The 113973-nt window shown below is 68.6% G+C and carries 94 protein-coding genes, 1 tRNA gene and 4 pseudogenes (1 of these 99 only partly in view); 42 read left to right on the forward strand and 57 right to left on the reverse strand.

Annotation, left to right across the window (positions count from 1 at the left end; translation table 11 throughout):
- Positions 1-206 precede the first annotated feature (206 nt).
- From AB8P05_RS18840 to uraH, 3 genes are all read right to left on the reverse strand, one after another.
- Complete coding sequence (locus AB8P05_RS18840) at positions 207-1127, reverse strand: LysR family transcriptional regulator (RefSeq protein ID WP_472760411.1); 921 nt, start codon at positions 1125-1127, stop codon at positions 207-209.
- A gap of 173 nt (positions 1128-1300) precedes the next feature.
- Positions 1301-3070 carry a glyoxylate carboligase gene (gene gcl / locus AB8P05_RS18845; RefSeq protein WP_472760412.1) on the reverse strand — a complete coding sequence of 590 codons (1770 nt, stop codon included), beginning with the start codon at positions 3068-3070 and terminating at the stop codon, positions 1301-1303.
- A 118-nt stretch (positions 3071-3188) separates the two neighbouring features.
- A complete protein-coding gene (gene uraH / locus AB8P05_RS18850) occupies positions 3189-3539 on the reverse strand; it encodes a hydroxyisourate hydrolase (RefSeq protein WP_472760413.1) in 351 nt (116 codons plus the stop codon).
- Positions 3540-3851: 312 nt separating this feature from the next.
- Here uraH and puuE point away from each other — a divergent pair, with 312 nt between their 5' ends.
- Both puuE and uraD read left to right on the forward strand, forming a co-directional pair.
- Positions 3852-4769 carry an allantoinase PuuE gene (gene puuE / locus AB8P05_RS18855; protein ID WP_472760414.1) on the forward strand — a complete coding sequence of 306 codons (918 nt, stop codon included), beginning with the start codon at positions 3852-3854 and terminating at the stop codon, positions 4767-4769.
- Between the two features lie 8 nt (positions 4770-4777).
- Positions 4778-5290 (forward strand): 2-oxo-4-hydroxy-4-carboxy-5-ureidoimidazoline decarboxylase, encoded by a 513-nt coding sequence (uraD, locus tag AB8P05_RS18860; protein WP_472760415.1) that lies wholly within the window; start codon positions 4778-4780, stop codon positions 5288-5290.
- Positions 5291-5485: 195 nt separating this feature from the next.
- On the opposite strand, the gene AB8P05_RS18865 is transcribed toward uraD, so the two are convergent.
- The 7 genes from AB8P05_RS18865 to oxlT (AB8P05_RS18895) all read right to left on the reverse strand — a co-directional run bounded on the left by AB8P05_RS18865 (position 5486) and on the right by oxlT (AB8P05_RS18895) (position 12799).
- The gene (locus AB8P05_RS18865; protein WP_472760416.1) at positions 5486-6880 is read right to left on the reverse strand and encodes an NAD(P)(+) transhydrogenase (Re/Si-specific) subunit beta; all 1395 of its coding nucleotides are present in this window, start codon (positions 6878-6880) and stop codon (positions 5486-5488) included.
- A gap of 4 nt (positions 6881-6884) precedes the next feature.
- Positions 6885-7304: an NAD(P) transhydrogenase subunit alpha part 2 gene (locus AB8P05_RS18870; protein ID WP_472760417.1), complete on the reverse strand. Its 420-nt coding sequence runs from the start codon at positions 7302-7304 to the stop codon at positions 6885-6887.
- Between the two features lie 13 nt (positions 7305-7317).
- Complete coding sequence (locus tag AB8P05_RS18875; protein ID WP_472760418.1) at positions 7318-8487, reverse strand: Re/Si-specific NAD(P)(+) transhydrogenase subunit alpha; 1170 nt, start codon at positions 8485-8487, stop codon at positions 7318-7320.
- 202 nt (positions 8488-8689) lie between these two features.
- Positions 8690-9163, reverse strand: coding sequence for a CBS domain-containing protein (locus AB8P05_RS18880; protein ID WP_455174168.1), 474 nt, complete (start codon positions 9161-9163; stop codon positions 8690-8692).
- Positions 9164-9234: 71 nt separating this feature from the next.
- Positions 9235-10266 carry a 2-dehydropantoate 2-reductase gene (locus AB8P05_RS18885; RefSeq protein ID WP_455174167.1) on the reverse strand — a complete coding sequence of 344 codons (1032 nt, stop codon included), beginning with the start codon at positions 10264-10266 and terminating at the stop codon, positions 9235-9237.
- A gap of 226 nt (positions 10267-10492) precedes the next feature.
- Positions 10493-11236, reverse strand: a complete 744-nt coding sequence (locus AB8P05_RS18890; protein WP_472760419.1) for a sulfite exporter TauE/SafE family protein — start codon at positions 11234-11236, stop codon at positions 10493-10495.
- Between the two features lie 258 nt (positions 11237-11494).
- Positions 11495-12799 carry an oxalate/formate MFS antiporter gene (gene oxlT / locus AB8P05_RS18895; RefSeq protein WP_455174165.1) on the reverse strand — a complete coding sequence of 435 codons (1305 nt, stop codon included), beginning with the start codon at positions 12797-12799 and terminating at the stop codon, positions 11495-11497.
- 481 nt (positions 12800-13280) lie between these two features.
- On the opposite strand from oxlT (AB8P05_RS18895), the gene AB8P05_RS18900 reads away from it, so the two are divergent.
- Positions 13281-13724: a GNAT family N-acetyltransferase gene (locus tag AB8P05_RS18900; RefSeq protein WP_455174164.1), complete on the forward strand. Its 444-nt coding sequence runs from the start codon at positions 13281-13283 to the stop codon at positions 13722-13724.
- Positions 13725-13808: 84 nt separating this feature from the next.
- Here AB8P05_RS18900 and AB8P05_RS18905 read toward each other — a convergent pair whose 3' ends face one another.
- A complete protein-coding gene (locus tag AB8P05_RS18905) occupies positions 13809-14024 on the reverse strand; it encodes a hypothetical protein (protein ID WP_455174163.1) in 216 nt (71 codons plus the stop codon).
- A 370-nt stretch (positions 14025-14394) separates the two neighbouring features.
- Here AB8P05_RS18905 and AB8P05_RS18910 point away from each other — a divergent pair, with 370 nt between their 5' ends.
- On the forward strand, positions 14395-14850 hold the full coding sequence (locus AB8P05_RS18910) for a CBS domain-containing protein (protein WP_472760420.1): 456 nt from the start codon (positions 14395-14397) through the stop codon (positions 14848-14850).
- A 75-nt stretch (positions 14851-14925) separates the two neighbouring features.
- Positions 14926-15855, forward strand: coding sequence for a histone deacetylase family protein (locus AB8P05_RS18915; RefSeq protein WP_472760421.1), 930 nt, complete (start codon positions 14926-14928; stop codon positions 15853-15855).
- A gap of 145 nt (positions 15856-16000) precedes the next feature.
- On the opposite strand, the gene AB8P05_RS18920 is transcribed toward AB8P05_RS18915, so the two are convergent.
- The 3 genes from AB8P05_RS18920 to AB8P05_RS18930 all read right to left on the reverse strand — a co-directional run bounded on the left by AB8P05_RS18920 (position 16001) and on the right by AB8P05_RS18930 (position 19230).
- The gene (locus AB8P05_RS18920) at positions 16001-17713 is read right to left on the reverse strand and encodes a pyruvate, phosphate dikinase (RefSeq protein WP_472760422.1); all 1713 of its coding nucleotides are present in this window, start codon (positions 17711-17713) and stop codon (positions 16001-16003) included.
- Positions 17714-17750: 37 nt separating this feature from the next.
- Positions 17751-18290, reverse strand: a complete 540-nt coding sequence (locus tag AB8P05_RS18925) for an NAD(P)-binding domain-containing protein (protein ID WP_472760423.1) — start codon at positions 18288-18290, stop codon at positions 17751-17753.
- Between the two features lie 142 nt (positions 18291-18432).
- The gene (locus AB8P05_RS18930) at positions 18433-19230 is read right to left on the reverse strand and encodes an NUDIX hydrolase (RefSeq protein WP_472760424.1); all 798 of its coding nucleotides are present in this window, start codon (positions 19228-19230) and stop codon (positions 18433-18435) included.
- 201 nt (positions 19231-19431) lie between these two features.
- On the opposite strand from AB8P05_RS18930, the gene pyk reads away from it, so the two are divergent.
- On the forward strand, positions 19432-20898 hold the full coding sequence (pyk, locus tag AB8P05_RS18935) for a pyruvate kinase (RefSeq protein WP_472760425.1): 1467 nt from the start codon (positions 19432-19434) through the stop codon (positions 20896-20898).
- Between the two features lie 145 nt (positions 20899-21043).
- Here pyk and AB8P05_RS18940 read toward each other — a convergent pair whose 3' ends face one another.
- Positions 21044-21733 carry a GntR family transcriptional regulator gene (locus tag AB8P05_RS18940; RefSeq protein WP_455174156.1) on the reverse strand — a complete coding sequence of 230 codons (690 nt, stop codon included), beginning with the start codon at positions 21731-21733 and terminating at the stop codon, positions 21044-21046.
- 162 nt (positions 21734-21895) lie between these two features.
- Entirely contained in the window at positions 21896-22540 is a 645-nt protein-coding gene (locus tag AB8P05_RS18945) for a thiamine phosphate synthase (RefSeq protein WP_472760426.1), read from the reverse strand.
- 349 nt (positions 22541-22889) lie between these two features.
- Between AB8P05_RS18945 and oxlT (AB8P05_RS18950) the strand changes: the two genes are divergently transcribed.
- Positions 22890-24188 (forward strand): oxalate/formate MFS antiporter, encoded by a 1299-nt coding sequence (oxlT, locus tag AB8P05_RS18950; protein WP_472760427.1) that lies wholly within the window; start codon positions 22890-22892, stop codon positions 24186-24188.
- 83 nt (positions 24189-24271) lie between these two features.
- Here the strand turns inward: oxlT (AB8P05_RS18950) and AB8P05_RS18955 are convergent, their stop codons facing one another.
- Both AB8P05_RS18955 and AB8P05_RS18960 read right to left on the reverse strand, forming a co-directional pair.
- The gene (locus AB8P05_RS18955; protein WP_472760428.1) at positions 24272-24592 is read right to left on the reverse strand and encodes a hypothetical protein; all 321 of its coding nucleotides are present in this window, start codon (positions 24590-24592) and stop codon (positions 24272-24274) included.
- A 225-nt stretch (positions 24593-24817) separates the two neighbouring features.
- A tRNA-Ser gene (locus AB8P05_RS18960) sits at positions 24818-24910 on the reverse strand.
- A gap of 299 nt (positions 24911-25209) precedes the next feature.
- On the opposite strand from AB8P05_RS18960, the gene AB8P05_RS18965 reads away from it, so the two are divergent.
- Entirely contained in the window at positions 25210-25446 is a 237-nt protein-coding gene (locus tag AB8P05_RS18965) for a hypothetical protein (protein ID WP_014188024.1), read from the forward strand.
- Between the two features lie 50 nt (positions 25447-25496).
- On the opposite strand, the gene AB8P05_RS18970 is transcribed toward AB8P05_RS18965, so the two are convergent.
- Positions 25497-27305, reverse strand: coding sequence for a PAS domain-containing sensor histidine kinase (locus AB8P05_RS18970; RefSeq protein WP_472760429.1), 1809 nt, complete (start codon positions 27303-27305; stop codon positions 25497-25499).
- 163 nt (positions 27306-27468) lie between these two features.
- Positions 27469-28920 carry an Asp-tRNA(Asn)/Glu-tRNA(Gln) amidotransferase subunit GatB gene (gene gatB, locus AB8P05_RS18975; protein WP_455174130.1) on the reverse strand — a complete coding sequence of 484 codons (1452 nt, stop codon included), beginning with the start codon at positions 28918-28920 and terminating at the stop codon, positions 27469-27471.
- A gap of 252 nt (positions 28921-29172) precedes the next feature.
- On the opposite strand from gatB, the gene AB8P05_RS18980 reads away from it, so the two are divergent.
- A complete protein-coding gene (locus AB8P05_RS18980; RefSeq protein WP_472760430.1) occupies positions 29173-29883 on the forward strand; it encodes a hypothetical protein in 711 nt (236 codons plus the stop codon).
- Here AB8P05_RS18980 and AB8P05_RS18985 read toward each other — a convergent pair.
- Together AB8P05_RS18985 and fliN are read right to left on the reverse strand one after the other, a co-directional pair.
- Positions 29864-31123 (reverse strand): diaminopropionate ammonia-lyase, encoded by a 1260-nt coding sequence (locus AB8P05_RS18985; protein WP_472760431.1) that lies wholly within the window; start codon positions 31121-31123, stop codon positions 29864-29866. The genes AB8P05_RS18980 and AB8P05_RS18985 overlap by 20 nt on opposite strands.
- Positions 31124-31296: 173 nt before the next feature.
- A complete protein-coding gene (gene fliN, locus AB8P05_RS18990; RefSeq protein WP_014188019.1) occupies positions 31297-31599 on the reverse strand; it encodes a flagellar motor switch protein FliN in 303 nt (100 codons plus the stop codon).
- Between the two features lie 259 nt (positions 31600-31858).
- On the opposite strand from fliN, the gene AB8P05_RS18995 reads away from it, so the two are divergent.
- Entirely contained in the window at positions 31859-32701 is an 843-nt protein-coding gene (locus AB8P05_RS18995) for a sulfurtransferase (RefSeq protein WP_472760432.1), read from the forward strand.
- 229 nt (positions 32702-32930) lie between these two features.
- Here AB8P05_RS18995 and murJ read toward each other — a convergent pair whose 3' ends face one another.
- Positions 32931-34481 (reverse strand): murein biosynthesis integral membrane protein MurJ, encoded by a 1551-nt coding sequence (gene murJ / locus AB8P05_RS19000; RefSeq protein WP_472760433.1) that lies wholly within the window; start codon positions 34479-34481, stop codon positions 32931-32933.
- 133 nt (positions 34482-34614) lie between these two features.
- Between murJ and AB8P05_RS19005 the strand changes: the two genes are divergently transcribed.
- On the forward strand, positions 34615-35397 hold the full coding sequence (locus AB8P05_RS19005; protein ID WP_472760434.1) for an alpha/beta fold hydrolase: 783 nt from the start codon (positions 34615-34617) through the stop codon (positions 35395-35397).
- Positions 35398-35544: 147 nt separating this feature from the next.
- The gene (eno, locus tag AB8P05_RS19010; RefSeq protein WP_014188015.1) at positions 35545-36822 is read left to right on the forward strand and encodes a phosphopyruvate hydratase; all 1278 of its coding nucleotides are present in this window, start codon (positions 35545-35547) and stop codon (positions 36820-36822) included.
- A 144-nt stretch (positions 36823-36966) separates the two neighbouring features.
- On the opposite strand, the gene AB8P05_RS19015 is transcribed toward eno, so the two are convergent.
- The 3 genes from AB8P05_RS19015 to AB8P05_RS19025 form a co-directional block, all read right to left on the reverse strand.
- Positions 36967-38031: an extracellular catalytic domain type 2 short-chain-length polyhydroxyalkanoate depolymerase gene (locus tag AB8P05_RS19015; RefSeq protein WP_472760435.1), complete on the reverse strand. Its 1065-nt coding sequence runs from the start codon at positions 38029-38031 to the stop codon at positions 36967-36969.
- Between the two features lie 7 nt (positions 38032-38038).
- Complete coding sequence (locus AB8P05_RS19020) at positions 38039-39076, reverse strand: extracellular catalytic domain type 2 short-chain-length polyhydroxyalkanoate depolymerase (RefSeq protein WP_472760436.1); 1038 nt, start codon at positions 39074-39076, stop codon at positions 38039-38041.
- 218 nt (positions 39077-39294) lie between these two features.
- Positions 39295-39822, reverse strand: a complete 528-nt coding sequence (locus AB8P05_RS19025; RefSeq protein ID WP_472760437.1) for a redoxin family protein — start codon at positions 39820-39822, stop codon at positions 39295-39297.
- A gap of 467 nt (positions 39823-40289) precedes the next feature.
- On the opposite strand from AB8P05_RS19025, the gene AB8P05_RS19030 reads away from it, so the two are divergent.
- Both AB8P05_RS19030 and AB8P05_RS19035 read left to right on the forward strand, forming a co-directional pair.
- Positions 40290-41921 carry a type I secretion system permease/ATPase gene (locus AB8P05_RS19030; RefSeq protein ID WP_472760438.1) on the forward strand — a complete coding sequence of 544 codons (1632 nt, stop codon included), beginning with the start codon at positions 40290-40292 and terminating at the stop codon, positions 41919-41921.
- Between the two features lie 71 nt (positions 41922-41992).
- Positions 41993-43408 carry an HlyD family type I secretion periplasmic adaptor subunit gene (locus AB8P05_RS19035; protein WP_472760439.1) on the forward strand — a complete coding sequence of 472 codons (1416 nt, stop codon included), beginning with the start codon at positions 41993-41995 and terminating at the stop codon, positions 43406-43408.
- Positions 43409-43505: 97 nt separating this feature from the next.
- Here the strand turns inward: AB8P05_RS19035 and AB8P05_RS19040 are convergent, their stop codons facing one another.
- Positions 43506-43922 (reverse strand): hypothetical protein, encoded by a 417-nt coding sequence (locus tag AB8P05_RS19040; RefSeq protein WP_472760695.1) that lies wholly within the window; start codon positions 43920-43922, stop codon positions 43506-43508.
- 383 nt (positions 43923-44305) lie between these two features.
- Here AB8P05_RS19040 and AB8P05_RS19045 point away from each other — a divergent pair, with 383 nt between their 5' ends.
- From AB8P05_RS19045 to AB8P05_RS19060, 4 genes are all read left to right on the forward strand, one after another.
- On the forward strand, positions 44306-46045 hold the full coding sequence (locus AB8P05_RS19045; protein ID WP_472760696.1) for a PHA/PHB synthase family protein: 1740 nt from the start codon (positions 44306-44308) through the stop codon (positions 46043-46045).
- 414 nt (positions 46046-46459) lie between these two features.
- On the forward strand, positions 46460-48505 hold the full coding sequence (locus AB8P05_RS19050; RefSeq protein ID WP_472760440.1) for a protein kinase family protein: 2046 nt from the start codon (positions 46460-46462) through the stop codon (positions 48503-48505).
- A gap of 21 nt (positions 48506-48526) precedes the next feature.
- Positions 48527-49018 carry a hypothetical protein gene (locus AB8P05_RS19055; protein ID WP_472760441.1) on the forward strand — a complete coding sequence of 164 codons (492 nt, stop codon included), beginning with the start codon at positions 48527-48529 and terminating at the stop codon, positions 49016-49018.
- 54 nt (positions 49019-49072) lie between these two features.
- Positions 49073-49306, forward strand: coding sequence for a hypothetical protein (locus AB8P05_RS19060; RefSeq protein WP_472760442.1), 234 nt, complete (start codon positions 49073-49075; stop codon positions 49304-49306).
- A gap of 6 nt (positions 49307-49312) precedes the next feature.
- Here the strand turns inward: AB8P05_RS19060 and bla are convergent, their stop codons facing one another.
- On the reverse strand, positions 49313-50209 hold the full coding sequence (gene bla / locus AB8P05_RS19065; protein WP_472760443.1) for a class A beta-lactamase: 897 nt from the start codon (positions 50207-50209) through the stop codon (positions 49313-49315).
- Positions 50210-50384: 175 nt separating this feature from the next.
- Between bla and AB8P05_RS19070 the strand changes: the two genes are divergently transcribed.
- From AB8P05_RS19070 to AB8P05_RS19090, 5 genes and pseudogenes are all read left to right on the forward strand, one after another.
- Positions 50385-50621 (forward strand): hypothetical protein, encoded by a 237-nt coding sequence (locus AB8P05_RS19070; protein WP_472760444.1) that lies wholly within the window; start codon positions 50385-50387, stop codon positions 50619-50621.
- A gap of 150 nt (positions 50622-50771) precedes the next feature.
- Entirely contained in the window at positions 50772-51443 is a 672-nt protein-coding gene (locus tag AB8P05_RS19075; protein WP_472760445.1) for a HisA/HisF-related TIM barrel protein, read from the forward strand.
- A gap of 395 nt (positions 51444-51838) precedes the next feature.
- Positions 51839-54534: pseudogene (gene adhE, locus AB8P05_RS19080) on the forward strand (bifunctional acetaldehyde-CoA/alcohol dehydrogenase).
- Between the two features lie 73 nt (positions 54535-54607).
- Positions 54608-54853 carry a hypothetical protein gene (locus AB8P05_RS19085; protein WP_455174111.1) on the forward strand — a complete coding sequence of 82 codons (246 nt, stop codon included), beginning with the start codon at positions 54608-54610 and terminating at the stop codon, positions 54851-54853.
- An 84-nt stretch (positions 54854-54937) separates the two neighbouring features.
- Positions 54938-56560 (forward strand): ABC-F family ATP-binding cassette domain-containing protein, encoded by a 1623-nt coding sequence (locus AB8P05_RS19090; RefSeq protein ID WP_472760446.1) that lies wholly within the window; start codon positions 54938-54940, stop codon positions 56558-56560.
- Positions 56561-56622: 62 nt separating this feature from the next.
- On the opposite strand, the gene AB8P05_RS19095 is transcribed toward AB8P05_RS19090, so the two are convergent.
- The gene (locus AB8P05_RS19095) at positions 56623-58368 is read right to left on the reverse strand and encodes a methyl-accepting chemotaxis protein (protein ID WP_472760447.1); all 1746 of its coding nucleotides are present in this window, start codon (positions 58366-58368) and stop codon (positions 56623-56625) included.
- A gap of 345 nt (positions 58369-58713) precedes the next feature.
- Between AB8P05_RS19095 and AB8P05_RS19100 the strand changes: the two genes are divergently transcribed.
- The 14 genes and pseudogenes from AB8P05_RS19100 to leuD all read left to right on the forward strand — a co-directional run bounded on the left by AB8P05_RS19100 (position 58714) and on the right by leuD (position 74482).
- Positions 58714-59598 (forward strand): GntR family transcriptional regulator, encoded by an 885-nt coding sequence (locus AB8P05_RS19100; protein ID WP_472760448.1) that lies wholly within the window; start codon positions 58714-58716, stop codon positions 59596-59598.
- 5 nt (positions 59599-59603) lie between these two features.
- Entirely contained in the window at positions 59604-60848 is a 1245-nt protein-coding gene (locus AB8P05_RS19105; protein WP_472760449.1) for an ABC transporter substrate-binding protein, read from the forward strand.
- A gap of 108 nt (positions 60849-60956) precedes the next feature.
- Complete coding sequence (locus AB8P05_RS19110) at positions 60957-61829, forward strand: branched-chain amino acid ABC transporter permease (protein WP_455174106.1); 873 nt, start codon at positions 60957-60959, stop codon at positions 61827-61829.
- Positions 61826-62824 carry a branched-chain amino acid ABC transporter permease gene (locus AB8P05_RS19115; protein WP_472760450.1) on the forward strand — a complete coding sequence of 333 codons (999 nt, stop codon included), beginning with the start codon at positions 61826-61828 and terminating at the stop codon, positions 62822-62824. The genes AB8P05_RS19110 and AB8P05_RS19115 overlap by 4 nt, the downstream gene beginning before the upstream one ends.
- Positions 62811-63557: an ABC transporter ATP-binding protein gene (locus tag AB8P05_RS19120; RefSeq protein WP_310115983.1), complete on the forward strand. Its 747-nt coding sequence runs from the start codon at positions 62811-62813 to the stop codon at positions 63555-63557. The genes AB8P05_RS19115 and AB8P05_RS19120 overlap by 14 nt, the downstream gene beginning before the upstream one ends.
- Positions 63550-64263 carry an ABC transporter ATP-binding protein gene (locus AB8P05_RS19125; RefSeq protein WP_472760451.1) on the forward strand — a complete coding sequence of 238 codons (714 nt, stop codon included), beginning with the start codon at positions 63550-63552 and terminating at the stop codon, positions 64261-64263. Before AB8P05_RS19120 ends, AB8P05_RS19125 begins: the two co-directional genes overlap by 8 nt.
- 26 nt (positions 64264-64289) lie before the next feature.
- Positions 64290-65585 (forward strand): annotated as a pseudogene (locus AB8P05_RS19130) (MmgE/PrpD family protein); the annotation flags it as partial.
- Positions 65586-65717: 132 nt separating this feature from the next.
- Positions 65718-66620, forward strand: coding sequence for an isocitrate lyase/PEP mutase family protein (locus AB8P05_RS19135; RefSeq protein ID WP_455174101.1), 903 nt, complete (start codon positions 65718-65720; stop codon positions 66618-66620).
- On the forward strand, positions 66617-68371 hold the full coding sequence (locus tag AB8P05_RS19140) for a hydantoinase B/oxoprolinase family protein (RefSeq protein WP_472760452.1): 1755 nt from the start codon (positions 66617-66619) through the stop codon (positions 68369-68371). The genes AB8P05_RS19135 and AB8P05_RS19140 overlap by 4 nt, the downstream gene beginning before the upstream one ends.
- A gap of 20 nt (positions 68372-68391) precedes the next feature.
- Positions 68392-70464 carry a hydantoinase/oxoprolinase family protein gene (locus AB8P05_RS19145; RefSeq protein WP_472760453.1) on the forward strand — a complete coding sequence of 691 codons (2073 nt, stop codon included), beginning with the start codon at positions 68392-68394 and terminating at the stop codon, positions 70462-70464.
- On the forward strand, positions 70461-71075 hold the full coding sequence (locus AB8P05_RS19150) for a cysteine hydrolase family protein (protein WP_472760454.1): 615 nt from the start codon (positions 70461-70463) through the stop codon (positions 71073-71075). The genes AB8P05_RS19145 and AB8P05_RS19150 overlap by 4 nt, the downstream gene beginning before the upstream one ends.
- Complete coding sequence (locus AB8P05_RS19155) at positions 71072-72481, forward strand: FAD-dependent oxidoreductase (RefSeq protein ID WP_472760455.1); 1410 nt, start codon at positions 71072-71074, stop codon at positions 72479-72481. The genes AB8P05_RS19150 and AB8P05_RS19155 overlap by 4 nt, the downstream gene beginning before the upstream one ends.
- Positions 72478-73884 carry a 3-isopropylmalate dehydratase large subunit gene (gene leuC / locus AB8P05_RS19160; protein WP_472760456.1) on the forward strand — a complete coding sequence of 469 codons (1407 nt, stop codon included), beginning with the start codon at positions 72478-72480 and terminating at the stop codon, positions 73882-73884. Before AB8P05_RS19155 ends, leuC begins: the two co-directional genes overlap by 4 nt.
- Before the next feature lies 1 nt (position 73885).
- Positions 73886-74482: a 3-isopropylmalate dehydratase small subunit gene (gene leuD / locus AB8P05_RS19165; RefSeq protein ID WP_472760457.1), complete on the forward strand. Its 597-nt coding sequence runs from the start codon at positions 73886-73888 to the stop codon at positions 74480-74482.
- Positions 74483-74504: 22 nt separating this feature from the next.
- Here leuD and AB8P05_RS19170 read toward each other — a convergent pair whose 3' ends face one another.
- The 7 genes from AB8P05_RS19170 to AB8P05_RS19200 all read right to left on the reverse strand — a co-directional run bounded on the left by AB8P05_RS19170 (position 74505) and on the right by AB8P05_RS19200 (position 80926).
- The gene (locus AB8P05_RS19170; RefSeq protein WP_472760458.1) at positions 74505-75392 is read right to left on the reverse strand and encodes an NAD(P)-dependent oxidoreductase; all 888 of its coding nucleotides are present in this window, start codon (positions 75390-75392) and stop codon (positions 74505-74507) included.
- Positions 75393-75426: 34 nt separating this feature from the next.
- Complete coding sequence (locus AB8P05_RS19175) at positions 75427-76686, reverse strand: TRAP transporter large permease (protein WP_455174093.1); 1260 nt, start codon at positions 76684-76686, stop codon at positions 75427-75429.
- Positions 76683-77243, reverse strand: a complete 561-nt coding sequence (locus AB8P05_RS19180) for a TRAP transporter small permease (RefSeq protein ID WP_472760459.1) — start codon at positions 77241-77243, stop codon at positions 76683-76685. The genes AB8P05_RS19175 and AB8P05_RS19180 overlap by 4 nt, the downstream gene beginning before the upstream one ends.
- Positions 77243-78226, reverse strand: coding sequence for a TRAP transporter substrate-binding protein (locus AB8P05_RS19185; protein ID WP_472760460.1), 984 nt, complete (start codon positions 78224-78226; stop codon positions 77243-77245). The genes AB8P05_RS19180 and AB8P05_RS19185 overlap by 1 nt, the downstream gene beginning before the upstream one ends.
- 66 nt (positions 78227-78292) lie before the next feature.
- On the reverse strand, positions 78293-79297 hold the full coding sequence (locus AB8P05_RS19190) for a transketolase family protein (protein ID WP_472760461.1): 1005 nt from the start codon (positions 79295-79297) through the stop codon (positions 78293-78295).
- Entirely contained in the window at positions 79294-80169 is an 876-nt protein-coding gene (locus AB8P05_RS19195; RefSeq protein ID WP_472760462.1) for a transketolase, read from the reverse strand. The genes AB8P05_RS19190 and AB8P05_RS19195 overlap by 4 nt, the downstream gene beginning before the upstream one ends.
- Before the next feature lie 7 nt (positions 80170-80176).
- Positions 80177-80926, reverse strand: coding sequence for an SDR family NAD(P)-dependent oxidoreductase (locus tag AB8P05_RS19200; RefSeq protein WP_455174088.1), 750 nt, complete (start codon positions 80924-80926; stop codon positions 80177-80179).
- 207 nt (positions 80927-81133) lie between these two features.
- Here AB8P05_RS19200 and AB8P05_RS19205 point away from each other — a divergent pair, with 207 nt between their 5' ends.
- Positions 81134-82081 carry a LysR substrate-binding domain-containing protein gene (locus AB8P05_RS19205; RefSeq protein ID WP_472760697.1) on the forward strand — a complete coding sequence of 316 codons (948 nt, stop codon included), beginning with the start codon at positions 81134-81136 and terminating at the stop codon, positions 82079-82081.
- A 42-nt stretch (positions 82082-82123) separates the two neighbouring features.
- Here the strand turns inward: AB8P05_RS19205 and AB8P05_RS19210 are convergent, their stop codons facing one another.
- A complete protein-coding gene (locus AB8P05_RS19210) occupies positions 82124-85369 on the reverse strand; it encodes an efflux RND transporter permease subunit (protein ID WP_472760463.1) in 3246 nt (1081 codons plus the stop codon).
- A complete protein-coding gene (locus AB8P05_RS19215; RefSeq protein ID WP_472760464.1) occupies positions 85366-86409 on the reverse strand; it encodes an efflux RND transporter periplasmic adaptor subunit in 1044 nt (347 codons plus the stop codon). Before AB8P05_RS19215 ends, AB8P05_RS19210 begins: the two co-directional genes overlap by 4 nt.
- Positions 86410-86537: 128 nt before the next feature.
- Here AB8P05_RS19215 and AB8P05_RS19220 point away from each other — a divergent pair, with 128 nt between their 5' ends.
- Together AB8P05_RS19220 and AB8P05_RS19225 are read left to right on the forward strand one after the other, a co-directional pair.
- The gene (locus AB8P05_RS19220; protein ID WP_108547940.1) at positions 86538-86741 is read left to right on the forward strand and encodes a YgaP family membrane protein; all 204 of its coding nucleotides are present in this window, start codon (positions 86538-86540) and stop codon (positions 86739-86741) included.
- Positions 86742-86769: 28 nt separating this feature from the next.
- On the forward strand, positions 86770-87129 hold the full coding sequence (locus AB8P05_RS19225; RefSeq protein ID WP_472760465.1) for a carboxymuconolactone decarboxylase family protein: 360 nt from the start codon (positions 86770-86772) through the stop codon (positions 87127-87129).
- Positions 87130-87151: 22 nt separating this feature from the next.
- Here AB8P05_RS19225 and AB8P05_RS19230 read toward each other — a convergent pair whose 3' ends face one another.
- The 12 genes from AB8P05_RS19230 to AB8P05_RS19285 all read right to left on the reverse strand — a co-directional run bounded on the left by AB8P05_RS19230 (position 87152) and on the right by AB8P05_RS19285 (position 103241).
- Positions 87152-87616: a hypothetical protein gene (locus tag AB8P05_RS19230; protein WP_472760466.1), complete on the reverse strand. Its 465-nt coding sequence runs from the start codon at positions 87614-87616 to the stop codon at positions 87152-87154.
- Positions 87613-88992 (reverse strand): exopolysaccharide Pel transporter PelG, encoded by a 1380-nt coding sequence (gene pelG / locus AB8P05_RS19235; RefSeq protein WP_472760467.1) that lies wholly within the window; start codon positions 88990-88992, stop codon positions 87613-87615. Before pelG ends, AB8P05_RS19230 begins: the two co-directional genes overlap by 4 nt.
- Position 88993: 1 nt before the next feature.
- Complete coding sequence (gene pelF, locus AB8P05_RS19240) at positions 88994-90550, reverse strand: GT4 family glycosyltransferase PelF (RefSeq protein ID WP_472760468.1); 1557 nt, start codon at positions 90548-90550, stop codon at positions 88994-88996.
- Complete coding sequence (locus AB8P05_RS19245) at positions 90547-91668, reverse strand: tetratricopeptide repeat protein (RefSeq protein WP_472760469.1); 1122 nt, start codon at positions 91666-91668, stop codon at positions 90547-90549. Before AB8P05_RS19245 ends, pelF begins: the two co-directional genes overlap by 4 nt.
- Positions 91665-93065 carry a GAF domain-containing protein gene (locus AB8P05_RS19250; protein ID WP_472760470.1) on the reverse strand — a complete coding sequence of 467 codons (1401 nt, stop codon included), beginning with the start codon at positions 93063-93065 and terminating at the stop codon, positions 91665-91667. Before AB8P05_RS19250 ends, AB8P05_RS19245 begins: the two co-directional genes overlap by 4 nt.
- Before the next feature lie 40 nt (positions 93066-93105).
- A complete protein-coding gene (locus AB8P05_RS19255) occupies positions 93106-93750 on the reverse strand; it encodes a hypothetical protein (RefSeq protein WP_472760471.1) in 645 nt (214 codons plus the stop codon).
- Between the two features lie 44 nt (positions 93751-93794).
- Positions 93795-95192 (reverse strand): tetratricopeptide repeat protein, encoded by a 1398-nt coding sequence (locus AB8P05_RS19260; RefSeq protein ID WP_472760472.1) that lies wholly within the window; start codon positions 95190-95192, stop codon positions 93795-93797.
- 367 nt (positions 95193-95559) lie between these two features.
- Positions 95560-98553 (reverse strand): tetratricopeptide repeat protein, encoded by a 2994-nt coding sequence (locus AB8P05_RS19265; RefSeq protein WP_472760473.1) that lies wholly within the window; start codon positions 98551-98553, stop codon positions 95560-95562.
- A gap of 7 nt (positions 98554-98560) precedes the next feature.
- The gene (locus AB8P05_RS19270; protein ID WP_472760474.1) at positions 98561-100843 is read right to left on the reverse strand and encodes a polysaccharide deacetylase family protein; all 2283 of its coding nucleotides are present in this window, start codon (positions 100841-100843) and stop codon (positions 98561-98563) included.
- Positions 100840-101571, reverse strand: coding sequence for an endo alpha-1,4 polygalactosaminidase (locus AB8P05_RS19275; RefSeq protein WP_472760698.1), 732 nt, complete (start codon positions 101569-101571; stop codon positions 100840-100842). The genes AB8P05_RS19270 and AB8P05_RS19275 overlap by 4 nt, the downstream gene beginning before the upstream one ends.
- A 206-nt stretch (positions 101572-101777) precedes the next feature.
- Entirely contained in the window at positions 101778-102731 is a 954-nt protein-coding gene (locus tag AB8P05_RS19280; protein WP_472760475.1) for an NAD-dependent epimerase/dehydratase family protein, read from the reverse strand.
- Between the two features lie 120 nt (positions 102732-102851).
- Complete coding sequence (locus tag AB8P05_RS19285; protein ID WP_455174074.1) at positions 102852-103241, reverse strand: response regulator; 390 nt, start codon at positions 103239-103241, stop codon at positions 102852-102854.
- Positions 103242-103568: 327 nt separating this feature from the next.
- Here AB8P05_RS19285 and AB8P05_RS19290 point away from each other — a divergent pair, with 327 nt between their 5' ends.
- Positions 103569-104192, forward strand: a complete 624-nt coding sequence (locus AB8P05_RS19290; RefSeq protein WP_472760476.1) for a glutathione S-transferase family protein — start codon at positions 103569-103571, stop codon at positions 104190-104192.
- Positions 104193-104440: 248 nt separating this feature from the next.
- On the opposite strand, the gene AB8P05_RS19295 is transcribed toward AB8P05_RS19290, so the two are convergent.
- The 6 genes from AB8P05_RS19295 to AB8P05_RS19320 are packed head-to-tail and all read right to left on the reverse strand — an operon-like array spanning position 104441 to position 112892.
- Positions 104441-105712, reverse strand: coding sequence for a hypothetical protein (locus tag AB8P05_RS19295; RefSeq protein WP_472760477.1), 1272 nt, complete (start codon positions 105710-105712; stop codon positions 104441-104443).
- The gene (locus AB8P05_RS19300) at positions 105709-106968 is read right to left on the reverse strand and encodes a hypothetical protein (protein WP_472760478.1); all 1260 of its coding nucleotides are present in this window, start codon (positions 106966-106968) and stop codon (positions 105709-105711) included. Before AB8P05_RS19300 ends, AB8P05_RS19295 begins: the two co-directional genes overlap by 4 nt.
- 7 nt (positions 106969-106975) lie before the next feature.
- Positions 106976-108955, reverse strand: coding sequence for a DEAD/DEAH box helicase (locus AB8P05_RS19305; RefSeq protein ID WP_472760479.1), 1980 nt, complete (start codon positions 108953-108955; stop codon positions 106976-106978).
- A complete protein-coding gene (locus tag AB8P05_RS19310; protein WP_472760480.1) occupies positions 108931-110004 on the reverse strand; it encodes a hypothetical protein in 1074 nt (357 codons plus the stop codon). Before AB8P05_RS19310 ends, AB8P05_RS19305 begins: the two co-directional genes overlap by 25 nt.
- Positions 110001-110810 carry a serine/threonine-protein kinase gene (locus AB8P05_RS19315; RefSeq protein WP_472760481.1) on the reverse strand — a complete coding sequence of 270 codons (810 nt, stop codon included), beginning with the start codon at positions 110808-110810 and terminating at the stop codon, positions 110001-110003. Before AB8P05_RS19315 ends, AB8P05_RS19310 begins: the two co-directional genes overlap by 4 nt.
- A 30-nt stretch (positions 110811-110840) precedes the next feature.
- Complete coding sequence (locus AB8P05_RS19320; RefSeq protein WP_472760482.1) at positions 110841-112892, reverse strand: protein kinase domain-containing protein; 2052 nt, start codon at positions 112890-112892, stop codon at positions 110841-110843.
- Between the two features lie 205 nt (positions 112893-113097).
- Between AB8P05_RS19320 and AB8P05_RS19325 the strand changes: the two are divergent.
- A pseudogene (locus tag AB8P05_RS19325) lies at positions 113098-113228 on the forward strand (IS256 family transposase); the annotation flags it as partial.
- A gap of 162 nt (positions 113229-113390) precedes the next feature.
- Here the strand turns inward: AB8P05_RS19325 and AB8P05_RS19330 are convergent.
- Positions 113391-113973 (reverse strand): annotated as a pseudogene (locus AB8P05_RS19330) (FAD-dependent oxidoreductase) (it continues 778 nt past the right edge of the window).

The raw sequence follows: 113973 nt of genomic DNA on the forward strand, positions 1-113973 counted from the left end.
GAAGTCCTCGGGAACGCTGAAGGGATCGTCGGCACTTCCAGCCATCGCCTGTCCTCAGGAAGGATGTGTTATGATATATCATAACTATCCCTACTCTGCACGGTCCGGCAGCGGCTGGCAAGACCGCGATTTGCGGGGCAAGGGGCAAGCTCGAGTCCAAAAGGCTTCCCCTCCGGACCTCTCCAGCCGATCAGCAGAAGATGCGCTCAGACGATGCTGTCCGGAGAGATCGCCGTCAGCGCCGCCTTGATCTTCGGCACCATATGGTCGGCAAAGGCCCGCACCTTGGCCGGCACCAGCGCGCGGTGGGGATAGAGCACAGCCAGCGTCACCGGCTCCGGCGGATAGTCGGGCAGGACCGGCACCAGGGCGCCGCTCGCCAGATGCTCGGCGACCTCCCACAACGGTTTCATGGCGACGCCGCGGCCGTCCAGCGCCCAGCCGGTCAGCACGTCGCCGTCGTCGGCGTCGAAGCGGCCCGACACCGGCAGCTTCACCGGCTCGCCGCCCTCCAGCACGCTCCATTGATATTGCTGGGTGCCGGGAAAGCGCAGAAGCAGGCAATTGTGCCCGGCGAGATCCGCCGGCATCGAGGGCCGGCCGCGCTCCGACAGGTAGGAGGGGGCGGCCACCAACACGCGGCGCACGTCGGCGATCTTGCGCACAACAAAGCTGGAATCCTTGAGCGCCGCCATCCGCACCGCCACGTCCACCGCCTCGCGCAGCAGGTCGAGCAGATGGTCGGACAGGCGCAGCCGCACCTCCACCAGCGGATGGGCGGCGCAGAAATCCGGCACCAGCGGCGACAGGATGCGGCGGCCGAAGCCCAGCGGCGCCGTCACCCGCACGCTGCCCGACGGCACGCCGGACCCGGCGGCAATGCTGCTGTGGGCGCGCTCCACCGCCTCCAGCACCTCCAGGCAGCTCTGGTAGAAATCCATGCCGGTCTCGGTCGCCTGCAGCTGCCGCGTCGTGCGGTTCAGCAGCCGGACGCCGAGATGGGTTTCCAGCTGCTGGATGCGGTGGCTGACCATGGCCGGCGACATGCGCAGGTTCCGCCCGGCGGCCGACAGGCTGCCCAGTTCGACGACGCGGACGAAGATGCGCATGTTCTCAAGCAACGCCATGCTCGCGCGGACTCCTGCCGGACCGGTGGGTTTTGGTGCGGCAGCGACGCTAGCACGGCGGCCGCGGAGAGGGGAATTCCGCGTTGCAGCACGTCGCGCAAAAACCGCCGGGACGCATCGGCGCCCCGGCGGCTTCAGGCTGGATCAGGATGGGGCCGGACGGGATGGGGCCGTCAGACCAGAACGGTTTCGCTCTCCTCCACCGGCAGGTCCAGCGTCTCCTCGAACTCGGTCACATTGTCGATGTCGGTGCCCATGGAGATGTTGGTCACCCGCTCCAGCACCAGTTCGACGACGACCGGCACCTGATACTCGTCCATCCAGGCCTGGGCCTGGGCGAAGGCGTCCTGGATGCGGTCGGGCTCGGTAACGCGGATCGCCTTGCAGCCAAGCCCCTCGGCCACCGCGACATGGTCGACGCCATAGACGCCGATCTCAGGCGCGTTGATGTTCTCGAAGGACAGCTGGACCTGGAAGTCCATCTGGAAGGCGCGCTGCGCCTGCCGGATCAGGCCGAGATAGGCGTTGTTCACCAGCACATGGATGTAGGGCAGCTTGTGCTGGGCGCCGACCGCCAGCTCCTCGATCATGAACTGGAAGTCGTAGTCGCCGGACAAGGCGACGATGCGCCGCTTCGGATCGGCCACCCGGACGCCGAGCGCCGCCGGCAGGGTCCAGCCCAGCGGGCCGGCCTGGCCGCAGTTGATCCAGTGGCGCGGCTTGTAGACGTGCAGGAACTGGGCGCCGGCGATCTGCGACAGGCCGATGGTGGTGACGTAGGTGGTGTCCTGGCCGAAGGCGCTGTTCATCTCCTGATAGACGCGCTGCGGCTTCATCGGCACCTGATCGAAGTCGCTGCGGCGGTGCATCGACCGCTTGCGGCCCTGGCAGTCCTTGACCCAGCCGCCGAGATCCTTGAAGCGCCCTTCGGCCTTCCACTCCCGCGCCACCTCGATGAACATGTCGAGCGCGGCGCCGGCGTCCGAGACGATGCCGAGATCCGGCATGAAGACGCGGCCGATCTGGGTCGGCTCGATGTCGACATGCACGAACTTGCGACCCTTGGTGTAGACCTCGACCGAGCCGGTGTGGCGGTTGGCCCAGCGGTTGCCGATGCCCAGCACGAAGTCGGACTTCAGCATCGTCGCATTGCCGTAGCGGTGGGCGGTCTGCAGCCCCACCATGCCGGCCATCAGCGGATGGTCGTCCGGGATGGTGCCCCAGCCCATCAGCGTCGGGATCACCGGCACGCCCAGCAGCTCGGCGAACTCCACCAGCTTGTCGGACGCATCGGCGTTGATGATGCCGCCGCCGGCCACGACCAGCGGACGTTCCGCCGCCGCGAACATCGCCAGCGCCTTCTCGACCTGGGCACGGGTCGCCGAAGGCTTGTAGACCGGCAGCGGTTCATAGGTCTCGTCGTCGAACTCGATCTCCGCCATCTGGACATCGATCGGCAGGTCGATCAGCACCGGGCCGGGCCGGCCGCTGCGCATCAGGTGGAAGGCCTGCTGGAAGACGTAGGGCACCTGCGCCGGCTCCAGCACGGTCAGCGCCCACTTGGTCACCGGCTTGGCGATGTCCGGCACGTTGATCGCCTGGAAATCCTCCTTGTGCAGGCGGGCGCGCGGCGCCTGCCCGGTGATGCACAGGATCGGGATGGAGTCGGCGATGGCCGAATAGAGGCCGGTGATCATATCGGTGCCGGCCGGGCCGGAGGTGCCGATGCACACGCCGATGTTGCCGGCCTTCGCCCTGGTGTAGCCTTCGGCCATATGCGAGGCGCCCTCCACATGGCGGGCCAGGACATGGCGCATGGTGCCGCGCCGCTGCATCGCCGCGTAGAAGGGGTTGATCGCGGCGCCGGGGACGCCGAAGCAGACGTCGATGCCCTCCCGCTCCAGCACCCGCACCGCCGCTTCCGCCGCCGTCATTCTCGCCATCGCTCGACTCCTCACCAAACGCGATTGTTCGTGAGGACAGCTAAGCGCGCTGATGGTGTGTGCGGCAAACCAATGGGTTGCCTTTTCCACAGGCTGGAAAGCGGCACCGAAAGGGGAATCAGCTGCCGCGGTAGGTCGAATAGGCCCAGGGCGAGACCAGCAGCGGCACATGATAGTGCTGGGAGGTGTCCTTGATGCCGAAGCGCAGCGGCACCTCGTCGATGAAGTCGGGGCCATCACCGGTGATCGTGCCGATGCGGCGGAAATACTCGCCGGCCATGAACAGCAGCTCGTAGCGGCCGGGCTGGAAGGCATCGCCCTGCAGCGCCGGGGCGTCGAGGCGGCCGTCGGCGTTGGTGGTGAACTCGCCGAGGACAGTGCCGCTGTCGAGCGCCGTCAGGCGAATGCGCATGCCCGGCGCCGGACGCCCGGCGGCGATGTCGAGGACGTGGGTGGTCAGGCGGCCCATGGGTGTGTGGTCTCCATTTTCAGACGTCGGCGTTAGACCCCCACCCTGACCCTCCCCCGCTGGGCGGGGAGGGGATCGGACCTTTGTCGGCGTTCGGCGGCAGTCCCTCCCCGCCCAGCGGGGGTTAGGTGGGGGCATCGTCAGCCGACGACATTTCACAACCCCCAGCCTAATCCCAACCCCCGCCCCTGCCCACCCGCGGAAATCCGGAAACTGTCTTCACCCCTGCGCCCAATCGGCCGATTGAACCCCCTGCCGCCAATGGCTTAGCGTAGTCCCCGCTTCGACTGCAGCGTTAAGAGCGAGACGACGATGACCGACACCGCTTATCCCCGCGACATGATCGGCTATGGCGCCACCCCGCCGCAGGCCAACTGGCCGGGCGGCGCCCGCGTGGCGGTGCAGTTCGTCATCAATTACGAGGAGGGCGGCGAGAACTGCGTCCTCCACGGCGACGCCGCGTCGGAAGCCTTCCTGTCGGAGATCGTCGGTGCCCAGCCGATCCCCGGCGCCCGCCACATGAACATGGAGTCGATCTACGAATACGGCTCCCGCGCCGGCTTCTGGCGGCTGCACCGCATGTTCACGGAGCGCGGCATGCCGGTCACCGTCTACGGCGTCGCCATGGCGCTGGAGCGCAACCCCGACGTGGTCGCCGCCATGAAGGCTGCGGGGTGGGAGATCGCCACCCATGGCTGGCGCTGGATTGACTATCAGCATCTCCCGGCGGAGGTGGAGCGCGAACATATGCTGCGCGCCATCGAGGTCCACACCCGCGTGACCGGCGAGCGTCCGCTCGGCTGGTATCTCGGCCGCTGCAGCCCCAACACCTGGCGGCTGGTCGCCGAGGAGGGCGGCTTCGTCTACAACGCCGATTCCTATGCCGACGACCTGCCCTATTGGGACGACAGCCACGGACGGCCGCAGCTGATCGTGCCCTACACGCTCGACGCCAACGACATGCGCTTTGCGACGAACCAGGGCTTCAACAGCGGCGACCAGTTCTTCGCCTACCTGAAGGACAGCTTCGACACGCTCTATGCGGAGGGGGAGACCGCGCCGAAGATGATGTCCATCGGCCTGCATTGCCGTCTGGTCGGCCGGCCCGGCCGCGCCGCCTCGCTGGCCCGTTTCCTCGACTATGTGCGCGGCCATGACAAGGCGTGGGTGGCGACCCGGCTCGACATCGCCCGCCACTGGATCGCCGAACACCCCTACACCGCGAAGTGAGAGCGCAGATGCCCTACAACCTGGACAATCTGAACAGCATGGACCGCGACGCCTTCGTCGCGGCGCTGGGTGCGGTGTTCGAGGAAAGCCCCTGGGTGGCCGAGGCCGCCTGGGACAAGCGCCCCTTCGCCGATGCCGCCGGATTGCGCGCGGCGATGATCGACATCGTCCGCAATGCCGGGACGGAGCGTCAGCGCACTCTGATCCTGTCCCACCCCGACCTCGCCGACCGCGCCAGCCGCCCGGCCAACCTGACCGCCTTCTCTCAGACCGAACAGGCGAAGGCCGGCTTGAACGAGTTGACCGAGGCGGAGGCGCAGGAACAGCGCGACCTGAACCGCGCCTATCGCGAGCGCTTCGGCTTCCCCTTCATCATGGCGGTGCGCTTCAGCAGCAAGCAGGAGATCCTGGCGGCGATGCGCGAGCGCGTGGCGAACGATCCGGAGGTGGAGTTCGGCCGGGCGCTGGAGGAAATTTACAAGATCGCGGGGTTCAGGCTGGACGATCTGGTGGTGGAGTAGTGTCGGCTCCGAATTCCCCCTCCCTAACCCTCCCCCGCTGGGCGGGGGAGGGGATAAGCACTTGATCGGAAAGGCAGCGGCAGTCCCTCCCCCGCCCAGCGGGGAGGTTAGGTGGGGGCATTCGCCAGCCGACACCCCTCCAAAAGAAAGCGCGCCGCCCCAACCGGAGCGGCGCGCTTTTCAACTGAACACCCCCTACGCCTCCATCGCCTTCACCACCTCTTCGGTGACCTTTTTGGCGTCGCCGAACAGCATCATGGTGTTGGGCCGGAAGAACAGCTCGTTCTCGACGCCGGCATACCCCGCGGCCATGCCGCGCTTGATGAAGAACACCGTCTTGGCCTTCTCCACATCCAGGATCGGCATGCCGTAGATGGCGCTCGTCGGGTCGGTCTTGGCCGCCGGGTTGGTCACGTCGTTGGCGCCGATGACGAAGGCCACGTCCGCGGTGCCGAAGTCGCGGTTGATGTCCTCCAGCTCGAACACCTCGTCGTACGGCACGTTGGCTTCGGCAAGCAGCACATTCATGTGACCGGGCATGCGGCCCGCCACCGGGTGGATGGCGTACTTCACGTCCACGCCTTCATGCTTCAGGCTGTCCGCCATCTCGCGCAGGGCATGCTGCGCCTGGGCGACTGCCATGCCATAGCCCGGCACCACGATCACCGACTGGGCGTTCTTCATGATGTAGGCGGCGTCCTCGGCCGAGCCGGCCTTGACCGAGCCCTGCGGACCCTTGGCACCGCCGGCCGCAGCGGCACTCTCGCCGCCGAAGCCGCCGAGGATGACGTTGAAGATCGAGCGGTTCATGCCCTTGCACATGATGTAGGACAGGATCGCGCCCGAGGAGCCCACCAGCGCGCCGGTGATGATCAGCAGGTTGTTCTGCAGCGTGAAACCGATGCCGCAGGCCGCCCAGCCGGAATAGCTGTTCAGCATCGAGATGACCACCGGCATGTCCGCACCACCGATCGGCAGGATCAGCAGGAAACCGAGAGCCAGGGAGACCACGACGATCATCCAGAGCGCCGCATCGGCATTCGACTGCACCAGCCAGCCGATCAGCAGGACGGTCAGCACGCCCAGCGCCGCGTTCAGCGGGTGCTGCATCGGGAAGACCAGCGGCTTGCCGGTGACGAGGCCCTGCAGCTTGGCGAAGGCGACCAGCGAGCCGGTGAAGGTGATGGCGCCGATAGCGGTGCCCAGCGCCATCTCGACCAGCGAGCCCTTGGCGATGGCGCCGCGGATGCCGATCCCGTAAGCCTCCGGCGAGTAGAAGGCGGCGAGCGCCACGAACACCGCGGCCAGACCGACCAGCGAGTGGAAGGCGGCGACCAGCTGCGGCAGCGCCGTCATCTCGATCTTCTTGGCCACCACATAGCCGATGGCGCCGCCGATGGCGATACCCAGAACGATCATCCAATAGGACTGGACGATGGGCGAGGCCAGCGTGGTCAGGATGGCGATGGTCATGCCGACCATGCCGTAGATGTTGCCCTGGCGCGAGGTCTCCGGGCTTGAGAGCCCGCGCAGCGCCATGACGAAGCAGACGGAAGCGACCAGATAGAGAAGGGCCGACAAGGTTTCCATGGTCTTACTTGCCCTTCTTCTTGAACATGGAGAGCATGCGCTGGGTCACGAGGAAGCCGCCGAAGATGTTGACGCTTGCCAGGATGACGGCGAGGAAGCCCATGACCTTGGAGAAGCCGAAGCCTGCGGGGCCGGCGGCGACCAGTGCGCCGACGATGATGACCGAGGACACGGCGTTGGTGACGGCCATCAGCGGGGAATGCAGGGCCGGGGTGACGCGCCAGACGACGTAGTAGCCGACGAAGCAGGCCAGCACGAGCACCGTCAGGCCGGTGACGAAGAAGTCGCCATGGCCGGCGGCGTCGGCGACGGGGACCGGCGACAGCTGCGCCACCTGCAGGGCCAGCGCGTCGACCTGGTTGGTCAGGGCCGCCAGGGTCTGGCGGAAGGCGGCGATGTTGCTTGCGGGATCCGGGTGTTCCATGGGATCCGCCTCCTCACGCGGGTTGCGCTTCGCGGGCGTCCGCGAAGGCGGGATGCACGATTGCGCCGTCGCGGGTCAGCGCGATGGCCTTGACGATCTCGTCGTCCCAGTTGACGGCCACGCCGGTGTCCTTGCCGTGCAGCGACGTCAGCAGCGCCAGCAGGTTCTTGGCATAGAGCAGCGACGCGGACTCGGCGATGCGGCTGGCGTAGTTGGCGTGGCCGACGATCTTCACGCCGTTGGCCGTGGTCACCACCTCGCCCAGCTTGGCGCCCTCGACGTTGCCGCCCTGCTCCACCGCCAGATCGACGATCACCGAGCCAGGCTTCATCGACGCCACATGCTCCGCCGTCACCAGGATCGGCGCCTTGCGGCCGGGGATCAGCGCCGTGGTGATGACGATGTCCTGCTTCTTGATGTGCTCGGCGACCAAAGCCGCCTGCTGGCGCTTGTAGTCGTCGGACATCTCCTTGGCATAGCCGCCGGCGGTCTCGGCCTGCTTGAACTCGTCGTTCTCGACGGCGACGAAGCTGCCGCCCAGCGACTGCACCTGCTCCTTCACCGCCGGGCGCACGTCGGTGGCCGAGACGATGGCGCCGAGGCGCTTGGCGGTGGCGATGGCCTGCAGGCCGGCGACGCCGACGCCCATGATGAAGGCGCGCGCGGGCGGCACGGTGCCGGCGGCGGTCATCATCATCGGGAAGGCACGGCCGTATTCCGAAGCGGCATCGACGACGGCCTTGTAGCCGGCGAGGTTGGCTTGGGAGGACAGCACGTCCATGACCTGGGCGCGGGTGATGCGCGGCATGAACTCCATGGCGAAGGCGTTCACGCCGGCATCGGCGTAGGCCTTCACATGGTCGCGGCTGTTGTAGGGGTTGAGGATGGCGAACAGCAGCGCGCCCCTGCGGAGCAACGCCAGTTCATCGACATCGCCTTCCGCGGCGATCAGCGGACGCTGCACCTTCAGCACGATGTCGGCGTCGGCCAGCGCCGAGGCCGCGTCGGCGGCGATGGCGGCCCCCGCCGCCTCATAGGCCGCATCGGTGATGCTGGAGCCGAGGCCGGCCCCGCTCTCCACCACCACGTCCAGACCGAGAGTTTTGAGTTTCTTGACGGTTTCGGGAGACGCGGCGACGCGGCGCTCGCCCGGGCGGCGCTCCCTGGGTATGGCGATCTTCATGTCGTTTGCTTTCGAAGGCCGGCCCCGGCAGCAGGCATGGGGCAGCGGACAGGGCGGCGGCCATGGCCCGCCCAGGTCGGTCCGCCCGCTTCCGGTTCATGGCCGGGGATGCGCCGAAGCGGCGAAAATCACAAAAAGGCACCGTCTTGCGGGCAAGGCCGCGCGGCCGGCGACGGAACCGCGCCGGCCGATTGCGCACCGCTTACTGGTTGGCGACGACCGGATAATCCCAGGCGTCGGAACCGGCGGCTGCGACCGGCGCGAGGTCGTCGGCCCGCATGTCTTCCAACTGCCGGCGGATCAGGTCGCGGACGCTGACGACGCCGACCAGGGTCGATCCCTCCAGCACCGGGACATGGCGGATGCCGTGCTCGTCCATCAGGCTCAGCACATGGCGCACCGGGTCGGACGGGCTGCAGCAATAGGGATCGCGCGTCATCAGCGCCGACACCGCCAGTTCCAGGATGCCGGGTCCGCGGTCGACCAGCGCGCGGACCACGTCGCGTTCGGAGATGACGCCCACCACCGTGTTGCCCTCGGTCCGGCAGACGTCCTTGACCACCAGCGCGCCGGTGTTCTCCGCCTTCATCAGGCGCAGCGCGGTGGCGACCGTTTCGTTGATGCGCACCATGCCGATGCGCGTGCCCTTCTTGCGGAGAATGTCCTCGACCTTCATGACGGTCCTCCCCATTCGATGCGGCCGGCCCGGTCCTTCGGGATCCGCGCCGGCCGCGCCACCTGCGTTGCTTATTGGGCGGCCGCCACTTCCCGGGCGGGCTCGGGAGCCGCCGCGGCCTGGGGCCGGCTGTAGCAGCCGGCGGTCTCGCCGCGCTGTTTCACCAGGGCCAGCACCACGTCGATGGTCGGGGTGGCCACACCGACCATGCGGCCCATCTCCTGGACCACCGACAGCAGCGGGTCGATCTCCATCGGCCGGCCGCGCTCCAGGTCCTGCAGCATGGAGGTCTTGTGGGCACCGACCGCGGCGGCGCCGTTGATGCGGCGCTCCACATCGACGCGGAAATGGACGCCCAGCCTGTCGCCGATCTCCTTGGCCTCCAGCATCATCGCCTTGGCGACGGCGCGGGTCTCCGGATCGCCGCAGATGACCTCCAGCGTGCCGTGGGTCAGCGCGCTGATCGGGTTGAAGCACAGGTTGCCCCACAGCTTCAGCCAGATCTCGTCGCGGATACGGTCCAGGACCGGCGCACGCAGGCCGCCGGCCTCCATCGCCTTGGACAGGGCGACGACGCGGTCGGACTTCGAGCCGTCCGGCTCGCCCAGCGAGAACTTGTCGCCATAGACATGCTGGATGACGCCGGGCTCCACCACCTCGGTCGCCGGATAGACGACGCAGCCGATGGCGCGTTCCGGCGCCAGCCCTTTCCATTGCACCCCGCCCGGATCGACCGTCTCCAGGGTGCGGCCGTCGAACTCGCCGCCGGTGCCGTAGAAGTACCAATAGGGGATGCCGTTGACGGCGGTGACGACGGCGGTGTCATCACCGAGCAGCGGCTGCATCGCGGGGACGACGCCGGGGACGGAATGGGCCTTCAGCGCGATGATGACGTAGTCCTGCGGGCCGAGTTCGGCCGGATTGTCGGTGCAGCGGGGGTGGACGACGGTCTTTTCCTCCCCCATCAGCAGGGTGACGCCATTCTCGCGCATCGCCGCCAGATGCGCACCGCGCGCCACCAGACTGACTTCGGCACCCGCCTGGTGCAGGCGAACGCCGAGATAGCCGCCGATGGCCCCGGATCCGTAGATGCAGATCTTCATGCCGGATTCCCCTCTCCCCCGATTTCACTTTTTGAATGCTGTGGGGCTGGACGACGCCAGCCTGCCCACACCGGCCGCATCCATCGGCTGACCGGTTGCTATTGCAGCGGCATCCAACAGTCTGTCGCGCAAACTGTGCTTGGAGTTTGGTATACCACATACCGTATGTCAATGCGGAATGTGGGGGCACCGGAGAGAATGCGGCACCTGTTTTTCCCCGACCGGATCAGGCTCCCTTCGCAAAAAAGTACAGGGTCAGCACCGTTCCGATGAGGACGACCAGGGTCTTCAGAATCTTCGGATCGACCCGTTTCGCCCCCATGGCACCGGCATAGCCGCCGGCCACTGCCGCGACCGCCATGGCGCTGGTCTCGGGCCAGGACACCGCCCCGGCGACGATGAAGGCGCCGACCGCCGCCGCGTTCATCAGCATCGCCAGCAGCAGCCGCAGCCCGTTCATCGCGTGGATGTCGCGCAGCCCGAACAGGGTCAGCGCCGCCAGCATCAGGAAGCCGATGCCCCCGCCGAAATAGCCGCCATAGATGGAGATGACGAACTGCACGACCAGCACGCTCCGCCCGCCCAGCCGCAGCCGCGACACGATCCACGGCGCATAAGCCCCCACGGCGAAGACGGCGGTCGCGAACAGCAGAAGCCAGGGCACGAAGCGTGCGAACACCGCGTTCGGCGTCACCAGAAGCAGCAGGGCGCCGGCCAGGCCGCCGACGAGGCTGAGGACGGCGAAGACCGGGACATTCACCTGACCGCCGGCCGCGATCTCGCGCCTGTAGGCCCAACTGCTGGCGGCCTGCCCCGGGAACAGCGCCACGGTGCTGGAGGCATTGGCCGCCACCGGCGGCACGCCGGCGAACAGCAGGGCCGGAAAGGTGATGAAGGCGCCACCCCCGGCAATCGCGTTCAGCGCACCCGATGCGAAGGCGGCCAGCATCAGGACAGCGAGACTCAGCATGATCGATCCACCCCTTTCGATCCATGTTGACCGGCTCTTCCGTATTCTGTATACAGAATATCATCCTTCGAAGCGGGCGTCCGGTTGGTTCCTGGAAAGCCGGCCCCAGAACGCGACAAACCGACACCGGAGCCAATGCGGTGGCTCCGATGCCGGTTCGTTTCGCGGCCGGTTTGCATCCCGGCGGTCAGACGACCACTATCTCCTCTCCCGGCCGGCCCCCCGGTCGGCCGGGATGTTTTCGGCCGGGCTCCTCCTTCAGTCGGCGCCCTCGGTCGCCAGCTTGCCGATCGGCTGTTGGGTGTCTTCGGCGATCTGACGGGCGCGCATCGGCTTCAGGACGAACAGGGCCATGAAGGCGGCGATGGCGTTGACCGCGGCGGCGAAGAAGAACACCGTCTGCCAGCTGCCGGTGGACGCCACGATCACGTTGGCGAAGGGCACCACCAGCGACGCCGTTCCCTTGGCGGTGTAGAGCAGGCCGGCATTGGTGGTCGCGAACTTAGACCCGAAGCTGTCGGCGCAACAGGACGGGAACAGGCTGTAGATCTCGCCCCAGGCGAAGAACACCAGACCGGTCAGGATGACGAAGGCGACCGGGTTGTGGCCCCACTGGTTCAGCGCCAGGATGCCGACGGCCTCGATGGCGAAGGCGACGAACATGGTGTTCTCGCGGCCGATATGGTCGGACACCCAGCCGAAGAAGGGACGGGTCACGCCATTCAGCACGCGGTCGATGGTCAGCGCGAAGGTCAGCGCCGGCAGGGTCAGGCCCATGATACTGACGGGGGCGCCGTCGAGGTGGAAGTCCTTGGCGATCGGGCCGAGCTGGGCGGTGGCCATCAGACCGCCGGCGGCGACCATGACGAACATCAGGTACATCACCCAGAAGACCGGCGACTTCAGCGTCTCCTGCGGGGTGTAGTTGCGGCGGCTCTGCACGATGTTGGACTTGGTCTTCGGCAGCAGAGCGGGATTCGCCTCCCGCAGGAACCAGGCCAGCACGAAGACGACCAGCCCCTGGCCGAGGCCGAACACCAGGAAGGTCTGCTCGAAGCCCGACGTCTCGATCATGGTGGCGATCGGCACGACGGTGAGGGCGGAGCCGGCACCGAAGCCGGCGGCGGTCAGGCCGGCGGCGAGGCCGCGGCGGTCGGGGAACCACTTCAGGGCGTTGCCGACGCAGGTGCCATAGACGCCGCCGGCGCCGATGCCGCCGATGGCCGCGCCCAGATAGAGCAGCGCCAGCGAGTCGGCGAACGAGTTGATGACCCAGGCGAGCGCGCACAGCACGCCGCCGATCAGAACGACGATGCGGGGACCGAATTTATCGACGAACCAGCCTTCGACGGGGACCAGCCAGGTTTCGGTCACGACGAAGATGGTGAAGGCGACCTGAATGGCGGCACGACCCCAATGATACTTTTCTTCGATGGGGTTGACGAACAGCGTCCAGCCATACTGCAGATTGGCGATCATCGACATACAGATCACGCCGATGACCAACTGCATCCAGCGGCCACCGAACGGAGCGCCATGCGCCTCCGAGTTCGTATGCTGCATCTATCTATCTCCTCCTAGGAAGCGGTTTTGTGCCGGTTCGGGCGTCGCTTCTGTTTTGATGCTTGAGCGTTTTGTTTGTGCTTCAGAGCTTTTGACGCGGTTCTTTGCTGACGGTGGTCGTGCGGCGAGGATGCGGCCTCGGGGCACTCCACGGTTTTTAAGGGGCGGTTTTTTGCCCCCCGCCAGACCGATGCGGTCCTGGGTTCGGTCTGGAATTATCAATATGGTATACCAGATGCCGAGCAGCAGACAAGTAGCTAGTGGGCTGCGCGAACTGTTTCCTTGCCCCGCATTTGCGGCGGCTGGTATGCGGCGTCGGCATACTGATTTTCCGTTAGGCGGAAAGTAGCGGCGGCCGCCTTTGGCCGGAGACGATGCTGGCATATGGTATGCCAGCGCCGGAGACGGACGGATCCCTGCATTGGAGGCCGACGCTCGGGCCCATCCCGGCAGAACCCATATTGATAAGGAGTCGACCGCCATGGACCAGCAGCAGACCATCGAGATCGCCGTGGCGCGGGACGATGCCGATATCGCCGCCAGCTATCCGGTCATGAAAGAGCTGCGGACCCACATGACCGACGCCGACGCCTACCGCGCGCAGATCCGCCGCCAGATGGACGACGGCTATAACCTCGCCCTGCTACGGATCGACGGCGAGATCGCCGGCTGCGGCGGCTTCCGCGTCCACGAGACGCTGTCACGCGGCCGCTACATGTATGTCGAGGATCTGGTGACCAGCGCAGCCAAGCGGTCCTACGGGCTTGGCGACAAGCTGTTCGACTGGCTGGCCAACGAGGCGCGGGAACGCGGCTGCGCCCAGATGGAGATCATCTCCGGCATCCAACGCGGCGAGGCCCACCGCTTCTATCACCGTAAGCGGATGACCATCAAAAGCTTCCAGCTGGTGCTGCCGCTCGCCTGAGCGACGGACTCCGGACAACAAAAAAGACGGCCTGCGAAGGCCGTCTTTTCGTATCGACGCGACCGGAAACCTGGATCGCGGCGCTCAGAGGGCGCGCGGGAAGCTGGCCCAGGCCGGACCGGGCGGCAGTTCGTCTTCCTGTTCCTTCAGGTCGGCGGCGGTGGGGTTGGCAAGGCGAAGCGGCGCCGCGGAGAAATCGCGCTGCGACTTGCCGGCGTTGGCGACCTGCATCGACAGGATGTAATGGACGGTGCCGCCGAAGACGGACAGCACAAGCGCCAGAACCAGGATTTCCAACATGTTCATCGCTCCAGTGTCTCGGTGGGGTGTTTTTGTCCGAACGGCTTCGGCTTGGCTGCACTCTTATGACGCGCCGCAAAAACTGGATCAAGTTTTTTGGTATACAAGGTACATGATACCGGCCATGCGATGGACGCATGCGGCAGTCTGTTTGCATGCGAATCAAACATACCGTAGCACCAACATTTCCGCTCTGGTGCTTTGGTACGATGGTTCAACGGCTTGAGCTTGAATGGGCTCCCGCCCCGATCTGATTGGCTGACAAAACTGTTTGATTGGCGTACTGTATTTGGTATACCATATTTATAGCGTGGTGCCGGATCGGGCGCCCCGCCACCCCATCAGCCGCTCAGCCGCCAGGAGCCACGCCATGAATGTCGAACACATCCTGCGCACCAAGGAAGCCCGCGTCGTCGCCGTACGGACCACCGCCACGGTCGCCGAGGCCATCCGCCTGATGAAGGCGGAGAACACCAGCGCCGTCGTCGTCAAGGACGTCTGCCGGACCGAGGGCAACACGCTGGCCGGCGTCCTGTCGGAGCGTGACATCGTCCACGCCCTGCTGGACCGCGGCGCACCGCTGCTGTCCATGCCGGTGTCGCAGCTGATGACCCGCCAGCCGGTGACCTGCGCCCCGTCCGACAGCGTCCGGCAGGCGCTGCAGCTGATGGACCAGCACCACATCCGCCATCTTCCGGTCCTGGAGGACGGCCATCTGGTCGGCGTCGTCAGCGCCCGCGACTTCACCCGCCTGCAGCTGCAGGAGCTTGAAGGCACGGTCGCCGCGACGCCGGAGCCGCCGGCGACGACCGCCTACGCCCACTGACCCGTCCTTCCCGAATCCGGCGCCGTCGGCCCCCTTCGAGGCCGGCGGCGCCTTTCCCATGGGAGAAGCCGCCCCGTGACCACCCTGATCTTCACCCATCACGATTGCTTCGCCCACGACACCGGTCCCGGCCATCCGGAGGCTCCGGACCGGCTGGCCGTCGTGTGGCAGGTCCTCGACCGGCCGGAGTTCCGCGACCTGGAGCGCCGGTCCGCCCCCGAAGCCGACGTGGAGCAGCTGTCGCGCGTCCATGACCGCCAGTATGTGGAAGCGGTGCTGGCGGCGGTTCCCGACGACGGATATTGCCGGCTGGACGGCGACACGCTGCTGTCGCCGGGGTCGCGCGGGGCGATCCTGCGCGCGGCGGGGTCGGTCTGCGCGGCGGTCGATGCGGTCCTGGCCGGCGAGGCGACGAACGCCTTCTGCGCCGTGCGCCCCTGCGGCCACCATGCCGAACCGGCGCGCGCCATGGGATTCTGCGTCTTCAACAACATCGCCGTCGGGGCGGAGCACGCCCGCAAGATCCATGGGCTGACGCGCGTCGCCGTCGTCGATTTCGACGTCCATCACGGCAACGGCACCCAGGCGATGTTCGCCGACGACCCCGACCTGTTCTTCGCCTCCACCCACCAGTCGCCGCTCTATCCCGGCACCGGCAATTCGTGGGAGCGCGGGGTGGACGGCAACATCCTGAACCTGCCGCTGGAGCCCTACAGCGGGTCCGTCGAGTTCCGCCAGGCGGTGGAACGCGCGATCCTGCCGGCGCTGGAAGCCTTCCGGCCCGAACTGCTGCTGATCTCCGCCGGCTTCGACGCGCACAAGCGCGACCCGCTGGCCCAGCTCGGCCTCACCGCCGAGGATTTCGAGTGGGTGACCCGCAAGTTGGTCGATGTCGCCGACCGGGTCTGCGGCGGGCGCGTCGTCTCGGCACTGGAAGGCGGCTATGACGCGACCGGCCTGGCGGAGGGGTGCGCGGCGCATCTGACGGCGTTGATGCGGGGGTAGAGTTGTTGGTGCGAATTGCCCCCACCTAACCTCCCCCGCTGGGCGGGGAGGGACTGCCGCCGCTCTCCCAATCAGGCACTTGTCCCCTCCCCCACCCAGTGGGGGAGGGTTAGGGTGGGGGTCTAACCCCGACAATCCAAAACTCTCAATCCGCCGCGAACCCCACCCCACACTCCCGCGCCCACTCCAGCAGGCGCGCGACGGCGCCGTCCAGCTCCGGCCGCTGCAGGGGGGCCGTGCCCAGCACCACCGCCCCGCTGCTGCCGTCGATGGTCAGCAGATCGCCGGTGCGGACCGTCACCTCGCCCACCTGCATCACCCCCGCCTCGACGTCGATGCGCAGGGCGCGGGCCCCGCAGACGCAGGCGCGGCCCATGCCGCGGGCGACGGTGGCGGCGTGGCTGGTGAAACCGCCGCGCGCGGTGACGATGCCGGCGGCGGCCTGCATGCCGTGGATGTCCTCCGGCGAGGTCTCCGGCCGGCACAGCACCACCGGCGCGCCGCCGCGGGCCAGACAGATGGCGTCCTCGGTCGTGAAGGCGGCGCGGCCCGTCACCGCGCCGGGCGAGGCTGGCAACCCCATGGCGAGCGCGCCGGCCAGCGCCTCGGGCGCCAGGGTGGGGCGCAGCAACTCGTCCAGCGCCTGGGGATCGACGCGGCGCACCGCCTCGTCCCGGCTGATGATCCCCTCCTCCGCCATGTCGACGGCGATGCGCACGGCGGCTTCGGGCGACCGCTTGCCGCTGCGGGACTGCAGGATGAACAGGCGTCCGGCCTCCACCGTGAACTCGATGTCCTGCATGTCGCCGAAGGCACGCTCCAGCCGCTCCGCCACCGCGCACAGCTCGGCGAAGACCGCGGGCTGCCGGCATTCCATCGACCGGTCCGGATGCGGCTGCGCGGCGCTGAGCGGATCGGGGTCGCGGGTGCCGGACACCACGTCTTCGCCTTGGGCGTTGGCCAAGAACTCGCCGCACAGGCCGGGGACGCCGGTGGAAGGATCGCGGGTGAACAGCACGCCGGTGCCGGAATCCTGCCCGCGGTTGCCGAACACCATCGCCTGCACCGTCACCGCCGTGCCCATGTCCTCCGGAATGCCGTGCAGGGCGCGGAAGGCGACCGCCCGCGGATTCATCCAGGAACGGAAGACCGCCGCCACCGCCATCCGCAGCTGTTCCGCCGGTTCCTGCGGGAAAGGCCGGCCGCAGCGCGTCTCCACCAGCTGCAGGAAGCGCGGCAGCAGGGTCTGCCAGTCCTGCGCCGTCAGGTCGCCGTCGCGCTGAAGCCCCCGCTCCTCCTTGTGCTCCTCCAGCAGATCCTCGAACCGGTGGCCGGGCACGCCCATGACGACGCAGCCGAAGGACTGCACCAGCCGGCGATAGCAGTCATGGGCGAAGCGGGCGTCGCCCGACGCTGCCACCAGCCCCGCCACCGAGCGGTCGTTGAGCCCCAAATTCAGGATGCTGTCCATCATGCCCGGCATCGACACCGCCGCCCCGGAACGCACCGACAGCAGGAGCGGCCGGCCGGCATCGCCGAAACACCCGCCCGCCCGGTCCTCCAGCGACGAGATCGCCTCGTCGATGGCGGCGCACAGCGCGGCCGGCAACGGATCTCCGGCGACCAGCCCCTGCCCGGCTTCCGCCGCGATGACGAAGCCCGGCGGCACCGGAATGCCGAGCCCGGCCATCTCCACCAGCCGCGCACCCTTGTTGCCCAGGCGCCCCACATCGGCCGACCGGACCAGACCGGAGCCGAAGGGAACGATCGAATCCGGCGACGGCGCGCACTGCGGCGCCGCGGTGGTCGGGGCGAGATAACGGGTGGGGGCGAGGTGCGGCATCATGGCTGTGGTCATCCTGCGCTCAACGCACAATCGGCCTCGTCGAAGGCCATCAGGCGCAGCAGCCGGTGCAGCCCATCCGGATCCCTGTCGGTCCAACCGGCGGTCCGGCCGCCGAGCCGTTCCAGGCGCGCCCGCTGTCCGTCCCCGGGCCACCGGCCCGCCCGACTATGGAGGTAAACACCCGCAGCAGCGATTCCGCCCACGCGCAGGCCGCAATGCTGCCGCCTAGGTCGATCCTGTACCCCTCCGCCCCGCCGCTGACCGGCGCATCGACCAGTTCCCCGCCCAACTCCGCGATGCGGGCGGCATTGGCCGCGGCCGACGCGGGCGGCAGGGAGGACAGGTCGATCAGCAGCCCGCCGCCGGGCAGGGCGGCGGCAAGCCCGTCATCGGCGAACAGCGCCTTTTCCACGGCGCGGGCATCGGGCAGCAGCATCATGACGGCGTCGCAGCGTCCGGCGAGCGCGCGGAGAGACCCGCGGGCATCGGCATGGCGATGGGCGTGATGATGGACCCGGTGTCCCACCTCCTGCAGCTTGTCCATGATCGCATCGGCCACCTCTCCGCCCCCGATGAACCCGATATCCATTGCGCGATCCTCCCCGTTTCCGCCCGCACGCCCTGTCGGACGGCAGGGCGTCGGAGGAGAGCTTCGTTGCGCGCTTCGCATCGCACAATAGCACCATCGCGCAATTTTCACATCGCGGAAACCCGCCTGAACTTACCTATTCTTACCCAAGCCTAACATGTTCGGCCGATGTCTCCAGTGGCAAAAAGCCGCATGCCGCCGGAATCCGCCAGACCGGCCCGGCGTCCGTCTCAACCAGACATGGCAGAATCGGTTGCGGCAATTCCGTCCCGCCGGTCGCGCAGGCCAGCGCCGCCGCCATGTCGGCGCAGCCCGCCAGCCGCAGCAGAACCATCCGCGTGGCGAAGACCAGCCGGCGGCGCCCGGCGCTCTCCTCCTCCAGCAGGCGGCGCGGGGTGGCCCACAGCGCGGCGACCGCCTCGCCGCCGTCGCAGAGCGGCTGCTGTCCCGGCGGCGCCGGGGCCAGGAAGAACAGCGTGTCGAAACGGCGCGGCAGCGCCTCCGGCGTCACCCAACGCGCCAGCGGCGCCATCCGCTCCAGTGCCGGGACCAGCCCCGCCCGCGCCAGGGCCGCCCCGAACCCCTGCCCTGCCGCCAGCGCCGTGCGCAGGCCCGCCAGGGTTGCGGCTTGCGGCGGATCGCGGGACAGCAGAATCGCGCATTCCTCCATGCATTCCCGAACGGCGGCGACGCGGTGGGCCAGATCGGCCGGCACGCCCGCGGCCGTCACGCCCCCATCGGGCCAATGGTCCCGCCAGGACGGGTCATGGTCGGCAGCGTCGAGCCGGCCGCCGGGGAAAACGGTGGCGCCGGGGGCGAAGCGCAGGCCGGCGTGGCGCTCCATCGCCAGCAGTTCCAGCCCGTCCGGCCCGTCGCGCAGCAGGATCAGGGTGGCAGCGGGCCGGGGCGGAACGGGGGTGTCGGGGGCGGTGTCGGACATGCCCCAAGTGTCGCCGACCGCCCCTTCGCCTGTCCATGCACGGCATGGGGAACCACTCTCACGATGCGGAATACAAAACGGGCGGCGTTTGACCGTCCGGCCTATCCCTTCCAGCATCCCGCCATCACCGCCATTCAGCGCACCATCATTCGCCAGTCCCGCCCCTCCATGCCGAGGGCCGGGCGGAGGAAGGCTGTCGTCATGCCGTTTCACCGCAGCACCAAGATCGTCGCCACGCTGGGTCCCGCCAGCTCTTCGGAAAGCCAGATCACCGCCCTGGCCCAGGCCGGCGTGAACGTCTTCCGCCTGAACGCCAGCCACGGCACCCAGGCCGAGCATGCGGAGCGCTATGCCCGCATCCGCGCCGCCGAGGAGCGGCTGGGCCGGCCGATTGGCGTGCTGCTCGACCTCCAGGGGCCGAAGCTGCGGGTCGGGACCTTCGGCTTCGGGCCGGTGGACCTCGCCATCGGCGACCGCTTCCGCCTGGACCTCGACCGCCGGCCGGGCGACAGCCGCCGCGTCTGCCTGCCCCATGCGGAGGTGTTCGCCAGCCTGGAACCTGGGCTGGACCTTTTGCTGAACGACGGGCGCATCCGGCTGCGCGTCCTCGACTGCGGCCCCAACTTCGCCGAGACGGAGGTGGTGGCCGGCGGCACCCTGTCCGACCGCAAGGGCGTCAATGTGCCGGGTGCCGCGCTGGCACTCAGCGCCTTGTCGGAGAAGGACCGCAGCGACCTCGCCTTCGGGCTGGACCTGGGGGTGGACTGGATCGGCCTCAGCTTCGTCCAGCGGCCGGAGGACATCCTGGAGGCGCGCGAGCTGATCGGCGGGCGCGCCCATGTGATGACGAAGATCGAGAAGCCGGCGGCCCTGCCGACGCTGGACCGCATCATCGAACTGTCCGACGCGGTGATGGTGGCGCGCGGCGACCTTGGCGTGGAACTGCCGCCGGAAGACGTGCCGGGCCTGCAGAAGCAGATGATCCGCCTCAGCCGCGCCATGGGCAAACCTGTGATCGTCGCCACCCAGATGCTGGAATCCATGGTTTCGGAGCCGACCCCGACCCGGGCCGAGGCGTCGGACGTCGCCAATGCCGTCTATGACGGGGCGGATGCGGTGATGCTGTCGGCCGAATCGGCCTCAGGCCGCTATCCGGTGGAAGCGGTGGCGATGATGGAGCAGATCGTGCGCCGGGTTGAGGGCGACCCGCTCTATCGCCGCATCATGGACGCCGACCATCCGAGCCCGGAGGCGACCGCCCCCGACGCGCTGACCGCCGCCGCCCGGCAGGTGGCAGAGACCATCAGCGCCGCCGCCATCGTCACCTACACCACCACCGGATCGACCACGCTGCGCGCCTCGCGCGAGCGGCCCGGCGTGCCGATCCTGGGGCTCAGCGCGCAGCGCGAGACCGCGCGGCGGCTGTCACTGGCCTGGGGCGTCCATGCGGTGCTGACCGACGACGTGGCGAATTTCTCGGAGATGGTCGGCCGCGCGCTGACCGCGGCGGCGGATGCCGGGATCGGCAAGCCGGGCCAGTCGCTGGTGGTGACCGCGGGCGTCCCGTTCGGCACGCCGGGCAAGACGAACGCCCTGCGGGTGGTTACCATCGGCGGGGAGGATGCGCCCAAAGTGGAGGCGGTGCAGAGGGAGGCGGTGACGGCGTGATGGGAAGCGCCGGCGGTCGGAGCCCCTCCCCACCCCTCCCCGCTGGGCGGGGGAGGGGGCAAGTGCTTATGCGGGAGAGTAGCGGCAGTCCCTCCCCGCCCAGCGGGGAGGTTAGGTGGGGGCAATCAGCGGGGACTTACCACCCTCACTCCAGAAAATCGCAGTGCTTCTGCACATGCGCCGCCAGCCCCATGGTGTGCTCGCGCACCAGCCGTTCGGCGAGGTCGGCGTTGCGGTCCTCCAGGGCCTTGATGATGGCGCGGTGGTCGTGGATCGAACGTTCGGCCCGGTCCTCCTGGCCGATGGTCAGCTTGCGGATCGCCCGCATGTGGATGAACAGGTTGTCGGTGACGTCCTGGATCAGCTTCGACCCGCTCAACTGGATGATGCTCTTGTGGAAGGCGATGTTGGCGTCGGAATACTCGCTGACATGGTCCTTCGGGCTTCGCTGCTCGAAGCTGCCGAACAGGTCCCACAGCTTGTGGATCTCCGCCGCCGGGGCGTGTTCCGCGGCCATGCGGGCGGCCATGCTCTCCAGCGCCGCCCAGACCTGGATCATCTCGATGATCTCGGTCTTGGTCTTGCGCACCACGAAGATGCCGCGGCGCGGCTGCAGGCGGATGAAGCCCTCCTGCTCCAGCAGGGTCAGCGCCTCGCGGATCGGGGTGCGGCTCACGCCGAGCTTGTCGCTGAGCTGACGCTCGTCCAGCCGGATCTCCCGGTCGTGGTCGTAGATGTCCATCTCCGTGATCGCCTGCTTCAGCGCGTGATAGACCTGACTGCGGAAGGTCGTTCCGGTGTCGAGGGGCTGAACGTTGAGAGCGGGAACGGTCATGAAACGGATGTCCTTATGTCTCGCCGGCAGTTGCGGCGCGCCCGGTCAGGCTCCGGCCCGTCGGGCGCGGGCTCTGGTCCTTCGGCATTTTCGTATCCTACATACCAGATGCTTGCAAGGCGCTGAAATGTCCAGGGGGATGCCGCGCAAGCCAGCCTGACTTCAACCGCAGGACGGTGGCACCATTCCCCCTGCCGACAGCGTGGCAAGCAGCGGCGCCAGCGTTTGCGGACCGCGCATCGCCAACCCCATGGCCGCCACCCCGGCGGCACCCGCCGCAAGACAATCCGCCACCGCCCGCGCACCGTCGATGCCACCCAGCGCGACCACCGGCACGCCCAGGCCGGTCCATCGCCGCAACCCGGAGGTGCCCAGGCACGGACCGTAGCCCGGCTTGCTGGCCGACGGGAAGACCGGCGACAGGGTGAGGTAATCGACCGCGCCGCGCACCCGCTCCACCAGATCGGCACCGTCCGAGTCGTGGCACGACAGCCCGATCAGCGCCGCCGGGCCCAGCAGGGCGCGCGCCGCCGCCGGGTCGGAGCCGGCGGGCAGATGGACCCCGTCCACCCCCGCCTCCGCCGCCAGCGCCGGGTCGCCATGCAGAGTGATCCTGGCACCCCAGGGCCGGGCCCGCTGGAGCAGCGCATGGGCCAGAGCCAGCCGGTCCGCATCCGCCAAGTCTTTGTCGCGCAAGGACAGCCAGCGCACGCCGGACGCGAAGAGCCGGTCCGCCGTCTCCGGCAGCGGCAGGGTCGAGAGGTGCCGGTCGGTGATCGCCAGCAGCGGCGGCACGGGCAAGGGCATAGGCCAGACCTTCTCCTGTTCGGCCGAAATTCGTCGCACCGCATAGACCCTTCGTCCGGATTCCAGATCCGGGATTTTCCATTCCGTGGAAAACCGGCGGATTCCCTTGGACAAAAAACGGATCGCCGTGGTGCCGGAAAATGCTTTGTATTGACACTGTTCGTTAAACTGACGATCGTGAAGGTGGGCATGGGGCATTTGGCATGCCAGCAACCATAAGTTGGTTCCGAACCGCCCCGTCCCAGGCCTTTTCCGGACCAGACACCAGAAGCGAACGGCAAAGCCACGAAAAAGCGAAAGGTCCGGACGTCCGAACAGATCTTGTCGGGTGAAAACGGGGAGGAAGCACATGGTGCGTGAGACGCACGGCAACACCGCTCAGGCCGCACCCTGGGGGCGCTGGATGCAGCTGGCCATCGGCATCGTCTGCATGTCGATGATCGCCAACCTGCAATATGGCTGGACCCTGTTCGTCGAGCCGATCGACGACAAGCATGGCTGGGGTCGCACCGCGATCCAGGTGGCCTTCACCATCTTCATCGTCACCGAAACCTGGCTGGTGCCGGTGGAGGGGTGGTTCGTCGACAGATTCGGTCCGCGCATCGTCGTGCTGGTGGGCGGCGTGCTGTGCGCCCTGTCCTGGGCGCTGAACGCGGTGGCGGATTCGCTGACGCTGCTCTATCTCGCCGCGGTGATCGGCGGCATCGGCGCCGGCGGGGTCTATGGCACCTGCGTCGGCAACGCGCTGAAATGGTTTCCCGACCGCCGCGGCCTCGCCGCCGGCCTGACCGCTGCCGGCTTCGGCGCCGGTTCCGCCCTCACCGTCGTGCCGATCGCCACCATGATCGAGACGTCGGGCTTCGAGCAGACCTTCATGGTCTTCGGGCTGGGTCAGGGGCTGGTCATCCTGGTGCTGGCCTGGTTCCTGGCCGATCCGCCGAAGTCGGGCTACAGCCGCGGCACCGCCGCCGCCGAGCGCCGCCACTTCACCCCGCAGGAGATGCTGCGCACCCCCGTCTTCTGGATCATGTACGCCATGTTCACCATGGTCGCCGCCGGCGGGCTGATGGTGACGGCGCAGCTGGGGCCCATCGCCGCCGACATGGGGCTGGTCGACGCACCGGTCAGCATCCTGGGCCTGACCCTGCCGGCCCTGACCTTCGCCCTGTCCATCGACCGGGTGATGAACGGCATCACGCGGCCCTTCTTCGGCTGGGTGTCCGACCATATCGGCCGCGAGAACACCATGTTCATCGCCTTCGCCATCGAGGCGGTCGGCGTGATGGCGCTCAGCGCCTATGGCGCCGACCCGCTGGCCTTCGTCATCCTGACCGGCCTCGTCTTCTTCGCCTGGGGCGAAATCTTCAGCCTGTTCCCGGCCTGTTGCGGCGACACCTTCGGGTCGCGCTTCGCCGCGACCAATGCCGGGCTTCTCTACACCGCGAAGGGCACGGCGGCCCTGCTGGTCCCCATCGGCAACCTGATGGTCGAAGCGACCGGCAGCTGGGAGACGGTCTTCTACAGCGTCGCCATCGTCAATGTGCTGGCCGCCTTCCTCGCCCTGTTCGTCCTGAAGCCGCTGCGCAGCCGCTACATCGCCGCCGCCACCGGCACGGCGCCGCGGCTGACCACCCGGCTGGCCGACTGACCGGCGCACGGGAATGCCGAAGGGACGCGCCGGCCCGCCGGGCGGCGCGTCCCTCCCTCAATGCAGCTTCACCCGCCGCAGGATCAATGCAGCGGAATCTCCGCGGCAGAGATCAGCATCAGGGCGAAGAACACGTCGATGTAAGCCCAATATCCCGTCTGCGCCTGCACCTGCTGGCCGATGAAGGCGATGGCCCGGTCCCTAGCCCCCACCGCCCCGCCGCCAGCCGCGGAGAAATAGCCGGTCGCCTGTTCCAGCGTCTGCTGACAGGCCGGGTTGGACGGCACGATGGTCTCGACCAGCCGGCTGTGGTGGAGGTACAGGCCGTTCCCATCGGCGAACAGCCCAGTCGTCTTGATCGTCTCAACCTTCCGAGCTGTGAACCCATCGGTCTTTCGCGGCATTCCTACGCTCCGAATCAGCAGGCCCCATTGATGGGTGCCGGATGATGGGTGCGGGTGTCCAAAGCCTGTCGACATGATGGGCGGGACCGCTACCCACCAACGGACCCATCATCGGAACGCGGATTCCGGCGGTCAATGGCGAGCCGCAGCGGATTTCCCGTCTAGCCGGGAGCGTTGATATCGTTGGAATGTTTGAAGCGCTGCGAAGCGGCGCGAGTGCCAAGGTGGCGGAGGGGATGGGATTCGAACCCACGATAGGGCTTTAAACCCTATGACGGTTTAGCAAACCGTTGCCTTCAGCCACTCGGCCACCCCTCCAGCCAGTGCGGCGTCCCGTGGGGCACCGCTGGCGTGGGGAGGGTTCTAACGGCCGGCCGTACCCTTGTCAACGCTTACGGAAGCCGAAATCCGCTTTTCCTGAAAAACAAAAGGAAGGGACAAATCTGTGTAAAATTTTATGTACTTTTTAGCGGTCGGCGGTTACGATACAGCCATGAGCAACAAAAATCCCAACAGGAAGCCCGGGTGACGCACAGCTCAGTCGTGCGAGGCCGATTCCGAAAGGCCCGCCCCGCCGGACAGTGACGCCGCCGCATCCCATTGTCGTGGAGGATTCGATGACCCTGTCACGCCGTTGCGCCGAAACGCTGATCGATCTTGTCGAGATCAAGCTGAGCTGCCTGGAAATCACCGACCGCGAAGACCAGCGGGAAAAGGAGTTGCTGCAGCGTTGCGTTCAGGAACTGAACGCCGAACTGCGCGGCGAGAACGGGGCGCTCGCCAACTTCGCCGCGCCCAAGCGCCGCGGCCGCCGCCCCAAGCATCTCCAGTTCCACGAACTGCACGTCGCCTGACCCGTCCCCGCCGCCATCCGGCCCTTCACGTCCGGCCCTTCGGCGCCGGTTCAGGTCAGTGCCGGTTCCTCGGCCGGCATCGGCTGGATCGCCGGTGCTTCGCGCGGCAGCAGGATGGTGAAGCGGGTCCCCTGGCCCGGCCAGGACTGGACCGACACCGTTCCGCCCAACGGGCCGGTGACCGTGTTGAACACGATGTGAAGGCCGAGGCCCGAACCGCCCTGCCCCCGCTTGGTGGTGAAGAAGGGGTCGAACACCTTTGACAGATGCTCCGGCGCGATGCCGGCGCCGTCGTCGATGAAGTCGATCCGCACCCGCTCGGCCCCGTCCGGCTGCGCGGTGATCCGGATCGTGCCGGCCGGCTTATCGCCCGTCCGGTCGCCGTCGCCATAGGCATGGACGACGGCATTGATGACCAGGTTGGTCAGCACCTGCCCCAGGGCACCGGGGAAGCTGTCCATCGTCAGTTCGTCATCGCACTCGACCGCCACCTTCAGGTTGGTGCGCTTCAGCCGTGGGCGGAGCGAGAACAGCAGTTCGCGGATATAACTGCCCAGTTCGAACACGCGCCGGTCGCCGGAGGACTGGTCCACCGCCACCTGCTTGAAGCTCTGCACCAGGGAGGCCGCACGGTCGATGTTGGCCATCAGCAGGCGGCTGCTCTCGCTCAAGCCATCCAGGAACTCCAGAAACTCCGACCGGCGCAGCGTGTTGCCGGCGAAGCGGTCGCGCAGGATCTGCGCCTGTTCGCCGATGTGGCTGGCCGCCGTCAGGCCGATCCCGATGGGCGTGTTGATCTCATGCGCGACACCCGCCACCAACTGGCCGAGCGAGGCCATGGTTTCGGCCTGGATCAGGCTTTCCTGCGCCTCGCGCAGGTCGGCCAGCGCCTGTTCCGCCTCCTCCCGCGCCTGGACCATCGCCGACTCGGCGGCCTTGCGGTCGGTGATGTCGTAAAGCCAGGTCAGCAGAGCCGATTCGCCGTCCAGCTCTATGCTGTTCCAGGACGACAGGACCCAGACGACGCTGCCGTCGGGCCGGCGAAAGCGGATCTCGGCATTGCGGAAGGGGCCTTCGCGGTCGAAGCGGGCGATCAGCGCTTCGCGGTCGGCGGGATCGGCATAGAGATCGGCCACCGGCGTGCGCATCAGCTCGGACCGGCCGCGGCCCATCAGCCGCACCGACTGGGCATTGCAGAACAGCCAGCGGCCGTCGCGGGTGGTGACGTTGACCGCGATCGGCGCCGCCTCCATGATCTTCAGCAGCCGTTCCTCGCTGGCGCGCAGCCGCTCCTCCTGCCGGCGGGCTTCGGTGATGTCGGTCATGATGCCGGCATAGCGCACCGCCCGCCCGGTCTCGTCGCGGAAGGCGCGGCCCTTGGCGGCGATCCACACCCAGCCGCCGCCTTCATGCCGCAGGCGGTAGGAATAGGCGTAGCTGGTGGTCTCCCCCGCCAGATGCGAGGCGATGTGGGCCAGCACCCGCTCGCGGTCGTCCGCATGCAGCCGCTTCTCCCAGAAGTCGGGCGGCATCGCCGGCTTGGCGCGGTAGCCCAGAATGCGCGGGAAGGTGTCCGACCACCAGCAGGTACCGGCCACCAGATCGGCGTCCCACACCGCCGCCCCGGTCGCTTCCAGCGCCATTTCCAGCCGCTCGCCGACTTCCGGTTCATGGGCGGGATGCCCATGCGCCGCCTGCCCCTGCGCATGACCGGGCGAAGCGGCGGAGCCCGGTCCCGGCGCATCGGGCGGGAGGGACCGGCGGGCGGTGCGGCGCCCGGCATACAGGCCAAGCAGCGCCCCCAGCAGACCGCCGGCGGCAACACCCGCCAGCGCCACCATCTCCGGTTCTGCCGCCATGGAACCTCCGCCGTTTCCAGCACTGTGGCGATAATAACCGGAAAAATTCAACTGGGGCCTTGCCGCATCGGCGCGCGGCACCCAAGAAAAAAGCCCCTCCCGACGGGAGAGGCTTTCTTTCGGACAGGATGGCGATTGCGGATCGCCGAACGGGTGCGGGCGCTTACCCCTTCAGCTTCTTGGTCAGGATTTCGTTGACCATCGCCGGGTTGGCCTTGCCCTGGGTGGCCTTCATCACCTGACCGACGAAGAAGCCGAACAGCTTGTCCTTGCCGCCGCGGAATTCCTCGACCTTGTCGGGGTTGGCGGCCAGGACGGCGTCGATAGACCCTTCGATGGCGCTGGTGTCGGTGACCTGCCGCAGCCCCTTCTTCTCGACGATGTCGGCGGCCTTTTCACCGGTCTCGAACATCGTCTCGAACACTTCCTTGGCGATGCGGCCGGAAATGGTGTTGTCGGCGATCAGGTCGATCAGGCCGCCGAGATTCTCGGCGGACACCGGGCTCTCCTCGATCTCCTTGCCGGCCTTGTTCAGATAGCCGAACAGCTCACCGGTGACCCAGTTGGACGCCAGCTTCGGATCGCGGCCCTTGGCCACCGCCTCGAAATAGTCGGCCTTGGACTTCTCCGAAACCAGCACGCCGGCATCATAGACCGACAGCTTGTAGTCCTCGATGAAGCGGGCCTTCTTGTCGTCCGGCAGTTCGGGGAGCGTCTTCTTGATGTCCTCGACCCATTCCGGATCGAGTTCGAGCGGCAGCAGGTCCGGGTCGGGGAAATAGCGGTAGTCGTGCGCCTCTTCCTTCGACCGCATGGAGCGGGTCACGAACTTCGTCGTGTCCCACAGCCGGGTCTCCTGGTCGATCTTGCCGCCTTCCTCGATGATCTCGATCTGGCGGCGGGCTTCATACTCGATGGCCTGCATGACGAAGCGGATCGAGTTGACGTTCTTGATCTCGCAACGGGTGCCGAAGGGATCGCCCGGCTTGCGCACCGACACGTTGACGTCGCAGCGCATGGAGCCTTCCTCCATGTTGCCGTCGCAGGTGCCGAGATAGCGCAGGATCGACCGCAGCTTGCGGACATAGGCACCGGCCTCTTCCGCCGAGCGCATGTCGGGTTCCGACACGATCTCCATCAGCGCGACGCCGGAGCGGTTGAGGTCGATGTAGGTCTTGGACGGGTGCTGGTCGTGCAGCGACTTGCCGGCGTCCTGCTCCAGGTGCAGGCGGGTGACGCCGACCGTGCGGCTGGTGCCGTCCGGCAGGTCCAGCACGATCTCGCCCTTGCCGACGATGGGCTGCAGGAACTGGCTGATCTGATAGCCCTGCGGCAGGTCGGCGTAGAAGTAGTTCTTGCGGTCGAAGACCGAGTTCAGGTTGATCTGCGCCTTCAGGCCCAGGCCCGTGCGGACCGCCTGTTCGACGCAATATTCGTTTATGACGGGCAGCATGCCGGGGAACGCGGCGTCGACGAAGCTGACCTGGCTGTTCGGCTCGGCCCCGAATTCGGTGGCGGAGCCGGAGAACAGCTTCGCGTTCGAAATCACCTGGGCATGGACCTCAAGCCCGATCACGACTTCCCAATCGCCCGTTTCACCCTGGATGTACGACATCGTTCCGCTCTTCGACGTTCACGGCACGGGACGGGCCGCGAACCGCCGCGAAAACGGGCGCCCCGGCCATACCCTTGGAATCCTGTCTCTTCTAACGCCCTTTGCGCCCGGGCGCACGCTTTATCGCGCCGCGCCCTTGCTACCCCCGTCTTGCCCCGCCCTAACACCATTGTGCGGCTCGCCACAGACCCGCCGTTAACCCTCGGGCAAGCTTTGACCTCCACGCTGGGCGTGTGGAGCGGGGAGGTCGTGATGTCGGTTCAAGCGCTGGTGCGGAAAATCGGGTTCGGCGTGGCTCTGGGCGGGCTGCTGGTGGCGGGTGCCGCGTTCAGCCATGCCGCCACGCAGCCGGCCGCGACCCGACCGGCCGGCGTCTCCCTCGCCCCAGTAACCGTCAACCCCGGGCCCTCTGCGCCGGCCTCCGCCGAGTTCCCCGATGCCACCATGTCGCGCAGCGACCAGGGCGAGGCCACGGTCCTGCGGCTGGACGGCATCATCACGCCGGGGGCGGAGCGCCGCTTCGTCGATGCGCTGCACGCCCTGCCCGCCCGCCGCCCGGTGGTGGTCGAACTTTCGAGCCCCGGCGGATTCACGGCTGCGGGATACCGCATGATCGACGCGGTGCTGGCCGAGCGCCAGGGTGGCCGCCCGGTCGCCACCCGGGTGCGGGACGGCGATTCCTGCGAAAGCATGTGCGTCGGCCTCTATCTGGCCGGCTACCCGCGCTATGCGGCTCCGCGTGCCGAGTTCATGGTCCATGCGCCGCGCATGGCGGAGTCCGGCCGGATGACCATGCGCTCCACCCAGGCGATGGTGCAGCGGCTGGTGTCGCTCGGCGCCTCCCCCGCCTGGATCCAGCGGGTGACGGCGGCCGGCGGCTTCTCCGGCGCCCGCGACTATCGCGAGACCGCAGACCGCCTGACCGCCGACGGCGCCAACATCGTCACCGACCTGCTGCGCTGACCGGCTCCTCGGCCACCATGTCCGGTGACCGGCCGACGATCCGCTCATAGACCTCCGGGTCGGTCGCCCCCTCGGTCCCGAACACCAGCACGCGGGCGTCGGGCGCGAGGCCGAGCGCGTGTCGAACTTCCTCGTGCGCCGCGGCGCAGAGCAGCCCGGCCAGCCCGGCCACGCCCGATTCGCCCGCCACGATGGGACGCCCGCCATGCTTGCCGTCGGCCAGCTTGCGCATGGCGGTGACCGCCCCTTCGTCGGGGATGGTCAGGAAGTCGTCGGCGCCGCGTTCCAGGATCGCCCAGGCCAGCAGCGAGACCTCGCCGCAGGCAAGGCCCGCCATCACCGTGTCCAGATCGCCCCCGGCCCGCGCCGGACGGCCGGCAACGGCGCTCTGGTACAGGCAGTCGGCGTTGTGCGGCTCCACCACCACGAAGCGCGGGCGCTGGCGGCCCCAGCTTTCCCAAAGATGGCCGCAGACCGCCGCCGGCAGGCCGCCGACGCCGCCCTGGACGAAGACATGGGTCGGCCGTTCGCTGGCGGGAAGCTGGGAGATCGCCTCCTCCACCATCACGGTGTAGCCCTGCATCACGTCGCGCGGCACGTCCATGTAGCCGGTGTAGGAAGTGTCGGAGACGACGAACCAGCCCTGCTCCGCCGCATCGGCGGCGGCCCGGCGCACCGCGTCGTCGTACGACCCGTCGACCGCCACCACCCGCGCGCCGTACGCCCCGATGGCCGCACGGCGCCCGGGAGAGCAGGCGGCGGGCACGTACACCACGCAGTTGCAGCCGAACACCTGCGCGCCCCAGGCCACCGAACGGCCGTGGTTGCCGTCGGTTGCGGTGGTCACGGTCAGCGTACGCGTCACCCGGGCATAGCGGCCGACGACGAGGTCGAGCGCCGTCACCGGGACGCCCGGCACCCGCGCCGTCACCTCCCGCGCCAGCAGCCGCAGCACGGCATAGGCGCCGCCCAGCGCCTTGAAGCTGCCCATGGCGAAGCGGGCGCTCTCGTCCTTGTACCAGAGCCGGTCGATCCCGGCCTCCCGCGCCAGGCCCGGCAGGGAGCGCAGCGGCGTCGGTGCGTAGCCGGGCCAGGCGCCGATCTCCGCCATCGCCTCTTCGAAGGCGGCGCGGCTCAGGATCGCGCGTTCGGACGGGCCATAGGCACGATCACGGTCGGCGCGCGGATTGGAATGGAGGCGGGGCAGGCAGGAGGATGGGGAGACCGCTTGATGGGGCATGGCTTCGCTCTCCGGGCCGGCCGGTGGGCGACGCCGTCCGCGACGGCACATCCCGCGACCGCGAGTAACGAGACCAGATGCCATCGCCGTCCGTCAAGGATCCAGCGCAAGCGCGGCTGCTACCGAATGAAGCATTGCCAAAGATAAACCGCCGCAAAGCCGAAACGCGGCGGTCAGCGCTTCCATTCGCGGCTGGACTTGATGAAGTCGGTCAGTGTGACGCCGATCTTGTCGTCGATGATCGCCACCTCGCCGCGCGCGACCAGCACGCCTTCGACATAGACGTCGGTCGGGTCCTTCAGATGGCGATCGAGTTCCACGACGGCGCCGCGGCCCAGCTTCAACAGGTCGCGGACGCGGAGCATGGCGGTGCCGATGACGACCTTGATCTCCACCGGCGCGTCGCCGATGGCGAAGGACGAGGCGTCGCCGTCGTTGGGATCGGGCGCGCCGAGCAGGTCGTCGATGTTGGCCATGGATGTCCAAGCTCCCGCGCCGCAAGGGGCGCCATTTACACGAACGGTGCAGTCTACACCCCGGATGGGTGCGCGGGCAACGGCACCGGTCGCCGGGTTTTGCGACAAGATTGGGCTTCCCCAGCCCCGGCGCTTCGCCCACACTGTCGGCCCGCCCGCCCCTGGCGGGCATCCGCCATCCTGCCGGATCATTCGTTACGATCAGGTAACGACGGCTGCAGGACAACGGCACCGACCAACCGAAACCGGGTTCACCGTGATGACCGACAGCAGAATTTCCCCGCTCGTGGACGTTTCCTGGCTGAAAAGCCGGCTCGACACCCCCGGCATCGTCGTGCTGGACGTACGGACCCCGCCCAGCGGCGGCTTCATTCCGGGAGCGGTTCATTCCGACTACGCAACGGCCGGCTGGCGGACGGTGGTCGGCGGCGGGGCCGGAATGCTGCCGGAACCGGCGGTGCTGGAGGGACTGATCGGCGGTCTCGGCATCGGCAACGGTGATCATGTGGTGCTGGTGGCGGCCGGCGCCAACGCATCGGACATGGGCAACGCCACCCGCGTCTACTGGACATTCAAGATGCTGGGCCATGACGCCGTGTCGGTGCTGGACGGCGGTTTCGCCGCCTGGGCTGCGGCCGGCGGTCCGGTGGTTCCGCAGCCGGCGGTGCGCAGGCCGACCGGCTTCTCCGCCCGTTCCCGCAGCGACCTGCGCGCCACGCTGGCGGAGGTCGAGGCGGCGGTGAAGGACGGGTCCGTGCCGCTGCACGACGCCCGCTCCGCCGAGCAGTTCGCCGGCAAGGCCAAGAGCCCGCAGGCCCGCGCCGCCGGCACCATTCCCGGCGCGGTGAACCTCGACATCGCCCCGCTCTTCTCCGCGGCGGACCACCGCTTCGCCTCGGCCGAAACGGTGAAGGCGATGGCCGACCGGGCCGGGCTGCCGCTGCAGGACCAGCCCATCACCTTCTGCAACACCGGCCACCTCGCCTCGGTGTCCTGGTTCGCGCTGAGCGAGATCGCCGGCGTGCCGGGCGTGCGGCTCTATGACGGTTCCATGTCGGAATGGAGCGCCGATCCGGAACGCCCGCTGCAGACCGAGGGGTGATGCAGGCGGATACATGGAGAGGAGCAGGCGTGTTCGGCAAGATCGACACGGATTTTACGGATTGATGCACGGATTTCACGGATGATTTCGCAGCAGCGTGCAGGCCCACCGCCACCCCGCGCCAATACAAGCCAAAAGAAAAATCCGTGAAATCCGTGCCTAAATCCGCAAAATCCGTGTCAGCATTGCCCGACAAAGCAGTACGAACACAAAGCTACCTGCACCCAATTTACGACTTCGCCCGGCGGCGGCGCAGGCGGCTGAGGTCGCTGCGCCGCACCAGCCCAAGCAGCACCGCGGCGACAGAGTAGACCGCCAGCCCGACCACCGCCAGCACCAGCAGCCCGCCCAGCCGTTCGAACAGGCCGACGGCCCCAAGCCAGGGGGCGAGCCGCTCCGTCGCCAGCCACAGGGCGCTGGCCATAGCGGATGCTGCGATGGCCATGCGCGGCAGGTTGCGGGTCAGGCGCGCATCGGCCCGGAACAGGCCGCGCCGGTACAGCAGCAGCGCCAGCAGCCCGGCATTGACCCAGGCGCCGACGGAGGTGGCGACCGCCAGCCCGACCTGGGCCAGCGGCCCCATCAGCGCCAGCTTCAGCGCCACATTGATGCCGACCGCCACCAGCGCCACCCGCACCGGCGTCGCCGTGTCCTGCCGGGCATAGAAGCCGTTGACCAGGCTGCGGATCACCACGAAGGCCGGCAGACCCAGCGCATAGGCCTGAAGCGTAAGGGCGGAGGCCGCGGCGTCGGACGGGCCGAAGGCGCCGCGCTGGAACAGCACCGACAGGATCGGCGTCCCCGCCACCAGGAAGGCGATGGCCGCCGGCAGGGTCAGCACCAGCGACAGCTCGATGGCGCGGTTCTGGCTGTCGACCGCGCCGGCCTCGTCGCCGCTCTTGATCCGCTTGGACATTTCCGGAAGCAGAACGGTTCCCACGGCGATGCCGATTACCCCCAGCGGCAGCTGGTTCAGCCGGTCGGCGTAATAGAGGTAGGACACCGCACCCGTCGGCAGGGCCGAGGCGATCAGCGTGTCGGCGAACAGGCTGATCTGCGTCAGCCCCGATCCCAGCGCCGCCGGCCCCAGCACCCTCAGGAAGCGCTTCACGTCGGGCGACAGGCGCGGCATCACCGGCCGCAGGGTCATGCCCGCCCGCCGCGCGTCCCAGGCCAGATAGAGATATTGCGCAATACCCGACGCCAGCACGCCCCAGGACAGCGCATGGCCGGCGCTGGGCATCAGCGGCGTGCCCACCACCAGCGCCGCGATCAGGCAGAGATTCATCAGGATCGGCGCCGCCGCCGCCGCCCCGAAGCGGCTCATGCTGTTCAGCACCCCGCCATAGAGCGAGACCAGCGAGATCAGCAGCAGGTAGGGGAAGGTGATGCTGGTAAACAGCACGGCCAGCCGGAACTTCTCCGGATCGTCGGCGAAGCCGGGGGCGAAGACCGTCATGAACTGCGGCATGAAGGCCAGCACCGCTAGCAGAAGAACCAGTTGCACGATGACCAGCAGTGTCATCACCTCGTCGGCGAAGCGGCGGGCGGCGGCTGCGCCGTCCTGCACCAGCTTGCCCGAGAACAGCGGCACAAAGGCGGAGTTGAAGGCCCCCTCCGCGAACAGGGCGCGGAAATGGTTCGGCAGCCGGAATGCGACGAAGAAGGCGTCGGCGACCGGCCCGGCGCCCAGCAGCGCCGCGGTCAGCACGTCGCGCAGGAAACCGAGCACCCGGCTGGCCAGGGTCAGGCCGCCGACGGACAGGATATGACGGAACACGATGGCAGGGTCGCTTCTGTGATGCGGATTTGGCCGGGCGGCATCCTAGCGGTGCGTCCGCGTTCGTCATAGGATCGCGGCCCGCATTCGTCCAGAACGCATCTCCCGACACCACAGGTCGAAGGCCCCCGACATGCCGCAGCAAGCCCTCCCCCTGACCTATCTGGAAGCCGGCGAAGCCAATGGCGGAACGCCGATGCTGGTCCTGCACGGCCTGTTCGGGTCGGCGCGCAACTGGCAGACGCTGGCCCGCCGCTTCGGCGAATCGCGGCGGGTCTATGCGCTGGACCTGCGCAATCATGGCGGCGCGCCCTGGGCGGAAAGCATGAGCTACCCGGACATGGCGGCCGACGTGCTGCGCTTCCTGGACGACCGCGGCTTCGCCCGCGCGACGGTGGTCGGCCATTCGATGGGCGGCAAGACCGCCATGGCGCTGGCGCTGGCCCATCCCGACTGGGTGGAGCGGCTGGTGGTCGCCGACATCGCGCCCGTCGCCTACACCCACACCCACGCCCCCTATGTCGCCGCCATGAAGGCCGCGAAGCTGGAAGGCGTCACCCGCCGGCCGGAGGTGGAGGCGCAGCTGGCCGACGCCGTGCCGGAGGCGCCGCTGCGCTCCTTCCTGATGCAGAATCTGGTGCTGGAGAACGGCGTCTTTTCCTGGCGGATCAACCTCGACTCCATCGGCGCGAACATGGAAGGGCTGATCGGCTTCCCTGATTTCGGTGGCGCCCGCTACGAGGGGCCGACGCTGTTCATCGGCGGCGGCGCGTCCGACTATGTCCGGCCGGAGCATCACGAGGCCATCCGCCGCCATTTCCCCAAGGCGGAGATCCGCATGATCGAGGGGGTCGGCCACTGGCTGCATGCCGAACGCCCGGCCGAATTCGCGGCGATGGTGGAGGGATTCCTCTGATTTCCGGCCCGGTTCCGCGCTTTCGCGCGGGGTTGTAAGCCGAAGCAGATATTGCATCGCCCGGACGTCGGGGCTATCAAGCCTGCGCGCCTTAAAACGCGGCCTGCGAGACAACGCGGCTGCCATTCCTCGAAGGATCGACCGACCATGAGCGTCATCACCGAGATTCACGCCCGCGAAATCCTGGACAGCCGCGGCAACCCCACCGTGGAAGTCGACGTTGCGCTGGACAGCGGCGCCTTCGGCCGCGCCGCGGTGCCGTCGGGCGCCTCCACCGGCGCCCATGAGGCGGTCGAGCTGCGCGACGGCGACAAGGGCCGTTTCGGCGGCAAGGGCGTGCTGAAGGCGGTCGAATCGGTCAACGGTGAGATTTACGATGCGCTCGCCGGCCTGGACGCCGACGACCAGCGCGCCATCGACCTCGCCATGATCGACCTGGACGGCACCGAGAACAAGAGCCGCCTTGGCGCCAACGCCATCCTGGGCGTGTCGCTGGCGGTTGCCCGCGCCGCCGCCGAGGATGCCGGCCTGCCGCTCTACCGCTATGTCGGCGGCGCCTTCGCCTCGCTGCTGCCGGTGCCGATGATGAACATCATCAACGGCGGCGCCCATGCCGACAACCCCATCGACATCCAGGAATTCATGATCATGCCGGTGGGCGCCGAAACCGGCGCCGACGCCATCCGCATGGGCTCCGAGATCTTCCAGTCCCTCAAGAAGAAGCTGAAGGACGCCGGCCACAACACCAATGTCGGCGACGAGGGCGGCTTCGCCCCCAACATCGGCTCCACCGACGAGGCGCTCGGCTTCGTCATGAAGGCCATCGAGGCTGCCGGCTACAAGCCGGGCGACGACGTCATGCTGGCGCTCGACGCCGCCTCGACCGAGTTCTTCAAGAACGGCAAGTACGAGCTGGCCGGTGAGGGCAAGTCGCTGTCGCCGGAGCAGATGGTCGCCTACTGGTCCGATCTGGTCGGCCGCTTCCCGATCATCTCCATCGAGGACGGCATGGCCGAGGACGATTGGGAAGGTTGGAAGGCGCTGACCGACGCCATCGGCAACAAGGTGCAACTGGTCGGCGACGACCTGTTCGTCACCAACCCCAAGCGTCTGGCCCAGGGCATCCGCCAAGGTGTGGCCAACTCGATCCTGGTGAAGGTCAACCAGATCGGCACGCTGTCGGAGACGCTGGAAGCGGTGGATATGGCGCACAAGGCCGGCTACACCGCCGTGCTGTCGCACCGCTCGGGCGAGACCGAGGACAGCACCATCGCCGACCTCGCCGTCGCCACCAACTGCGGCCAGATCAAGACCGGCTCGCTGAGCCGTTCGGACCGTCTGGCCAAGTACAACCAGCTGATCCGCATCGAGGAGCAGCTGGGTGTGGCCGCCCGCTTCGCCGGCCGCGGCATCCTGAAGGCTTGAGTGCGGTGAGTTGAAAAAATGCCCCTCTCCGGATTGCCGGAGAGGGGCTTTTTTGTTGGCAGAGGTGCGGGCTTCGAATGCCCCCACCTAACCTCCCCGCCCAGCGGGGGAGGGTCGGGGTGGGGGCAAAACGTATGCCGGCCCTCACTCCCCGGCCAGCGCGCCGATCATCTTGCGCACCGCGGTCATCTGGAAGCCGCCCTTGCGGGCGAAGTCGTAGCCGGTGTAGCCGAACCAGTCCCAACAGGCCTTCGGATTGGAGGTCGGCTTGGCATTGGCGTCGATCTGCGGGTACAGGACGACGATGTTGTTGACGTCGGCCCAGCGGTTGTAGCCGGCATTGACGGCGAAATGGTCGCCGATCAGGTTCGACGCCATCTTGCAGCCGTGGAAGGCGACATGGATGCGGCAGGTCTGCTTGCCGCCCTCGCAGGCTTCCGGAACATAGACGTAGCCGGTCTTCGCCATGCCGCTGCGGCTGGGGTCGCCGACGAAGGGGGCCTGGTTGAACAGCTGCGGCTGGCGGGCTGCGGCGGAGGCGTTCGGGGTCTTGGCGTCGGCGTAGAAGAAGCGGACGATGGCACCCGCCTGATCGTACTGGCAGTTGTTGATGTATTCGCTCTTCTCATCCTCCTTCGGGATGAAGTCGCAGGCGGCGCCATAGCCGTCGGTGATGTAGGCATGCGCCGCCTTCGGGAACTTCACATAGGTGAAGTTGGCGTCCGTCACGCCCAGCGCCTTGTAGAACTGCTCGGTGGCGTCGGCGACCGGGCGCTTCACCGTCAGGTCGTTGTCGCCGTTGAACAGGTAGATCTTCGACTGCGCCATGTTGGACAGCGGGTCGATGTCCTTCGACTTCTCGCGCGCCTTGGCGTTGGCGACCAGCGCGTCGACATTCGGCGCGCCCATCGCCACGTCCATGCAGCGCTTCAGCGCCACCACCGCCGGGGCGATGCCGCCTTCCGACACCTCGGCGCAGGCATAGGGGCCGCCGGCGACGAGGCCGGCCGCCTTGACCAGACCCGAATAGGCGACCTGGAACTGGCCGGCCATGTAGGCGCCGGAGGAAATGCCCGACACGGTGGTCTGCGCCGGATCGATCTTCAGCTTCAGGTCGGACAGCTTGATTTGGGCCGCCGCGGGAAGCGGCGCGAGAACGACAAGCGCCGCCAGCGCCGATTTCAAAATGACTTTATTGGAAATGGTCATGGGAGGGTCACCTTTGCCCTGCAAGGGTTGTCAACATCGCATGGACAGCGGCGATCTGCGCCCCGCCCTTCGTTGCGTAATCCGTCCCCGTCGTGCCGATCCAGTCCCAGCAGGCGATCGGGTCCGCCGAACGGCGGGGCGACAGCTGCGGGTAGAGCACGATCAGATTGTTGTTGGCCGCCCAGCGGTTGAAGCCGGCGCCGGTGGTCACCGCGTCGCCGACCTCCGCCGCGGACTGGCGGCATCCGTGAAAGACGATGTGCACGGCGCAGGCCGATCCCCCCGCACAGGCCGGCGGCACATAGACGTAGCCGACCGGCGCCAGACCGGTCCGTTCGGGATCGCCGAAGGGGGTCTGGTCGAAGGGGCCGGCCGCCGGCAGGTCCGGGACCGGCGGATTCAGGCCGCCGTAGATGTGCGACAGAATTCGTCCGGCCTGGTCATAGTCGCCACAGGCATTGACGTACGGGCTGCGGTTGGCGTTGCAGTCGTTGGGCCCGCCCGGTGAGATGAAGCCGTTGCCGGCCTCCAGACCGGCATCCAGGCGGATGCGGTTCGCCGGGACGCGGGCGGCGCGGTAGAATGCCTCCGCTTCCTCCACCGCCTTGCGGTTCACCACCATGTCGGCGCGGCCGCTGAACAGATAGACCTGGGCCTCCGGCAGACGGTCGAGCGGATCGATCGCCCCGGCGGCGGCCAGCGGCTGCGCCGCCTCGTACAGCGACTGCCCGCGCGGCCAAAGCGTGTTCCCCTGCATGCAGGACGCTGCCAGCAGCGGATTCTCCGCGGCACAGAGGAAAGGACCGCCGGCGATCAGGCCGACGCCCGCGATCTCGGCGGAATGGGCGACATGGAACTGGAGCGCCATGAAAGCACCCGCCGCCAGTCCCGACGCCGAGGATTTCTCGATGACGACCTTGCGCGGCAGGAGCGGGGGAACCGGTTCACCGGCCCTGGCACCCGGCCCGCCGGTGAAAACCGCAAGCAGCGTCAGCGCCGCAATCCATGCAACCAGGAAATTCCGGGCCTGCCGATACGATGCCACCTGCTACGCCCCATCCGCGGTAATCAATGCGGAAGGTAGCAAGGCAATGATGTTTGTCTATCGAAAAGGATTGGACGCCATCCGATGCACGCACATGCAGGATGCCTCACAACCCAACCGGCCACCGACGGGGCTGAATGGCTTTCGGCGGCCACGGAAAAGGCCGGCGAAGCTCCCGCCCCGCCGGCCTTCCGACATCGGTTGCCGAATCGCCAGCCTCAGCGGCGCAGGTAATCCAGCACGTTTTCCGGCGAGGATTCGCCGTAGGGATCGCCGTTATCGCCCTCGTCGTTGATGCCGGGCTCCTCGAACCATTTCTCGACCACGCCGTTCTTCACGACCATGGCGTAGCGCCAGGACCGGAAACCGAAGCCCACATGGTCCTTGTCGATCAGCATGCCCATGCGGCGGGTGAAATGGCCCGAACCGTCGGGGATCAGCTTCACCTTCTTCAGGTTCAGGCTCTTGCCCCATTGGAACATGACGAAGGCATCGTTGACGCTGAGGCAATAGACCTCGTCGATGCCCAAATCCTTGAACTCGTCGTAAAGCCGCTCGAAGGCCGGGCACTGCTCGTTGGAGCAGGTCGGGGTGAAGGCGCCGGGCAGGGAGAACAGCACCACCCGCCTGCCCTCGAACAGCTCGTCGCTCCGCACGTCCTGCCAGCGGAACGGGTTGGGGCCGCCCACGCTTTCATCGCGCACACGGGTCTTGAACACCACCGAGGGGACCTTGCGCCCTTCCATCGTCATCTCCGGCTATGGTTTCGACTGTATCGGCTTGAGAGCGGGGCCACCCCGCGTCGGACCGACCGGGTCCGCCGCCGGCCACGATAACGGCTCCCCCTCCTCCTCCAACCGGCAATAAGTCATCCGCCCCTTCCGGCAAATTCCCGCAAGACAGACCACAAGAGCGGCCAAGACAGGGGTAGAGCTGCGCAAAAGTGGTGGCATCCCGTGGCAATCCTGTGACGCCCTCGGATGTTAAGCTCCCATTTACCAAGATCGCGTTCCCTGAGCTCGCCTGCATCCAGTGGGCACTGCGCCGACCGGTGACAATTGGAGGGCTCTTTATGCCTATTTCGACCAAGTCCAACACTACGCAAGGGACCGGCATCGATAAGCCGGAAGCGGCATTCAACCGCTCTTATTTTACCAGGGTACTTGTTAGCACATTTATCTTCAGCGCCACCATCAACGCCCTGATGCTGGCCATGCCGCTTTATTCGCTTCAGGTATTCAGCCGGGCCATTCCGTCCGGCAATTACGACACCCTGATCATGCTGACGCTGATCGTCGTCATCGCGCTGACGCTGAGCGGCGTGCTGGAAATGGTGCGGTCCCGCCTGCTGGCCCGTGCCGGCAACGCGCTGGAGGTGCGGTGGCGCCGCCGGCTGACCGCCGACGCGCTGGACGCCGCCGGCCGCGGCCGTCCCGACAACGGCCCGCTGTCCGACCTGATGGAGCTGAAGGCCGCCTTCGGCCGTCCGTCGCTGCCGGCGCTGATGGACCTGCCCTGGGCTCCGCTCTACGTCATCGGCATCTACGTGATCCATCCGATGCTGGCGCTGGTCCTGGTCGTGTCGATGGCGATCATGGCGGTGATGGGCTGGATCGGCTATGTGGCCGTCAAGGACGTCACCGACGAGAGCAAGCTGCCGGCCGGCCGCGCCCAGAAGCTGTTCGACGCCCTCGCCTCGCGGTCCGACACCGTGCGCGGCCTGCGCATGGGCGATACCGCGCTGAACGCCGTCAACCGCGACTTCCTAACCGCCAGCGCCCTGCAGAACCAGGGTTACGAGCGCAGCGCCTCCATCGGCGCCGCCACCAAGTGGGTCCGCATGGTCCTGCAGATCGCCGTGACGGGCATCGGCGCTTGGCTGGTGATCGAGCAGCACCTGTCCTTCGGCGGCATGATCGCCACCTCGATGCTGGTCGGCCGCGGCCTCGCCCCGATCGAGCAGACCGCCGGCGCCTGGGGCGGGCTGGTCCGCTCCGCCCAGGCCGTCCGCCGCCTGCTGCCGCTGCTGAAGCGCCTGTCGCGTGAGCCGGAGCGTCCCGCCGTCCCGGTGGAGAGCGAGCGCCTGACCGTCGAGAACCTGCTGTTCGTCTCCCCCCGCGACCAGAAGCCGATCCTGCGCAGCGTCAATCTCTCGATCGAGCCGGGCGAGACCGTCTGCATCGCCGGTCCCAACCGCTCGGGCAAGTCGGTCCTGGCCCGCCTGCTGGCCGGTGTCGCCCTCCCGTCGGCGGGGACGGTGCGGCTCGGCGGCCTGTCCGTCGCCACCCTGACCCCCGACAGCGCGGAACAGGGCATCGGCTACCTGCCGCAGCAGGTCGATCTCCTGCCCGGCAGCATCGCCGACAACATCGCCCGCTTCACCACCGCCACCCGCGAACAGGTGGAGGAGGCCGCCAAGGCCGTCGGCATCCACGAGTGGATCGAAAGCCTTCCCATGGGCTACGAGACCGAGGTCAACGACCCGCTCTCCCCGGTCACCGGCGCCAGCTCCCGCCTGATCGGCCTTGCCCGCGCCGCCTTCGGCCAGCCGCCGCTGCTGGTGCTGGACGAGCCGACCGCCGGGCTGGACGAAATGGGCATCAAGGCTGTCCGCGCCTTCGTGGCGGCCGCCAAGCAGCGCGGGGCGACCACCATCGTCATGACCCACGCCCCGATCTTCGTCGACATGGCCGACCACACCTACGTCCTGAAGAACGGCATGGCGATGGAGCTGCCGCGTCCGGAGCAGCAGCAGGCCCAGCCCGGCGCCGTCAACCTCGCCCGCCTTCGCAATCTCGGCCCTCAGGCCGGTCCGTCCGCCGCATCGGCAGGGGCCGCCGGCTGACCGCCGGCACCGCCCCCAAGACCCGAGCAATCGGCCCGCGACGCCCGACCCGATAGAGCCAAGGAAGTCCCATGACCACGATGACCACCAGTTTCCCCGCCCCGCTGTCCTCCGACACCGGCCCCGAGACCCCCGCCGGCAAGCCTTCGCGCAAGGCCGCGACCATCACCTCGATCCATGCGCTGCGGGCGGCGATGCCGGAAACGGGCGTGCGCGGCCTGCTGCTGGGCGGCTTCCTGGTCCTGGCGGTCGGCTTCGGCGGCATGACCGGCTGGGCGGCGGTGGCCCCGCTGCACAGCGCGATCAGCGCCATGGGCTCGCTGGCTCCTGAAACCGGCCGCAAGGTGGTGAAGAACACGGAAGGTGGCGTTATCAGCGCCATCATGGTCAAGGAAGGCGACCGGGTCGAGGCGGGTCAGGTCCTGATGCGGCTGGACAGCACCGAGGCGCAGACCCGGCTCGAGATGCTGAACGCCGCGCTGTTCGACACGCTGGCGACCGAGGCGCGCCTGTCCGCCGAGATGTTCGAGAAGCCGGCGATCGAATGGCCGGCCGAGCTGGCCGCCCGCCGCGCCAAGGAACCGGCGGTCGACAACGCCATGCGGAACCAGGAGAAGCTGTTCCAGGTCCGCCGCAACCAGCTGGAGACCGAGGCCAAGCTGACCCAGGAGCGCATCGCCACGCTGGGCGACGAGGTGCGCAGCCTGGAACAGCAGCGCGCCTTCCTGGCCCGCGAGATCAAGCTGTCGGACGAGGACATCCAGATCACCCAGGGCCTGCTGGACCGCGGCAACTCCACCCGCACCAAGCTGGTGGCGGCGCAGAAGGAGAATGCCCAGCTGCACGCCCAGGACCATGCACTGGAAGCCCGCATGTCCCAGTCGCGCCAGCAGGCGGTCGACGCCCAGGGCGACCTGGTCCGCCGCCGCAGCGACTTCCGCGAGAAGGTGCTGGTCGAGCTGGAGAAGGCCCGCGGCGACGCCCAGAAGCTGGCCGAGCAGATCCGCGACGCCAAGAACCGCCTGGACAACCGCACCATCAAGGCGCCGGACGCAGGCAACGTCGTGATGTACGGCCACCCGGCCGTCGGCGGCTCCATCACCGCCAACGAGCCGGTGCTGGACATCGTCCCCGACGACAAGGCCCTGCTGGCCGAGGTCCGCATCCAGCCGAAGGACATCAAGTCGATGGCCGTCGACCTGCCGGTGAAGGTACAGCTGACCGCCTATGACAGCCGCGTCGTCGGCACCATCGACGGCACCGTGTCTTACGTCTCGGCCGACCGCCTGACCGACAACGCCACCCGCCAGGACTATTATCTGGCCCGCATCCGCCTGAAGGACGCCGACAGCCACGAAGTCCGCCACCTGAAGATCAAGGCCGGCATGCCGGTGGAAGCCCGCATCGTGCTCTCCCCGCGCACCCCGCTGGACTACCTGATCCAGCCGCTGAGCCAGTCCTATGTGAAGGCGTTCATCCAGGAGTGACGGGGTTCTTGGGGAGGAAGGTGCTTTGCCCCCTCCCCACACACACGAAAAAGCCCCCGGCCATCCCGCCGGGGGCTTTTCCTTTGCCCGGAAAACCTCAACTCCGCCCAGGCCGCAGGTCCGGCCGCGGCGGGACCGCCATCGGGGTGGGCAGCGGCTCCGGCATCGGGATCGCCTCTGTCTGCTCCTTGGTGCGGCGAGATGCCGCACGATCCTGCGCCAAGCGGTCCATCGCCTGCTGGCGCTCCGCCTCGGTGGTCAGATCGGTCGGGCGCGGGGGCACCGTGCCCAGGTTCGGGTATTCGGTGCGCTCCCCGGTCATGCCGCGGATGGGCGACGTATTGTCGCTGACCGGCGAGGGCTGGCCGGTGACGGCGCCCAGAAGGCCGGTGTCCAGCGTCCGTTCGCTGCAGGCCGAGAACCCAAAAACCAATGGCGTTGCAACGATCAGGGTGCCGAACACCCGTCCGACCGCCGCGATGCCCCGACCGCCCTCCTGACCGCCCGTCACCATCATCCTTCCCCGTGTCTGGCCGCGACGCCGCACTTGTGCGACGATCCGTGAAATGAAATGTTCACACCAGCGGTGTATGAGAGGTCCCGGATTTCTCCCGCACCGCACCAGAAAGCCGGACCGCCACACGCAACCCACAGCGACATGGTGCAGAACGCCCCCCGACAACATCGACCGCAAGCCTGTATAGCCGCCCGTCCGCAAGGCCCAAAGCCCTAACTGAGCCATGCTGACGACGACGACGACCGACGACGACGCGACACCCGCCCAAAGAAGAAGGACCGTGCTCATGGCCGAGACCAAGGCCCCCCTCAGGCTTCCACCCCGGCTTCCCCCAGGTGCCCGACGTCAAGCTGCCCGATCCGGTTGAGATGTCGCGGGCGATGACCCGCATCGCCGAACAGAGCCAGCGGCTGGTTTCGGAGTTCCTCGCGCGGCAGGCGTCCGACGGCGCAAGCCCGAAGAGCCCGGACCCGATGGGCGTCGGCCATGCCTTCCTCGAGATGACCACCCGCATGATGGCCGATCCGGCCAAGCTCATGCAGGCGCAGATGTCGCTGTGGCAGGACTACCTGACCCTGTGGCAGCGCACCACCCAGCGCTTCTTCGGGCAGGAGACGCAGCCGGTCATCGCCCCGGCCAAGGACGACCGCCGCTTCAAGGACGCCGCCTGGGACGAGAACACGCTGTTCGACTTCATCAAGCAGTCCTACCTGCTGAGCGCCCGGTGGATGCAGTCGACGGTCAACCAGGTCGAGGGGCTGGACGACCACACGGCCAAGAAGGTCGATTTCTACACCCGCCAGTTCGTCGACGCGATGGCGCCCTCCAACTTCGTCATGACGAATCCGGAGGTCCTGCGCGCCACCATCGAGAGCGGCGGCGAGAATCTGGTCAAGGGCCTGGAGCATCTGCTGAAGGACCTGGAGCGCGGCAAGGGCGAGCTGCGCATTTCCATGACCGACTACGACGCCTTCCAGCTGGGCAAGAACATCGCGGTCACGCCGGGCAAGGTCGTCTTCCAGACCAGCCTGATGCAGCTGATCCAGTACACGCCGACCACGCCGGACGTGAACAAGCGTCCGCTGATGATCGTGCCGCCCTGGATCAACAAGTTCTACATCCTGGACCTGCGCGAGAAGAACAGCTTCATCAAGTGGGCGGTCGACCAGGGCCACACCGTCTTCGTCCTGTCCTGGGTCAACCCGGACGAGACGCTGGCGGCCAAGGGCTTCGAGGACTACATGGTCGAAGGCCCGCTGGCGGCGCTGGACGCCATCCAGAAGGCGACCGGCGAGCGCGACGTCAACGCCATCGGCTATTGCCTGGGCGGCACGCTGCTGGCCTCCACGCTGGCCTACATGGCGGCCAAGAAGGACGACCGCATCAAGTCGGCCACCTTCTTCACCACCATGCTGGACTTCACCGAAGCCGGCGAGCTTTCGGTCTTCATCGACGAGGAGCAGCTGACCTTCATCGAAGGGCAGATGGCCGAGCAGGGCTATCTCGACGGCTCCAAGATGGCGACCACCTTCAACATGCTGCGCGCCAACGACCTGATCTGGTCGTTCGTGGTCAACAACTACCTGCTGGGCAAGGATCCCTTCCCGTTCGACCTGCTGTACTGGAACGGCGACAGCACCCGCATGCCGGCGGCGATGCACAGCTTCTACCTGCGCAACATGTACCAGAAGAACCAGCTGGCGCAGCCGGGGGCCGTGACGCTGAAGGGCGTTCCGATCGACCTGGGCAAGATCAAGGTCCCGTCGCTGTTCCTGTCGGCCCGCGAGGACCACATCGCCCCGTGGAAGAGCACCTACAGCGGCGCCCAGCTGTTCAGCGGCCCGGTCAAGTTCGTGCTCGGCGCCTCCGGCCACATCGCGGGCGTCGTCAACCCGCCGGCGGCCAACAAGTACTGCTACTGGACCAGCGACAAGCTGGCCAAGACCTCCGACGAATGGCTGGAGAAGGCGACCCAGACCGCCGGCTCCTGGTGGCCGGAATGGAACAAGTGGGTCGGCCAGTTCGCCGACGGCAAGGTTCCCGCCCGGCAGCCCGGCGACGGCGCCCTCCCCGCCCTGGAAGACGCCCCGGGCTCCTACGTCAAGGTCAAGAACGGGTAATCGGATCGTCGCGGAGCCCCTCTTCCCCAGTGGATGAGGAATATTGCGGAAAGGGTCGCCGAAAGGCGGCCCTTTCTCTTTTGGATCGTCCGGCTGTGCTGGCAAGATTTACACGGATGCCACGGATTTAGACACGGATTACACGGATTTTTTTGGATCTCGGCAGCGCTCCGGCTTCTTGCTGAAGCAGCCGCGTTGCGACGCCACATCCGTGAAATCCGTGTCTAAATCCGTGACATCCGTGTTGATCCTGCCCGCCGCCCCCGCACCCGGCAAAGCTCCGACACTGCAGCGGGGGTTTTCCTTTCCCGTCCAATCCGATAGTGTTACGCACGCGCATGTTAAGGGTTTGTTTGCCCTTTTGACGCCACCTAAGGCCTGCGCACATTCGCACGCCCCGGGGATCCGCCGTCCATGCCTTCCGACGCCCAGACTGGAACGATGGGAACCGCCGCGGCAGCGATGGGCAACGCCGAACCGGTCAAGCTCGCCGAACGCTACGAGATCCAGCCCGGCGCGCCGATCCCGCTGCTGAACGCCGTCGGCGGCAACGCCTTCACCGCCAAGGCGCTGCGCGAGAAGCGGATCGAGCCCTTCGCGATCATCTGCCACGCCGCGATGCTGCCGCGGATGGACATCTGCTCCACCGTCGGCAGCCTCGACAACGCCACCCACATGCGGCTGCTCGACTGGGGGCTGGTGGATTGGCCGCAGGACCGCGGCCGGCGCTATTGCCTGGTGTTCGAACGGCCCGGCGGCAAGCGGCTGATGGGGTCGCTGACCGACACGCTGGACCCGATGCCGGAAGACCAGCTGACGCGGCAGATCGTCCACCCGCTGGTGTCGGCGCTGAAGGAGCTGTCGAGCCGCGGCGTCGTCCATGGCGCGATCCGCCCGACCAACCTGTTCTACCGCGACCTCGCGGGCGGCGGGCTGATGCTGGGCGACTGCGTGTCGACGCAGCCCGGCTACGGCCAGCCGGTCCTGCTGGAAACGATTGAGCGCGGCATGGCCAACCCGGCCGGCCGCGGCACCGGCACCATCGCCGACGACCTCTATTCGCTGGGCGTCACCCTGTTGATCCTGGCGCTGGGCCGCAACCCGCTGGCCGGGCTGGACGACGACGCCGTGCTGCAGGCGAAGATGGAGCGGGGCTCCTACCCGGCCCTGGTCCAGCAGCATCGGCTGCCGCTGGCGATCAACGAGGTGGTGCGCGGCCTGCTGGTGGACGATCCCAAGCAGCGCTGGACCTTGAACGACCTCGATCTGTGGGTGGCCGGCCGCCGGCTCAGCCCGAAGCAGCCGCAGATCTCCCGCCGCGCCGCCCGGCCGCTGGAGTTCCAGGGGGCCGAATACTGGCACTGCCGCACGCTGGCCCGCGCCTTCGCCCGCCATGCCCCCGCCGCCGCCAGCGTCATCGAAAGCGGCGAGCTGGACAAATGGCTGCGCCGGTCGATGGGCGACGAGGTGCGGGCGGAGGCGGTGAGCAACGCCATCCAGACCGCCTCCAGCGGCAAGGGCGGCACCCAGGGCGACCGGCTGGTGGCGCGCGTCTGCATAGCACTCGACCCCACCGCCCCCATCCGCTACCGCGGGCGGGCGATGATGCCGGACGGCATCGCCACCATGCTGGCCGACGCCTTCATGCGCGGCGAATCCCCCCAGGCGGTCGCGGAGGTGATCGCCAACCAGCTGCCGATGTTCTGGGTCAATGTCCAGACCGATTTCAAGCCGGAATTCGTGCCGCTGGTGCAGACCTTCGACCAGCTGCGCGGCTTCCTCGACCGCTCCAGCCACGGGCTGGGGGTGGAGCGCGTGCTGTACGAGATGAACCCGACCATGCCCTGCATGAGCGCCCTGGTCGCCAGGCAGCTGCCGACGACGCCGGCCGAACTGCTGCGCGCCCTGGATTGGATCGCCGCGGGCGGCGAGCGGCACAAGGACCCCATCGACCGCCAGATCGCCGCCTTCCTCGGCGCCCGCAACAAGCGCGGGGACGAGTTGCTGTTCACCCAGCTCGGCAGTGGGGTGGAGCCGATGCGGCGGGTCATCGCCATGCTGACCATCCTGTCCGACATCCAGGCCCGCACCGGGGTGGACGGGCTGACGCATCTGGCCTCCTGGGTGGTGGCGCTGCTCGACCCCGCCTTCCGCCGCTTCCACAACCGGCCCCAGCAGCAGGAGGTGCGCAAGATGGCCGACGCCGCCGCGCACAACGGCCGGCTGACCGAGCTGCTGAAGGTGGTCGACGATCCCGAGGCGCTGCGCCGCGACCGTCTGGAGTTCGAGGCGGCGCAGATCGCCTATCGCGAGGCGGATGCGGAGATGGACAAGATCCGCCACACCATCTCCGACCGCAACGCCATCATCGAGACGTCGGGCCGGCAGGTCGCCGCCATCGCGTCCAGCCTGCTGTCGACCGTGCTGGTCGCCGGCATCATCCTGTTCTTCGCCTTCTGACCGGATAACGGGGGGATCGCCATGGCGCGCAAGAAAAAGAAGAAGGGCGGCGCCCTCACGCTGATCCTGCTGATCATCCCGGCGGCACTGATCGTGCTGCCGACCACCATCCTGTTCGGCATCGGCATGATCCCCACCATCGTCGCCTATGTCGTCGACCGCGATCCGGATAAATCGGCGCCGATCACCGTCGGCGGACTGAATTTCTGCGGCTGCATGCCCTTCGCCATCGACCTGTGGAAGCACCAGCACACCATCGGCGCCGCCGCCAAGATCTTCGCCGACCCGCTGGCATGGCTGGTGATGTACAGCGCCGCCGCCGTCGGCTGGGGCCTCTATTACGGCATCCCGCCGCTGGTCGCCGGCATGGAGGTCACCCGCGCCGAAAAGCGGGTTGAGGTGCTGAAGCAGAAGAAGGTGGCGCTGGTCCAGGAATGGGGGCCGGACGTCGCCGGCGATTACTTCGACGAGTCCGGCGGCCTGGAACCGGGCGCCGAAGCGGAAGGCGCGTGAGGGAACCCGACCGCCTGCAACCGGAGCCCTTGCAACCGGAGCCGGCCGCGGGGCATGATCGGCGGCACGGTCCGCCAGGTCGGCCGAGGGGTCGGAATGTTCAGCGTCAGCCAGGATGAAGCCGCCGCCATTCAGAAGGCGTTTCATGAAAGCGGCGAATGGGCGGCGGTCGTCGAGCTGCGGCGGCATTTCCCCATTCAGGACAATGTGAACGCCCTGAACGCCGTACGGGCCATCGTCAGATGGGCCCGCCCGCCGCATGCGGCTCCCGCCGACACACCCCTCTGAACTGCGTCAGCCGGCGACGCCGGCCACCGCCCGCGCCACCTCGGCATGGATCGAATCGTGCTGCTTGAAGTCCTTCGCCGTCTGGGTCAGGTAGCAGGCGACCAGCAGCGGCGGGCGGTTCTCCGGCCACAGGATGGCGATGTCGTTGGCGGTGCCGTTGGTGCCCGTCCCTGTCTTGTCGCCGACCCGCCAGCCGGCCGGCAGCCCGGCCCGCAGCCGCTTGTCGCCGGTCTTGTTGGCGATCATCCAATCCGCCAGCTGCCGGCGGGAGTCCGGGCGCAGCGCGTCGCCCACCAGCAGCCGCTCCATGCTGCGCACCATCGCGGCGGGCGTGGTGGTGTCGCGCGGATCGCCGGGAATGGCGGTGTTCAGCGACGGCTCGTTGCGGTCCAGCCGGGTGGTCTTGTCGCCGATGCCGCGCAGGAAGGCGGTGAGGCCGGCCGGGTTGCCGACGCCCGGCAGCAGCAGGTTGGCCGCCACATTGTCGCTGAGCGTCATCGTCGCCTCGCACAGCTCCGCCACCGTCGGCGGCGTGCCGTTCAGCCGCTTCTCCGCGAAGGGCGCATAGGGCACCAGATCGGCCGCCGTCACCGGGATCCGGCGGTCCAGCCGCTCCCTGCCCTGGTCCACCGCCTTCAGCACGGCGGCAGCCAATAGAAATTTGAAGGTGCTGCACATCGGGAACCGCTCGTCCAGGCGCCAGCCCTGCAGCCGTCCGCTGCCGGTGTCGAGCATCGCCACGCCCAGCCGCCCGCCGGTCCGTCCCTCCAGCGCCGACAGCCGCTCCACCAGCCCGTCGGTCATGGAATCCTTGCCCTTCGCCGCCTGCGCGCCCCGTGCCACGACCGCGGGGAGCAGCAGCGCCCCGCCCGTCGCCAGCAGGAAACCCCGTCGTCCGATCATTGCGACCTCCATCCTTGCCGTTGCGATGGCCGGACGATAGAAACCCGGCGGCGCACGAACAAACGAGGTTTCCTCGCGGAAGCCACAAAGAAAACTAATGGCGGAAGAGCTTTCCGGTCCGCCGCCGCCGTGGCACCCTATGCACCGCCGGCGATGGACAGGAGGGAGCGGGCGGATGCCGTTGCGTCAGGAGATGGAGACCGCCCGGTTCGAGGCACAGGCGGAGGACGGAACCGTCCATTCGGTGGTGGAGATCACCAGCTTCGTCCAGATGGTGACCTTCCGCGGCCCCGCCGGCTGGGTTCCGGAAGGGAAGAGCTACCGCCTGGACGGCGGCGAGGCGGTGGAGGAGACGGCGGACGGTGGGCTCCGCATCGCCGCGACGGGGCTGGCGCTCCGGCGGAGCGGCTGACGGTCCCCGTTGCAGAACCATTGCAGGGCTACGGCGACCGGCCGGGACACCGCAGGCCGCCCGTGAGATAGTCGCAAGCGGGACCCCGACGAAGGCTGCAGATCATGGACATCGTTCCCGTCATCGACCTGCTGGACGAACAGGTGGTTCATGCCAGACGGGGAGCGCGACCGCTACCGCCCCATCGAGAGCGCGCTGACGGCGGGATCGGCTCCGCAGGACATCATGGCCGCCCTGATGGCTCTCCACCCCTTCCGCGCCTGCTATGTCGCCGATCTGGACGCGATCCGGGGAAAGGGCGGCCATCGCGCCACCGTTGCGGCGCTGCAGGCGCGCTGGCCGAAGGTCGCCTTCTGGGTCGATGCCGGGCTGGCGACGGCGGAGGACTGCCGCCGCTGGCTCGACGCCGGGATCCGCCATCTGGTGATCGGCAGCGAAAGCCAGACCGGCACCGAAGCGCTGAAGGCGGCGCTGTCGCTGGCCGGCAGCGACGGGGTGGCGCTGTCGCTGGACGTCCGGCGGGGATTGCCGCTGGGTCCGGCGGCGTTGCACGAGGAGGCCGCACGCTGGCCCTCGCGGGTGATCGCCATGACGCTGGACCGTGTCGGGTCGGGCGATGGTCCGGACCTGGAACGCATCGCCGCGCTGACGGCCCGGCGGCCGGGAATCCGTGTGTGGGGCGCCGGCGGCGTGCGCGATGCGGCCGATCTGGACGCGCTGGCCTCCCAGGGAACCGATGCCGTGCTGGTGGCCAGCGCACTCCACGACCGGCGGATCGACGCCGGCACGCTGGCCCGCTTCGCAGATGTCCGAGACCCCTGACCGGCATTGCCGTTCCGCAAGATCGATTCGCGGCCGAGGCGTCGGAATCGGCAAAGAGCATCGCCATGACCGTTAGTCATTTCCCGGAATGACCGGAATCATCTTACAGCAGAGCTTGATTCGATTGAGACCACTCATGCTTGATGTTTGATTTGTTGTGATGTAGGTTGACTACATCTTCGATTTCCCTTGAATACCGCGTCCATTCTTCCACGAAGCAGCACCATCACTAGGCCAATTGATCCATATCAATCCTTTCGGCAAGTGGTATGACCACTCTTGCGAAGCGATCAGTGCCGATGTAGGTTTCCTACATACCGCATGGAACCGCGACAAGGCGGGTTCCGGGCCTGATTGCCGGCCGCATGGCGACACCCGACGGGAGACGCCCGATCATGGTTACGACTGTCAAATCCCTCTCCGACCTGAACGCCCTGATCTCTCGGGTCAAGGCGGCCCAAGCGCGCTTTGCCGACTACCCGCAGGAGACGGTGGACCTGATCTTCCGCAGCGCGGCGCTGGCCGCCGCCGACGCCCGCATCCCGCTCGCCAAGATGGCGGTGGCGGAGACCGGCATGGGCGTGATGGAGGACAAGGTCATCAAGAACCACTTCGCCGCCGAGTACATCTACAACAAGTACAAGGACGACAAGACCTGCGGCGTCCTCTCCGAAGACAACGACGCCGGCATCCTCACCATCGCCGAGCCAGTCGGCCTGATCTGCGGCATCGTCCCCACCACCAACCCCACCTCCACCGCCATCTTCAAGGCACTGATCGCGCTGAAGACCCGCAACGGCCTGGTCCTCTCCCCCACCCCCGCGCCCGCAAATCGACCTGCGAGGCCGCCCGCCTCGTGCTCGCCGCCGCGGTCGAGGCCGGCGCCCCCGACGACATCATCGGCTGGATCGACGAGCCCTCGCTGGAGCTGTCCAACGCCGTCATGCACCATCCCGACATCAACCTGATCCTCGCCACCGGCGGGCCGGGCATGGTCAAGGCCGCCTATTCGTCGGGCAAGCCCGCCATCGGCGTCGGCGCCGGCAACACGCCTGCCGTCATCGACGAGTTCGCCGACATCAAGCGCGCGGTGGCCTCCATCCTGATGTCCAAGACCTTCGACAACGGCGTGGTCTGCGCGTCGGAGCAGTCGGCGGTGGTGGTCGATGCCGTCTATGACGCCGTGCGCGACCGCTTCTCCCACCATGGCGGCTACATCCTCTCGGCCCGCGAGGCCGACGCCGTGCGCAAGGTCCTGCTGGTCGACGGCCACCTGAACGCCGACATCGTCGGCCAGCCCGCCCATGCCATCGCCGCCATGGCCGGCCTGACCGTCCCCCACGCCACCAAGGTGCTGATCGCCGAAGTTTCGGACGTCGACGACAGCGAGCCCTTCGCCCACGAGAAGCTGTCGCCCACCCTGGCGCTCTACCGCGCCAAGGACTTCATGGAGGCCTGCGACAAGGCGGCCGCCCTGGTGGCGCTCGGCGGCATCGGCCACACCTCCGCCCTCTACACCGACCAGGACCAGCAGGCCGAGCGCATCCGCCATTTCGGCGACAAGATGAAGACCGCCCGCATCCTGATCAACACGCCGTCCTCGCACGGCGGCATCGGCGACCTCTACAACTTCCGCCTCGCCCCGTCGCTGACGCTGGGCTGCGGATCGTGGGGCGGCAACTCGATCTCCGAGAATGTCGGGCCGCAGCATCTCATCAACAAGAAGACGGTGGCGAAGAGGGCGGAGAACATGCTGTGGCACAAGCTGCCCAAGTCCATCTATTTCCGCCGCGGCTGCCTGCCCTTCGCGCTTGAGGAGCTGCGCGGCAAGAAGCGCTGCCTGATCGTCACCGACCGCTTCCTGTTCGAGAACGGCCATGTCGCCGACAGCGTCCGCGTTCTGAAGTCGCTGGGGCTGGAGGTCGAAACCTTCTTCGAGGTCAGCGCCGACCCGACGCTGGCAGTGGTGCGCAAGGGCGTGGCCTTGGCCAACGCCTTCCAGCCCGACGTGATCCTGGCGCTGGGCGGCGGTTCGCCGATGGACGCGGCCAAGATCATCTGGGTGATGTACGAGGCGCCCGACGTGGCGTTCGAGGATCTGGCGCTGCGCTTCATGGACATCCGCAAGCGCATCTACACCTTCCCCAAGCTGGGCGTGAAGGCGCAGCTGGTGGCGGTGCCAACCACCTCGGGCACCGGATCGGAGGTCACGCCGTTTGCGGTGGTGACCGACGAGCGCACCGGGACCAAGTACCCGATTGCCGATTACGAACTGACGCCGACGCTGGCGATCATCGACGCCAATCTGGTGATGGACATGCCCAAGGGTCTGACGGCGGCGGGCGGCATCGACGCGGTGACGCACGCGCTGGAGGCTTACGTCTCGGTGGTGGCGAACGAGTACACCGACGGGCAGGCCTTGCAGGCGCTGAAGCTTCTGAAGGAGAACCTGCCCTCGGCCTACCGCAACGGGTCGAAGGACCCGAAGGCGCGGGAGCTGGTTCACAACGCGGCGACGCTGGCCGGCATCGCCTTCGCCAACGCGTTCCTTGGGGTGTGCCATTCGATGGCGCACAAGCTGGGGGCGGAGTTCCACATTCCACACGGCATCGCCAACGCGCTGCTGATCGCCAACGTGATCCGCTACAACGCGGCGGACATCCCGACCAAGCAGACGGCGTTCAGCCAGTATGACCGTCCCAAGGGTGTTGCGCGCTACGCGCAGATCGCCCGGCATCTGGAGTTGGGCGGCAGCCGCGACCATGAGCGGGTGGAGAAGCTGATCGGCTGGGTGGAGGAGCTGAAGCAGGCCTTGGAGATCCCGGCCTCGATCCAGGCGGCGGGGGTGCCGGAGGCGGCGTTCCTGGCGCGGGTCGATGCGATTGCCGAAGCGGCCTTCGACGATCAGTGCACCGGCGCCAACCCGCGCTATCCGCTGGTCGCAGAGATCAGGCAGCTGCTCATCGACAGCTACTATGGGCGCGCCTATGCCGAGCCGTCCGCCCAGGATGCCGCCCCCGTCCAGGCTCCGGCGAAGGCTGCCGCGCGCAAGGACAGCGGCGTCCGCAAGGAAACGGCGCTCGCCAAATGACACCGGGATGGGGGAGCCCGCCGACGCAGCTCCCCCGCCCTGCTCCACCCCATCCCATCCAAGGACGAAGACCATGAGCAAAGCCATCATGTGGGCCGAAACCGATGCCCGCGGCTTCCAGACCGAATGCCTGTTCAACGAGGATAACCGCAGCTACGAGGTGCTGGTCTGCGCCCGGGCCATGGGCGTCGACCGGGCGGAGAGCTTCCCGGTGGTGGAGGATCCCGGCCTGGGCATGAGTGCGGACGACCTGCACCGCTCGATCCGGCTGGCCGACCGGCTGGTGTCCGAGGTGGAACGGTCGCTGGGCGACTACTGACCGTTCCTGCAGCGATCAGGACTCTGTTGCGGCGCACATCCTGTGGCATAAGGGGCCAACCACGCCACGGGATTTCAGCCGGACATGATTCGTTTCGATAACGTCAGCAAGCAGAATGGTCACCGCATTCTATTCCTGGAGGCCTCTGCGGCACTGAACCGGGGTGAAAAGGTCGGTCTCGTCGGTCCCAACGGTGCGGGCAAGACGACCCTGTTCCGCATGATCACCGGCGAGGAGCAGCCGGACGGCGGTCAGGTCGCCATCGAGAAGCAGGTCAGCATCGGCTATTTCAACCAGGATGTCGGCGAGATGTCCGGCCGCAGCGCGGTCGCCGAAGTCATGGACGGCGCCGGTCCGGTCAGCGTCGTCGCGGCCGAACTGGCGGAGCTGGAAGCCGCCATGGCCGACCCGGACCGCGCCGACGAGATGGACGCCATCATCGAGCGCTACGGCGAGGTGCAGGCCCGCTTCGACGAACTGGGCGGCTACGAGCTGGAGGGCAAGGCGCGCGAGGTCCTGGCCGGCCTCAGCTTCAGCCAGGAGATGATGGACGGCGATGTCGGCGGCCTGTCGGGCGGCTGGAAGATGCGCGTGGCGCTCGCCCGCATCCTGCTGATGCGGCCCGACGCCATGCTGCTGGACGAGCCCAGCAACCATCTGGACATCGAAAGCCTGATCTGGCTGGAAGGTTTCCTGAAGGGCTATGAGGGCGCCCTGCTGATGACCTCGCACGACCGCGAGTTCATGAACCGCATCGTCACCAAGATCATCGAGATCGATGGCGGAACGCTGACCAGCTATTCCGGCGACTACACCTTCTACGAAAAGCAGCGGGCGCTGAAGGAGAAGCAGCAGGAGGCGCAGTTCGAGCGCCAGCAGGCCATGCTGGCGAAGGAACTGAAGTTCATCGAGCGCTTCAAGGCCCGTGCCTCGCACGCCTCCCAGGTGCAGAGCCGGGTGAAGAAGCTGGACAAGATCGAGCGTTTCGAGCCGCCCAAGCGCCGGCAGGTCGTGACCTTCGACTTCCCGCCCGCCCCGCGCTCCGGCGACGACGTGGCGGTTCTGAAGAACGTGCACAAGGGCTATGGCAGCCGGACCATCTATCAGGGGCTCGACCTGACCATCCGCCGCAAGGAGCGCTGGTGCGTCATGGGCGTCAACGGCGCCGGCAAGTCGACGCTGCTGAAGCTGATCGCCGGCGCCACCGAGCCCGATGCCGGCACCGTCACCGTCGGCGGCAGCGTCAAGATGGGCTATTTCTCGCAGCACGCCATGGAGCTGCTGGACGGCGACCAGACCATCTTCGAATCGCTGGAGGCGCATTTCCCGCAGGCCAGCCAGGGATCGCTGCGGGCGCTGGCCGGCTGCTTCGGCTTTTCCGGCGACGATGTGGAAAAGAAATGCCGCGTGCTGTCGGGCGGCGAGAAGGCGCGGCTGGTGATGGCGATCATGCTGTTCAACCCGCCGAACTTCCTGGTGCTGGACGAGCCGACCAACCACCTGGATCTAGACACCAAGCAGATGCTGATCGCGGCGCTCGGCGCCTATGAAGGCACCATGCTGTTCGTCTCGCACGACCGGCATTTCCTGGCCGCGCTGTCCAACCGCGTGCTGGAGCTGACGCCCGACGGCATCCACCAGTATGGCGGCGGCTACACCGAATATGTGGCGAGCACCGGACAGGAAGCGCCGGGCCTGCACAGCTGACCGGAAGGCAACGGAAGAGGATCGGGAGCGCCAGCCAGCCGCGCGGCGCTCCCCGAGCCTGATTACGCCGCCTTGATCGAGGCCAGGAAGCGTTCCACCTCGTGGCGCAGGGTTTCGGCCTGCCGGGCCAGTTCGCCGGCGGCCGACTGGACCTGACCGGCGGCGCTGCCGGTCTCCCCGGCGGTCTGCGTCACCTGGGTGATGTTGACGGAGACCTCCTGCGTGCCGACCGCGGCCTGCTGCACGTTGCGGGAAATCTCATTGGTCGCCGCCCCCTGCTCCTCGATCGCCGCCGCGATGGCGGTGGAGATGTCGTTGATGCTGGTTATGGTCCCGCTGATCCCGCCGATGGCGGCGACGGCGCCGGACGTCGCCGACTGAATCCCGGCGATCTGGCTGGCGATCTCGTCGGTGGCCTTGGCGGTCTGGGCGGCGAGCGACTTCACCTCCCCGGCGACGACGGCGAAGCCCTTGCCGGCCTCCCCGGCCCGCGCCGCCTCGATGGTGGCGTTCAACGCCAGCAGATTGGTCTGGCTGGCGATGTTGGTGATGAGGTTCACCACGTCGCCGATGCGCTGTGCGGCGTCGGCCAGACCGCGCACGGTGTCATTGGTCCGCGACGCCTCTTCCACCGCCTGCCCGGCGATGCGGGTGGAGTTCGTCACCTGCTGGCTGATCTCGCGGATGGAGCTGCTCATCTCCTCCGTCGCGGTGGCGACCGTCTGCACGTTGGCGCTGGTCTGCTCGGCCGCCGCCGCCACGGCGCCGGCCTGGGAATTGGTCTGCTGCGCCATCGCCACCATGCTCTGGGCCGTCGCGTCCAACTCGGAGGCAGCCGACGACACGGTGCGCAGGGCGGAGGCGGCAACCCGGTCGAAATCGCCGATCAGCTGTTCGATCCGCTCGGCCCGGCGCTGCTTGGCGGCCTGCTCCGCCGCCTGCTCCGCCGCCAGCCGGTCGGCCTGCACCAAGCCGTCCTTGAACACCTGGACCGCGCGGGCCATGGCGCCGAGCTCGTCACCCCGCCCGGTGCCGGTGACCTCGGCCGACAGATCGCGGGCGGCAAGCCGACCCATCGTGCCAGTGATGACCTGGATCGGCCGCGATACCGTGGCGATCATCATCCAGGCGGCGCCAATGCAAACAACCATGACGATGCCGAGGGTCACGACGATCAGGGTTCTGCTCTTCAGATAGACCTGCTCGCCGCGGGTGGCGGCTTCTGTCCCGCTACTGGTGTTGAACTCCTTCAGTTCATCCAGGATCTTCTTGGCGGACCGGTAAGCCACGCGGGAGTCTCCGCGGAAAAGCGTCGCAGCCTCCTGATTCCGGTTGGCCCGTGACGCGGGCAGCAGCTTCTGCTGGCTGATGGACAGATAGCTTTCCCACAGCGCGATGAACTTCCGATGGTTTTCCGTCTCCCAACCCGGCGTCAGGAGCGCGGCATAGGCTTCATTCGCCTTTTGAAAGCCGTTCAGCACGACCTGCATCGTGTCTTCCTCGACCTTCATGTCCTCGGGTGTTTGCGAAACGATGTGGGCTCCTTCGAGGATCCGATAGAAATCGAAAGCCGCACGCAGTTCACCGATGGATTTAACGCTGGGCAGCCAGTTGTCCCGGACTTCCGCAGCTTCATCGTTCACGCTGGAAAGCCGTTCAATGGCAAAGACACCGAGGCCAAGAGTGAACAGCATAACGATGGCGAAGCTGGCCAAAGACTTCATCCTGATGGTGGTGTCAGTTACCCATGACATTCGCCTGCCTCCCCTTCTGCGCCGATGCGATGGCCGATGCGCGAAATCATCCATCTCCGGGACTGAGAGATATCACTCATATTCACAAGGTCGAGCTAAGGGAAACCCTGACATTCTGAACAGGACCGCTTGCTTACATTACAGAAAATCAATGATTTCTTATGCCATTACAAAGATACTGAAGCGTAATTTCGTCGCTTGCTCACGATGTTGCGCGGTTTTGCAATTTCGTTAGTTTGCAGCAAGCCCACCATGGCATCATCCCGCCCTGCCGCTCGTTCGACGAACCGTTCACACGCCGAACATCGCTGTTGACCAAACCTGTATTATGGATCATACAGGTTCCTGTCTGATGAAGAGACAGGAACCGGTTTCCAGCGACAGGGGAGGCGGAGCACTGTGAAGTCGGCGGTCGAACCCCTGAAGGCGCGCAGGATCTATCTGCTGCTGCGCGACCGCATCGTCGCCGGCGAACTGCCGCCGGGCGCGCGCCTGCCGGGCGAGCCGGCGCTGGCGGCCGAGCACGCCGTGTCGCGGGTCACCGTGCGCCGGGCGCTCGACCTGCTGGAAAAGGAAGGGCTGGTGCAGCGCAAGGCCGGCTCCGGCACCTTCGTGCACGACACCCGCGCCGTCCGGCCCATCGTCGCCGACCTGTCCAACGTGCTGTCGCACCTGATCGACATGGGGCGCAGCACCGACGTGCGGCTGCTGTCCTTCGGCTATCTGGTGCCGTCCGAGGCCATCGCCGCCAGCCTGGGACTGCAGCCGGGGGAGCGGGTCCAACGGTCGGTGCGCGTGCGCCTGATCGATGGGGAGCCCTTCTCCTACCTGACCACCCACGTGCCGGAATGGATCGGCCTGACCTATTCGGAAGCCGAACTGGCGGCGCGTCCGCTGCTGGAGCTGATCGAACGGTCGGGCGTGGAAACCGACCGGGCGACCCAGGCGATCAACGCCACGCTGGCGGGGCCTGAAGCGGCGGCGGCGCTGGATCTGGAGATCGGATCGCCGCTGCTGACGCTGACCCGCATCGTCTACGAGCCGTCGGGCCGCGGCGTCGAGCATCTGCACGCGCAGTACCGGCCCGACCGCTACAGCTTCCACATGGACCTCGTGCGCACCGGCAACGACGGCGAACGGCGCTGGAGCCCGGCGCTGGGCCGGCCGCGCAGCAGCGAGAAAGACAAAAGCGACAAGACCAAGACCGACAAGACCAAGACCGACAAAGGCAAATCGGGCGAAAAGCCCACCCGCACAGCGCGGGTCATCAAACAGAGGAGTTGAGCGTTATGGGACGTTCGGTTCAGGACCCCGCGCTTTGCGGGATTTCCCGCCGCACCGTGCTGAAGGCCGGCGCCGCCGCGGCCGCCTTCGCCGCCGTGCCGGTGGCCGCCCCGTCGATCCTGCGGGCGCAGACCCCGGTGGTGAAGATCGGCATTCTCCAGCCGGTGACCGGCGCGCTCGCCCATGACGGCGACCTCGGCCGTCTTGGTGCTGAAATCGCGATCAACGAGATCAACGCGGCCGGCGGCATCAAGTCGCTGGGCGGCGCCAAGATCGAGATGGTGTTCGGCGACGCCCGCTCCATGCCCGAAGCCGGCACGCAGGAGGTGGAGCGCATGCAGGCGGAAGGCGTGTCGGCCATCGTCGGCGGCTTCGCCAGCCCGATCTGCCTTGCCGCCTCGCAGGCGGCGGCGCGCTACGACCTGCCCTATCTGGTCGATGTCGGCGTGTCGGACCAGATCATGTCGCGCGGCCTGACCAACACCTTCCGCTTCAGCCCCGGCTTCGGCAAGGTCACGACGGTGGCGCTCGACAACCTGACCGCCATCAACGAGCGGGCGGGCAAGCCGGCCAAGACGGTGGTGCTGGTGCATGAGGACGGCCTGTTCGGCTCCGGCCTCGCCAAGCTGCTGCAGACGGAACTGCCCAAGCGCGGCTTCGAGATTCTGGAGACCATCGCCCATCCGACTCCGGCGCGCGACATGTCCAACGTGGCGCTGCGCATCCGCTCGCTGAACCCGGATCTGGTGATCCCGTCCAACTACTATGGCGAGTTCGTGCTGCTCGCCCGCACCATGCAGCAGCAGCGCATCAAGCCGAAGGGCGTCTACGCCATCCTGGGCGGGGCGGCGTCGAACGGACGCTTCGTCAAGGAATTCCCGCAGGCGGCCCAGAACGTCATCGACTGCAACCACTGGCACGATCCGAAGAACCCGAAGGCGCTGGCCCTGCGCAAGGCGGTGGAGGACCAGGGCAAGTCCTTCGCCTACAATGTGCCGCTGAACTATTCGAACCTGCTGCTGCTGGCCGACGCCATCGAGCGCGCTGCCTCCACCGACCGCAAGAAGATCATCGAGGCGCTGAACGCCTCCAGCTTCACCGGCCACATCATGCCCTACGGCCCGACGAAGTTCGTGAACGGCCAGAATGAAGGCGCCACCCCGATCAACACCCAGATCCAGGGCAGCGACATCAAGGTGATCTACCCCGAAGCGTTCGCCGAGGCGAAGGCCAACTTCCCGGCGGCCTGATCCCTTTTTCCGCCGCCGCACCTCCGCATTCCCCTGCCCGTCCGGGACGCCGCAAGCAGGCGCATCCCGGACGGGTGGCGGGACCATTTCCCTCATGCGCGGGCTGCCATGTATTCACCTCAGATCATCCTGGAAGCGGCGCTGAACGGTCTGATGACCGGCGCGGTCTATGCGCTGATCGCGCTCGGCCTGACGCTGATCTACGGCGTGCTCCACATCATCAACTTCGCCCACGGCGCGCTCCTGACCTGCGCGATGTTCGCGGTCTGGCTGGCCTGGGCCTGGCTGGGGATGGACCCCTATCTGGTCATCGTGCCGCTGGTGCCGCTGATGTTCGCGCTCGGCTATGGGCTGCAGCGCTTCGTCGTCGGGCCGGCCAGCCACGGCGACGACGGGAACATCCTGCTGGTCACGCTCGGCCTGTCGATCATGCTGGAGAATGTGCTGCTGGCGCTGTTCCAGTCGGACACCCGCACGCTCGACACCGATTATTCCTTCCAGGTGGTGGCGCTGGGGCCGCTGCTGCTCTCCTACCCGCGGGTGATCGGGCTGGGGGTGGCGGTGGTGGTGACCGGGCTCTTGTGGCTGGTGCTGAACCGCACCGACACCGGCAAGGCGATCCGCGCCGTCGCCAAGGAAAAGCTGGGCGCCAATCTGGTCGGCATCGACGTGCCGCACATCTATGCCGTCACCTTCGGGCTGGGCTGCGCCTGCCTTGCCGTGGCGGCGGGGCTGCTGATGCCGACCTTCTACGTCAACCCGCGCATCGGCGGCGCCTTCGTTCTGGTCGCCTTCACCGTGGTGGTGCTGGGCGGCATGGGCTCCATCCCCGGCGCGCTGCTGGGTGGCCTGTTCATCGGCGTGGTGGAGAGCCTGTGCGGCCTGTTCCTGGGCGACAGCCTGGGCCAGATCGGCATCTTCCTGATCTTCATCGCCGTGCTGCTGGTGCGGCCGACCGGACTGTTCGGAGCCAAGGCATGACCGCGCGCGACCTGATCCCGATCGCCGTCCTGGCCGTCCTGGCGGCCCTGCTGCCGCTGGTGGTGACGTCCAGCACGGTGCTGAACTTCCTGGTCTTCACGCTGATCGTGTCGCTGGGCGCGCAGGGCTGGAACATCCTGGGCGGCTTCGGCGGCCAGTTCAGCTTCGGCCATGCCGCCTTCTTCGGCACCGGCGCCTATGTGACGGCGATCCTCCAGTTGCGCTACGGCGTCAACGCCTGGGCCGGTCTGGCGCTGGCGACGGCGGCCGGCGCCCTGGTCGGCTGGGTCATCGGCTTCCTCAGCTTCCGGTCGGGCCTGCGCGGTTCCTACTTCGCGCTGGTGACGCTGGCCTTCGCCGAGGTGTTCCGCATCCTCGCCAACGCCGCCTCCTTCACCGGCGGGGCCGCCGGCCTTCTCATCAAGCTGGACGTCCGCCCGGCGAACCTGCAATTCGACGACCGCGCCGTCTTCTACTGGCTGGTGCTGGCCTTCGTCACGGCGACGCTGCTGCTGACGCGCTGGATCCAGCGCTCCCGCTTCGGGGCGCAGCTGGTGGCGGTGCGCGAGAACGAGGATGCCGCCAAGGCGCTTGGCGTCGATTCCCTGAAGGTGAAGCTGCGCGCCATCGCCCTGTCGGGCGCGGTGACGGCGCTGTCCGGCTGCCTCTATGCCCAATACTTCCTCTACATCGACGCCAACATCGCCTATGGCAGCTGGATTTCGGTGGAGCTTCTGCTGGCCCCGATCATCGGCGGCGTCGGCACCGTCTTCGGCCCGGTGGTGGGTGCCCTGACCCTGCACGGGCTGGGCGAGGTCGCCAAGCAGTTCGCCGGTCGGATTCCCGGCATCGACCTGATCGTCTTCGGCGGCGTGCTGGTGCTGGCCGTGGCGTTTGCCCGCGGCGGCATCCTGGGCCTGCTGGAGCGGCTGCGCGACCGCGGCCGCGGGATGGTGGCGCGCGGACCCAAGGAGGTTTCCCATGCTGGCCGTTGACGGCGTCTCCAAGCGTTTCGGCGGGCTGATGGCGGTGGACAGCGCGACGCTGTCGCTGGAGCCCGGCGGCATCATCGGGCTGATCGGTCCGAACGGCGCCGGCAAGACCACGCTGTTCTCCATGATCTCCGGCTTCATCGCCCCCACCGACGGACGCATCCGCTTCGAAGGCACCGACATCACCGCCGAGGAGCCGCACCGCCGGGCGGAGCGCGGCATCGGCCGCACCTTCCAGATCGTCCAGCCTTTCGCCGGCTTGACGGTGTGCGAGAACATCGCGGTCGGCGCCTATCTGCGCCATGCCAAGCGGGCCGACGCCATCGCCAAGGCCCGCGAAGTGGCGCGCCGCGTCGGGCTGGGGCCGGAGCTGGACCGGCCGGCCGGCGGGCTGACGGTGGCCGGGCGCAAACGGCTGGAACTGGCCCGCGCGCTCGCCACCGAACCCAAACTGCTGTTGCTGGACGAGGTGCTGGCCGGCCTGAACCCGTCGGAGATCCGCGACATCATCCCGGTGATCCGGGGCATCCGCGACGAAGGGGTGACGATCCTGATGATCGAACACGTCATGCAGGCGGTCATGAACCTGTGCGAGCGCGTCTATGTGCTGGCCCAGGGCCGCATGATCGCCGAGGGGCCGCCCGCCGCCGTCTGCGCCGACGCCCGCGTGATCGAGGCCTATCTCGGCCACGGCGCCGCCGCCCGCCTCAAGGCGGAGGGGGCGGCCCATGGTTGAGCAGCTTCTGGAAATCCGCGGCCTGAAGACCGGCTATGGCGCGACCGAGGTGCTGCGCGGCATCGACATGGCCGTGCATGCCGGCGAGATCGTCACGGTGCTGGGCTCCAACGGGGTCGGCAAGACGACGCTGAACAAGGTTCTGTCGGGCGTGCTGCCGGCCTGGACCGGCGAGATCCGCTTCGGCGGCACCCGCATCGACGGCAAATCCGCCGCCCGCATCGTGGAGGAAGGGCTGATCCAGGTGCCGGAAGGCCGCAAGATCTTCCCCAACCTGTCGATCCGCGAGAATCTGGAACTGGGCAGCTACCGCCGCGGCAAGCCGAACCGGGCGCGGAACCTGGAGCGCATCTTCGCGACGTTCCCCCGCCTGAAGGAGCGTGAGGCGCAGTTCGCCGGCACCCTGTCGGGCGGCGAGCAGCAGATGCTGGCCATCGGCCGCGGCATGATGGCGGAGCCGCTTCTGCTGATCCTCGACGAACCCTCGCTCGGCCTCTCGCCGCTGGTGGTGGAGGAGATGTTCGGGCTGATCCGGAAACTGAACGCGGACGGGCTGGCGATCCTGCTGGTGGAGCAGAACGTCGTCCAGTCGCTGGAGGTCGCCCGCCGGGCCTACATCCTTGAGAACGGCGTCTTCGCACTGTCGGGACCGTCCGACGAGATCGCACGCGACCCCGAACTGAAACGCACCTATCTCGGCCTCTGAGGGGCCGTCCGCCTGGGAGCGGTGACATGACAAGCCTGTCCTTCGACGTGAAGCCGGCGAGCGAGCTGCTCGCCGCCGCCCGCCCGTCCTGGCTCGACCGCTGGGGCGCCTTCGCCGCCGGCCTGACCTTCGCCGACCTGCCGGCCCCGGTGGTGGAACGGGCGAAGCTGGTGCTGCTCGACTGCATCGGCGTGATCGCCGCCGGCATGCAGGAACCGGAATGCCGCGCGCTGGTGGGCCGCATGATCGAGACCGCCGGTGCCGGCGACTGCCCGGCCATCGGTGCCGGCCGCGGCTTTCCCGCCGGCTCGGCCGCCTTCCTGAACGGCGTCGCCGGGACCATGCTGGAACTGGACGAGGGCAACCAGTATGCCCGCGGCCATCCGGGCATCCATGTGCTGCCGGCCGCACTGGCCACCGGTCCGCGGCTGAAGGCCACCGGCGCCGACCTGCTGACCGCGCTGGCGCTGGGCTACGAGATCGGCTCGCGCATCGGCATCGCCGCCAAGCTGCTGGTCACCACCCACCCGCATGGCACCTGGGGCACGGCGGGGGCGGCGCTGGCGGTGGCGCATCTGAACCGGGCCGACGCGGCGGCGATGATCGAGACGATCAACATCGCTTCCACCCTCGGCCTCGCCACCAGCCGGCGGACGATGCTGGAGGGCGGCACGGTTCGCAACGCCTATGCCGGCGTGTCGAACCAGCTGGGCCTGACCGCCTGGGATCTGGCTGCCAGCGGCATCATTGGCGAGACCGACGGGGTGGGTAGCGTGTTCGGCGGCGTCATCGCCCGCGATTTCCGGCCGGAACTGATGGTGGACGAGCTGGGCGAACGCTGGGAGATCGCCCGCAACTACTTCAAGCGCCACGCCGCCTGCCGCTACACCCACGGCGCGCTGGATGCGCTGGGCGACATCGTGGCCCAGGCCGGCGGGCGGATCGCCCCGGACCAGGTCGCGTCCATCGAGGTCGACACCTATGTCTGGGCCGCCCAGCTGAACGGGCCTGAGCCGAAGAACATGCTGGCGGCCAAATTCTCGCTGCCCTTCGCGCTGGCGACCTTCCTCGCCAACGGGGCGGCGACGCCCGACGCCTTCCGTGACGAGGCCCGGCAGGCCGCGGCCACCCGCGACCTCGCCCGCCGGGTGACGGTGCGCGAGGACACCGAGCTGACCGCCCGCCTTCCCGGCCTGCGCCCGGCCCGCGTCCGCCTGACGCTGGCCGACGGCCGCAGCTTCGCGGCGGAGGCGCTGACCAACAAGGGCGACACCGAGGATCCCTACAGCCCCGACGAGGTGCGGGCGAAGTTCGCCGAACTCGCCGGGCCGGTCTGGGGCGCCGCCCATGCCGCCGCCATTGCCGACTGCGTCGAAACCATCGACCGCGCAGCCGATCTTTCAACCCTGACCCGGCTTCTGTCGGCGCCCGCCGCCGCCGGGGGAGCGTCTGAGATGACCATGCCCGACCTCAGCTTCAAACAGCGGCTCTCCGAGAACCGCGTCGTGCTGGCCCCCGGCGTCTATGACGCCTTCACCGCCTCGATGGCGGCGCGTGCGGGATTCGAGGCGCTGTATCTGTCGGGTGCGGCCATCGCCTACACCCGGCTCGGCCGTCCCGACATCGGGCTTGTCTCGGTCAGTGAGGTGGCTGACACCATCGCACTGGTGCGCGACCGCGTGCCGACACCGCTGATCGTCGATGCCGACACCGGATACGGCAACGCGCTGAACGTCCAGCGCACCGTGCGCATGTTCGAGCGCGCCGGCGCCACCGCGCTGCAGCTTGAAGACCAGAGCTTTCCCAAGCGCTGCGGCCACCTGACCGACAAGGCGGTGATCCCCGCGGGCGAGATGGCCGGCAAGATCAAGGCGGCGGTCGATGCCCGCGCCAGCGAAGGCACGCTCATCATCGCCCGCACCGACGCGGTGGCGGTGGAAGGCGTCTCGGCCGCTCTCGACCGCGCCCGGCTCTATGTCGAGGCCGGCGCCGATGTGCTGTTCGTCGAGGCGCCCAAGAGCCGCGAGCAGTTGTCCGCCATAGCCGCCGACCTGGGCGGCATCCGCCCGCTGCTGGCCAACATGGTGGAGGGCGGGCAGACGCCGATCAGCTCCGCGTCGGAACTGGGCGATCTGGGCTACCGGCTGGTGATCTTCCCCGGCGGCATCGTGCGAGCGCTCGCTCGGCAGGCGCAGGACTATTACGGCTCGCTGGCGCAGCACGGCACCACCCAGCCCTTCCGCGACCGCATGTTCGATTTCAACGCGCTGAACGACCTGATCGGCACGCCGGAGATGCTGGCGCTCGGCGAAACCTATAAGGACTTTGGCCCCGCCAAGCGGGAGGACGCAGCATGACCACCCTGACCACTGCCAAGACCGCAATCGATCCCGTCACGCTGGCCGTCCTGAAGGGCCGGCTGGAGCAGATCGCCGACGAGATGGACGCGACACTCTACCGCTCCGCCTTCAACCCGATCATCGCCGAGGCGCGCGACGCCTGCCACGGCCTGTATCATGCCGAGACCGGCGCCACGCTGGTGCAGGGCACCAACGGCCTGCCGATCTTCGTCGGCGCCATGGCCTTCGCGGTCAAGGCGGTGATCGACAAGGTGGCTCGGGAAGGCGACCTGCACGCCGACGACATCTTCCTGTTCAACGACCCCTATGACGGCGGCACCCACCTGAACGACTTCCGTCTGGTGCGCCCGATCTTCCGCAAGGGGCAGCTGTTCTGCTGGATGGCGTCGGTCGGCCACTGGCTCGACATCGGCGGCAACGTGCCGGGCAACTTCAACGCCCGCGCCACCGACAGCTTCCAGGAAGGCGTGCGCATCCCGCCGGTGAAGCTGGTCAAGGCCGGCGTGATGAACCACGACCTGCTGGCGATCCTCGCCGCCAACTCCCGCGTGCCGGTGTCGAACTACGGCGACTTGAACGGGCAGCTGAACGCGCTGGATCTGGGCGTGCGCCGCCTGACCGAACTGCTGGACGAGCATGGCGAGGAGACGGTCGCCGCCGCCTTCGACGCCTTCACCGCGCGGGCCGACGCGCTGATGCGCAGCGCCGTGTCGAAGCTGCCGGACGGCACCTACAGCTTCGAGGATTATCTCGACAATGACGGCATCACGGCGGAACGGCTGCGCATCGCACTGGACCTGACCATCGCCGGCGACCGGATGACGCTGGACTTCTCACGGTCGTCGGCCCCCTGCGCCGGGCCGCTGAACATCGCCTATTCCACCGCGGTCGCCTGCTGCTACGTCGCGCTGAAGCATGTCTTCACCGACGTGCCGGCCAATGCCGGCTGCCTCAACCCGATCACCTTCGTCATCCCGGAAAGCACCCTGCTGGCGGTCAAGCCGCCGAAACCGGTCGGCGGCTATACCGAGACCATCCTGCGCGTCATCGGCATGGTGTTCGGCGCGCTGGCGCTCGCCGATCCGGCCCGCGCCACCGCCGCGCCCTTCGGCACCATCAACGCGCTGTCGCTGGCCGGCCACCGCAAGGACGGCTCGCGCTGGGTGATGTTCTCCTTCTTCGGCGGGGGCCTGGGCGGCAACCCGGAGACGGACGGGCTGAACCACGCCAACAACCCGATCTCCACCGCCACCATCCCGCCGGTGGAAATCCTGGAAGCCGCCTATCCGGTGATGTTCACCCAATGGGCTTTGCGCCCGGATTCAGCCGGGGCCGGCCTGCACCGCGGCGGGCTGGGTGCGGTCTATGAGATCGAGGCGCTGACCGATGCCGACGTCTTCCTGCTGGGCGAGCGCGGCGTCTTCGCGCCCTTCGGCGTGGCCGGTGGCACCCCTGCGGCGCTGAACCGCTTCACCTGGCAGAGCGACGAGGGCGAGAAGTCGCCGCCGCTCGCCTCCAAGGTCACCGACGTGAAGATCCGCGACGGCCAGCGCGTGCGGCTGGAGACGCCGGGCGGCGGCGGTTGGGGCGACCCGAAGCGGCGCGATGCGGAGGCCGTCGCCCGCGACGTGCGGCTCGGCTATCTCGGCCGTGAGGCGGCACGCAGCGCCTATGGCGTGGCGCTGACCGACGACGGCGCGCTCGACATCGCCGCCACCGCAAGCTTGCGCGAATCCTCCGCCGCCTGACGATTCCGGGATCCAAGACCATGAGCAACGGTATCTCCAAGGGTGCAATCGTCGGCGTCGATGTCGGCGGCACCTTCACCGACCTGTTCCATTACGACGAGGCGCGCGGCAGCTTCCGCACCGCCAAGGTACCCTCCAACCGGGGCGACGAGGCGGTCGGCTTCCTCGCCGGCCTGCAGAGCTTCGGCCCGGTCGCCGAACTGGGCTCCATCGTCCATGGCACCACCGTCGGCACCAACGCGCTGCTGGAGCGCAAGGGCGCCAAGGTCGGCCTCATCACCACCGCCGGCTTCCGCGACGTGCTGGAGATGCGCCGCCGCGACCGTCGCCAAACCTGGGGCCTGTGGGGCGATTTCGTCCCCGTCGTCGACCGCGACATGCGGCTGGAGGTGGCGGAGCGCACGCTGGCCGACGGCACCATCCGCACCGAAATCGACCCGGATGAGGTCCGCGCTGCGGCCCGCCGGCTGGCCGACCAGGGAGCGGAGGCGCTCGCCATCGTCTTCATCAACGCCTACGCCAACCCAGCCAACGAACTGGCGGCGCTGGAGGCGGCGCGCGAGGTCTGGCCGAACGCCAACCTGGAATGCTCGTCCCGCATCCTGCCGGAAATCCGCGAGTTCGAGCGCACCTCCACCACCGCGCTGAACGCCTATCTCCAGCCGGTGGTCGGCAGCTACCTCGCCAAGCTCGACAACGCTCTGGCGGGCGAGGGGTTCGGCGGACGCTTCCACATCGTGCAGTCGAACGGCGGCGTCATGTCCACCGACACCGCGCGGCGGCTGCCGGTGCGCACCGCCCTGTCGGGGCCGGCGGCCGGCGTCATCGCCGCGGCGGCGATCTCCAAGGCGGCGGGCTTCCCCAACGTCATCACCGGCGACCTCGGCGGCACCAGTTTCGACGTGTCGCTGGTGGTGGAGGGGCAGACCATGCTGGCCGCCCAGACCACCATCGATTTCGGTCTGGTCGTCCGCACGCCGATGATCGAGATCACCACCATCGGCGCCGGCGGCGGTTCCATCGCCGGGGTCGATCCCGGCGGCATGCTGCAGGTCGGGCCGGAAAGCGCCGGCTCGCGCCCCGGGCCGGTCTGCTACGGCCAGGGCAACACCCGCCCGACACTGACCGATGCCAACGTCCTGCTCGGCCGCATCAACGCCGAGCGTCCCATCGGCGGCAAGCTGGCGCGGCTGGACGTCGATGCCGCCCGGACCGCCATCGCCACCCATGTCGCCGAGCCGCTCGGCCTCGACGTCATGGCGGCAGCGGAAGCTGTGGTGCGCATCGCCAACAGCAAGATGGCCGGCGCCATCCGCCTCGTCTCCATCGAGCGCGGCCATGACCCGGCCAAGTTCGCCGCCGTTCCCTTCGGCGGCGGCGGCGCGCTGCATGTCGGCGCCCTCATCAAGGAGGTCGGCCTGAAGGCGGCGCTGGTGCCGCGCTTCCCCGGCGTGACCTCGGCACTCGGCTGCGTCATCGCCGACATCCGCCACGATCAGGTGCAGACGGTCAACCTGCCGCTGGCCGGCATCGACGCCGCGTCGCTCGACCGCCGCATGGTGGAGGAGGCAACCGCCGCCCGCGCCGTGGTGGAATCCGCGGGGCTCAGTGTCGAGCGCATCGACCTCGTCTTCGAACTCGACATGCACTACATCGGCCAGACCCACACGGTCGCCGTGCCGCTGCCGGTGTCGGTCGAGAACGGCACGACCGGCATCGACGAGGCGACCATCCGGGCCGCTTTCGAGCGGGCCTATCAGGCCTCCTTCAGCCGGCTGCTGCCGGGCGTCGGCGCCAAGATCGTCAACCTGCGCACCGCCGCCATCGGCCGCCGTCCGCATTTCGACCTCTCCGCGCTCGCTCCGGCGGCCGGGACGACGGTGGAAGGCGCCTATGCCGGCTCGCGGCCGGTTTGGTTCGACGGGGCCTGGCACGAGACGGCGGTCTACAACAGGCTGGACCTTCCGGTCGGCGCCGTCATTCAGGGTCCGGCGATCCTGGAGCAGCCGGACGCCACCACCGTCATCGACCCCGACCTGTCCGCCCGCGTCGACGGCTTCGGCAACGTCATCGTGGAAAGGAGCAGCCGATGAGCAGCACCGCGATTGCCATCGAGCGAACCGCCCTGCTCGTCTGCGACCTTCAGAACGACTTCATCCACCCGGACGGCGCCTATGGCCGCGCCGGCCAGACGGCGCCCGAAATCCTGGCGCTGCCGGAGCGGGTGAAGCCGCTGGCCGATCTGCTGCGCTCGCGCGGCGGCTGGGTGATCTCCACCAACTTCACGCTGGTGCCGGGCCGCGGCGGCGAACCGATGATCTCGCCCCACCTGAAGGCGCTGCGTCCCTTCCTGGCCAAGGGCGATTTCCAGCCCGGCAGTTGGGGACACCGCACGGTGGACACGCTCCAGCCCGTCGATGTGGAGGTGGAGAAGGTCGCCTATTCCGCCTTCTACATGTCGCGGCTGGAATGGGTGCTGCGGAAATGCGGGGTGGAGCGGCTGCTGGTCTGCGGCATCGTCACCAATGGCGGCGTGGCCTCCACCGTGCGCGACGCCCATGTCCGCGAGTTCGACACCATCCTGCTAGAGGACGGTTGCGCCGCCTTCAGCCGCGAGCTGCATGAGGTCTCCGTCGCCGCCCTGCGCCCAGTCTGCCGCGTGGCGACCGTCGCAACGATGCTGGAGGAGGTGGCAAGCCAATGAGCCGCATCCTGCCCGCCGACGGCGTGGAGTTCGAGTTCACCGTTCCCGTCGTCGTGATCGGCGGCGGGGCTGCCGGCATGGTCGCCGCACTTGCCGCCCATGAACAGGGTGCCGGCGTGCTGGTGCTGGAGCGCGACGCGCTGCCCCAGGGTTCCACCGCCCTGTCGGCCGGGCTGATCCCGGCACCGGGCACCCGCTGGCAGAGCGCAGCCGGGATTGAGGACAGCCCGGAACGCTTCGCCGCCGACATCATAGCAAAGGCGAAGGGCGAGCCCGACCCGCTTGAGGTCGCCCGCGTCACCCAGGCCGTGGGTCCGGCGCTGGAGTGGCTGGCCGACCGCTACGGCCTGCCTTTCTCGGTGGTGGACAATTTCAGCTATCCGGGGCACAGCGCCCGGCGCATGCACGGGCTGCCCAGCCGGTCGGGCGCGGAACTGATCGACCGCCTGCGCGGCGCCGTCGAGACCGCCGGCATCGACGTGCTGTGCGAGGCGCATGTCACCGCGCTCTATGCCGATGGCGCCCGGGTTCGCGGTGTCGAGATCACCCGCCCCGACGGCAGCGTCGAGCGGGTCGGCTGCGGCGCTCTGATCCTCGCCTGCAACGGCTATGGCGGCAACAGGGCGCTGGTGGAGCGCCATGTGCCGGAACTGGCCGACGCGCTCTATTTCGGCCATCCCGGCAACCAGGGCGACGCGCTGCTGTGGGGCGAGGCGCTGGGCGCCGCCACCCGGCATTTGTCGGGACACCAGGGCCATGGCTCCGTGGCACACCCCGCCGGCATCCTCGTCACCTGGGCGACGATCACCGAGGGCGGCGTGCAGGTGAATGCGGAAGGCCGACGCTTCTCCAACGAAGCGCAGGGCTATTCGGAACAGGCCGCCATCGTGCTGCGCCAGCCCGACGCCATCGCCTGGACCGTGTTCGACGAGCGCATCGCCGGCATCGCCCGCCAGTTCGAGGATTTTCGGCAGGCCGAGGCGATGGGCGCGGTGCTGACCGCCGACACTCCCGCCGAACTCGCCCGGCAAATGAAGATCGACGCGGACGTCCTAACGGACACGCTGGCCGAGATCGACCGGCTGAAGGCAGCGGGCGGAACAGACGGCTTCGGCCGCGACTTCACCGGTTCGGCCCCGCTGGCCCCGCCCTACCGCGCCGTCCGCGTCACCGGCGCGCTGTTCCACACCCAGGGCGGGCTGGTCGTCGATGACGATGCGCGTGTTCTGGACGTACAGGGCGCGCCGCTGCCCAACCTCTATGCCGCCGGCGGGGCCGCCTGCGGCGTGTCCGGTTCCAAGGCGTCCGGCTATCTGTCCGGCAACGGCCTGCTGACCGCGGTGGCTCTCGGGCGCATCGCCGGCTCCGCCGCTGCAAGCGCCGCAAAGGAGGAAACCAGCCAATGACCTCGCAGCCACGCAGCCTGTTCGAGAAGGTCTGGGACGCCCATGTCGTGGCGACCCGGCCGGACGGACAGGCCCTGCTCGCCATCGACCGTCATTTTCTGCATGAGGGCTCCTTCCACGCCTTCGGCATGATCGACCATGCCGGCCGCAAGGTGCGCCGGCCGGAGTTGACCTTCGCCGTCGCCGACCATTACGTGCCCTCGCACAGCCGGTCCAAGCCGATTGCCGATCCCGAGATCGCCAACATGGTGACGATGCTGGAGGCGAATGCCGGCCGCCACGGCCTGCGCCATTTCGGCCTGCACGACCCGGCGCAGGGCATCGTCCATGTGCTGGCGCCGGAACAGGGGCTGACGCTGCCCGGCCTGACCATCGTCTGCGGCGACAGCCACACCTCCACCCATGGGGCTTTCGGCGCGCTGGCCTTCGGCATCGGCGCTACCGAGGTGTCGCATGTGCTGGCGACCCAGACCCTGTGGCAGCGCCGGCCCAAGACCATGCGCATCACCGTGGACGGGGTGCTGGGGCCGCATGTGACGGCCAAGGACCTGATCCTGGCGGTGATCGCCGCCATCGGCGCCGACGGTGCCGCCGGCCATGTCATCGAATATGCCGGCAGCGCCATCCGCGCCCTGTCGATGGAAGGCCGGCTGACCGTCTGCAACATGTCGATCGAGGCCGGCGCGCGGGCCGGCATGATCGCGCCCGACGACACCACCTTCGCCTGGATCGAGGGGCGGCACTACGCCCCCAAGGGCGCGCTGTTCGACCGCGCGGTGGAGCATTGGCGGACCCTGCCCAGCGACGACGGCGCCGTCTTCGACCGCGAGGTGACGCTGGACGCCGCCGACATCGCCCCGGCGGTGACCTGGGGCACCAGCCCGGAAACCGCCGTTCCGGTGACCGCGGCGGTGCCCGATCCGGGGGCGGAGGCCGACCCGGTGCGCGCCGGCCAGATGCGCAAGATGCTGGATTACATGGGCCTCGCCCCCGGCATGGCGCTGGAGGACGTGCCCATCGACCGCGTCTTCATCGGCTCCTGCACCAATGCCCGGCTGGAGGATCTGCGCGCCGCCGCCGCGGTGCTGCGCGGCCGTCGCGCCGTGGTGCCGGGGCTGGTGGTGCCGGGCTCGGTCCCGGTGCGCCGTCAGGCGGAGGCGGAGGGGCTGGACCGCGTGTTCATCGACGCCGGTCTGGAATGGGGGGAGCCCGGCTGCTCCATGTGCGTGGGCATCAACGGCGACCTCGTTCCGGCGGGGGAGCGCTGTGCCTCCACCACCAACCGCAACTTCCCCGGCCGCCAGGGGCCGAACGCCCGTACCCATCTGATGAGCCCGGCGATGGCTGCCGCAGCCGCCGCGACCGGCAGGCTCACCGATGTCCGCAAGCTGGGAGCGTCGTAGAATGGACCCCTTCGTCACGCTGACCGCGCCGGCGGTGCCGCTCGACATCGCCAACATCGACACCGACCAGCTTCTGCCCGCCCGCTTCCTGAAGAAGCCGCGCAGCGCCGGCTACGGCAACTTCCTGTTCCATGACGAGCGCAAGCCGGGATTCCCGCTGGACGATCCCGCCTATGCCGGCGCCCGGGTCCTGGTGAGCGACCGCAATTTCGGCTGCGGGTCCTCGCGGGAGGGGGCGGTCTATGCGCTGGTGGATGGCGGGTTCCGCTGCGTCGTCGCGCCGAGCTTCGGCGACATCTTCGCCGCCAACGCCGCCAAGAACGGCCTGCTGACCATCACCCTGCCGGAGGATGCGGTGGCGGCGCTGCGCCGCCAGCTGCAGGAGAACCCCGGCGCCGCCGTCACGGTCGATCTGCCGGCCCAGACCCTGACCGGTCCGGACGGGCGGGCGCTGTCCTTCGCCATCGACCCGTTCAAGAAGGAATGCCTTGTCGAAGGGCTGGACGACGTGGCGCTGACCCTGCGCCACCAGGACGCCATCGACGCCTTCGACCGGGCCGACGCCGAGGCCCGTCCCTGGGTGGTGCCGGGAGCCTGACGGAGGCTCCCGGACCTCAGTCTCAGCGCGGCAGTTCCGTGCCGTTGACCGCGTGGTAGCTGCGGATCACCTGGCTGTCGTCCATCGCGCCCTCCCCGCGGCCGGAGGTCGCCAGGAACATCTGGTGGGCGACGGCGGCCAGCGGCAGGGCGGCCTTGGCGTCGCGCCCGGCCTCCAGCACGATGCCGAGATCCTTGACGAAGATGTCGACGGCGCTGGTGATGCCGGGCTCCGCCTCCAGCATGCGGGGCCCGCGGTCCTTCAGCATCCAGCTGGAGGCCGACGACCCGCTCATGATCTCCAGCAGGACCTTCAGATCCACGCCGACCTTGGCGGCCAGCGCGAAGGCTTCCGCCACCACGGCGATGTGGACGCCGCAGAGCAGCTGGTTGACGGTCTTCACCGTGGCGCCCTGCCCCGGCGTCTCGCCGACATGGAAGACCTTGTCGCCCATGGCGGCCAGGACCGGGCGGACCCGCTCCACCGTCGCCGCCGGGGCCGCCGCCATGATCGACAGCGTGCCGGCGACCGCCCCCACCACCCCGCCGGAGACGGGGGCGTCGACGAAGCGGCGCCCGGCCGCCTCCACCCGCTGCGCCAGGGCGGCGACCGCGCCCGGCGGACAGGTCGCCATCAGGATCACCGCCGCGCCGGCCGGCAGTGCCTCCAGCGCGCCGTCGGCGAACAGGACGGCGTCGGCCTGGGCGGCATTCACCACCATCAGAACCAGCGCGTCCGCCCCCGCCGCCGCGGCGGCTGCGCTGGCGGCGCCCGTCCCGCCCACAGCCTCCAGCGCCTGCACGCTTTCGGCCCGCATGTCGAAGCCCCGGACCCGGAAGCCCTTCGCCAGCAGATTGCGCGCCATGGGCATGCCCATGGAACCGAGGCCGATGAAACCGACTGTCGTCATCGTTTGAAGGTCCTTGGATTGAGGTATGGCCGGCTCAGTACAGGATCGTCGCCGGTATGTAGGACACCAGCCCCAGCACGATCAGCGCCACCAGATAGAAGGGCCACAGCTCGCGCACGATGGCGCCGATGGGCTCGCGGGAGATGGCGGCGGAGATGAACAGGGTGGTGCCGATGGGCGGCGTGAACAGGCCGATGCTGAGATTGACGGCCATCATGATGCCGAGCTGGATCGGGTCCATGCCGATGGCGCCGCCGACCGCGACGAAGGTGGGGCCCAGCAGCAGGATCGCCGCCGGCAGGTCGAGGAACATGCCCACCACCAGCATGATCAGGTTCATCGCCAGGATGATCAGCCACGGCTCCTTCAGCACGCTCTCGGCGTAGGAGGCGACCGCGTTCGGGATGGCTTCGGTGATCAGCACATAGCCGACGAGGTTGGAGGCGGCGATGACCAGCATGACCACGCCCGTGGTCACGACCGTGCCCAGCAACGCGGCGTAAATACGCTTCACCGTCAGGTCGCGGTAGATCAGCACGCTGACCAGCAGCGCGTAGGCGACGGCGATAACGCTGACCTCGGTCGGGGTGGCGATGCCGAAGCGCAGCAGCACCAGGATGAAGGCCGGCATCAGCAGTGCCGGCAGCGCCGCAACGGTTGCCATCCCCAGCGCCCGCAGCCCGCCCTCGCTCTTCAGCAGGGGGAAGTTGCGCATGCGGCCGCTGACGTAGCAGACGATCATCATGCCGCCGGCCAGCATCAGCCCCGGCAGGATGCCGGCGAGGAACAGCGAGGCGATGGAGGCGTTCGACACCGCGGCATAGAGGATCAGCGGGATCGACGGCGGGATCAGCCCGGCGATCACCGACGAGGAAGCGGTCGCCGCCGCGCCGAACGCCGCCGGATAGCCCTCGCGCTTCTGCCAGGGGATCAGCATGGAGCCCAGCGCCGACGCCTCGGCCACCGCTGAGCCGGACACGCCGCCGAAGATGGTGGAGCCGACGACGGTGACCTGCGCCAGCCCGCCGGGATAGCGCCCGACCAGGGCGGCAGCGAAGCGCACCAGCTTCTGGCCCAGCGTGCCGCTCATCATCAGCGCGCCGGACAGGATGAAGAAGGGAATGGCCAGCAGCGGAAAGCTCTGGGTCGGCTGGAACAGCTTGATGACGGAGATGACGGTGGGGACGGAGCCCAGCGTCATCACGGCGGCACCGGAACTGATGACCAGCGCATAGCCCACGGGAAAGGAGAGAAACAGGAGGACGCCGAAGACGGCGATCATCATGGCGGTCATATCTCTTCCTCCGACACATGGGCGCGGACCGACCGCGGATCTTCGGCGATCAGAAGGCGCAGGAAGGTGGTGACGGCAGTCAGCCCCACCCCGACGAACCCGACGATCAGCGACAGATAGGCCCAGCGGGCGCTGACCCCCGTCACCGGATAAATCTCGCTGCCCGTGATCTCGATGACGGCAAGGCCGATGTAGGCGAGGTAGAAAAATGTCGCCGCCACCACCACCTGCATCGCCAGCAGCAGCGACCGGGCGGCAGTGCGCGGAAGCATGTCCAGCAGCAGGGTGACCGAGATATGCGCGCCCTTCTGCGCCGCCAGCACCACCCCGCCCATCACCAGCCAGGGGAACAGCAGGTTCGGCAGCTCCGACGGCCAGCCCATGCCCTGGGTGGTGAAATAGCGGACGACGACCTCGGCCCCCAGCGACAGGAACAGCACGACCAGCGACAGGATCGATGCGGCGGCGGAGGCGACGGAAATCGCGCCGTCGGCCGCCTGGAGAAGGGTGGCGGGAAGTCCCGCCACCACATGCTCCCTCTCGTGGGACACCGTCATCACTGCGCCGCTCCCGCCGCGGCTTCCTTGCGGACCAGGGCGACCAGTTCAGGGAACTGCTTCTCCCACTTGTCGTAGACGGACTTGGTCTTGGCGACGAAGGGGGCCGGGTCGACCGTGTTGAACTTCACGCCGGCAGCTTCCATCTTCGTCCGCAGCTCCTGATCGGCCTTGGCGGACATCTCGCGGTTCAGCTTGCCGGCCTCCGCCGCCGCATCCATCACCGCTTTCTGGTCGGCCTTGGACAGGGTGTCGAACACCATCTTGCTGGCCAGCAGCGGCGTCGCCTCATACTTGTGGCCGGTCAGCGAGATGAATTTCTGCACCTCGAAGAGCTTGGAGGAGTGGATGTTCATCAGCGGATTCTCCTGTCCGTCCACCACGCCCTGCTGGAGCGCGATGTAGAGTTCGGAGAAGGCCAGCGGCGTCGGGTTGGCGCCCAGCGCCTTGAAGATGTCCACCGTCATCGGGTCAGGTGGGGTACGGACCTTCACGCCGGCCAGATCCTCCGGCTTGGTGATCGGGCGGACGTTGTTGGAGACATGGCGGATGCCGTTGTCCCACATCGCCAGCAGCACCAGACCCTTGGTCTTCGACGCATCGTCCAGCTTCTTCGCCACCGGGCCGTCCAGCACCTTCCAGGCCTGCGGCAGCGACTGGAACAGGAAGGGCAGGCCCAGCACCGCATAGTCCGGCACGACGCCCGAGGTGGTGCCCTGCGAGTTGGCGCTGAAGGCCAGTGTGCCCAGGCGCATGCTGGTCAGCGCCTCCACATCGTCGCCATACTGGGCGCTGCCGCCGACCTCGACCTTCACCCGCCCGTCGGTCTTCTGGGCGACGAGTTCCGCGAACTTCAGCGACGCCTCCGCCTTCGGGTTGCCGGGGGCCGCGTTGTGGGCCAAGCGCAGGACCTGCTGGGCCCAGGCGGCCGGCGACGCGACCAGGGCGGTGCCCACCACCAGCGACAAGAGCAGCTTCTTCATCGGATTCCTCTCCCTATGGGCGTTTGTTGGTTGAGCGGGTGTGATCGGGTCGGACGAACGGCCGTCTTAGAGCCAGCCCTTGATGCTGGCCACCATGGCGTCGGTGGAGATGCCGTAGAGGTCGTGCAGGGTCGGCAGGGCGCCGGCCTTCAGGAACTCGTCGGGCAGGCCGATCTGGCGGAAAACGGGGGCGACGCCGGCGCGCAGCAGGGTGCCGGCCACCGCCTCGCCCAGCCCGCCGATGACGGTGTGGTTCTCCGCCACCACCACCATGCGGCCGGTGCGCGCGGCTTCGCGCAGGATGGTCTCGGTGTCGAGCGGCTTGATGGTGGGGACGTGCAGCACGGCGACGCCGACCTTGTCGGCCTCCAGCCGCTGCGCCACCTCCAGTGCCCGCATCGTCATGATGCCGGACGAGATGACCAGCACCTCCGGGCCGTCGCGCAGCAGCTTGGCCTTGCCGAGTTCGAACTTGTAGTCGTACTCGTCCAGCACCAGCGGGACGTTGCCGCGCAGCAGCCGCATGTAGACCGGGCCGTTATGCGCGGCCATGGCGGGCACCACCTGCTCGATCTCGTGGGCGTCGCAGGGATCGAGCACCACCATGTTCGGCATGGCGCGCATCAGCGCCAGATCCTCGGCCGCCTGATGGCTGGGGCCGTAGCCGGAGGTCAGGCCCGGCAGGGCGCAGGCGATCTTGACGTTGCGGTTCTCCTCCGCGATCGTCTGGTGGACGAAATCGTAGGCCCGGCGCGAGGCGAAGACGGCGTAGGTGGTGACGAAGGGCATCATGCCCTCATGCGCCATGCCGGACGCCGCCCCCATCAGCAGCTGCTCGGCCATGCCCATCTGATAGAAGCGGTCGGGATAGGCCTGGGCGAAGATGTGCAGGTCGGTGTATTTGGCGAGGTCGGCGGTCATGCCGACGATCTCTGGCCGCTGCTTCGCCAGTTCGACCAGCGCATGGCCGAACGGGGCCGGCTTGGTCCGCTGCCCTTCCGCCGCGATCGAGGCGATCATGGCGGAGGTCTTCAGGCGCGGCTTCGCAGTGGTGTTTGCAGCGGTGCTCATGCGGTCCTCCCGGCGTCGAGCGCATCGAGCGCCAGCTGCCATTCGTGCGCGTCGACGCGGATGAAGTGGTTCTTTTCGCGGGCTTCGAGGAAGGGCACGCCCTTGCCCATCTTGGTGTCGCAGACGATCATCCGCGGCTTGGCCTCGGGGTGCGACTTGGCGGCGTCGAAGGCGGCGACCACCGCGTCCATGTCGTTGCCGTCCACCCGCTGAACGAACCAACCGAAGGCTTCCAGCTTGTCCACCAGCGGCTCGAACGCCATCACCTGGGTGGACGGGCCGTCGGCCTGCTGGTTGTTGACGTCGACGATGGCGATCAGGTTGTCGAGCTTGTAATGGGCGGCCGACATGATGGCTTCCCACACCGACCCCTCGTCCAGCTCACCGTCGGAGAACAGGGTGTAGACGCGGCTCGCCGAGTTCTTGCGCTTCAGCCCCAGCCCGATGCCGACCGCGATGCCGAGGCCGAGGCCGAGCGAGCCGCCCGACATCTCCATGCCCGGCGTGTAGCTGGCCATGCCCGACATCGGCAGGCGGCTGTCGTCGCTGCCGTAGGTCTCCAGCTCCTCCGCCGGGATGATGCCGGCCTCGATCAATGCGGCGTACAGCGCGATGGCGTAATGGCCGTTGGACAGCAGGAAGCGGTCGCGCTCCTCCCAATGCGGGTCCTCGGGCCGGTATTTCATGGCGTGGAAGTAGGAGACCGCCAGAACGTCGGCGATGTCGAGCGCCTGACCGATATAGCCCTGCCCCTGCACCTCGCCCATCAGCAGGGCGTTGCGGCGGATGCGGTAGGCGCGTTCGGCCAGCGGCACATTGTGCCCCAGCGGGGTGGTGTCGAGTGCGGTGTCCACGGGAGGTGTCTCCAGCATTTCGGGATCAGTGGATCAGCATGCCGCCGTTGACGTCGAGCGTGGCGCCGGTGATGTAGGAGGACAGCTCCGACGCCAGGAACAGGCAGGAGCGGGCCACATCCTCGGCGTCGCCCAGACGGTTCAGCGGGATGCCCTTCAGGATTTCCGCCCGCAGCTCGTCGGTCAGCTTGCCGCCGGTGATGTCGGTCTGGATCAGGCCGGGCGTCACCGAGTTGACGCGGACATTGTCCGGCCCCAGTTCGCGCGCCATCGCCTTGGCGAGGCCCAGCACGCCGGCCTTGGCCGCGCTGTAGTGCGGGCCGCCGAAGATGCCGCCGCCGCGCTGCGCCGAGACGGACGAGATGCAGACGATGGAGCCGGACTTGCGCTCCCGCATGTGGGGGACGACACCTTGGCTCATGTACAGCGTGCCGCGCAGGCTGACGTCGGTCACCGCCTCGTAGTTCTTCGGGCCGATGTCCATGAACTTCAGCGGCTGGGTGATGCCGGCATTGTTGACCAGCACGTCGATGCGGCCGAACTCCTCGACCACGCGGTTCGCGGCGGCAAAGCAGGCGTCGCGGTCGGTCACGTCGCAGGCGTAGCCGCGATGCGCCTCGCCCAGTTCGGCGGCGGCTTCGGCCGCCTGGGCGCCGTCGAGGTCCAGGATGATCGCGCGCCCGCCATGCAGCGCGAAGAGCCTTGCGGTCGCCCGGCCGATGCCGCGACGCGACGCGGCACCGGTGATCACGCAGACCTTGTTGGACAGCAGCATGCTCGCTCCCTTTGTCGAAGCAGGCTCCGCCGTGGCGGCCAAAGGCATGCCGCGGGCGGAGCGACGGTTTCGCTCGGTTGTGGTGATTTCGCTGCGGCCGACGATGATTCGTTCAGCCGATGATTGAGGTGATCCTATGGTCTTGAGATGAATTCGACAAACGAATAAGATTGCTCATTGATGAGCGGAATTCATGTGAATGGCGCGATGCGGAAACGGGTCTCGATCAAGGCTTTGCAGGCGTTCGAGGCCGCTGCGCGGCTGGGTTCCTTCGCGACTGCGGCGGAGGATCTCGGGCTGACGCCGTCGGCGATCAGCCATCAGGTGAAAATCTTGGAGGAACAGCTTGGCTTGCCGCTGTTCCATCGTGTTCACCGCTCGGTCGCCCTGACCGATGCCGGGCGCAGCTTCGCCACCGAGATCATCGGCGCCTTCGCCCGGATGGAGACCGCCGTCCGCAACGTCACCACGTCCGGCAGCGGCACCGAGATCCTCACCGTCCGCTCGATGCCCAGCTTCGCCACCCAATGGCTGATGCCGCGGCTGAACCGGGTGAAGGCGCTGCACCCCGCCATCGACATCCGGCTGCAGGCCTCGGTCTCGCCCATCGACCTGACGACGGGGGCGGTCGACGTCGACATCCGCTACAACCCCGGCCCACCGCCGGCCGGCTGCATGCTGGAGCAGTTCCCGGAGGACGTCATCGTGCCGATGTGCTCGCCGGCGCTGGCGAACGGGCTGGTCCCGATCCGGGAGCCGAAGGATCTCAGCCGCCATATCCTGATCCATTCGGAGGTCAACATCGTCGGCTGGCGCGACTGGGCGCGCCGTCATCGCGGCGTGCAGCTGGACATGGACCGCGGCCTGCGTTTCGACCGCTCCTTCATGGCGATCAACGCGGCGGTGAACGGCATGGGGGTGTGCCTGGACAGCCTGCTGCTCGCCCGGCAGGAGCTTCAGTCCGGCCAGTTGGTCGTCCCCTTCCCCACCCGCGGCCTGCGGGCGCAGGGGCATGGCTTCGTGACGCTGAAATCGACCGCCGAGCTGCCGAAGATCCGGCTGTTCCGCCAATGGCTGTTCGGCGAACTGGATGCCTGCCGCCGGTGGGAGGACCAGTATCTCGCCTCGCTCGGAACGCCCGCCGCGGGGGACTGACACCGGGCGCAGGCGCCGGTCAGCCGTACAGCTTCGGCTCGATCATGCCGGTGGCGGGGTTGAGGCCGAGGACGGGGTGCCGCCGCGCAGCGCGACGTAGATGGCGGGGATGACCAGCACGGTCAGCAGGGTGGAGCTGGCAAGCCCGAACAGCATGGAGATCGCCAGCCCCTGGAAGATCGGATCGGTCAGGATGAAGGCCGCCCCGATCATCGCGGCAAGGGCCGTCAGCAGGATCGGCTTGAAACGGATCGCCCCGGCCTCCAGCACGATGTCGCGGATCGGACGGCCGCCCTCCTGCACATGGTCCTCCCGCAGATGCCGGATGAAATCGACCAGCAGGATGGAGTTGCGGACGATGATCCCGGCCAGCGCGATGAAGCCGATCATCGAGGTGGCGGTGAAGGGTGCGGCGAACAGCCAGTGGCCGATCAGGATGCCGATCAGCGTCAGCGGCACCGGCACCAGGATGACCAGCGGCAGCTTGAAGCTGCCGAACTGGGCCACCACCAGCAGATAGATGCCGAGGATGGCGACGGCGAAGGCCGCCCCCATGTCGCGGAAGGTGACATAGGTGATCTCCCATTCGCCGTCCCACAGGATGCTGGGCCGGGTTTCGTCCGCCGGCTGGCCGTGCAGCCTGACCTCCGGCGGGCGGTCCAGCCCGATGGCGCGCCGGTCGATCTCCGACAAACGGTCCTGCACCGCCAGCATGCCGTAGATCGGCGCCTCGAAGCTGCCGGCCAGCTCCGCCTGCACCATCTCCGCAAAGCGCCCGTCGCGGCGGAAGACGGTGAAGGAGGCGGGCTCCCTGGTCATGGTGACGAGGTTGCCCAGCTCCACCGACCCGCGCCGGCCGGGCACCGGCGTGGCCAGCACGCGCTCCGACAGGAACAGGTCCGATTTCGGCAGACGGACGGAGATCTCCATCGGCAGCCGGCCGGCGCCGCGATGGGAATAGCCGACCGGCACCCCGCCGATCAGCGCCTGGAGCGTGTCGTAGACCGCCTGCTCCTCCACGCCGAAGAATTCCAGATTGCCATGGTCGAGCGCGAAGCGCAGGCGCTCCCCCGGCTGGCGGACGGTGCCGTCGATGTCAACGACGAAGTCCACCCGCCGGAACGCCTCCCGCACCAGACGCGCGGTCTCGCGGCGGGTCTCGGCATCCGGGCCGTAGACCTCGGCCAGCAGCGTGGACAGCACGGGCGGCCCCGGCGGAACCTCCACCACCTTCACCACGGTGCCTGCGGGGAAGGGCACGGCGGCAAGGCGCCGGCGCAGGTCGATCGCCACATTGTGGCTGGCGCGCGCACGCTCCGCCCGGGGTGCCAGAGTGACCTGCAGATCGCCCTGGGCCGGCTGGCGGCGCAGGTAGGAATGGCGCACCAGACCGTTGAAGTTGAAGGGAGACGCCGTGCCGGCATAGGCCTGGATGCCGGTCAGCTCGGGCAGGCCGGCGATGCGGTCGGCGGCGGCGAACAGCGCGCGCTCCGTATCCTCCAGCGAGGCGCCCTCCGGCAGGTCGATGACCACCTGAAGCTCCGACTTGTTGTCGAAGGGCAGCAGCTTGACCGTCACGTCCTTGCTGTAGAACAGGACGAGCGAGGCCAGCGTGGCGACGCCCACCGCCAGCAGGAAGACCCAGGCCGACCGCCGGCTGCGCACCACCGGCCGCGCCGCCGCCAGATAGAGCCGGCCGAGACGCCCGCCATGGCCCTCAACGCTGCCATGATCGCCATGCGCGGGCGGCATCTCGCCGCGGCGCAGCTTCACCATCAGCCAGGGCGTCAGCACCATGGCGACGAAGAAGCTGAAGAGCATGGCGGCGGAGGCGTTGGCCGGGATAGGGCTCATGTACGGCCCCATCAGGCCGGAGACGAACATCATCGGCAGCAGGGCGGCGACCACCGTCAGGGTGGCGACGATGGTGGGGTTGCCGACCTCCGCCACCGCCTCGATGGCGGACTGGATGCGCGAGCGGCCGTCGCGCATCGACCAGTGGCGGTCGATGTTCTCGACCACCACGATGGCGTCGTCCACCAGGATGCCGATGGAGAAGATCAGCGCGAACAGGCTGACGCGGTTGATGGTGTAGCCCATCGCCCAGGACGCGAACATGGTCAGCAGGATCGTGGTGGGGATGACGACGAAAACCACCGCCCCCTCGCGCCAGCCGATGGCCGCAGCCACCAGCAGCACGATGGACAGGGTGGCGAGCGCCAGATGGAACAGCAGCTCGTCCACCTTCTCGTCCGCCGTCTCGCCATAGTTCCGGGTGACGGCGACCTCCAAGTCCTTCGGCAGCCCGGCGGCGCGCAGGGCGTGCAGGCGGTCCAGCACATGGTCGGCGATGACCACGGCGTTGGCCCCCGCCCGCTTGGCAACGGCGATAGTCACCGCCGGCACGCGGGTCAGCCCGCCCTTGCCGTCCGGCGCCATGTGCCAGGCCCGCGCCTCTTCCGGCCGGGCGCCGACGATCACGTCGGCGACGTCCTTCACATAGACCGGGCGCCCGTCGCGCGTGGTCAGCAGCAGCAGGCCGATGTCGGGAATGCCCTGCAGGGTCTGGCCGGCCACCGCCGGCAGGCTGCCGCCGCGCGAGCGCAGCTGCCCGACCTGGAAGGAGCGGTTGGCGTTCTTCACCTTCTCGACCAGCTGATTCAGCGTGACGCCGGCCAGCGCCAGACGTTCCGGATCGGGCTCCACCCGGATCTGGTCAGGCCGGCCGCCGACGATGTAGGTCAGGCCGACATCGTCGGTCTTCACCAGCTCGGCCAGCATGCGGTCGGCCGCCGTCCACAGCGCGTTGTCGTCCCAGCGGGCCGCCGCTTGCGAGCGGGGAAAGAGCGTCAGCGTCAGGATCGCCACGTCGTCGATGCCGCGGCCGACGACCAGCGGTTCCGGAATGCCGAGCGGCATGCGGTCGTAATTGGCGCGCAGCTTCTCATGCACGCGCAGGATGGCGTTGTCGGAGGGCGTGCCGACGACGAAACGCGCCGTCACCACGGCGCCGTCATCCACCGTCTGGCTATAGACATGCTCGACGCCGTCGATCGCCTTGACGATCTCCTCCAGCGGCTTGGTCACCAGCTCCACCGCGTCGTCGGCGCGCAACCCGTCGGCGCGGACATGGACATCGACCATCGGCACGCTGATCTGCGGCTCCTCCTCGCGCGGGAGGGACAGCAGGGCGACCGTCCCGACCACCAGCGAGGCCAGGAGCAGCAGAGGGGTCAGCGGCGAGCGGATGAAGGTCCGCGTCAGCCAGCCGGACAAGCCCAGCCTCATCGTGCCGCCCCCGCCTTGACGATCACGTCGCCGGGGCGCAGGCCGGACAGGATCTCCACGGCGCCGGAACCAGTGTCGGAGCCGTCACCCGGCACCGGCCGCCCGGCCTGCACCGGGATCTCCGCCCCGTCGGCGAGGCGCACCACGTCCAGGCCCAGCCGCCGTCCCAGATAGTCCGGTGGGATCAGGATCGCCTCGCGGCTGCCGGTGGCGACCAGAACCCGCACCCGCTCGCCCACGAAATAGTCGCCGAGGCCGGGGACTTCGGCATCCGCCACCACCTGCCCGTCCTCCAGTTCCGGATAGACCCGGCGCACCGTTCCGCGGGCGGGGCCGGCCGCCAGACCAGGGTTGGCTTCCGGAGCGAGGCCGCGGGCGCCGACCAGCACCGGGTCGCCCTGCTTCATGAAGCGGGCATGCCGTTCGGGCAGGCGCAGGCGCAGCACGTAGCTTTCCGTGGCGATGGTCGCCACCGCCTCCCCCGGCAGCACCACGACGCCGTCGACCAGCGGCACCTGCAGCACCCGGCCGGCCGCAGGGGCCAGCACGCTCCCTTCGCGAAGCTGCTGTTCGACCACGGCGCGGTCGGCCTTCATGGCCGCCATCTGGGCGCGCACCACGTCGAGCGCGGTCGTCGCGTCGTCGAGCTTCTGCTGGCTGCCGATCCCGGTGGCGCGCAACTGGCGGGCGCGGTCCAGCTCGATCTCCGCCTGACGCTGCTGCGCCTGAAGCGACTGCAGGCGGGCGTCCAGCGCCGCGATCTGCAAGGGCAGCTTGGGGTCGCTGACGGTGGCGATCACCTGCCCCACCTCGACCCGGTCGCCTTCGCGCACCGTCAGGCCGGACAGCGTGCCGCCGATCCGCGCCCGCGCCTTGGCCTGACGGACGCTGTCCACCGTGGCGAACACGGCCTTCAGGTCCTGGACAGGCCGGCTTTCGACGGTCAACACGCCCTCCTCCGCCGAAAGCGGGGCGGCAAGGCAACACAGCAGGGCGGCTAGAATGGAAAGCGCCGGGAAGGCGGCGATGCGGGTGCTCATGATGGGAAGCCCTGGCCTATGGCTCTCGGTTTGACGCTTGACCATTTAATAAGATAAATCTAATTTAGCGTCAACGAATGCATTGGCGGTCGCCGGACGGACGGCGCCCCCTTCACCGGAGTGGACACATGAACATCGACCGCATCGTCATGGCCTTCGCCGGGACCGTCATCCTGGCCGGCCTCGCCCTGTCGCAGCTTCACAGCATGGCGTGGCTGTGGCTGCCCGCCTTCGTCGGCGCGAACATGCTGCAGGCCGCCTTCACCGGCTTCTGCCCGCTGGCCATCGTCCTGAAGAAGGCCGGCGCCCGCCCCGGCTGCGCCTTCAACTGATCTCCGCAATCGTCAAAGGACAAAGATCATGCACAAGAACTGGCCCGACATGACGGTCGAGCTGTCCGGCGCCATCCGCGAGCTGCGCGGCGGCGCGCCGGAGGTGATGAAGGCGTTTTCCGGCATCGCCCAGGCGGCGCTGAAGGCGAACGCGCTCGACACCAAGACGAAGGAGCTGATCGCGCTGGCCATCGCCGTCGCCATCCGCTGCGACGGCTGCGTCGCCTTCCACGCCGAAGCGGCGGTGAAGCAGGGCGCCACCCGCGAGGAGGTGATGGAGACCATGGGCATGGCCGTCTACATGGGCGCCGGCCCCTCCGTCATGTATGCGGCGCAAGCGCTGGAAGCCTATGACCAGTTCACGGAAAAGGCCAAGGTCACGGCCTGACAGCGGCAGGCAGGTGTCGCAATCAGCCGCCGATATAGTGCGGCATCAGCTTCGCCTGATCGCCGACCCAGACGCTGCAGCGGCTGTCCTGGTTGCGGAAGAAATAGACCTTGCCGGGCTGGCGCCGGTTCTGCGGATCGACCAGATTGGCGCCGCCGGAAAAGGCGACGCCATACCGGTAATCCGGCGTCGCCGCCCAATAAAGGCCGTCGATCTCCTGCAGGAAGGCGCCGCGCCGGCACAGGTGCGACAGGGTGCGGTCGAGGGTGGCAAGCCCCTTCAGTCCTTGCGGCAGGCCGTAGACGCGGCGGCTCTCGGTGCGGCGCGGGCGCGGCTCGTGGCCCGGCGGCGGGGGCTCGTAGGCGCGGAAGGGCGGGCGCAGGTGGCCGGGATCGGTGCGGTCGGTGGGCAGCACCTCCTGCGCTCCGGCGGACAGCGGAAGCAGGAGGGTGGCCAGCAGCAGGACGGTGACAGGGCGGCGGGTCATCGCACCGACGGGTTGTTGGCGACGAAGGCGAAATAGGGCAGACGGCGCACCGCGTCCGCCACCATCAGATAGGCGACCGCGAAGGCGATCAGCGAGCTGAGGAAATAGCCGTATCCGTACCACGGGAAGCCCATCCGGCTGAACAGCAGGGTGAAGCCGGCATTGGCGGCCAGATAGACCAGCTGCGCCGTCAGGTTCCGCGCCCGCAGGTCGAAATAGGCCAGGATCACCGTGCAGAACAGGAACAGCACCTGGAAGAAGGCGCCCAGCACGCCGAAGCGGAACATGCCGATCTGCTGGTACTGCAGGCCGATGGCGCCGACGATGGCGGGAGCCAGGAAGATGCAGACGGCGCAGACCGCGCCTTGCAGGATCACCAGATTGCGGCTGCTGTCCAGCAGGGCGGCGATGATGGCGCGATGGTTGCGGGCGATCTGGTCGAAGGTCGCGTGCTTCTGGATGTCGCGGTAGAAGCCCTGGTAATGCTCGAAGAAGCGGGTCTCGATGTTCACCGTGAACAGGGTCAGCGCCGGCAGCGTCGTCAGATAGGCGACGAACATGGCGCCGTCATAGGCGCTGTAGATCGCCATGGCGCCGGAGACGATCTCGCGTTCCGGCACGAACCACATGATCCATTTGTCGGCCCACACGGCGGCGTTGGCGGTCAGCCCGATCAATGCCAGGTCCCAATAGCGCCGGAAGTAGGACAGGAAGTCGAACAGCCGGCCGACGGGATAGGGATATTCGGCAAGCACGCGCGCGATCAGCCCGAACTGGATCGCCGCCAGCCCGGCGGAAAAGCCCCAGACCATGCCGGCGGCGCCATAGCGGTCGCCCAGCAGCAGCGTGGCGGCCATGCCCACCGCCATGCCGACGCCGAAGGCGACGGTGACGGCCAGATAGTCCTTCAGCGCCGACAGGAAGATCGACACCACCCAGATGCCGCAGACCAGGAAGAAGTTCGCCAGCCCGCCCAGCATCACCGGCAGCGGCAGCCCGCTGAACAGCGGATAGAAGGGGCCGGCGGTCAGCGCGGCGATGGCGTAGGCAAGCCCCAGCGTCGCCAGCAGCATGCCGGGTGCGGCCTCCACCTCCTTGGCATAGATGGCGTCGGCAAGATAGCGGGTGGCGACCATCACCAGCGGCCCGGTGAAGACCACCGAGAAGCAGAAATTGTAGATCACCACCACGCGGAACAGCGTCAGCTGCTCCACCCCCACCAGATCGCGGCCGATCAGGGTGATGCCGGCCAGCGCCAGGATGGTGAACATCCACGGGCCCGACGTGATGAAGGCGGAATGGGCATAGCCCTGCAGCACGCCCAGCAGGTCGTCGCGCCGGGCCAGCCGGCGGAGCGCGAAGCCGATGCCGGCCATCTCAGGCCGCCCCGCTCAGCTGGAAATCGGGCTGCTCAAGCGTCGGCCGGGTCGGCATGGCGATGTGCTCGTCATAGATGGCGCGGTAGATGCGGTCGATGGCGACCTTGTCGTAGGACTGGGCGACGCGGCGGGCGATGGCCTGGGCGCAGCGCTCGCGCCATGGGCGGTCGAGCAGCAGCGCCCGCAGCTCCCGTGCGGTGTCGAGCGGGCTTGCCAGCGGCGTCACCGCCCCGCCCGGCCCCAGCGGCGGATCTTCGTCCGGGCGGCCCAGCAGCAATTCGGAACAGGATCCCACGTCGGTCGCCACCGTCGGCACGCCGGACGCCCCGGCCTCCAGGATCACCAGCGGCTGCGCCTCGCTGACGCTGGTCAGCGCGATGGCGTCGACCTTGCCCAGCCAGTCGGTCAGCTTGACCCGGCCGGCGAAGATCACCGTCCGCTCCAGCCCCAGATGCGCCACGATGGTGCGGCATTCCTCGACATAGCCGGGATCCTCCTCCAGCGGGCCGAGGATCATCGCCTTCAGGTCGGGGATGTCCTCGCGCAGGATGGCGGCCGCGCGGATGTAGGTCTTCACGTCCTTGATCGGCACGACGCGGCCGATCAGCGCGATGGTCGGCGGGCGCGGCTCCGGATCGCGCCGGACCTGGGAATAGCCGGCATAGTCGATGCCGTTGGGCACGATCGTCAGCTTGGCCGGATCGGCGCCCTGCCGGCGCTGGAACTCCTGGTTTCCGCCGTACAAGGTGATGATGCGGTCGCAGGCGTCGTAACAGGCCTTGGAGTAGCTGGCAAAGGTGTCCAACCACAAATCCCGCAGGTCGCGCTTCTTCCGGTCGAGCACCAGGGAGGTGTCGCCCCCTTCGAACAGCCATTCGGCCATCAGGATCTCGATGCGCCGCTCGTTGGTGTAGATGCCGTGTTCGGTCAGCAGCGCCGGCCGTCCGGTCTCCAGCCGCGCCCGCGCGGCGAACAGCCCGGCATAGCCGGTGGAGATCGCATGGTAGACGGAGGCCTGCGGCATCGGCACCAGCAGCGTGGCGAACAGCCCGCTCATCAGCGCGCGGCTGCCCCAGAAATATTCGAGGAAGGAGGCGTCCGGCAGGGCGGCCCTGCACATGCGCACCACCATCTGGAAGGCGTCCTCGGAGTTCAGCAGCGCCCGCTTGCCGACCCGGCCGCGCCGCGGCGCCAGCAGCCGCAACACCTCGGCCACCTCCGCCAGCCCGCCGCCCTGCTGCAGCCGGCCGAGCGGCTTTTCCAGCGCCGCCACCAGCCGCGCGGTTCCTGGCTGCCAGCGCCAGCCGGCGGGCGGGTCCTGGAGATAGACATGGGTCAGGCCGGTGACGTTGGGCGGCAGCTCGTAGGCCAGCCGGCGCGCACCGCGGTCGGCGACCAGGGCCACCACATGGAAGGTCAGGTCGGCATGGGAGCGGATCAGGTCATGGGTCCAGGTCGACACGCCGCCCGCGACATAGGGATAGGATCCCTCCATCAGCAGGCAGACGTCGGCCTTGGGGGCATGAGGCGCCTCGGGCAGGGAACGGCTGGTCATGCGGCCAGCTCCTTCGCGGCGGTCGCCGGCGGGCCGGATGGCGGGTCGTCGCGCCAAAGGGCGAAGACGTCGCGCAGCGTGTCGGGAAGCGCGGCCTCGTCTCCCAGCAGGTCGGGTCGGCGGCCGGGCAGCGCGCGCAGCTCGGCAAAGCGGCCCAGCCGGAACAGGCTCTCGGCGTACCAGTACAGGATGCGGCGGTCGGGCGTGCGGTCGACCAGCGGCTCCAGCCGCGCCGCCGCCTCCGCCGCCAGTCCGCAGCGCAGCAGCAGCCGACCGAGGTCGAGGCGGATGCCATCGTCATCGGGGGTCAGTTCCAGGCTGCGGCGATAGCCCTCCAGCGCCTTCTCCCGGATCTCCGCCTCGCGGTTGGCGTCCAGCAGGCCGCAGAAGGCGTAGTCGTCGAGATGGCGGGCGAGCGCCGCCTGCGCGTCCGCATCCTCCGTCCGGTCCCGCGCCGCATGGTCCAGCGCCAGCCAGCGCTCGTTGAACTCATGCTCCACCCGGGCGGTGGCGGTGGCGGCCTGGACGCGGACGGACGGGTCGGCGTCGGCGAGGCCGGCCTTCAGCGCGGGCGTGAAGGCGGGGCGGAAATGGCGGGCGACGAGCGCGATCACCGCCTGCTTCTGCTGCGGCGAGCCGATCCACATCACGTCGGTGAAGGAGTCGCCGGCGGCGAGGTGGGCGTTCTCCCGCCCGGTCACGATCAGCTCGTACAGCTCGCGCGCCGGGCCGATCTCGCTGTCGGGGAAGAGGGAGAGATACCAGTCCTGGAAACCGGTGGCATAGCGGCTGAACAGCGCCAGCAGGGCCGCCGTCGCCACGGTGCAGGCGGCGCCGACCGGCCCGAGCGGCACCATGGTGACCAGCAGAAGCCCGGCAAGCCGCAGGTCGCGCCCGCGCCGCGCCAGCCCGCGCACCCACAGCCCGACCAGGGCGCAGAGCGCCAGATGCAGAACCGCGCCGGACGGCAAGGCGAAGGGATGGCCCGACAAGGCGAATGCCACGGCGGCGGCGTCGAGCAGCCCGGCGGCCGGCGCCACCAGCAGCAGCTCGCCCACGCCGGCGGACGGGCGGTCGCCGGCAAGCAGATCGGAAGCGGCGGGGGACGGGGCGCTCATCGCACCGCCTGCCCGTCCGGCTGGCTCTCCACCCGGCCATCCGCGGGCGCTTCGATCCGCCGGGTGGTGAAGCCGATGGTGATGCCGGCCAGCGCCTCGGGCAGCGCCTGACGGACCGCGCGTTCAAGCTTCGCCTCCACCAGTCGGGCGCCGTCCAGCGGCGTGCCGGCCAGCACGACGCCGAAGGAGGTCCCCTGCTGGCCGAAATCGCAGGCGAGGTCGGTGTCGCGCAGGCTGCCGCGCACCGCCTCGCCGATGGCGGCGGCAAGCTCCGCCCGCTGGCCGGCGGACAGGCGGCCGATGCCGGTCGGGCGGATGGTGATGGCCGTGGTCTCGAACCCCATGCGGCGGCCGAGCAGGGCCAGGAACTCGCCCTGCCGGCCGATATAGCTGGAGGAATAGAGCGCGTCGTCGGTGAACACCCGCTGTTCATTGGCGGTGCGGTACTGGCGCGCCTTGGCCAGCGCGGTGCCGATCCATTCGCACAGGATGCGGAAATTCTCGACCGTGTTGACGCTGAGGTCGGTGAAGCCCAGGCTTTCGATCTTCACCATGCCGACCACCTCGCCGGTGTCGCTGCTGACCAGCGGGCCGGCAAGGACGCCTTCGCCGGCCAGGATGCGCTCGTCCTCCGCCCGATTGACGCAGACCTGCCGCTGGCGGGCGATCACCTGCTGGAACAGGGCGGTGCCGCTGTCGAACCAGCGGGCATAGGTGTCGTGGTCGTCGTCCCAGCCCTCGTTCGTCACCGATTCCAGCACGTCGTTGTTCAAGAGGAACAGCGAGAACTTCTCCGGCTTCATGACGGTGCGGACGAGGTCGGCGACGCCCAGCATCACCTCGCCCTCGTCCAGCCGGTCGATGGACTTGGCGGCCTGATAGAGGGTGAAGACGGTGCGCAGCTGGCCGGCGACGCGGGTCTCAAGGCTCTCCTTCACCGATTTCAGGGCGCGGTAGGAGCGGGCGATGGCTTCCGCCTCCTGCCGGGCGGCGTTGAGGCCGGCGCGCAGCTCCTCCCGCTCGCGCAGCTGGCGCATGCGCAGCTCGCCGAACAGCACGGCGGCGACCAGCCACAGGATCGGTTCGCGCGTCAGGGTGAAGAGATGGTCGTACAGGTCCTGGGTGATGCCGGCGTCCGGCACATTGCCCAGCCGCAGCGCCACCGACGCGGCCAGCGCCGCGAGCACGCCCTCGTTGGTGCCGTACTGGATCGCCAGCAGCAGGACCGGGATCCAGAAGGGATGCGGCTGCACCCCCTCGAACCGCAGCCCGGAGCCGAACCAGAGATCCAGCCCGAGCGCAACGCCGAAGAACAGCACAAGCTCCAGCAGCGCCACCGAGCGCAGGCCGAACCAGCGGCGGCGGGGGGCGCCGTCGGCGGGGATCGGGGCGGCCACAGTGACGGCGGGGGCTGGCTGCTCATCGTCGGACCGGATCTCAGGGTGTCGCGGCGACCACCGGCCGCAGGCTGTCGATCATGCGCGTCACCACGCGCTGGGCGACGTTGTTGACGCTGTCGCGGCTGAAATAGCCGCGTCCGGCCTCCGACTGGCTGGAGGTCCACAGGACGGCACCGTCAGAGACGCGGACCAGCCGGGCGTTCAGCCCGACCACCGGCTCTTCCCGCAGGCCGTGCTGGTAGCCGTATTCCGACACGCTGCCGGCCAGAACCGCGTCCACCGCCAGCGCCCGGCCGGCGGCCTGCGCGTCGAGCGGGGCGTCGGCCGCGGCCTCCGTCGCGGCGGCGGGGCCGGCATCGGCCGGCTTCAGCGCCGACAGGCGGCTGCGGACCCGGCCGGCCTCCACGGTGCGGACACCGCCGACGCCGTACAGTTCGGTGGAGACGAGGTCGGCGGCGATCTGGCCGGCATTGGGGTGGTTGGTCAGGTTCTCGAACGGCAGAACGGCGACGGTGGCGCCGGCCGGCAGCGCGGCACCCGGCTGGGCGAAGTCGCGGCTGTTGATCCGCCCGACGCTGCAGCCCGCCAGCAGCAGTCCGGCCGCCAGCAGCGCGCCGAAAGCCCGCATTCCCTTGGTGTTCATCCCCATACCCTTCGACCCCATCGCGTCACGCATCCCCATTCCCGCGTTTCCCTTCTTTTAACCATGAAGACGTTGACACACCGTCAATAACGCCAGACCAGAGTGACACCTGCGCTGTTCACCGCGCTGGCCGTGCCGCGGGCGGTGGAGCGGGCGTGGGCGGCGCGAATCCCCAGTTCCAGCCCGTCCGCAGGCTCCCAACCCAGGGAAACCGCGCCCTGCGGGCCGCTGCGCCCGCGCCGGTCGTAGGCGTAGCCGAGCTGTGCCGCATAGCGGACATAATCGGTGACATAGTCCTCGACATTGATCTGGAGCGCGTGGACCTCGCGCGTCGCGGCCGGCAGCGGGACATAGGTCTGTCCGTCCGCGTTCTGCCGTTCCTCGCGATGGCCGACATATTCGGCATCCAGCACATAGGCGACGCTGGCGAGCGGCCCGGCCGCGTTCAGGACGTAGCGCAGGGAGCCCTCCACCGTGGCGCTGCGCGCCAGATCGGCGGCCCCGGCCAGTCCATAGCGGTTGTAGCCGGCGCCGAGCGACAGCGCCCAGCGCTCCGACAACCGTTCCTCATGCTGCAGGAACAGGCGGTCGCGCCGGCCGCCGCCGACAATGCCCTCCAGGAAGGCGAAGTTGGGCTCGCTCCAGGCGAAACCGGCGCGGGTCTCCGACTCCTCATCGCGCCAGCCATGGGTGTAGCCGGCGCCCAGCGTCCGCGGCGCGGCGTAGAAGGTGAAGGTGGAGCGCTGCAGCTCCGGCCAATCATGGACCAGCCCGGCCTCCAGCCGGGAGCGCGCGCCGTGGAAGGGCTCCTGCCGGCCATCGGCGCGCTGGGCGGCGTCCACATCCACCTCGCGCCGTTCAAGCGCCCAGATCAGGCTGGTGGAGCGGCCAAACTCCTGCACGCCGCTGAGCCGGGCGATGCGCTGCATGTCGGCGTTGCGCACCTGCTGCCAATCGACGTCGAGGCGGACGCGGTCGGCATTCGCGTGCAGGAGCAGCGCCTTGCCCCGGACCAGCGACGGTTCGTCGGGCGTCAGCTCCAGCGCCCCGTCATAGGCCATGATCGCTTCGCGCCAGCGGCCGAGCCGCTCCTCCGCCTGGGCCAGCAGGGCGGTGGACTGGGCATCCCGCGGGTCCTGCGCCAGCAGGTCGCGCAGCAGCACCCGCGCCGGCCGGACCTCGCCGCCCTCCATCATCGCCAGCGCGCGGAAATAGTCGATGCGGCGCTGCGCGGCACGGTCGGCCGCCATCGCCTGCGGCGTCGGGCGGGCGGCGGGGGCGCGGCTGAGCGCGACGGTGACGCCCCTGGGGTTTGCCGCGATGTCGGCCGTGACGCCGGCGGCCGGGACCAGGACGACGCTGTCGTACCCGTAAAGGATGTTGTCGATCCAGGACTCCAGCCGCTCCGGCACGCGGTCGAGCGCGACGTCGCCGAGCGGCCGGCTGAAGCGCAGCACGATCTCGCGACCCTGCCGCTCCACCTCGGTCGCGACCGGGACGGGCCAGTCCAGGCCGAAGCGGGCGGCGCGGTCCTCCCGAACCGTCTCGACCCGGGCGGACGACGGCGCCGGCTGGGCATGGATGGGGGTGGCGACGAGGAGGAGGGTGAGAAGGGCGAGAACGAGCAGTGGGAATCCCCTCTCCCCCGCTCACGCGCAAACTTCGTTTGCGCTGACGCGACAGGCGGACCTCCGGTCCGCCGAAAGCGGGGAGTGGGTTAGGGTGAGGGGGATGCGCGGGGAGGATTCTCGGGAAGTCACGCCACGCATCCCCCTCACCCTCCCCGCGCCGGTGGCGCGGGGCCCCTCCCTCTCCCCGGGGGGAGAGGGGATAGAGCGCGGGTATTGGTTACGGAAGAGCCAGGACACGGCGGGCCTCCGGCAGTCGTCCGTTCTCGATCAGCATCGATGCATAGTCCGCCTTCAGCTGCCGGTCGCCGGGACGGCGCTTGCGCAGGGCTTCGAACAGGACCACGGCGTCGTCCACCTTGCCCAGCCGGTTCAGCAGGTTCGCCTCCGTCTGCACCGCCGCATCGCCCCGGCCGCCGCGGGCGCGCAGCTGGGCCAGCGCGGTGCGGTAGAAGAGCGCTGCCGCGGCCGGGCGCTTGAGGGCGGTCAGCGCCTCGCCCAGGAAGTAATGCGCCTCGTAATCGTCGGGGCCGCGGGCGGTGTAGCGGCGCAGCAGGCGCTCGGCGTCGGCGAGGCGGTTCTCGTCATAGGCCAGCATGCCCAGCTGGCGCAGCGCGTCGGCATCCTCCGGCTTCTGCGCCAGAAGGGCCGTCCAGGCTTCCGCGGCGGCGGTGCGCTGGCCGGTCTGTTCGGCGAGGCGAGCATAGCGGCGCAGGCGGTCGGGTGCCGTTTCCTCGCGCAGGGCGGCGCGCACGGCAACCGCCAGCTCCTTGCCCTTGCCGGCCGAGGCGAGCGCTTCGATGTAGGGGGCCTTCAGCGCCGGCTGGGACGGCGGACCCGACGGCGTCGCAAGGCCGGCGGCGACACGGGCGCCGCCGCCGAGTTCGGCCAGACGGTCGTACCAGGCCGCCTGCTCCGCCGGGCCGGTCGCCGCCTTGGCCCGCGCCTCCAGCCAGTCCAGCGCCGCGGCCGGCGGGCGCGGCCCCCAGAGATAAGCGAGCTGCCTGAAATCGTCGCTCTGCGGTCCCTGCCCGGCGGCCAGCCGCTGCAAGGCCTGCGTCGCTCCCGCCTTGTCGCCGAGAGCCAACAGGGCAAAGGCCGGTTCGCGCCGCCGCTCCACCGGCAGGCGTTCGTCGCCGGCGCGGGCCAGCAGATAGCGGCGCAGGTCGGCCTTACGGCCCAGCTTCGCCAGCGTGTCGCGATAGAGGGAATCCTCCGCCTCCGCCAGCGGGGCGGCGGCGGCCTGCCGCTGCAGCAGGGCGGCAAGCTCGGGCAGCGCGTTCGCCTTGGCGGCGGCATCGGCATAGGCGGCCAGCCAATCGGCGCCCAGCCGTTCCGCCCGCACCCGCAGCAACGGCAGGGCGGCGCGATAGGCCTTGTGGTCGAGCAGCAGATAGGCGATGCCCTGCTCCTCCGCGTCGGTCAGTCCGCCCTTCGCCAGCTTGGCGGTCAGGTGGCGGGCCAACTCCTCCGACCGGCCGGCGCCGTCGAGCGCCGCGATGTAGGCAGCCTCCACCTCCGCACCGCCCTGGTCGAGCAGGGGGGCCAGCAGCGGCAGCGCCTCGGCCGGCTTCCCGGTCGCGGTCAGGGCGACGGCGACGGCCAGACGGCTGCGCGGCGAGGGATCGAGCGCGAAGGCGCGCTGTGCGGCGGCCAGAGCCAGCGGGGCGGCACGCCGGTCGGAAACGGCCCGTTCGGCGGCGCTGCCGGCGATGTCCTGCAACAGGGCGGCGGGCAGCACCGGCCGGGCGGCCAGCCAGTCGGCGACGGCAACAGGATCGCCCGCCTTGGCCGCCAGCCTCGCCCAGCCCTGCTCGGCCGCCGGAGACGGCTTGGCCTGCCGGCGGGCGACGAACCAGTCCAGACCGGCGGTCGCACGGTCCAGGTCGATGAACAGGGCCGCCAACTCCTCCAGCTGGTCGTCGGGCAGCTGGTCCTCTGGAAGGGCATCGGACGGTGCCAGCCGGTCGAAGGCCGCTGCAGCGGCGGCGCGGCGGCCGGCACGGTCGAGAATGCGGATTGCGGCCAGCCGGTCGCCCAGGGTCAGCACGCTCCCGGCCAGACCGCGTTCCGCCCAGCGCGCGGCAGCGTCGGCATCGCCGCGGCCGAGCGCGATGTTCGCCGCCAGCACCGGATAATCGCCGAGGAAACCCTCGCCCAGTTCCCGGTGCATGCGGTCGAGAAAGGCGCGGTCGCCGTCGCGCAGAGCCGTCTCGGCCAGCCCGGCCAGAACCCAATCCGGCGCCAGACGCAGGTCGCGGCCCTTGGCGGCGCGCAACGCCTCCCGCGCCTGTCCGGCACTCATCTCCAGCGCCAGCAGCCGGCCAAACTGGGAATCCTCCACCGGGCCGGACAGCGCCGACAGGCGGCTCCGCGCCTCCTCCCGGCGGTCGGCGGCGATCAGCAGGTCGATGTAGGTCAGCTCCAGCGCCAGCGCGGGTTTTTTATCGGTCACCTGCGGCTCGATCAGCCGCAGGCCCAGGTCCGGACGGGAGGCCGCCGCGAGTTGGCTCGCCAGACCGATCATGGCGGCGACGGTCGGCCGCTCACCCAGCCAGCGGCGGGCGCGGCCGAAGGCATCCTCCGCCCGGCCGAGGTCGATCAGCAGGCTCATCAGCAGTTCGCGGCTGTCGGGGCCGATGTTGCCCTGGGCGCGGTCATCGGCCTGCAGAAGCCGCTCCACCGCGCCGGCATGGTCGCCGCGCGCCGCCAGCAAGGCCGCCAGTTCCTGCTGGGCCTCGACATCGTCGGGCGCCAGCGCGCAGTAGCGGGCTAGCGCCTCGGCCTTCAGCGCCATCCGGTTGCGGAAGCCGGCGGCATAGGCCAGTTCGCGGTAGAGGTCGGCGCTCTGCCGCAGCTCCGCCAGGACCGTCAGGTTCTCCAGGTAATCGCCCGGCCGCTGGGCGTCCTGGTAGAGGCGGTTCAGCAGTTCCCGCGCCTCGATGGAGGACGGCTCGGCCGCGACGAACTCCTCGGTCAGCGCGATGGCGCGCTCCACGTCGCCCTGGGCCAGCGACAGGCGGGTCAGCGGCATCACCGTGGCGCCGCCGCGGTCGCCGGCGGCGTAGCGCTCCTCATAGACGGCGCGGGCGCTGTCGTAATCGCGGTCGCGGAATTTTTGCAGGGCAAGCTCGCCGCCGCGCGGGATCAGCAGCAGGCTGGCGCCGATGCCCGCGATCAGCACCAGCAGGACGACCAGGATGTTCGCACGCATCGCCGCTCTACCCCGCCACGCCGCCGGAGGGGCGAAGCCGCAGCAGCAGGGGCGCCACGCCCGACACCGGAACGGTCAGCGCCAGCCGCCCGTTGTCATCGGCGGTCGCGCTGCCGGCCCACAGGACGGCACCGTCGCGTTCGGCCGTGACCGTCCAGGGTCCGGGACGGGGAACCCGCCAGACCATGGCCCCCTCGCCATAGCCGGTGGCGGCGACGCGGAAGCCCGCCCCCTCCCCCGCCAACGCAGAGAAGGCCCAGCGCCCCTCCACCAGATAGGGTACGGGAGCGGGCGGATCGCGGTCGGCGCGGTCGATGTCGGCCAGCGCCACCACCGGCTCCGCCACAGCGGGGTCGAGAGCGACATAGAGGCTGCCCTGGCTGTGGCGCTGGCCGATGACCCCGGTGGAGCGGGCGAAATCGACCGCTGTGGCGCTGGCCCGGTCGAAACGCAGCGTGTTCAGCGCCCCGCGGTCGCGCACGCGCCAGCGCCGCCCGCCCTCCAACGGCTCGAACCGGGCGGTGTAGAAACCTTCGGCGATGCGGGCGTAGGTGGAGGCGGCGACCGGCGCCAGTTCCTGCCCACGGGCGGCGGTCAGCACGCCGACCAGCGCGTTCAGGCTGGCCGCCTTCTGGCCGCTGTACATGTGGTAATAGACGTTGAAGGGCTTCAGCCGGATCGGACTGCCGGCATGCCGCATGGTGTTGACCAGATTACGGTAGCCGTAGAAGCGGCTGGTCCACAGGTCGGTGTAGGTGTTCTCGTTGCTGCCGGCGGCGTAGATCTGCCGCTCCGCCCCCACCGGCAGGCCGACGGGCGGCAGGCCGGTGATGGAGGGGAAATCGGCGTCGAAGCGGGCGTCGCCGCCGTTCATGTTGACGCCGCCCGCCTTGCGCACCGCCGCCAGCACCTCCTCGAACGGGGAGGTATCGCCCGACCACTGCACCAGCACCGCCCGCTTGCCGGCAGGCGCCAGCCGGGTGAAATAGTCCAGCGCGCCGCCGATCTCCTGGTCCAGGTCGAAGGGCTGCTGCAGATAGGCGCGCGGCAGGGCATAGCGGCCGATGTCCGACACCTCGCCCGCCGTCTCCGCCGCATGGTCGTCGCCCTTGGACGGGCGGTAGGTGCCGTCGCGGTCGAGGAACGGCGCTTCCTTCTGCCGGCTGTAATCCTTGAAGAAGGCCCACTGGAAGGGGTGGGTCCAGGTGTGGCTGGCCGGTTCGACCTGCGGCAGGGCGAACAGCCTCTTGGCCGCCTCCACCGACTGCGGCGTGCCGTTCCAGGTCGGGTCGAGGTCGCCGACGATGGGGGCGACGGTCACCGGCAGGTCGGGGAACGGTTCGATGGCGGCGATGCGCACCATGTCGGCGGACAGCGTCCGCTTGGCGGCATGGGGCGCCACCTCCGTCACGTTGCGCCAGCCGTCGCCGTCGATGTGGCTGAAATAGAGCCGCCGGCCCGACAGGGTGGTGACGTCGGGCTTCGGCAGGTCGTCGGTGGCGAAGGCATCGCCGAAAAAGGCGAAGGGATCGACGATCCATTGGCGCCGGTTGTACTCGGCATCGAAATAGCGGCCATAGCCTTCGGCGACCAGCCCGCCGGCCGGACCGGTCACCACCAGATGGCTGTCGCTGGCCGGATCGTCGGCCCGCCGCATCACCAGATGGGACGTTGCGCGCGCATCGGTCTTGCGGAACAGCGGATAGCCGGGCAGCACGCCCGACAGCGGCCGCTCGAAGCCGATCATGCCGTCGGCCAGCGCCGGCTTCGACCGATAGGTCAGGTCGGAATAACCGTCGTCGTCGCGCAGCCCGAAGCGGGCGAAGAAGCGGTTGGCGAGCGCCAGCGGCACCGGCCGGCCGCCGCTCTCCTGCCGCACCCCCGGCTGGCCCAGCACGGCGAAGCGGACACCGCGGTCCATCGCCCGTCCCGCCCAGTCGATGTAGGCGCCGACATCGGCGAAGGGCTCGCCCGCGAACCAGGTGACGACGCCGCGCAGGCCCGGATAGCGCGACAGGTCGGGCAGGCCGTCGGCGACGTTCCAATAGACGACCGACAGGCCCAGATGATTGAGCGGAAGTTCCGCCATGGTGTGGATGCGGCTGAGGCGGATCGTGTCCTCCTCGCGCAAGTCCACCAGGGCCAGGATGGTGCGCGGCACCTCCTGCCGAACGGCTGCGGCCACCGACTGTGCGCCGGCCGCCATGGCAGGCGCGACCCACGGCAGCAGCTGGCCGAGCGCCAACGCCGCCGACACCACCGCCACTGTCGCTTTGGCGGCGCGTCTCACCGGGTCGGCTCCGGAATCAGGCGGTCGAGTTCGACCGTGGACACATAGGGCGAGAAGCCATTGGCCCGTTGCAGATCGTAGATCCCCCGGACGCCCGCCTTGTCGGCCGGGTCCCAGTAATCCAGCGTGAGCAGGCCGAGCCGCGGGTTCGATGCGCCGGCGGCCTTCAGCGCCTCCACCTGGAACCGGTAATCCTCCGCACTCTGCCGGTGCGGGCGCTTGGCGGCGAAATCCCAGCCGGCATAGACGCTCTCCCCCAGCACATGGCTCAGCAGCGGTGCCGTCTGCGGCAGGATCTCGTAGGCGCGGTTCTGCATCAGGCCGATGTCCGGCCAGTTGCGGCGGATCGCCCGCACCAGCGCCGCCGCGGCGTCGGTCATGCCGCGCCAGCGTTTGGGTTCGGTGCGTTCCAGATGCGGCGGGTTGTCGAGCGTGTCGAGGAAGACGCCGTGGAAGCCCTCGCGCAGGATGGCCGGCACCAGTTCCTCCACCACCAGCGTGACCCAGCGGCGGTCGCGGACGTCGACATAGAAGCTGCCGGGCCAGTTGGGGTTCTCCTGGTCCAGGATGCCCCAGCTCTTCACCCGGCCGAACCAGGGGCGGTGCGTCTCCACCTCACCCACGCTCAGATAACCGAACAGGGTCTTGCCGCGGTCGGCCAGCGGCTGGAGCGGCGGATGGGTGCGGCTGTCCAGAACCAGCAGCCGGTAGGGCTGGAAGGCCGACAGCGGGGCGGCATCGGCGTAATAGACCGCCCAGGGGGCAAAGAGGACGGCGAAGCTGAAGCCCGGCCGGTTTCGGCGGCCCGCAAGGGGCGGTTGGGCAACGCCAGAGACGCCGCACCCGAAACCAGCCCAGCGGCGACAGCCCGCCGCCCGATCAGACCACCGATCACGCCACCCGAACCCTTCCCGACGCTACCCGAGTTGAACGGTCAGCCCAGCCACGCCAGCGTCTCGCGCAGCCCGTCCTCCAATGGCGTGTCGCAGCTCATGCCGAAGGCGGCGACGAGGCGCGACGGATCGCCGATGGACACCCGGATGTCGCCCGGCCGCGCCGGTCCATGCCGGCGGTCGAGCGGCCGGCCCGACAGCTCCGCCAGCACCTCCGCCAGCCGGTTCACCGAGGTCGGTCGGCCGGTGCAGACGTTGAAGACCGGAGCGCCGGACCTTGGGCCAGACCTTGAGTTGTCCATCGCCGCCGTCAGGTATCGCACCAAGTCCTTTACAAAGATAAAATCGCGGACCTGTTCGCCGTCGCCGTTGATGGTGATCGGCTCCCCCCGCACGATCCGGCCGGCGAAGATGGAAATGACGCCGGAATAGGGCGATTTCGGGTCCTGGCGCGGGCCAAAGACGTTGAAGAAGCGGAAACCGGTGGTCGGCACGCCATGGACGATGTCGGCCACCCGCGCATGCAGTTCGCAGCCCAGCTTGTCGGCGCCGTAGGCCGACAGCGGGCGGGTCGCCGCGTCCTCTGTCAGCGGCATGGCCGGGTTGTCGCCATAGACCGCGGCGGAGGAGGCGTAGACCACCGGCACAGGCCCCTTCGCATTGGCGCGGCGGGCGGCGTCGAACACCGCGATGGTGCCGGACAGGTTGGCATGGTGGGTTTCCAGCCAAGCCTCGCGCGAGCGGTCGACGGAAGCGACGGCGGCCAGATGGAAACAGCCGTCCACGCCTTTGCCGTCGGGGCCGGCCATCGCCGATTCCACCGCCGCGGCGTCGGCGACATCACCGACCGTAACCGGCACGTCCCCGGGCAGGTTCTCGCGCTTGCCGGTCGACAGGTCGTCCAGAACCCGGACCTCGTGCCCGGCGGCCAGCAGCCGCTCGATCAGGTGCGAGCCGATGAAGCCGCAACCGCCGGTGACCAGATATCGCGCCATCGCTGCGGCTCCCTTCGCTTATGCGTCGTATGGTGGTTTCTACGCGAGGGCAGGAGCGCCGGATCTGGCGCCGCTGCGAAAATTCCGGGAGTTGGGCGGCCGCACCCGATCGGACGACGGTCAGGCGGCAGTCAGGAAGCCGGCGACGGCGGCCTGGAATTCCTTGGGCTTGATCGGTTTGGAGACATGGCCGTCGAAACCGGCTTCGGCCAGCCGGCGCTTGTCGGCGGGGGTGGCGAGGTTGGTCACCGCCAGCACCGGCGTCGCGGAGAGGTCGCCGTCGGCGCGGATCTGCTTGATCAGCTCCAGCCCCGACAGGCCGGGCATGACGATGTCCATCACCACCAGGTCCGGGGCCATCTCGCGCATCATCGCCAGCACCGAGGTGGCATCCGACGCCTCGACCACGGCGAAGCCGCCTTCCTCCAGGCAGCGGACGAAGAGCTTGCGCATCAGCACATTGTCCTCGACCACCAGGATCGTCCGCGTCTTTTCGACCGTGTCCACCATCTCGCCATCCGGACCTTGGTTCCGCGCGCTGCAAGGCCGGCCATGCGGCGCCGACCGGCGCGCAGGACCGCACACGGCATATCCACGCGGCATTTCACATTTATTCATGTGTCTACGGCTTTTGGTTTCGCCGGTCAAGCGGGCCACAGCCATTCGGAAGGGGTTGGCAACGGATATTGTATGAAACCAGTATCAGTAATCCCACGAATAGTAGGGCTGCGCTTTCCACTGGCGTGACCGGGCCGGTTGGGGCCATCCTCCCGGCAAAGCCGGAGATCGATTTTCCGCAGGATCGTCCGGCTCCGAGAACCAGGGAGACAGAGCATCGTGACAGCGCCCTTCATTCTCTACGGCAATGTGAATTCCCAGCCCGCGACCCGCGTGGCGCTGTTCTTCCGGCTGGCCGGCATCCCGTTCCAGTACCGGCATGTCGATCTGCGCAGCGGCCAGCAGAAGTCGCCGGAATACCAGGCGATCAACCGCTTCGGCCGGGTGCCGACGCTGGTGCATGGCGACCGCTCGATCTCCGAATCCAGCGTGATCCTGACCTATCTGGCCGAGCAGACCGGCCGGTTCGGCGGCCGCGACGAGATCGAGAAGCTGCGCATCGCCGAATGGCTGAGCTGGCTGGCCGACGTGCTTCTGCCGGTCCAGCGCGCCCGCGCCGTGCGCAAGTTCAACGGCGACGCCAACGCCCTGCCCTGGATCGACAGTTCCGCGGCCAGCGGCATGAAGCTGTTCGACGACCATCTGGCCGGCCATGACTTCATCCAGAGCGAGCGGCTGACCATCGCCGACATCTTCGCCTTCCCCTGGATCGACCTTCTGAACGAATCCGCCATCGAGGCGAAGGACTACCCCAACGTCCAGGCCTGGGCCGACCGCATCCGCGCACAGCCGGGCTACAGGCCGCAGTATGAGCTGATGCCCTCGGCGGATGCGGAGTGCTGAAGGATCGGATCCCGGCTGACCCGGTACCGCCGCCTGAACCGGACGACGGTTACCAGGGCAACGGGTTGACGTGGTGATCCGGAGCGGCAGGCCCTCGATCCCGTCGAGGTGCCTGCTGCCGGACTGATCCCGTCCCGGTTTGGTGACCCCGGTGTGGGGATGTTGGGCGGTTTGCGCGAATCACGCCGCTGGAAGGGTTCGTCACCGGATCAGTTCAGTCTGGCTCCGCCAGACATCTGATGTGCGCCCTACCGTTTGGGAGCACCTGACCGAAGCCACGACACGACCACGATACCGACCGCCAGCGCGGTGGCAATCGTAGCAGGTCCCCAGAAATTGAGCGGACTTCCGAGCTTCTCCAGGTCAAGCTGGAGGATCGTCGCTACGGTGGTGGCCGGCACGGCGAGGGACGCGATGGCCGTCAGCGCCGTCAGGATCGCCGATTCCCGTCGCTGGCCCATGAGCTGCTCGACCTTGTCCCGTTCGGCGATGTCGCGGTTGATTGTCGACGCCAGCTCCTCCACGGCCGCCCGATCCATGAAGAAGCGGTACAGCCGATCCCCGATCGGGTAGGTGGACGCCTTCGGCGGCATGTAGATCCGGCGGAACTCGGCCAGCTCACGGCGAAGGTCGAGACCCTCGCTGCCGATGCCGGCGTCGGGGAGGCCGGCAAGCCGCTCCATGAAATCCCACAATCGGACCTGCTGATGCGCCGTCAGCACGACCAGCAGATGGTAGTAGCGGTCGATGTTGACCGTCAGCGGCGTTTCGCCTGCGGCATAGAACAGCGTGCGGGCGCCGTGCTGGCCGACCAGCCAGTTCCGCCAGACCGCCATGGTGTTCCCGACCAGCCGATCCCGTTCCGGCGCCGCAAGGGTGTAGTCCGGGCGTGCAGGCGGAAGTCCGGCAAGCAGGGCCGCCGTCAAGGCGTCGGGCTCGACACCGTCCGCGGCGTCCCGCGTCACCATCAGGATCAGGGGCACGTCATGGCCGAACCAGTCCAGTTCCTCCGCCGGTTCCACGCCCATCGGCAGCAGCCGGCGCACGACACCGCTCAGCGGCATCACGCCGTCGCCGACGTGCCAGTCCGGAAGATGTTCGGATACGGTTCGCGGAATCCAGGCCGGCAGGGCGCGGTTGAAGCGCAGCACCTCGTCGGCCGTCAACAGCCCGGCAACTTCGACGCGGAGCAACAGGAATCCCCAATCGTCCAGCGCCAGCAGATCGGCAATCCGCAGGGCCGCCGACTTGTCCCCACAGCGCAACTTCGTCGGCGGCACCGCTTCCATTCTCCAGCGCCGCCCATGGTCGAGGCCCAACCTGCGGCGCAGCCCGCCGAGGAAGAAGCGCGCCTGATCGTCCGGAGTGCCCCATATCGGGCCGGCCGCACCGTCGGCGAGGCCGGTCCAGCCGGCCGGCGGTGCGGCGGCTCCAGCCGGAAGCCCGGTCCGGACGGGCACGAGCAGCCAGGCGGCGAGGCGGAACCGCGCCTCCTCGGGCAGGGAATCGGCAATGGTCATGAGTCGATCAGCTCCACCTCGTCGAGATGCCGGAGAACCTGTCCGTCCCCATGGCGTTCGGCCAGAACCCGAACCCGTCCGGGCTCGTAGCCGGCGGCCTCCAGGGCATCGCACATGTCGGCCCCCACAGTCGCGGCACGCTTGGCGCGCGGCGTGGCATACCAGCGATCGGCCGCCTCACCGGCGATGCGCAGGGCGCGGGCATCGCGGCACAGCGCAGGCTCGTCCGTTGAAAGATACATGCAGGCCCCGTCCAACATGTCACGGCGGCGGTCGTCCGGTCCGGTGGCCCGGAACTCCCAGATGGGAAGCGCAGGCTGATCCGGCGTGCCGAGGCGGGAGAGCCAGGACCGGCCCTGAAGGGTCAACGGCTTCGGCGGCGCCAGAGCCGTCACCCGCGCCTCGATGCCGCGCCGCTCGGAAACGGACGGCGCGCCCTCCAGGGCGACGCCATGCGCGGCAAGGGCTTGGGCCAGCCGATCCCTTGCGTCGTGGCTCTGAGCCAGCGCGATGTCCACCTCCGGGACCAGCAGGTCGAGCATGCCATCCAGGGCGAGAGCGGTGGCGGAGCCCAGGCGGAGTTCCCCCATCCAGCCGCCTCCGGGGTCCGCCGCCAGCACGAGGCCGCCCTCGACGAATCTGCCGATGCCGTCGCCCACCGAATTGATGGCGACGGCCTCGTCCGGAATGCCGAAGCGGGCCAGGGCTTCGCGTCCGCCTTCGTTCCGCATCGCGTCCAGCGGCAACGACAGGATCCGGTTCGGAACTCCGTCCCGCGGTTCCAGGAAGCGCCGCCCGAAAAGGTTCGACGCGGCCTTCTCCGGCGCAAGCCGGGGAAGATCGTGCACCTCGCGCGGCAGCAGATGTCCGGTCAATCCACAGACGAGCAGCGCCCGCTCGACATCCTTGACCAGCGCGCCTTCGCGCAGCGACAGGTCCCCGAGTTCCGTCGTCCGCAGCTCCGTGCCGGCAGCGTCAATGAGCCCCAGCCCTTCCAGCCGGTCGAGGAGCTGACCCGCGAACCGTTCCCGCACCGCCAGCAGCGCGTGGAGATCTTCCGTCCGGTCGATGCCGGCGGCGATGACGGCGAGGAACGCCAGTTCGATCTCCGACATGTCCCCCCGCGAGCGCTCGCGGAGAACGACCTGGACCTCGATCACCGGGTACAGGACCCGGCCGATCAGAAGCGGACGGGCTCCGGCGGCGACGGCGGGAACGACGAAGCGGTCGAAGGGGATGAATCGCCTTGGCTGCATGCGTGACCTACTCGCCCGTCAGGGTACGGGCATCGATGAACTGTCCGTGCCTGCGCGCGTGCGTGCGCAGCCCTTCCATTGCCGAGCGGAAGGCTTCCTCCTTCGCCACGGGGTCTTTCCGCCGCCTCGTCATCGTCGCCATGTCGGCGATCAGCACGAGCTGATGCCTGGTCCGCGTCATCGCCACGTTGAGACGGCGCCAGTCGGACAGGAAGCCGATGACGCCGGCCGGGTTCGCCCTGGTCAGCGTCACGATGATCAGCTTGCGCTCCTGTCCCTGGAAGCTGTCGACGCTGGCCACCACGTCGCGGGCCGGCAAGGTCAGTTCGGCGATCGGCCCTCCGCCGGCCCGTGCCTGGTCGAGCGCGCGGCGGATCTCCTCGACGTGGCTCTTGTACGGCGCGATGATGCCGACCTCGCCATCCATGGCGACGTCCGGTCTTTCCGCCAGAACCCGGTCCAGCAGCGAGACGGCCAGCTCCGTTTCCAGACGATTGCCGAGCACCTCCGTCCTGGCGCCGGCCCGTCGGGAGCTTTCGCCGCGGCGCGGGTGCAGGCTGGTGTCGACCAGCACCAGCGGCGAGGTGAAGGCACCGCACAGCGGTGTCGCCGCCATGCCGGGACCGGCATGATAGCGGCCCTCGTAGAAGCTGGACGAGATGAAGTCGCTGATGACGGCGGGACAGCGGAACTGGGTGTCCAGAACCGCCTTGCGGTCGTCCGGCACGCGCCCCCACAGATGCTCGAACCAGCTTACGTTCATGAGCCCGTCGTCCTCGACGTAGCGGGCCGTCAGGGCGTCGCGGAATTCCGGCTTGACGATGGGCGGCAGCTGCTTGTGGTCGCCCACCAAAATCGCCTTCGGCGCGCGCGACAGGGGCACGATCAGATCCTGGACCTGGATCTGTCCCGACTCGTCGGCGATCACAACGTCGAACTGCACGTCACGGAAGGCGGCGCTGGTATGGATTCCGATGCAGGTCGCCCCCACCACGTCGACGTCGGCGATGAGCTGGGGATAGAGGGTTTCCTGCCGGCTCTCGGCGACGGCGTTCTGCCAGCGCCCGACCAGCAGGCGGAGATCGGCAAGGCGTCGCGCATCCTCCAGCAGCCGCTCCCGCGCGCCGAACCGCAGCGCCTCGACGTTCAGCGTCTCCCAGGGGCGAAAGCGGGGCGGCAAGGACGAGTCCGGGATGGGCGGCAGCTGCGAGCGGAACCGGGCGCGCGCCGACGCGGCTTGACCGGCCAGCGCGTCGACATCGGCCTGCAGGTTGCCCAGCCGCGACTGCGCCGCGGCCACGGCCTGGTCGGCCAAGCGCTTGCGCTCTTCCGCAGCCGAAAGCGACTTGGTGGCGAACAGTTCCTTCATAGTGGCCCAGAGTCCGCCGACGCGGGCGAAGGGCGCACGCCAGCCGCCGGCGGAGGCGGCCTCCTGCTGCCGGACCAGAAGGTCGTTCAGAGCCTTGCGCTGCTCTTCGTACTCGGTGCCGGCCGCAGCCGCGGTCTCCCTGGCCTGCCGAAGGTCGGCGCCGATCCGGGACAACGCCGAACGGGCGTCTTCCTGCCTGCGTTCCACAGCTGCCAGTTCCGCAAGCGCGGTGTTCTGCCGCGCGATGGCAGCCGGCGCCTGTTCGGCCCAGGCTGCCGCCGCATCGAGGTCGGCAAGGACCGTCTCGACATCGGTCAGCAGCCGCTTCTGCAAGGTCGCCGCGCAATTGTCGATCAGAAAGGGCTGGACCGCGGTCGAGACCTTGTGTTCCTGCCCGAGGCGAACGCAGGTGGTGGCGGGATCGCGCGCGAGGCGCTCCAGCACATTGTCGACCGCCTTGTTGTTCTGCGACGTGACGAGAATGCGCTTGCCCTCGGCCACCAGATGCCTGACCCAGGCGAGAATGACCGTGGTCTTGCCGGTCCCCGGCGGTCCGAGCACGAGGAAGACGTCCGGGCTGCCGGCGGCCCGGTTCATCGCCTCCTGCTGCGACGGCATGGGCGTCGCGCTGGGAGGCGGTTCGACCGCGGGAGCGTGGAAGGAAGGAAACGGGTGCTCTCCCCCAACAGGGGAAGGAGCCAGCGGTTCGCCGCCTGCCCCGTGGCCAGACGGTCGATGACCTGTTCCCGGACCCGCCTGAGGACCGGCGGATTGGCGAGGCGCAGTTCCCCCGTCGCAGGGAGCGCCGCCGCATCGATCTGGCGCGGCACCGAGACGATGATCTCGCCCGCTCCGGCATCCAGATCCCGCACCTGCATCTGCAGCGTATCGCCGCTCGCCATGTCCATGCGTTCCAGCATGGCGGCCTTCCGCTCGATCAGCCGGCGGTGGTCGGCTTCCGGCAGGGTCAGGCGGAACTGTTGCTGGACATTTCCACGATGCGCTTCGGCCCGCCGCGCCACATACTGGAAGGGCGGCTCGGCCCTGAGTTCCTCATCCTCCAGCTCGTGGGCAATGTCCGTCACCTGGCGGAGAAGGTCGGCCGCCCATGCCACTCCCGATTCCCCGATTTCGGCGTCGAACCCGGCCTCGCCTTCGCCATCGCCGTCCTCGTCAACCGTACCGCCGCCGGCGGAGGCCGGAGGGGCATTGAGGATCCAGCGGACATAGTCGCCCGACCGGTAGGCGTCGGCACGCTCCTCGAACCGCTGGCGCAACGCGGTGCCGCTCACCAGCTCGACACCCTGCACCCGTACCCGCCCGCCGGCTGCCAGGATGCCGGACTTGTCACCGCCCAGGGCCGGCTTCACGCCGGCCTTGGTGAGGATCAGCTTCGGCGCTTCCCCGTCGGGCACCCAGGCGGAGATGAGAAGGCGTCCGGTGAGGATGTCGACGAAGGTGCGGCCACCCTCGCGGGCGGGCCGGCAGCGCACGCAGCACGTCGTCGCCTGCGCAAGTTCCGCGGCAAGCTGGTCGAGGCTGGGAACGGTCGCGCCCGGCCAGCGCCCGCGGAAATCGGCGGCGTTGCGCGGCAGCAGGATGGGGAGAGCGCCCGGAAGCGTCACCAGCGATGCAGGATCCCAGAAGGACAGCCGGTCGGCAGTCATGACCGGGCTCCGGCCAGCTGCGCCTTCAACTCCTGCGCGGAACGCGGCCTCCGATCCGGACGATAGGCGAGCGCCCGCAGAATGACGGCCTCCAACGCGGGTGTGACGCCGGGCGCGAGCGCACACAAGGTTCCGGGGCCGACGCCGGACCACCCGTCGCCGTCGCCGAAATAGCGGAATTCCTGACCCGTCATCAGCCACCAGGCGATAGCACCGACGGCGAACAGGTCGGTCCGCTGGTCGAGGGGGAAGTCCGGCCGGTCGGTCTGTTCAGGCGCGGCGTAGCCGGGCGTGCCCTCCAGACCGCCGCGGCGCTCCAGGGCGAGGCCGAAGTCGATCAGCGCCACGCCTTTGCGGGGATCGCGCGGATCGCGCAGCAGGATGTTCTGGGGCTTCAAGTCGCGATGGAGGTGCCGTGCGCGATGCACCCAGCTCAAGGCCTCGCAGATGTGCCGCAGGATCTCGACGCGCGCAGCGGCTTCGGCGGGTCCGCGGACCGGTGCCGCGGAAACCGCGCCGGACAGCGGCGTGCCATCCATCCAGTCCAGCAGCAGAAAGCCGAAGCCGTCCTTCTCGAAGTAGGCACGGTATCGCGGAAAGCGTTCCGGATGGTTGAGCTGGCGGTTGAGCGCCGCCATCTCCCGGCGGATCGCCCCTCCGTCGTTCCGCTCCAGGCTGAACTGCTTCAAGGCATAGGTGAGGCCGTCCAGGCTGCTGCGCACCTTGAAGAGCGCGCGGCCGGTGTCCGCCATGGGATAAACCTCGGCAAGGATGTCGAGGCGAAGGTCGAGACTGACCGTCAGCATGGTGTGTGTCCGGGTGCCCGCGCCATCGCCTCAGCTCCAGCCCGAGATCAGATCGACGAGGGCGCGGCCGGTCGGCCGTTGGATCGGGTCGGGAGACAGCAGCTGCTTGACGTCGGCCGCGGCGGACGGCGGCAGCGTCATGCCGGCGGCGACCTTCTCCCAGAAGCCCGGCTTGCCGCGCCGAACGGCGAGTTCCTGGAAATCGCGGAAGGGCAGCGTGCCGGCCAGCATGCGGATGGCCAGCGCACCCAGGCTGTAGCTGTCGGTCGCCGGCCCCAGGCTGCCGCCGACGAACACCTCGCGCGCCTGATACTGCTGGTCGAAGAGCCGCCGGGCGTCGACCAGCAGCGTCGCCACGCTGTCGAGCCGGGCGAGTTCGAAGCCGGTCAGCACGGGGCGTCCGTCGCGTACCCGCAAGCTCTTCGGCGTGATGCCGCGGTGGACGACGTCGGCTTCGGCGAGGAGCGCAAGCAGCTCGGCCAGATCCCGCAGGATCGCGAGCCGTTCGGCCCGCGGCGGGTCGCCGGCCAGCCACTGATCGAGGTCGGGTGCCTGCACGGCCTCGAGAATGACATAGTAGGCATCACCGTCCTCACCGTGCCCCAACAGGCGCTCGAGGCGGGGATCCTGCGGCAGTTCGCTGAGGATCTCCGCCTCCCGGCCAAGAGCGGCCAGTGCAGCGTCCCGGTCGCCGCGCATCAGGCTCTTGAGGCGGTAATGCTTCAGCAGAACGGGCTTGCCGCGGTTCGACCGTCCGGTGTGCAGCGCGTGGTATCCCGTCTCCTGGGCCGGCTTGCGGTCGAAGCTGTATGATCCGATGCGCCACGCTTCCGGATCCTCGGCCTCCTCCTCCTGCCCGGCGGCCAGCCGCCCGGCCACCTCTTCGATCTCCGCGGGCGAGAGAAGACGGACGCGGCCCCCTTTCGACTGGGTCCGGAACGGTTTGAGAAAGTCGGCGAGAAGCGCCGGGAAACGTGCGGTGCCGGCCACCATCACCTCGCCGGAGATCAGCGGCGCGGCATCGATCTGCCCGGAGGCGCGGACTCCGAAGACCTGGGCCCCGGGGTTGGTGAAGACCACCGCGGCCATCTTGCGCTGCCAGGGCTCCAGCGGCAGGTCCGGCACCCAACCGCTGATGTGGCGCAGCGCCTTCTTGAGCTTATACACCGGATTGGATTCCGGCTCGCGGCGGTGCGTCCGCATGCCGGCGCCGGATTCCAGCGGGATCTCGATCCGCCCCCAATGGTCCTTCAGTTCGAGGAGCACGAGGCCTTCGGGGATGACGAGCACGCCGTCGGCGAGATACGACGCGCGAGCGCGGTCCACGGTCATGCTGCCGAGGATGCGGAAACCCGGATAGCGGTTCGAGCGGAACAGCGCGTCCGCCAACTCCGCAAGACCGCGCCGCTCATGGTCGTGACCTTCCTGCACCCCGACGAAGGGGTCGTAGGGCCAGTGGTCGCGCTGGAAGTGCAGACGGCGCTCGAAAGGAAAGACGAGGAAGCTCCAGTCCGAATCCGTGCACACCCGCTCGCCGAGCGCACGCCAGTCCGCGTTGGTCGCCGATTCCCCATGCTGCGCGACCGCATGGGCAAGGCGTTGCGGATGCAGGCCATCCGTCGCCAGCACATGGAAGCCGTCCTTGGGCATCGGCAGGGTGCATGTAACGATGCGCGGAGCGCCATCCTGGCCGAGGGCGGAGAGCGGCTGGGTGGTCGCTTCGATGGCGAGCCGGGCGCGCTTTGGGTTGGAGGCGTCGACCAGCGCAAGGTTGCCGACCGTGGCGACCTCGTACCCGTCACCGACCGCCCGGACCAAGGCGGCGACGGCCATGAGCCGGGCCGTGCTGAAGCTCCGCAGGCGTTCGTGCATGCGGTCCAGGATTGCCTCGAGCGGGATGTCGCGGGTCTCCGAACCGAGCGACTCCAGCACCTCGACGCACATGTCCGCCGCCAGCTTCGGATAGGAGCATCCGGAAACGCCATCGATCACCGCGGCAAAGCCCTGATCGTGCCGAATGAACACGCGGTCGGCGGCATCGGGTGGAGGGGCGGCGGGAAGGAAATCCTTGAAGTGCAGCATGCAGCCAACGTTTGTTTAAGAACGGCTCTGCACAACCCCTATCATAAGTTGAAACAGCTCTCCAGATCGTTTCCACGCCAGAAATATGACGCTGCTCTGGCCGGCCCGAACGGGCTCACCCTGACGCGATTTTCCTGAGTCCTTCCGCAACTGGAACGGCGCATTCGTCCGCTTCTCCCGCTGGTCCAAGGGCGGCGTCTGGGTTCGACTGTTCGCCGCCATCCTGCTTGAACAGAACCATGAATGGGCGGTCCAGCGGGCGCGCTACATGACCCTGGAAACCACTGCCCCTTGCGCGATGATCTCGTCCTCACGTTGCCCGCTACGGCCGCGTGACTGTCCCGGCCAGACCTGCCGGAGACCAGATGAGCGCCCCAGCTCCACACCACGCCTCAGAACACGACCGGACCCGCAGCTTCCTGCACCAGATCCTTCATTGAAGGGGGTATGGGCATTGAAGGGGGTATGGGCAAAGCCGCGGACGCCCACCTCCTCCGCCTACTCCGCCTTCAGCCACGCGCCGACCGGCACCGGCCGGACCGGCGCCTGCGCGCGCAGGCGGCCGGCCTCTCCGGCCTGCGCCAGCCCGCCGGCGGCGGCGATCACCTCCGCCGCCGCGATCTGGCAATAGCGGCCCTGGCAGCGCCCCATTCCGGCCCGGCCCAGCGACTTCACCCGGTTGGCCTCCGCCCCGCCATGGAGCACCGTTTCGCGCACGGCGCCGGCGGTGATCCCCTCGCACCGGCACAGGACCGCCTCGTCCGGCAGGGCGCGCAGCCGGTCCGCCGGCCATGGGAAGGCGCGGGCAATGCCGCGGGCGAAGCGCTCCAGCCGGTCGAGCCGCTTCAGGTCCGCCGCGCCGTCGGGCGCCGGCCGGCCGAGGTCGGACAGGCAGGCGGCCGCGGCCAGACGCCCTGCGACCTCCGCCCCGTCCGCCCCCAGCAGGCGCAGGCCGTCGCCGGCCAGATAGACGCCGTTGCCGGCACGGCCCCTGCGGTCGGCACAGGGCAGCCACTGCGCCCATGTCGCGTCATAGGCGAAGCGGCAGCCGGCAAGGTCGGCGAGCTGGGTTTCGGCCTTC

It is taken from the genome of Azospirillum sp. VT-I1, assembly GCF_055698305.1.

Coding starts and splice junctions, on each gene's coding strand:
- AB8P05_RS18905 (WP_455174163.1), bottom strand. CDS start 14,024: ATGTTGGAAATCCTGGTTCTGGCGCTTGTGCTGTCCGTCTTCGGCGGC.
- AB8P05_RS19225 (WP_472760465.1), top strand. CDS start 86,770: ATGCACAAGAACTGGCCCGACATGACGGTCGAGCTGTCCGGCGCCATC.
- gcl (WP_472760412.1), bottom strand. CDS start 3,070: ATGGCGAGAATGACGGCGGCGGAAGCGGCGGTGCGGGTGCTGGAGCGG.
- AB8P05_RS19005 (WP_472760434.1), top strand. CDS start 34,615: ATGCCGCAGCAAGCCCTCCCCCTGACCTATCTGGAAGCCGGCGAAGCC.
- AB8P05_RS19030 (WP_472760438.1), top strand. CDS start 40,290: ATGCCGCTTTATTCGCTTCAGGTATTCAGCCGGGCCATTCCGTCCGGC.
- AB8P05_RS19050 (WP_472760440.1), top strand. CDS start 46,460: ATGCCTTCCGACGCCCAGACTGGAACGATGGGAACCGCCGCGGCAGCG.
- AB8P05_RS19075 (WP_472760445.1), top strand. CDS start 50,772: ATGCCAGACGGGGAGCGCGACCGCTACCGCCCCATCGAGAGCGCGCTG.
- pelG (WP_472760467.1), bottom strand. CDS start 88,992: ATGGCCGGCATCGGCTTCGCGCTCCGCCGGCTGGCCCGGCGCGACGAC.
- AB8P05_RS18840 (WP_472760411.1), bottom strand. CDS start 1,127: ATGGCGTTGCTTGAGAACATGCGCATCTTCGTCCGCGTCGTCGAACTG.
- oxlT (WP_455174165.1), bottom strand. CDS start 12,799: ATGCAGCATACGAACTCGGAGGCGCATGGCGCTCCGTTCGGTGGCCGC.
- AB8P05_RS19320 (WP_472760482.1), bottom strand. CDS start 112,892: ATGCTGCACTTCAAGGATTTCCTTCCCGCCGCCCCTCCACCCGATGCC.
- AB8P05_RS19190 (WP_472760461.1), bottom strand. CDS start 79,297: ATGAGCACCGCTGCAAACACCACTGCGAAGCCGCGCCTGAAGACCTCC.
- AB8P05_RS19300 (WP_472760478.1), bottom strand. CDS start 106,968: ATGCAGCCAAGGCGATTCATCCCCTTCGACCGCTTCGTCGTTCCCGCC.
- AB8P05_RS19305 (WP_472760479.1), bottom strand. CDS start 108,955: ATGCCGTCGCAGCAGGAGGCGATGAACCGGGCCGCCGGCAGCCCGGAC.
- AB8P05_RS19070 (WP_472760444.1), top strand. CDS start 50,385: ATGCCGTTGCGTCAGGAGATGGAGACCGCCCGGTTCGAGGCACAGGCG.
- puuE (WP_472760414.1), top strand. CDS start 3,852: ATGACCGACACCGCTTATCCCCGCGACATGATCGGCTATGGCGCCACC.
- AB8P05_RS19060 (WP_472760442.1), top strand. CDS start 49,073: ATGATCGGCGGCACGGTCCGCCAGGTCGGCCGAGGGGTCGGAATGTTC.
- AB8P05_RS18880 (WP_455174168.1), bottom strand. CDS start 9,163: ATGAAGGTCGAGGACATTCTCCGCAAGAAGGGCACGCGCATCGGCATG.
- AB8P05_RS18890 (WP_472760419.1), bottom strand. CDS start 11,236: ATGCTGAGTCTCGCTGTCCTGATGCTGGCCGCCTTCGCATCGGGTGCG.
- AB8P05_RS18930 (WP_472760424.1), bottom strand. CDS start 19,230: ATGTCCGACACCGCCCCCGACACCCCCGTTCCGCCCCGGCCCGCTGCC.
- AB8P05_RS19105 (WP_472760449.1), top strand. CDS start 59,604: ATGGGACGTTCGGTTCAGGACCCCGCGCTTTGCGGGATTTCCCGCCGC.
- AB8P05_RS19150 (WP_472760454.1), top strand. CDS start 70,461: ATGAGCAGCACCGCGATTGCCATCGAGCGAACCGCCCTGCTCGTCTGC.
- AB8P05_RS19195 (WP_472760462.1), bottom strand. CDS start 80,169: ATGCTGGAGACACCTCCCGTGGACACCGCACTCGACACCACCCCGCTG.
- AB8P05_RS18970 (WP_472760429.1), bottom strand. CDS start 27,305: ATGGCGGCAGAACCGGAGATGGTGGCGCTGGCGGGTGTTGCCGCCGGC.
- AB8P05_RS19035 (WP_472760439.1), top strand. CDS start 41,993: ATGACCACGATGACCACCAGTTTCCCCGCCCCGCTGTCCTCCGACACC.
- AB8P05_RS19210 (WP_472760463.1), bottom strand. CDS start 85,369: ATGAGGCTGGGCTTGTCCGGCTGGCTGACGCGGACCTTCATCCGCTCG.
- AB8P05_RS19205 (WP_472760697.1), top strand. CDS start 81,134: ATGCGGAAACGGGTCTCGATCAAGGCTTTGCAGGCGTTCGAGGCCGCT.
- AB8P05_RS19255 (WP_472760471.1), bottom strand. CDS start 93,750: ATGGGGATGCGTGACGCGATGGGGTCGAAGGGTATGGGGATGAACACC.
- AB8P05_RS19120 (WP_310115983.1), top strand. CDS start 62,811: ATGCTGGCCGTTGACGGCGTCTCCAAGCGTTTCGGCGGGCTGATGGCG.
- AB8P05_RS19095 (WP_472760447.1), bottom strand. CDS start 58,368: ATGGATGATTTCGCGCATCGGCCATCGCATCGGCGCAGAAGGGGAGGC.
- AB8P05_RS19140 (WP_472760452.1), top strand. CDS start 66,617: ATGACCACCCTGACCACTGCCAAGACCGCAATCGATCCCGTCACGCTG.
- AB8P05_RS18870 (WP_472760417.1), bottom strand. CDS start 7,304: ATGGAACACCCGGATCCCGCAAGCAACATCGCCGCCTTCCGCCAGACC.
- AB8P05_RS19015 (WP_472760435.1), bottom strand. CDS start 38,031: ATGACCATTTCCAATAAAGTCATTTTGAAATCGGCGCTGGCGGCGCTT.
- AB8P05_RS19025 (WP_472760437.1), bottom strand. CDS start 39,822: ATGGAAGGGCGCAAGGTCCCCTCGGTGGTGTTCAAGACCCGTGTGCGC.
- eno (WP_014188015.1), top strand. CDS start 35,545: ATGAGCGTCATCACCGAGATTCACGCCCGCGAAATCCTGGACAGCCGC.
- AB8P05_RS19310 (WP_472760480.1), bottom strand. CDS start 110,004: ATGACTGCCGACCGGCTGTCCTTCTGGGATCCTGCATCGCTGGTGACG.
- AB8P05_RS18920 (WP_472760422.1), bottom strand. CDS start 17,713: ATGACCACAGCCATGATGCCGCACCTCGCCCCCACCCGTTATCTCGCC.
- AB8P05_RS19215 (WP_472760464.1), bottom strand. CDS start 86,409: ATGAGCACCCGCATCGCCGCCTTCCCGGCGCTTTCCATTCTAGCCGCC.
- AB8P05_RS19315 (WP_472760481.1), bottom strand. CDS start 110,810: ATGCTGACGGTCAGTCTCGACCTTCGCCTCGACATCCTTGCCGAGGTT.
- AB8P05_RS19230 (WP_472760466.1), bottom strand. CDS start 87,616: ATGACCCGCCGCCCTGTCACCGTCCTGCTGCTGGCCACCCTCCTGCTT.
- AB8P05_RS19045 (WP_472760696.1), top strand. CDS start 44,306: ATGACCCGCATCGCCGAACAGAGCCAGCGGCTGGTTTCGGAGTTCCTC.
- leuD (WP_472760457.1), top strand. CDS start 73,886: ATGGACCCCTTCGTCACGCTGACCGCGCCGGCGGTGCCGCTCGACATC.
- AB8P05_RS18910 (WP_472760420.1), top strand. CDS start 14,395: ATGAATGTCGAACACATCCTGCGCACCAAGGAAGCCCGCGTCGTCGCC.
- AB8P05_RS19245 (WP_472760469.1), bottom strand. CDS start 91,668: ATGAGCGCCCCGTCCCCCGCCGCTTCCGATCTGCTTGCCGGCGACCGC.
- AB8P05_RS19265 (WP_472760473.1), bottom strand. CDS start 98,553: ATGCGTGCGAACATCCTGGTCGTCCTGCTGGTGCTGATCGCGGGCATC.
- AB8P05_RS19085 (WP_455174111.1), top strand. CDS start 54,608: ATGAGCAAAGCCATCATGTGGGCCGAAACCGATGCCCGCGGCTTCCAG.
- AB8P05_RS19110 (WP_455174106.1), top strand. CDS start 60,957: ATGTATTCACCTCAGATCATCCTGGAAGCGGCGCTGAACGGTCTGATG.
- AB8P05_RS18875 (WP_472760418.1), bottom strand. CDS start 8,487: ATGAAGATCGCCATACCCAGGGAGCGCCGCCCGGGCGAGCGCCGCGTC.
- AB8P05_RS18955 (WP_472760428.1), bottom strand. CDS start 24,592: ATGCCGCGAAAGACCGATGGGTTCACAGCTCGGAAGGTTGAGACGATC.
- gatB (WP_455174130.1), bottom strand. CDS start 28,920: ATGTCGTACATCCAGGGTGAAACGGGCGATTGGGAAGTCGTGATCGGG.
- fliN (WP_014188019.1), bottom strand. CDS start 31,599: ATGGCCAACATCGACGACCTGCTCGGCGCGCCCGATCCCAACGACGGC.
- AB8P05_RS19295 (WP_472760477.1), bottom strand. CDS start 105,712: ATGACCATTGCCGATTCCCTGCCCGAGGAGGCGCGGTTCCGCCTCGCC.
- AB8P05_RS18945 (WP_472760426.1), bottom strand. CDS start 22,540: ATGCCCTTGCCCGTGCCGCCGCTGCTGGCGATCACCGACCGGCACCTC.
- AB8P05_RS19090 (WP_472760446.1), top strand. CDS start 54,938: ATGATTCGTTTCGATAACGTCAGCAAGCAGAATGGTCACCGCATTCTA.
- AB8P05_RS18865 (WP_472760416.1), bottom strand. CDS start 6,880: ATGGAAACCTTGTCGGCCCTTCTCTATCTGGTCGCTTCCGTCTGCTTC.
- pyk (WP_472760425.1), top strand. CDS start 19,432: ATGCCGTTTCACCGCAGCACCAAGATCGTCGCCACGCTGGGTCCCGCC.
- AB8P05_RS18885 (WP_455174167.1), bottom strand. CDS start 10,266: ATGAAGATCTGCATCTACGGATCCGGGGCCATCGGCGGCTATCTCGGC.
- AB8P05_RS19040 (WP_472760695.1), bottom strand. CDS start 43,922: ATGGTGACGGGCGGTCAGGAGGGCGGTCGGGGCATCGCGGCGGTCGGA.
- leuC (WP_472760456.1), top strand. CDS start 72,478: ATGACCTCGCAGCCACGCAGCCTGTTCGAGAAGGTCTGGGACGCCCAT.
- AB8P05_RS18940 (WP_455174156.1), bottom strand. CDS start 21,733: ATGACCGTTCCCGCTCTCAACGTTCAGCCCCTCGACACCGGAACGACC.
- AB8P05_RS19115 (WP_472760450.1), top strand. CDS start 61,826: ATGACCGCGCGCGACCTGATCCCGATCGCCGTCCTGGCCGTCCTGGCG.
- AB8P05_RS18900 (WP_455174164.1), top strand. CDS start 13,281: ATGGACCAGCAGCAGACCATCGAGATCGCCGTGGCGCGGGACGATGCC.
- AB8P05_RS18980 (WP_472760430.1), top strand. CDS start 29,173: ATGTCGGTTCAAGCGCTGGTGCGGAAAATCGGGTTCGGCGTGGCTCTG.
- AB8P05_RS18925 (WP_472760423.1), bottom strand. CDS start 18,290: ATGGATATCGGGTTCATCGGGGGCGGAGAGGTGGCCGATGCGATCATG.
- AB8P05_RS19180 (WP_472760459.1), bottom strand. CDS start 77,243: ATGACGGTGTCCCACGAGAGGGAGCATGTGGTGGCGGGACTTCCCGCC.
- AB8P05_RS19155 (WP_472760455.1), top strand. CDS start 71,072: ATGAGCCGCATCCTGCCCGCCGACGGCGTGGAGTTCGAGTTCACCGTT.
- pelF (WP_472760468.1), bottom strand. CDS start 90,550: ATGACCAGCCGTTCCCTGCCCGAGGCGCCTCATGCCCCCAAGGCCGAC.
- AB8P05_RS19170 (WP_472760458.1), bottom strand. CDS start 75,392: ATGACGACAGTCGGTTTCATCGGCCTCGGTTCCATGGGCATGCCCATG.
- AB8P05_RS18995 (WP_472760432.1), top strand. CDS start 31,859: ATGACCGACAGCAGAATTTCCCCGCTCGTGGACGTTTCCTGGCTGAAA.
- uraD (WP_472760415.1), top strand. CDS start 4,778: ATGCCCTACAACCTGGACAATCTGAACAGCATGGACCGCGACGCCTTC.
- AB8P05_RS19280 (WP_472760475.1), bottom strand. CDS start 102,731: ATGGCGCGATATCTGGTCACCGGCGGTTGCGGCTTCATCGGCTCGCAC.
- AB8P05_RS19200 (WP_455174088.1), bottom strand. CDS start 80,926: ATGCTGCTGTCCAACAAGGTCTGCGTGATCACCGGTGCCGCGTCGCGT.
- bla (WP_472760443.1), bottom strand. CDS start 50,209: ATGATCGGACGACGGGGTTTCCTGCTGGCGACGGGCGGGGCGCTGCTG.
- AB8P05_RS19185 (WP_472760460.1), bottom strand. CDS start 78,226: ATGAAGAAGCTGCTCTTGTCGCTGGTGGTGGGCACCGCCCTGGTCGCG.
- AB8P05_RS19175 (WP_455174093.1), bottom strand. CDS start 76,686: ATGACCGCCATGATGATCGCCGTCTTCGGCGTCCTCCTGTTTCTCTCC.
- uraH (WP_472760413.1), bottom strand. CDS start 3,539: ATGGGCCGCCTGACCACCCACGTCCTCGACATCGCCGCCGGGCGTCCG.
- AB8P05_RS19220 (WP_108547940.1), top strand. CDS start 86,538: ATGAACATCGACCGCATCGTCATGGCCTTCGCCGGGACCGTCATCCTG.
- AB8P05_RS19125 (WP_472760451.1), top strand. CDS start 63,550: ATGGTTGAGCAGCTTCTGGAAATCCGCGGCCTGAAGACCGGCTATGGC.
- AB8P05_RS18965 (WP_014188024.1), top strand. CDS start 25,210: ATGACCCTGTCACGCCGTTGCGCCGAAACGCTGATCGATCTTGTCGAG.
- AB8P05_RS18985 (WP_472760431.1), bottom strand. CDS start 31,123: ATGCCCCATCAAGCGGTCTCCCCATCCTCCTGCCTGCCCCGCCTCCAT.
- AB8P05_RS19145 (WP_472760453.1), top strand. CDS start 68,392: ATGAGCAACGGTATCTCCAAGGGTGCAATCGTCGGCGTCGATGTCGGC.
- AB8P05_RS19285 (WP_455174074.1), bottom strand. CDS start 103,241: ATGGTGGACACGGTCGAAAAGACGCGGACGATCCTGGTGGTCGAGGAC.
- AB8P05_RS19055 (WP_472760441.1), top strand. CDS start 48,527: ATGGCGCGCAAGAAAAAGAAGAAGGGCGGCGCCCTCACGCTGATCCTG.
- AB8P05_RS19135 (WP_455174101.1), top strand. CDS start 65,718: ATGACCATGCCCGACCTCAGCTTCAAACAGCGGCTCTCCGAGAACCGC.
- oxlT (WP_472760427.1), top strand. CDS start 22,890: ATGGTGCGTGAGACGCACGGCAACACCGCTCAGGCCGCACCCTGGGGG.